This is a genomic window from Kitasatospora sp. UYEF31 (genome assembly GCF_057291755.1).
The window spans coordinates 1-94,806 of the sequence record NZ_JBXAWK010000022.1 but is presented as its reverse complement, the minus strand read 5'-3'; the positions used below and the strand labels follow the sequence as shown (position 1 = coordinate 94,806).

Sequence of the window (94,806 nt, the reverse complement as noted above, 5' to 3'; positions counted from 1 at the left end):
GAGCCAGTCAGGAGCCGCCCGGTGGGGAGCCAGTCAGGAGCCGCCCGGTGGGGAGCCAGTCAGGAGCCGCCCGGTGGGGAGCCAGTCAGGAGCCGCCCGGTGGGGAGCCAGTCAGGAGCCGGTTCCGCCGTCCAGCGCTTCGGTCGCGTCCAGGTTGAACTCCCAGAACCCCGGCAGCCCGGCGGGCTCATCCCGGCCGTCGACCCGCAGGAGGGTCCACACGGTCACTTCATCGCCGTGCCCGCGCACACCCCATTCGACCGACAGGGTGTTGATGATGGACAGGCCACGACCGCCGTGGGCGGTCAGCGACGGACGGGACTGCCGGGGCCGGGTCGGGCCACCGCCGTCGGTCACCTCAATGGCGAACAGCCCGTCCGGGCGAATCCACCAGGCGGCCCTGACTTTCCCCGAAGCCAGGGGACGGGCGTGCCTGAGCGCGTTGCTGATCAGTTCCGACAGCACTAGTACGGCATCGTCCACGACCGCCGACGGCATGCCCCGGGCATCCAGATCCTTTGCCAGTCGACGCCGGGCATCCCCCACCCCGGTCGACGCGTACGGGATCATCACCGCTGCCGAATCGGGCGCCCCGCGGGCCACAACCATCGCCACCCCGCACCTCCCTCTCACCGTACGTCCGGGCAAGACATGCCCGTCCGCCGGCGGCGGGAAACGATGCGCGACCCGGACTGCGGAGGGCCCGTTGGGGCATTTCGGAGTCATTTGGGACACAACGACCAGTCGTCGTTGCCGAACCGAGGCCAACCATGCCCCGGCGTACGCCTGTTTTTGTCGCTACGCCCGACCCAGTTGGGCGAGGACCTCTTTCGGGCGGTTGGTGATGATGGTGTCCACGCCCAATTGGACACAGAGCTCCACATCCGCCGGGTCGTTGACGGTCCAGACGTGGACCCGGTGGCCGGAGCGGTGGAGGCGGGCGACGAAGCGGGGGTGCTTGCGGACGATGTCGATGCCGGGGCCGGCGATCCGTACGCCCTTGGGGAGGGTGCCGTCGCGGAACTGCAGGAGCACCGAATCCATCAGGAAGACCCGGGGCACGGCGGGGGCCAGGTGACGCATCCGGCGCATCGACATCTGGGAGAAGCTCATCACCCGTACCGGTGACGGCTTGTCCGCCGGGGGGTCGGTCAGACCGAACCTGGCCAGGAGGTCCACCAGCTTCTGTTCCACCAGCCCGGCGTACCGCGTGGGGTGCTTGGTCTCGATGGCCAGTTGCACGGGGCGGCCCGCGTCGGCCTGGAGTTCGAGCAGCCGTTCAAGGGTCAGCACGGAGGTGGCGTCCCAGTCGGGGGCCTCAGGTTCACCGGGCTGCACCTGGTCGGCCTTCCAGGAGCCGAAGTCCAGTGACGACAGCTGGGCGAGCTCCAGTGTGGACACGACTCCGTTGCCGTTGGAGGTGCGGTTGACCCGGCGGTCGTGGACGCACACCAGATGGCCGTCGGCGGTCAGCCGGACATCGCACTCCAGCGCGTCCGCACCGTCGTCGATCGCTTTGACGTACGCAGCGAGGGTGTGTTCCGGCAGGAAGTCCGAGGCCCCGCGGTGCGCGACCACTTGGATCGCGGAACGGGGGGACCGCAGCAGGGAGGAGGAGTCGCTCGACACCCTCGACATGCTGCCAGCCGCAGTCGACCCGCGCCCGGCGGGTTCGGCGATTCGGGGTAGTCCTTCTTTACTGTTCCGGACCCGTTCACCGGCCGTACGCACTTAGGTGCGGCGGCGGGCGGTGCTTGTAATCGCCGGATAAGCGCAAGGGGCCGGAGAACGACCGGATGCTTACCGTGCTCCGACGGGCTGTCGAGGAAGCTGTATCCATCAAGCTTTTCCGAGCCCTCTGGAGGACCGTCGTGGACGACGACGCACGTAAGGCAGCTGACGGTCGGCCCGAGCCGGAGCGTTCGGCAGCCCCCGACGAGCGTCCGGAGGACACCGCGGTCTTCGGGGCGGCTCCCGCCCCGGAGCCGGTGCCGCCGACGCCGACCACGCCCGACCCCGCGCACGAGGGCCCGCAGACCGGCGTCTTCGCGAACCCCTCGATGCCGACGTACGCGCCGCAGTACTCCATGGCCGGCGCTCCGGGTGACCCCGGCACCCAGCAGAGCCCGCAGCCCGGGTACGGCTTCCCCGGCCACCCGGTCTACCCCGCGTACAACGTGCCCTCCCGGCCGCGGCGCAAGCCGTCGAAGCTGGTGGTCACCGCGGTGGCCGCGGCGCTGCTCGCCGGTGGAGTCGGCGGCGGCCTCGGCGCCTGGCTGGTGGACCGCAACGACAACACGGTGACCATCGGCGCGCCGAGTTCCGCCAAGGCCGACCCGGCGGCGCTCAACCGCGCGCCGGAGAGCGTGGCGGCGATCGCCGCCAAGGCACTCCCCAGCACGGTCACCATCAAGACCAAGGGCGGTGGGGGCGAAGGCACAGGTGCCGGGTTCATCCTGAACACCGACGGCTACATCATGACCAACAACCACGTGGTGTCGCAGGCGGCCCAGGGCGGCAAGCTCCAGGTGATCCTGCATGACGGCACCACCGTGGACGCGAAGGTCGTCGGTCGGGCAGAGGGTTACGACCTCGCCGTCATCAAGATCGACGGAGTGCCGAACCTCAAGCCGCTGCCGATGGGCGACTCCGACAAGATGGCGGTCGGCGACCCGGTCATCGCCATCGGTGCGCCGTACGGCCTCGACGGCACCGTCACCACCGGCATCGTCAGCGCCAAGGACCGCCCGGTGGCCTCGGGCGACGGCCAGCAGCAGGCGTCCTTCATGAACGCGCTGCAGACCGACGCTTCGATCAACCCGGGCAACTCCGGCGGCCCGCTGCTCAACGCCGCCGGTGAGGTCATCGGCATCAACTCGGCGATCCGGTCGACCGGCAGTGGTGGCGGCAGTGGTGGCCAGCCGCAGCAGTCCGGCAGCATCGGCCTCGGCTTCGCCATCCCGATCAACCAGGCCAAGTGGGTCGCCGACCAGCTGATCAAGACCGGCAAGCCGGTGTACGCGCAGCTCGGCGTCCTGCCGGACTCCCAGTACAACGGTGTCGGCGCGAAGATCCTCGACAGTGCCCCGCAGGGCAACAACGTGATCACCCCCGGCGGCGGTGCCGACAAGGCCGGCCTGAAGCCCGGCGACGTCATCACCAAGCTCGGCGACCGGCGGATCACGTCGTACGAGGAACTGTTCAGCGAGATCTGGAGCCACCACCCGGGCGACAAGGTCCAGATCACCTATACGCGGGGCGGCCAGGAGCACACGACCACAGCGGTCCTGGGCGAGCGTGACGGCGACAATAAGTGATCCGGGCGAACGCCGGTCGGTGACCGGGGTGTCGATCCGGAACCGGACCTGTACAGAGCAGTCCGCAGGATGACCGGTGGTGGGGCCGACAAGGTCCCCACCACCGGTTTTCCGTGTCGAGGGGAATCCTCGGTGACCGCGAGCGGCCCACATGAGAGACTGACCCCGGCTCCGGGATCCGTATGGGTTCCTGGTCTGGAGGGCTCGCCTAGTGGCCGATGGCGGCGGTCTTGAAAACCGCTAACTGGGGTGACTCAGTTCGTGGGTTCGAATCCCACGCCCTCCGCTGACCTGCGATTTTACCGTAGTTCGGTTCTTTTGATGACCCGCCGGATCCCTTGGGTGAGCCCGAGGTGAGCCCGGCGGGTCCGCGTGTGGCCCGGGGGACAAACTTCACGGCCGCCTCGGCGAAGTCGCGCGCCAGCTCCGGAAGCACGCTGGTGTACGTGTCCGCTGTGATCGTGATCGTCGAGTGTCCGAGCATGTCCTTGATCGTGACGAGGTCCGCGCCTGCGGCCAGGGCCAACGTGGCTGCCCCGTGTCGTAGGTCGTGGACCCGGATGGGCGGCAGGTCGGCGGACTTCACCAGCGCCCGCAGAGCATCGGTTATATCCGCAGGGTGGTACGCCTCGCCGTTCTCCTGGGTGAAGGCCAAACCGGTGTCCGTCCACGCCTCGCCCCACTGCAAGCGTTCGCGTAGTTGCCGCGCCCGATGCGTACGCAACTCGGTGATGTTCTCGCCGTCGAGGGCGATCGTCCGTGCTCCGGCGTCGCTCTTCGGCTTCGTCGTCTCGACTATGGCGCCGTACTGCACGATCTGCTGCGACACGGTCACTTCACCCCTGATGAGGTCGATGTCCGTCCAGCGCTGGCCGCATGCTTCGCCGCGACGTAGGCCCCGGAAGGCGATCAGGTGGAACAGCGCGTACATGCGGTGCTCGGCCGCGTGGTCGAGGAATGCACCCGTCAGGGCCGGAGTCCACACCATGACGCTGGCAGGAACCTCCCCGGTCTCCCGCCAGCGTTGCACCCGTTCCTCGGTCCACAGGATCGGCTTCGGGCGGGTGACCGGAGGCAACTCGACGAACTGAGCTGGGTTGAAGGTGATGAGTCGCTGCCGGATCGCGTCGTTGAGCGCGTTCCGCAGGGTGGCACGGATGCGCTCCCGGGTTGCGGGCCCGGCCGGCCGGTGCCGCTTGCCAGTCAGTTCGGCCAGTGGCCTGCGGTCGCCGGTTTCCCGGGCCTCCCGGATGATCTCGTTCCGCTCCTCGATCCAGTCGAACAGGTCGGCGATGTGCGGGATCTGCGTGCGGTCCAGACGCCGGTGTCCGAGGTAAGGCTTCAGGTACAGCTCAATGTGCGACCGATAGCCGCGGGTGGTGTTCCCCGCGGCCTTCTTCTTGCCCTCCAGCCACTCGTCCAGGTAGTCGCCCAGGGTCAACGTGCGGGCGAGGGACTGGCCGGTACGCAGGCACCGCAGGGTTTCGTCCCGGTCCGGGATCGGGGCGCCGCTCTTGGCCGCTGCGATGAGGAGTTCGGCGACCGCCTGGCGTCCTTCGTCGTCGTCCGAGTCGGGGAGGCCGACCAGCGCGCGCACGGCGTCAAGGTCGGCTTGGGCCTTGGTGGCGGTGTCGTACCCGGACCGGCTGGGCCGAGTTGTCGCCAAGGCGGCGACGGTCGGCCGCATGGTGAGGACAAAAGCAGCGGCCGACTACTGGGAGGACGCGTACGCGCGACTCGTCGGCGGCTATGTGGGTGATGGTCCAGCTGCTCAGGTCGTCGCCCGTGCCGCGCCGCAGGTAGTGAGGTTGTCCGTGACGATTGCCCTCCTCGACGGGAAGAGCAGCATCGAAGTGCCGCACATTCAGGCTGCGGAAGCCTTCTGGGAATACGTCGCGGACTCCGCCTGGTACGTCTTCGGTGAGGACAGCGGCAATCCTGACCTCGACCGGCTGAAGGCGTTCATCGGCAACGCGGAGGAGCAAGGTGTTAGCCGGACGGACATCACCGTCGGCTGCTTCGGCAAGAACCGGACGAAGGGCCAGATTGACGACTTCGTAGGCGAGCTTCTGACCGCCGGAGAGTACGAAGAGTTCACGATCGCGACCAAGGGGCGTCCGGCTACGCGGTACCGACGAAAGAAGTGAAGTAACGAACTATGCCCATGAACTGGGCAAGTGCCGGGCCCTTCGTTCGTGGACACGAACGAAGGGCCTTCGGGCGTAGTGGCCTTGACCTGCGGTTATGGGATTAGTTCGTTACTTCGTTTCTTTCGTACGCTGGAGCGTGCCCGGCAGTGGGAGCGGTTCGGACAACTGGCGCTCCTCCGGTCGGAGCCCGAGGAAGTAGCGCTAACGGTGGGCCTTTTGGGCCTGTCCTCGCGCGCGCGCGAGGCTTGCCGGGAACATCGCAGGGCTTCGATGTCCGGCCGGCTCTTGGCTTGTCGAAGGTGACTGTTGCTTATGATGGGTGTGCAGGCGAGAAATTCGGCCCGCGTACACCCCCTCGCCCGGTTCCTGTCAACGCTCAGCCAGGGCGGTTTCCCAGCCGAACCTGGAGCGCACGCGGCCGGCGTTGATGTGGGCCAGGGCCGCTGCGTGGTAGGGCACCGTGTTCGTCGGGATTTCGTCGAAGGTGTACCACCCGAGTCCGCCGCACTTGTCGGGTTCCGCGTTGTACGGCTCCCCGTGCCACGAGAGCGCCCGGTAGAAGACGCCGAGGCGGGGTTCCTCCCCGGGGGCCTGGTGGTCGATGAAGTGCGCGAACTCCAGGTCGCCGGAGTCGACGCGGACGCCGATCTCCTCCAGCCCTTCGCGGGCGGTGCCGTCGTCCGTGGGCTCCAGGGGTTCCAGGTGCCCGCTGGGGACCTGCCACAGACCTGACGCGTACCCGCCCTGACGCAGGCTCAGCAGCACCCTGCCGTCACGGACGAGGAGGAGGTGGACATCGCAGATGCGCTGATGGCGCTGAACAGGGGTGGTTGTGCTCACGGTGGTGGAAGGTCTCTCGTGGGGCCGGTGAAGCCACCGATTATTGCCCTGCGCGATGCCTCGGTGAGACGTTTTCCCCGTACGGGTGACCGCCCTCAGGACGGTTCGGTGCGCAGGAACGCCTCAGCCTGATCCAGCCGTTCCCGGACAAGGAGGCCGACTCCGCGCGGGAGCTCGGTGAAGACTTCGAAGCGCACGGTGCGGGTCTTCTTGTCCCACGCCCAGGTGCCCGCGATCCGTCCCGCGACGGTGATGGCGGCCCGGACTTCGCCGATGGTGTTGAACGCCCGCCGGGTGTGCGCGGGGTCGTGGTACCGCCGGCGGGTGGTGAAGTAGCCCTTGAACGTCGGGTCTTCGAAGGCGAGCAGCCGCACATGGTCGTCCGGCAGCGGGGACGTGTCCCGGATCCGGTCCAGGTCCTCGGCCAGCACCAGGAGGATGCCCGGAACCCCTTCGACCCGCACCCGGACGATCTCGTGCCGCAGTGCGGCCAGGGCGGGACTGATCTGGCCGCGGGTGAGCCCGGACCACCACAGGAGATCGCCCTCGGCGGCGGGCCCGTACGCGCGCAGGTAGCGGCGGACCAGCGCGATCGTCGCAGCACAGGTGTCGGTCCCGTTCAGGGGCAGGGTCGGGTGGGCGTGGTGGAGCAGGGCGAACTGCCGTGCCTCCCGGTGCAGGGACACGGCCGCGTTGCCGCAGGCGATGTCCCCGGACTCCCAGGCCCACTTGATGCCGTGCCGCACCATCGGGACAGTCGCTCCGGCGAACTGCTTGGTCAGACGGTCCTGGAGGTCGCGGTAGCCGAGTGGGCCGCCGACCAGGACGTCGACCGTACGTTCGGCCCATGTCTTCAGATCTGCCGCGTTCAGGCCGTGGCGACGGCCGCTCGCCTCCGTGGCGCCCAAGCGCAGCCGCAGGGTGGCGGTGTGCGCGGCGGCGGCCTGGTCCAGTGGCCACAGGTGCAGGGTGCGGCGCATGCACCGCACCTTGACCAGAGATCCGCCCGGGGCGAGCGCGTTCCTCAACTGCCCGGCGGTGAAAGCCGGAAGGCGGGTGTGGGCGGTGACGAACGGGGTCAGCAGCCGGGCCGCGTGCATGCCTGCCTGGGCGTCGGCGATGCGGGTCACGCTGCTTGGGCCGGGAGCCTGACCCCAGCCGTGGCGGGTGGCGACCGCCGCCCGTTCGACGGCGGCCGGTACTGCCACGGTGGAGGACAACTCCGGTGCTCCTCTGCGCTGGTGGAGACAGGCGCGGTCTGGTTGGCCGCCAGGAGCATCCGAGCGTAGTGGGGGCTTTCAGTCCACCGGGGCCGATGCCGGAAGCTGGTGCCGGTCCGGCCACAGTTCGCCGACCATGCCCGCGATCTGTACGTATCCGGCCTGGACCTCGGCGAACTGCGCCTCGGTTCCCCACCAGTGCCGGTCGTTGTGGTGGCTGTGGTACTGGCCCCAGTCGCCCGTCCAGCCCGGCTGGCTGCTGGTCCCGTGCAGGTCGAACTCCTGGGGGTGGTCGTACACGTACGTGCCGGGCAGCGGCACGAACCGGAACAGGGAGGCGCGTTCGACGTCCGGGGCGATCTCCGCGAGCAGGTCCATCGTCTCTTCGGTGGTCTGCCGGTCCTCGCCGGGATAGCCGTGGATGAGGAACAGCTTGACCTTGATGCCGGAGTTCCTGCTCCACCGCACGGCCCGCCGGATGTGGTCCGCGGTGATGTTCTTGCGCATGGCCTTGAGGATCCTCGGGCTTCCGGACTCCATGCCGTACTTGACCTCCACGCAGCCGGAGGCCGCCATATCGGCCAGCAGGGCCTCGTCCACGGTGTCCACGCGGGACAGCGCGGACCACTTCAGTCCCAGGTCCGTGATGCTGGTGCAGATGTCGCGGACTTTGGTCTTGTTCACGATGAAGTTGTCGTCCACGATGGCGAATCCTTCGATCCCGTACCGCTCGATCATGTCCACGAGTTCGCGGCGGGCGCTGGCTCCCGACCGGTACTGGATGCGGGTCTGGGCAGCCGCGCAGAACCGGCAGGGGAACGGGCACCCCCGGCTGAACATGACGTGGGCCATGAGCAGGTCGGTGGTGCTGAGCCGGTCGGACATCACCACGTCCTCGACGGGCAGCAGGTGACGGGCCGGCAGGGGCAGCGTGTCGATGCTCTTGAGCAGGGTCCGGGGCGGGGTACGGACGACAACACCGTGGCGCCGGTAGCAGATGCCGTTGACCTCCTCGAAGCGCCGGGCACGGCCGTGGGCCAGGAGTTGGAGGAAGGTCTCCTCGCCTTCCCCGATGCCGACCGCGTCCGGTTCGATGTCCAGCAGCGTCTGTTCGGGGTAGAAGTTCGGGTGGACGCCACCGACCAGGACCACCGGATCGCCGTCGTACTCGCTGTCCCGGCGGCAGTCGCGGATGATCCCGTAGGTGGCCGAGGACGGGATGGTGAAGGCCACCGCGTCGAAACCGATGAAATCCCTGACGTGGTCGCTGGTGCTGACCTTGACGACCTGGACGTCGTGTCCGTGGGCTTCGGCGACCGCCGCCAGGTACAGCACCCCGAAGGGCGGGAACTCCTTGCGGTTCTCCTTGAACCGCGCGAGATCGAGAACTTCCGGATAGACCAGGGCAACACGCATTGTTCCCTCCGGCTCTTCTGGGCGATCTTCTGTTGTCGGTGCCCGTCCGTCTCCCCCGCCATGGGCCTTGGGGATCGGTTCGGCGGACTCTGGTGGTCAGCGTTGTCATCGGTCTACCCCCGGGGTGGTGGATGCCGCCCGGCTTCGGTCGGGGGGCGCGGAGCCGGGCGGCGGATCGGGGGGCCGTGTCCGGCCGAGTCAGCGCCGGACTGCCCGAGCGGCCAGTCGTCTCGCGGTCAGCGCGGGCGTCGGTATCGGTGTCTTCCGGGCGATGCGGGCCCGACCGCCTTCGCCGGCACGGTCCTTTCCAGTTGACGGTTCCGGGGTTCTACAGGGGCAGGGTGACGACGATCGTCTTTCCGCTGCCGTCGGCGTCGGCCGGTACGGCGGTGGTGCCTCCGACGTCGTCCACCAGCGCCCGGACGATCGCCAGCCCCCGTCCGCCCAGGCCGTCCACGTGGGCGACGAGCAGCGCGCTCGGCCGGTACGGGTGGCGGTCGTGGACCGCGATGGTCAGGAACCCGTCCTCGACCACCAGGCGCACGTCGAAGTACTCGGAGAGCAGCGCCGCGTGCTGCACACAATTGGTCGTCAGCTCGTTCAAGACCACCAACGCGACGTCCAGCAGCGGATGGTCGCGGGACAGACCGCACTCGGCCAGCGCTTCGCGCACCTCGCGGCGGATGCGCGGCACGGAGACCGCCACCGTGGGCAAAGTGCAGTGGTAGTCCAGCGGGGTGTGCACGGCCGTCACGCCCGTCCTGGTCACGCGATCCCGCCCAGGTTGAGCAACGTGTCCCAGTCCACTTCAGACCACCGCGCACAGTCGCGGTGGCTGGGCCGGAAGTCCCGCAGGGTGAACGGAGGCTTCTCCTCGTACGGCGCGGAGTTGCTGTCGGTCCGCTGAGCAGATGCCACCACCGGGTGATCACCGGGCTTCGTGAACCAGCCGGCCCAGCCACGGGCTGGGCCCGACTGGGCAAGGCGCCGCAGTGCTTCCCCCGGGGTTCGCTGTGGGAGCGGCCGGAGTTCCCCGCCGTGCTCCGGCACTGCCGCACTTCCGGCCGGCCGGGGTGTCTCTTCAGAAGGAAAATCACGGATCGAGGTGCGCACGGCTGCCATGCCAGTCCTTGTCGTGGCTGGAATCTCTGGGTGCTGTGCCACTCAGCGTGACCGCTCCGGTACGGCAAGTCCATCTGCGAAAAACGTCATCTTCGGCGCGTCAAGACGAAAGCGGCGCCATCTTTCGCCATCTTTCCGAGAGCGGGTCAGATAGGGCCTGGGAGCGGGCAATAGCCTTACGGTGGTGGGGAATCGGCGTACGGACGTACGGGACGGGAAGCCATGCGGACACTGTTGGCACTGCTCACCGAACAGCGCGGCTGGGCCTCCTTCCGGGTCTTCGCCATGCAGTTCGACAAGGCCGCCCAGCAGCTCGCCCGGGACAACAAAGACCCTCGGATCGGAGATGTCTGCCTGTCTCAGCGCACCTTCGAGCGCTGGATACACGGCTCTTCCAAGCCCACCGTGGATTCACGGCGGATCCTGGTCGCGATGTTCGACCACTCGATCGAGGACTTGATGTCACCCCCGCCGACAGGCACCCAACCGGGGCCGTCGAGCACCGTGTCACCGTTCACAGACCGCCCGGCGCCAGCCGATGTATATGACATGGGAAGGCAGGCGGCGATGGCTGCTGATCGAGCGCTGAGATTCGCGGTGCTGGCGGAGACCGGCCGTATCGGGCCGGAAACGCTGGACCACATCCGCAGCGAAGTGACCCGGATCGCAGCCGTGTACCCGCGGGTTCCCCTGCACACGATCCTGGGGGACCTGATCGAAATTCAGGACCTGACGTTCCGCCTGCTGGAGACCGGGCGTACCAAGCCTGGGCAAGCCCGGGACCTGTACTTCCTGGCAGCTATGACGTCCGGGATGCTGGCCAAGGCGAGCCACGACCTGGGCGATATCAGATCCGCGATGGCGCAGGCCCGCAGCGCGTACGTATGCGCAGACCACGCGGACCACCAGCCGATGCGCGCCTGGGTCCGCGGCCTGCAATCGCTCATCTCCTACTGGGCGGGCAACCCGGGGGAGGCCCTGCGGTTCTCCCAGCGTGGGTCAGCCGAGGCCGCCCGCGTCTGCGGAACCGCCGGCGCATGGCTCGCCGCCCTGGAAGGCAGAGCCCACGCACTCCTGGGAGACCGCGAAAGCGTCGACGCGGCCATCGCGCGAGCCGACGCCAAGCGAGAGGGCCTGGTCCCCGACGAACTCGACGCCATCGGGGGGATCCTGACCTTCTCCGCGCCCCGTCAGCTCTACTACACAGCAGAGGCCGCCGTGCTCCTGGGCCTGCCGTCCAGGCGCGCCGAGCGCGCCGCTGAGGCGGCAGTCGGTGCTTACCTCAATGCGGCCGAGGGGGAGTGGGCCTTCGGCGACGAGGCTGGAGCGCGTACCAACCTGGCGCTGACCAGGATCGCCAATGGGGATCTGGACGGGGCCCTGCCGGAACTCCGTGCCGTGCTGGACCTGCCCGCCGCACAGCGCAACCACGGCATCGTCATCAGCGTCCGCCGCGTACTCGACGCTCTGGCCGCCGGCCCCGTACGCTCCGCCCCGCTGGCCAGGAACATGCGGGCGGAAATCGAACTTTTCACCACCAACCCCGTTCCCGCCCTCCCCCGTTAGGGTCCGACCATGTATCCAGTGATTCAGCAGGCCGAACGCCTGGAACTGCGGGAGTTCACCTCTGAAGACGTAGCCGCCGTCCACGCGGTCTACGGCGATCCGGAGGTCACCCGGCATCTGAGCTTCGAGCCGCGCACCATGGAGCAGACCGCCGCCTTGGTGTCCGGCTGGATGGCATCGGCGCAGGCCGAGCCGCGCATCGAATACACCCTGGCCGTGATGCTGCGCGGCGAGGCCCGGACCATCGGGGTCGTGCGCCTGGCGATGGACCCGCACCAGCAACGCGCCGCCACCGTGGGATTCGCCCTGGCAACCGATACGTGGGGCAAGGGCCTGGGTCTGGAGACCGTCGGAGCCGCATTGACGCTGGCGTTCGACGACCTGGGGCTCCACCGGGTCTGGGCGGCTCGCGCTCCGTTGAACACTGTCTCGGACAAGACTCTTCTCGCCGCCGGGTTCACCCGCGAAGGCACGATCCGCGAGCACGTGTTCACGCGGGGAGCCTGGCGGGACTCCATCGTCTACGGAGTCCTGGAGTCCGAACGACTCTGACCCCCAAGCCCGGCCAAGGGGCGCCCGGCTTGGCGGTACCGACGAAAGAAACGAAGTAACGAACTATGCCCATGAGCCGGGCAGGTGCCAGGCCCTTCGTTCGTAGCTACAAACGAAGGGCCTTCGGGCAGAGTGGCCGTGACCTGCACCGATGGCGCCGCGGGCAGGCCAGAGGTACGGCCGAGACCTGCTCGCCGTGTTCGCCGTACAGTCACAGCCGTGAATTGACCGATCGTCACCTGGAGAGATGCTGATGACTGCCCTGGTTCCGCTCGACGACGAGGAGATCCGCGCCCTCCTGGCGGACCTGCCGGGCTGGACCCGGGCCGGCGACGCCATCGAGCGCGTGTACGGGGACACACCTGGACCGTGCGGTGGTACTCGTCAGCTGACGCCCAGCCGCTCCCGGGCGGCGTAGAGCCCGACCACGGATGCGGCACCGACGGCCCGGCCTTCGGCGACCAGTTTCACCGCGTCGGCCAGCGGCACCCAGCGCAGCATCGCGCCCTCGTTGATGTCCATCTCGCCCACACGGGTGGCACCGCGCCCCAGATAGATGTGGTTGGCCGCGGCAGCCGTACCAGTCATCGGTTCGAAAGTGACCAGATGCTCCATGGTCGCCGGACGCCACCCGGTCTCCTCTTCGGCTTCACGGCGTGCGCAGTCGGCGGGGGTCTCACCATCTTCGACGTAGCCGCCGGGCAGTTCCAGGACAGTGCGGCCGAGGATAAAGCGATGCCGTTCCAGCATCAGCACGTGGTTCTCTTCGTTGACGACAAGGGCCATGGCCGCATCCGGGAGGCGGAGGACGTACTGCTCGAACGGCACGCCGTCGGGGAGTTCCACGGAAGCGATCGACAACTTGGCCTTGCGGGTGTCATCGACGATCCTCTCGCCGTGGATCTTCCACTGGGGGATGTCCTGGGCAGCGGAGTCCCGTACGGGGTCGCTCGGCGGTGCTGTCATGCCGTCCACCGTAGAAGACGGAGGAGGCCGACGTGGTCAGTACGTGGCCTGTGGTCGTGGTGGTTACGTACGCAACAGGTAACGCTCGTACGGGACTCTGGGGCGGAGTTGTTGGACTTTCTGGACTGGTCCTTCGCGCGCGGGCGTACGCGTACCTGCAAGGGATGTGAGCCCTAAGTCAAGCGAAGCATGATGTATGAACTGTAAGAGGGCGGAGCGTGAAGCGGCCTGGACGAAAGCACATCTTCCTCGGCTCAGCCCGCGTCGGACTCAGTCGGTCCTGGGGGGCTCTGGTGTCCGCAGTCCAGGCTGGTGCCATCAGCGTCGACAACTGTGTAGTCGAGTACGACCTTGGTGGGGTCGCCGTCTTCGTAGAGCCACACAGTGATGCAGTCCGGCGAGACGCAGGTGGAGAACCAGACTTCGATCCCGTCGACAGTCTGCCGGACAGTGAGCCCTTCTCCAGGGTTCATCCAGTAGTCCTCGCCGTAGGGCTCGATGAACAGACAGACCACGCTGTTGCCTACGTTCTGCACGGGAAATTCGTTACGCCCCACCAGATCCCCCAAGATCTTCGCCTTGCAAACTTCCACACTAGTCACGATGTTCTGTGCCGAGTTGGGTCTGTGTCTGGGAGCCTCGGGGCACCTCACGCAGTGGAGCCATCACGTTGCTGAGAAGATCTCAGTAATCAAACCTGATCCTGCGATACTTCGAATCCGTAAGGTTGCCTCCCACCTACGAGACTCCATATGGAGTCTCTCTCTACCAAGCCAGCCCATTCCTCAAAATGCATTGGGCCGTCGCGGAACCACCAGTTTTCATGTCCGCCCGCGATCCCAAGCTCCTCGTCCATCGCGTAATGATATTCGAGCAGGACTTGAGAATAGTATTCATGCTCTCCATTTGCATCAGCAACCTCAAACTGGCGGACAAAACCAACAATGAATGTCGGCTCCGGAAGCCAATTTGCCCCGCCGTATTGAAATAGGAACCCATCGGAATCCGGGATATCAGGTACGTCGAACTCGACTTGCGCAAACCGCCGGACCGCCTCATGTAGATCAACCACAGTCGGCACTGAAATCCCCTCCATGGACGGGCCGAACAAAGCCCTTGCTACTTGAGCGGCAGATTCAATCGGATTCCTGGCGGACATAGTTAACCCTCAACCTCCTTGATCTCTAAGCCAAAGCAACTGCAGTCCTTGATCTCAACTGGCCGAAGCAATTGATCTTGGTCTCGTAGGCTCGGTGGCCTCATCCACCGCTCGGAGACCGCAGCCTGTGAACGTCCCGCCCCGCCGTGCTCCCTGTCGCCCGCAGACCGCGAGGAGATCTCCCGGGGCATCGTCGAGAACCTGGAAGGCGGACAGACAGCCGCCCGGATCGGACGCTGCCCCTCGGTGGTCAGTCGGGAGATCAGCCGCCACGGCGGCCGAGCCAACTACCGCGCCCACCACGCGAACGACTAGGCCGGACAATCCCGTTCCCGGCCCAAGACGCGGAAACTCGACCGGCTACCCGACCTGCGCCGTGAAGTCCAGGCCCGCCTGGGCCGCGGACTGTCCCCCGACCAGGTCGCCGGCCGGTTGCGCCGGGAACGCGGCCGCACCGACCCTGACAGGGTGATCTCCCACGAAGCCGTCTCTCCCCCAGACTCCGTCCGGGAGGTGCCCCCCTCCTGGATCCACGCCCTGCCCAAGGGTGAGCCCGCCCGCCACGGCGTCGCCCCGCGCTCGGGCCGGGCCGAACGCCGCCCCCGCGGCCGAACGAAGCAGACCGGCGCCCGGATCGTCGGCATGCGCTCCATCGACGACCGCCCCGCCGAAGTCGAGGACCGCAAGGTCCCCGGAGGCCGGGGGACCGGCTGACAACACTCGGCAGGGACGGGAAGTCCGCCCCGGGCACCCTGGTCGAGCGCACCAGCCGCTACACGATTCCTGGTCCCCCTGCCGTCGGGGAAGAACGCCACCGACGTCTGCGACGCCCTCATCGAGTCGGTCCGCGACGCACCCAGGCAGATGCCCACCAGTCCGACCTGGGACCAGGGCGGTGAAACGGCCCAGCACCAACGCCTGTCCCCGGCCACGGAGTCGGACGCGTACGTCGCCCACCCGCACTCCCCGTGGGAACGCGGGACCAACGAGAACACGAACCGGCTGCTGCGCGAGTACTTCCCCAAGGGCACCGACATCACCGCCCACGAGCCCTACCCGCGGGCCGTCGCCGAGGAACTCAACGCCCGGCCCCGCCGTATCCTCGACTACCAGACACCCGCCGAGGTATTCGCCGAGCTGCTGGCCGCCTCAATTGCTTCGACCAGTTGAGATCAAGCAACACCGCCGACCACGCCTTCAACAACGAGGTCAGCCGCCTCCGCGGCGTGCTCTCCACCGCGGTCAAGCACATGGTCAACCCGCTGACCGTCCCGCGCGGCGTGTTCACCGGCTTCACCTGGCTCCCACCCGCGGCCCGCGCCCCCATCTGAGCACCACCGCCCCGCCCAGCCGGTGACCGCCGGTCCCAGGCCGTCACACCATGCCCGGAACCGTCACACGGCGTGAACCAGTTGAATGGTTACGCTTAAATGTCGGATTTTGTAAGATCTTTTAGTATATCTGATATTTCTGCAATCCATTTCCTGTATCCATCGCAACGATCCCGAGGATCATAAGAACACCCCATGCCGACTAGGAGGTTCTCAATTTCATCACTGGACAAGCATTCACTCGTAATTGTCTCTATATCGGACATGACTCCACTCATGCGGAGCCTGTCGCGCCGAAAGAAAACTCGAACCACCTCCTCCACCTCTCCTTCCAGATCTCAATCTTCATGGAAATATCCGGAAATAATGTAGTGCAGTGATTCGAATTTCATTGACAAGAGTCTATTCTCAGATTACGAACGATGTGAGGTGCCTGGCTGGCGATTGCGTATGTCCGCCGAGGAATCAACCCGCGCATCTGAAGCTACGATCACCGCTTCAACAAGATGACTATCTGCGATCCGGTCGGCAAGATCTTCAGAGCATGCAATATAAGTGGAACACAAATCATAGTCACTGCCGACAACCCAGCTACGGTCGGCAGGCCACCAGTGTTCGGGGCCGATAGTCCCATCTTCGTCTGCGTAAGCTCTGACAGTTTCGAGCTCCGTCAAGGACGATACCCAGACAGTCGGCTCCTCCATTCCGCGCACAATTCTGGCAAGTTCATAGCTGAAGTAGATATCCTGACCCGAATTCGTAACCGAGGCTAGGATCTCAACAAGGCCATGCCGGGTCTCCGGGTCCGGCTCTCCGTCTTCAACAAACCAACTCGGGACACCAGGCCTCTCCAACGCCGGATTTAGGGCCTTGAACATCAATTCACCATGATATTCTGCACCTGCTTCTTCTGCCAATTCTTTCCAGGTAATGACCTGGTTGACATCTTCCTCAATTGACCACTTATGAAAGACTCGGACGTAGGCGGGAAACCCTTCAGGTACCACTTCCGTGACAACGTGTCGATGGACATCGGTTGAACGCGTTAGACGCTCACGCAGCCAAGACAGTGCAAGTCGAGGCTCAGCTACGACCTGTGCTGGTTTATGAATTTCACTAGCCATGAAAATCTTCACCCCTGCATTGGTGTCCATTCACGGGGGCTACGTTGTCGCGGGTAGCCAGGGGTTCCCGTTCAGGGCACGGTGGATGGCAGCCAGCGGTGTGACGCCGTGACCGCGCGCGCTGACGAGGTAGGAGCGGACCCGCAAATAGTCGCCCAGCGTTTCGGGCGTATGCCAGTACCCCGAGACGGCCTGATGCCGTTTCGGCCCTCGAAGTGCCTGTTCACTGGGATTGCTGGTCCAGGGGACCGCGAAGTTCCGGGTGAACAGCCAGACCTGCTCGGCCTTGTCCTTCAACCGAGCCGCCAACCGGTAGCCGGGATGGTTTCCCGCCTTGTCCCAATCCCGCAGTCGATTGGTCGTCTTCCCCCAGTCCACCGCCTTGTCGTAGCGGGCCCGCAGGTCCGTCAGCAGTTTCGCGTCAAGGCTGTCGCGTCCGTCCGCACCCGCGGCGGCCACCGCCTTCCCGGCCTCCCGCAACACCTCCATCACCTTCCGCGCCCAGCCCTGCTCACCACCCTCGGCCAGGGCGAGCACCGCCTTGCAGTGCCTGATCAGGTGCGCCGCACACTGCTGGACCCCGCCCAAGGTGGCGTCGAACTGATGCCAGCCGCTGTAGTCGTCACGCACCAACACTCCCGCCCAACCTTCCAGCACCCCAAGTCCCTTAATGGCCTCACTGGAACGGGCGTTGACGGGGATGTACCAGATCAGCCGCTCGCCGGGAGTTCGCAAGGTGATCGCGTGGGGGGCTCCGGGCAAGGGCCGTCCCAAGGAGTCGGTGTCCTTGCGCAGGACATGGACCGGACTCTCGTCCCCGCACAGCACCGCCTCGCCGCGCAAGGCCACCCGCATCGCCTCATCGAAACCGGCCACGTCCAGACGCTGGGCCAGGCGGGCATGGGCGCGGGCGACGAATCCGGAGGAAACCTCAACCCCGAGCAGGAAGTTCATCAGCGTCGCGGTGCGTTCAACCGGGACGTTGCCCTCTCTGCCCAGCAGTACGGCCGCCGCGTTCAGGTTCGGGCCGTAGGAAACGGTGCCGGCCCGCGCGTGCGGAACCTGAGCGGTGGTCGTGTGACCGCAGCCGCACCGTCGCCGGGGCAGCACATAGGCGACCTTCTCCAAGACCACCGGCAGGATGTCCCAAACCTGGGCCCAGGTGCCCCCCAGCTCGCGGGCGTCCGCGAGATCGCCGCCGCAGCTCCCGCAGTCGGCGGGGGTGGCGAGAACCTCCGTACGGTCCGGCTTGTCGGCGGGCTCCAGCCGGACATCCCTATGGCCTTTTTGCCCGCCGGGCTTGCGGTCCTTGGAACGCTCCCGCGAGGACAAGTCCGCCCGTTTCTTGGCTTTTGCCGCGATCGAGTCCTTCGAGAAGGGCTGGCCGGAGTTCGTGGAGTCCCGGTCCAGCCGCCGCTTCAACTCCGCGACCTCCAGCCGCAAGGTCACGATCTCGGCGCGCAGCTCATCGATCACGCCGGCCTGGACAGCGACCAGCGCGGCCAGATCCGCGTACGACGGCTGCTGTGACATGCGGACCAACCTACTGACCCGTCAGGCATGCCTCAGAATCCTCCCACCCGTGAATGGACACGCGCAGACGCCAAATCACCGCGCAGGGCGGCAAGTTCGACAGAGAGCCCTTCATCGGGCCGAACGGGATCAGACACGTAGCCAACTTAGCGATCAACTAGCAGAGCTGGACAGCGGAGCCCACCCTGCTGAATAGCTACCTGCGACTGGGATCAAGCGCATTTCACATGGTCGCTCGATGGCCGATCGCGCGCAGCACATCGGACAGCCAGACCAGTCCGTACCCCAGGGTCTTTTCGCGATCCTCGGTAATCTCCAGGGAGAACTGCCAAGACTCGCTCAGCTGCCCCATCGTCAGTCCGCTTGGATATTCGGTGGGATCATAGAGCTGATCTGGCGGGATATTCCAGAAATAGTCATCCGAAATAGACAACTCCACTCCCTCCGTTTCCTCGACGTGAGAGAGGAGGGCATCCATCACCTTGCGCAGTTCGGAAATCTGAATATTCATCTACTATTTCACTCCCCTATATCTCGAAGTTTCTGTTCCGCCTGCTTGCGGAATCCGGCAATTTCTTTCTCCAAGTGTTCGATTCGAGTTCTGATGATTCGTTCCTGAACTCCAGGCCGCGACGCATTTTTGGCCAGGATCCCCATATTGTCATAGGCGTAAGGATCTGCTCGGTACGCGTCCAATTTTGCCTGATGCTCATTTGCCCGATCCGTGAGGGACTGTGCCCCCTTCCGCGTCGATTTAATCGAAGCGGAATCCTTCGCCTCGGAAAGTGCCGTACTGATGTCGTCGCCGAGCTTCTGAGCCCCATCATAACCGCCAGCGGCACCGGCAGCCATGGCAGTCACGCCAACCACTCCCTGGCCTACCGCAACGACGCACATCCCACCGCCAGTAGGAACTCCTGCTAGTGCGCACTCGCCGACCGCGGCCGCGGTCATACCGCCACCCCCAACGATCATCTGTACCGACATTCCCGCTTCCACGGCATGCCCGATCAAAGATGGAGCCTGGCCAGCAAATGCTTTTACATATTCCTTGACCGTATCGTGAACAGAAATAGCCTTGACAAACGCCGAGGCGAATTTAGACGTCTTGGGCTTCTTGGTGTATTCCTTAACCCAGTTTCCGGCATCGACGTCGATCCAGTTATGGCCGCCACCCGTTCCGCCGCCAGCTCCCCTTCCGCTGCCCTGAGTGCATCGGTGGGTGTCGCAGTACGACTGTGGCACCACGCCACCGGCACTGAGCGTGATGGCCTCGTAGTTCTCACCAAAACCGACAACCGAGAAGCCGCCGCCTCCACCACCCCTTCCAGGGGGGCCCGGTTTGCAGATGTACTGACCGCTCATGCACTCTTCAATCGACAACCCGCTGGGGTCCGAGTACGTGAGCGGGCTGTTGTTGCTGTACGAATACCCGTGCATCTGCTGCGTGTCGGACAGGTCCATCAGCGGGTCCACCGAAATGAACCGGCCTAGTGTCGGGTCGTACTCACGCGCGCCGATGTGCGTCAGGCCCGTCGCGTCCATCGGCATGCCGAGGAAGCCCTTGTCGTCCGGCCAACCACCGGTCATTGCCGACGGTTGCGGACCGCGGGCCTCACCGAACGGCTTGGATGCCCGCCGGGTCGCCACCAGCGTCGACGCGTCCAGCGTGGTCGAACCCGTGCCGTGGTGGTCGCTGGCGAGATAGGTGAGTTTGCCGCCCGACCGCACCACCGACGGGCCCTCGGCCGCCGCGTAGTAGCGGGTGGCCTTCAGCTGGCCGCCCGCTGTCAGCGTCAGTTCGTCCCCGTCCAGGTACAAGGTGGTCTGGCCCGGCTCCCGCCGGATCAGGCGCTCGCCCTCCGCGTCGTAGACGCTGGAGGACTCGCCGACCGTCGAGGCGGTCTTGGCGAGCCGGCCCTCGACGTCCCACGTCAGTGTCTGCGGTTTGCCGTCCGTGCCCGGACGGGTGGTCGTGTTGCCGTTGTTGTCATAGCCGTAGCCGGTCTTGACCGGGGCCGCGGAACCGGTCTGTACGGTCGCGGACTTCACCGCGTGGCGCGGGAAGCCGTCCCCGGCCGACGGGGCCTCAAAGGAGGTCGCCGTGTCCGATGCGCCGCCGACGCCGTGGTCGATCTGCTGGGTGCGGTTGCCGACCACGTCGTACTCGAACGACTGCCAGTACGGCGCCGGGCCGCCCACCGATGCACTGCTGGGGGTGGTGTTCGCGCACCCGCCGACGCCCGGGATTGACGGCCCCGGCTTCTCCTGCACTGCGCCCTTGTCCGACCATGCCTGGGTCACCCGACGCAGCGGGTCGTAGGCGAAGCACTGGGTGTCGCGGCCGCCGGTGTCCTGCTGGGTGCTGATCGAGGTGACGTCGCCGACCGGTGAATACGTGTAGCCGGTGATGTCCACCGACGTGGTGGCCTGGGCCTGCTTGTCCAGAGTTGTCTTCAGCACCCGGCCGGTCGCCTCGTCGTAGACGGACGAGAACGCGACCTGCTTGGGGAAATCGCCGTAAGTGATCCGCTGCTGCTTGCCGTACGGGTCGTAGGTGGTGAAGTTGACGTAGTCGTCCTTGCCGCCCATCGCGCTGAGCTGGCCGCCGGCGGTGTAGGAGTAGCCGACCGTCTCCGCGTCGATGTCCCCGACCTGGGGGCGGTCGGTCGAATACGGCAGACCCGTCACCGGCTCATAGATCATCGATGTCTCGTACGTGCCGGCGAGCTTGCCCTCGACCTGCGGGATCGTCACCCGCGAGCCGGCCGGCCGGTAGGACCCGGTGTCGAATCCGGTGATCTCCTGTGTGTACGCGGCGCCCTTGGCGCCACCCACGTACCGGGTCGCCCCGTCCGCCTGGCCCTTCGCGAACCGGTCGTAGGACCAGTGCGCGAGCTTGGTCGCGTCGGTCGGCGTCCCGCTGTACAGGTCCGTCTTACGGCCCAGGACGTCGTAGCCGTAGCTCAGCTTCTGCCCGGCCGCATCCGTGGACTGGGTGACCTTGCCGAGGACGTCGTAGTCGGTGGTGGACGTGCCCTGGTCCGGGTCGTTGGTCTTGGTCTTCCGGCCGAGCAGGTCGTAGAAGTACTCCCACGTGTTGCCCGCCGGGTCCCTGACCGACTTCAGCTGGCCACGCGGGTCGTACGCGTACGCCGTACTGTCGAACGCGCCCTCGGGCTTGTCGCCCTTGTACTGCCGCAGTTCGGCGGGCTTTCCGCGGGCGTCACTGATCGCGGTGGTCGCCACGCCGCCGACCGGCGGGGTCGCGTCGGTGCGCTCCGCGCCGGGGTAGGCCGTCGTGGACCGCCACTGCTCGACGGCCTTCGAGGAGAAGGTCTCGGCGGTCTTGCGGCCCATGCCGTCGTAGAAGACACCGGACTGGCCGGGGACTTCGTTGTCGTTCACCGCGAACGGGGTGGTCGACGGCTCGGAGGAGGCATTGAAGTAGGTGTTGTTGGACTTCACCGCCCGGCCGAGGCTGTCGTAGAAGACATCGCTGACCAGACGGCCGGTCGCGCCGGTGGCCGTCGAGTCCTGGGTCTGGCGGGGCTGCAGGAAGCTGTTCAGGATCTGGTGGCTGACCGCGTACGACTCGTCGTTGCGGATCTTCTTCGTCGTCACCGTGCTCGGTGCGGTTTTGTTCAGGCTGTAGGCGAACTGCAGGTCCGCCGACTGGACGTCCTTGCTCCGGCCCGGCAACCAGGCGGAGGTCAGGCGGCCGAGCACGTCATAGGTCAGTTCGGTGGTCAGCCCGTTGACGTCGACCGTCTTCACCGGAAGGTTGCGGGACGTGCCGTATGTGGTGCTGGTCGCCCAGCCCAGGGGGTTCGTCACCGTCACCGAGACCGGCAGCGAACCGGTCGCCGGGGTGTACTGGGTCGTCGTCTCCGAGCCCAGCGCGTCCTTGACCGAGACGGGCCGACCGTACGTGTCGGACACGGTGGTCGCCGCCGTGGTGAACACCGGCACCGCCCCGGTGTACGCGGTGGCGGCCTGCGTCGAGGTGACATCGCCGATCTGCCCGACCTGGCCGAACGGCAGGTTGTCGTACAGGGTCCGGGAATGGGACACCGTGCTCGTCGCGCCCGGTGCGGTCGCGCAGTTCCCGACCACCGACACCACCTCGGTGGGCAGCCCGATCAGGTTGCGCGCGGTGTTGTGCGTGTACGAGGACTTCGTGCACATCTCCTGGACGCCGTCGCCGGTGTCGGCGACCTGGGTGGTCAGCCCGTAGGTCGGCTCGAAGGTGTTCGACGTCTGGGTCTGGCGCCAGGTCTTGCCGTCCGACAGCAGCGACCGTGTGCGGGTCGACGAAGTGCGCTGCATCTGTGCGGTCAGATCCGGCAGGCCCGTTCCGCGGACGTGCTTGGCGGCAACCGCGCCAGCCCAAGGCGTATTCAAGGTGACACCGGCCAGGGTGCCGCCGTCGCCGGTGAAGGCCTGCGACTCGTACGAGAATCCGGCGAACCGGTCCGTGTCCGTCAGTTGCTCGCCGACGGAGTTGGTGAGGGACACCGCGCGTTTGGATTTATCCGCCTTGACGTCGCCGTCCATGCCTCGCAGGTAGAACGCGGAGGCCTGGGTGACCGGGGTCGGGGCGACACCAGCCCGGGTGATCACCTGGCCGTAGCCGCGGAAGGAGTTCCAGGTCCGCTTCTTGTCCGCAGTCAGTTCACTGTCGTCCCGGTGCCAGGCGGCGGGGCCGACGTACTCGTAGCGGGTGGAGCGGGTTGGGGCGCCGCCGGTGGCGTCGTACTCGGTGACTGCGGAGACGACGTATTTGTGGAACCAGTGGACGACCGGCTCGGCCTGGTCATCGTAGTTCCACCACATCGGGTAGCAGCGTTTGCCGTTGGTATCCGGGGCGGGCAGGGCATTGGCGTCGCAGTCCGGTGCGGCGAACTGCACGTTGGTCTGTGCGCCGCTCTCTGACGTAATGGTGGAGAGCCGGCGGCGGTTCATCGGCGGGGCCAGGTCGCCGCCCTTGTCGACCCGGTTGTTCAGGAACTGCCCGGCGAAGTCCACAGCCGGCATAACGGTCTTGTTCGCGCCGTCGAATCCGGTCCGGATGACCGATTTGAGCCACAGCGTCGGCGAGGTGCCGTCCTGTGGGTCGGGGAACTCCTGGTCGAGGGCGTACTCGTCGACCGTCTGGTAGGCGGGGCCTGCCAGCGTCTGCGTAGTGATCTTCGTCAGGCGTCGGGTGGTCCAGAAGGTCGGCGAGTAGTTCTCACACGTGCCCGTGGCGGCGCACTGCTGGTCGACGGGGACATCCGGCCACTTCGCCGCATTCGCCTTGGTCAGTTTGGCCGGGGCGCAGTCGAAGTCCTTGGTCGGCAGGCAGCGTTCGGCCGTGTCGAACAGCACCTGCGCAGTGGGCTTCCCGCTGTCGGTGGCCCGCGAACCGTAGGTGACCTTGGTGAGGTAGCCGCCGCGGGTGTACGGGGTCAGCGTGCCGGTGCCGACGGTGGTGGCGCCGCGCTTGTAGGAGTTCTTCTCGGTGGCGTAGCTGTAGGTGACCAGGCCGCCGCGTGGGTCCACGACGTAGTCGAGGTTCCAGCGCCAGGCCTGGTTGCAGAAGGAGTCGGCGAAGCCCGAGGCTTTGTTGCAGGGCTCTCCGGCGTTGTTGCCGTACACCGGGGCCGTCCAGGCGGAGTTGGTCGTCGCGCCGGTGTTGCCGCCGCCCGGCTTGTAGTTTGCGCCGAAGAAGTACTGCACGCCGTCGGCTGTGGTCACCTTCCAGTGCTCGCCGTCGTTGTCGCCATTGTTCGTGCCGGTGAGCAGCTCGACCTTCGAGCCGTCATCGCCTTCAGTCCGCCACAGCCCGGTCTTGTCGTCCTTGACCAGGGTCGTGTTGCTGCCGGACAGGGACATGGTCACGGAGTTCTGCGGGGACCAGCACTGTTCGCCAGTGTGCTCCTGGCCATCCTTCGTGCAGGCCTTGTACGAGCGCTCGACGAAGCCCGGGGAGTAGTCCCAGCCGTCGCCGACCCAGGAGGACTGGTTGTTGGTCGAGGTCGTGCGGCCGTCCACGCCCGCGGAGTTGTAGGCCAGCGAGACTTTGGGCGCGGCCCCGCCCAGGGCGGTCGGCACCGCGATCGGGTACGACCAGGAGAACGAGCCGGAGTTGCCGCCCACCTGCCAGGAGCCGGTCGAAGAAAGGGAGGTGGCCTTGTAGTCGCCCGAGGCTCCGGTCGGTCCGGCGGTCGCCGCGAGCACCATCCGGCCGCCGGCCGGGGTACTCAGCATGCGGCTGTCGCCGGCCGGGGCCGCCAGGTCGACGTCCGCGACGACCTGCGAAGCCTTCGGGTCGTTGTGCGAGGCGATCGGGGTCTGGGTGCGGCACTCGGCCCGGTCCGGCGTGGTCAGCGCGCACTCGGGCAGCGTCACCAGGCGGACCCGGCCGGCCCAGTCGCCGCCGAACGCGCCGCGGATGTCGGCGTAGTCCACCCCGACGGTCAGGCGGCCCGGCTCCGTACGGCCGTCGCTGCGGCCCACGGCCAGCAGCAGGCCGTCCACGCCGGCCTTGTCGGCGACCTTCTTGTCGGCGACCTCCACCCGGACCTTGTCCGGGGCGGCGGGGGCCTGCGGTTCGGTGGTCAGGCGCAGGGTTCCGGGTGCGGTTGATCCTGCGGAGCCGGCGATCCACACGGGGGTGCCGGGCACCTTGCCGGGGGCGGCGGCCAGTGGCGCGGGGGCTGCGAACGGCGATGCCGCCGGGCGCGCGGAGCGGGATCCCGCCGCGGGCAGCGTTCCGGGGACCGCTTCGACAGCGGTTGCCTTGGGCCAGGTGACCTTCGCCGGATTCCAGGCGGGGTGCCCGTCACCCCGGGGTACGGCGGGCTTCGGCTTGGCGGCGTTGTTGCCATTGATCGACGGGGTGTCGTCCAGGGCGCGCGGCGACCAGCGGCGGTCGTCCTTCGGCTTCCAGGCTGCCGCCTCGGCCGGCGCGACGCCGGCGATCAGCGAGAGGAAGACGGCGGCCACCACCGTCCGGCGGGCAGCCGCCCTCGAACCACGGATCGGCGAACCGGTCCCCCACGACAATCTGCGCACGAAAGCTCCCCTGCCACGAGACCCGAGCCCCCACGGGTCCCGTATCGATCAAAGTGCGCCGAAGCTTACGTCCAGTTAGTTGTCCGTTTTGTGTGATTGAAGTCGCCCCTGTGAGCCCCGCCATGGACGGGCGTCACATACCAGGGGTCGTGTTTGATCCGCGTTAGCGAATCATGTTCGGTTAGGTCCGAATAGACATAGATCGCTTGCTTACGCGCAGCAATGTGACGCGATATCAGAAGTCAAACGTGACCCTGAGCACAGCGATGCGCCGATTGCTAGGAAATCTCACCTTCAGGTACGTTCCGCGCACATTTGCGACTCTTCTTTTTCGTTCCAGCAAGGAGCCCTCATGGGCCGTACCCGACCACCCTCACCGCGCCGGACAGCCGCCCTGTGCGGGGCTGTCAGCCTCGCCCTGGCCGCCGGGCTCGTCAGCGCGACACCGGGCCCCGCCTCAGCGGCGGGTGCCGCCGCACCTGCGGCGGACAAGCCCCCCGTGGACGGGCGCGCGCGTGCTGAACACGACGCCCTGGCACTGGCCAAGCGCACCGGACGGGACGTCCCCCTGCCGGAACTGACCACCGAGACCGACAGCGTCGTCGCCAGACCCGACGGCGTCCTGGTCCTCAAACGCTCCGTCGAGCCATCCCGGGCGAAGAAGAACGGGGCCTGGGCCGACCTGGACCCCACGCTGGCCAAAGCCCCCAACGGTCTGCTCAAGCCCAAGGCGACCACCAGTGACATCGCCTTCTCCGGCGGCGGCTCCGCCCCGCTGGCCGCGCTGGACAACAACGGCCGCAAACTATCGCTCACCTGGCCCGAGCCGCTTCCCGCACCCCGCATGGACGGCGCCAGCGCCCTCTACCCCGGTGTCCTGCCCGGCGTTGACCTGAAGGTCACCGCCACCGAGCAGGGCGGTTTCACCCACGTCCTGATCGTCAAAACCCCCGACGCCGCGAAGAACCCGAAGCTGTCCCAGCTGAAGCTGGGGGTCGCCACCGACGGCGTCACGGTCACCGAGGACAGTGCCGCCGGCACCCTGACCGCCAAGGACAAGGGCGGGGCGACGGCGTTCACCGCCCCTGCCCCGCAGATGTGGGATTCGGGCACCGGCACGGTGCCCCCGGCCGGGAAGTCCGCCCTCAAGACGGCGCCGGCCGCAACCCCGCAGGCCGCCGCCCTGGAGGCGATCCCCCCGTCCGAACTCGCCTCCACCACCGACCGCCCCGGCGCCCGCGCCAAGACCGCCGCCCTGGACACCTCCGTCTCCGGCGCCACCCTGGCGCTCACCCCAGACCAGACGATGCTCACCGCCGCGGACACCGTCTTCCCCGTCTACATCGACCCCTCCTGGGTCCCCTGGGCCAAGAACCCCACCGCCTGGGGCTGGGTCCAGTCCGCCTACCCGTCCACCCCCGGCTACGGCCGCACCGACTACCAGCCCGGCGCCGGCTACCAGCGGTGGCGCACGACCACCGGTCTGGAACGCTCCTTCTTCCAGATGCCGATGGACCTCAGCGGCAAGAGCATCAAAAAAGCCGTCTTCAACGCCACCCAGGTGGACTCGGCCGTGTGGTCCTGCGCCAACACCGACACCCAGCCGGTGTCCCTGCACCTGGTCGGCGACAACCTGACCAACGGCACCACCTGGAACAACCAGCCCTCGGACGGCGGAACGTGGCGCACGATCAACGTGCCCAGCTCCAACGTCGACGCCAAGTGCGGCAACCGCCTCGCCGACTTCGACATCACAGACAAGCTCAAGGACCACGCCAACTGGGGCAACGTCACCTTCGGCCTGTACGGCAACGAGACCAAGAGCACGGACAACAACGGCTTCAAACGGTTCTCCCGTGAAGCCAAGGACACCTACCTCTACGTCGAGTACAACAGCGCCCCGTACAACCCGTGGGACCTGAACATGAACCCGGCCCCCATCAACGGGAACGGCAACTGTGGCTGGATCGGCGCCACCAACGCCGCCACCGGCATAGGTCTGGGCGCCTGGGTCGGCGACCCCGACGGGCAGTTCAACGACGCCCGCTTCCAGGTCCAGGACGCCGCGGGCGCCCAGCCGGTGGTCTTCGACAGCGGCTGGCTCAGCGGCGGCACCGGCACCCACTGGGCCTCCGCCCAGGCCGGCAACCTCACCGACGGCCACACGTACTTCTGGAAGGTCCAGTCCGGCGACGGCGACCGCACCTCCGACTGGGTTCAGGGCTGCACCTTCACCGTCGACGCCACCCCACCCGCCGTGCCGACGGTGACCTCCACCGACTACCCCGAATCCGGCTCCGCCACCCCGGCCGCCAAGTACGCCGGGCAGGAAGCTGCTTTCACCCTCAACGCCACCGACGACCGCTCCGGCGTCTGGTTCTACGAGTACAGCTTCAACACCACCCTGCCCGTCGGCGGCGGGGGCACCCAGGTCCCCGCCAACGGCACCCCGCTGAAGCTCACCCCCACCATGTGGGGCACCAACACCCTCTACGTCCAGACCGTCGACTGGGCCGGGAACCGCTCCCAGCAAAAGGCGTACTCCTTCTACGTCCCCGGGAACCCGGACACCAAGACGACCCTCGGGGACATCACCGGCGACGGGAAGGTCGACCTCGTCAGCACCAACGGCGACGGCACCCTGAAGATGTTCCCCCTGGGATCCGACCCCGCCGCTGGCGCCAAGGCCGCCTCGAACAAGGACAACGCCCCCGACGGCCAGGGCTGGAACACCAGCCTGGTCACCCACCGCGGCGGCAACGGCATCCCCACCGACGACCTGTGGACCTGGAAGAACTCCCAACTGGCCCTCTACCGCAACAGCGCCACCGCCGGCGGCACCGACGCCTTCGGCGGCCAGCAGTTCGCCCTCGCCAACAAGCGCACCGTCGCCCGCCCGCCCGCGTTCTTGTGCACCGACCCGGCGGCTGAGACTAAAAAGTGCACCACCTACGCCACCGACTGGTCCCGCGTCCGGCAGATCCTCGCCGTCGGCGACGTCACCGGTGACAAGCTCGGCGACCTGATCACCATCGAGGGCGACGGCAAGGGCGGCGACAACGCCCAGCTGTGGCTGTTCCAGGGCACGACCACCACCGGCAAGCTCGACAAGCCCGTCCTGCTCGGCGCCACCGGCTGGCAGAACACCACCCTGGCGGCACCCGGCACCACCACCGGCGACGCAACACCCGAGCTGTGGAACCGCACCGCCGCCGGCGAGGTCTTCCAGTACGGCTTCACCAAGAACCCCGCCGGCCAGCTGGTCCTCACCGGCCTCGGCACGAAGATCGGCTCGGGGTACAACCCCACCACCTACCCCACCCTGTCCTCCGACGGTGACCTCGAAGGCGACGGCTACGCCGACCTGTGGGCCCAGACCGGCGACGGACGCCTCATCGAATTCCCCGGCCAGGCACTGAACAACGGCTCCGCGTTCGGCCCGGCCCGCACCATCGCCGACGGCGGAACCCCCTGGAGCACCTGCCAGACGTTCACCGCCTCCACCGGCAACCACCAGCTGTGCGGACCCGTCCTGGCGAAGTACCTCGCCCTGGGCGGACCGGCCAAGTTCGGCCTCCCGCAGGAGGGCATCGGCGTCTCCGCCGACACGGTCGGCCGCTTCTCCTGGTTCCGGTCCGCCCCCGGCCTGACCGGCCCCGACCGCGCCATCTACTGGCACCCGGGCACCGGCGCCTGGTCCGTCGACGGGCCCGTCCTGAACAAGTGGGCGTCCCTGGGCTACGAGAACGGCTTCCTGGGCTACCCGACCTCCGACCAGCTGACCGGACCGGACGGCACCGGCCGGTACGCCACCTTCGCCGGCGGCCCCGGCAACTACCCCGGCGCGATCTACTCGACCCCCAACTTCGGGGCCTGGTCGGTCCACAACGGCATCTACGAGCGGTACCTGGCCGCAGGCGGCCCCGCTGCCCTGGGCTACCCGACCACCGACGAGACCGCCACCCCGAACAAGCCCGGGCGCTTCAACCACTTCCGCAAAACCACCGACACCGGTGACACCGCCTCCATCTACTGGAGCCCGGCCACCGGCGCCTGGACCGTCCGCGGCGCCATCCGCTCCACCTGGGCCGGACAGAACTGGGAAAACGGCTGGCTGGGCTTCCCGACCTCCGACGAGTACGCCGTAGCCGCCGGAGCCCGCTCCGACTTCCAGGGCGGCTACCTGCGCTGGAACGACTACGGCGGCGGCGTCACCGGCTACACCACCGGCACCGGAGCAGCACCCACACCCCGCACCACGCTGACCGGCGACTTCAACGGCGACAAACGCGCCGACATGGCCACGGTCATGGACTACGGCCAGTGCTCCGCAGGGCTGTGGACCCACCTGGGCCAGTCCGACGGAGGCTTCAGCGCCCCCACGGAATCGTGGAAGTCCGGTCAGGGCGGCTGGTGCGTCACCGCCGCCAAGTACACCACCGCAGACTTCAACGGCGACGGACGCGACGACATCGCAGCCCTGTACAAGTACACCGACGGCAAGGTCGAACTGTCGACCTGGCTGTCCCGCGCCGACGGCGGCTTCACCAACCCCGTCAAATCCTGGACCCAGGCCACCGGCTGGGACTTCGACCGCACCACCCTGCTGGCCGGCGACACCACCGGCGACAAACGCGCCGAACTCATCGCCGTCGTGGGCAACGCCAACGACAGCATCGCCCTGCACACCTTCGCCTCCCGCACCGACGGCGGCTTCAACGCCCCCGTCAAGAACTACGACATCGGTGCGGGCAACTGGCGCTACAGTGACGCCCGCTACACCGCCGGGGACTTCAACGGCGACGGCCGCACCGACGTCGCCGGCATGTACCTGTACGACGGCGGCTCCGCCACCGCGTTCACCTGGCTCGCCCAGACCGGCGGCGGCTTCAGCGCCCCCACCAGCAGCTGGCACGTCCCCAACGGGTCCTGGGACCGCCCCCGCGTCCAGCTCATGGCCGCCGACGTCAACGGCGACGGACGCGCCGACCTGGCCGCCGCCTACGACTACGGCAATGACCGCACCGGCCTGTTCGCCATGTTCACCCTCACCGCCACCCCCGACGGCGGCTTCGGCGCCGACACCCGCGTCTGGGACTCCGGCGACGGCAACTGGCGCGCAGACCAGGGCCGCTTCCTCACCGGGGACGTCAACGGCGACGGTCGCGCAGACTTCTTCTCCCTCTACAACTACGGCAACGGCGCCTACACCGCCTTCACCGCCACCGCCAAGCCCGACGGCAGCCTCAACGCACCCGCCGCCAGCTGGCGCACCGACCCCGGGAAGTGGTGACCTGACAGTCCACCCGACGCAATAGGCACAGCTGTGGCCCGGCACCCCGGATGGTTCGGGGTGCCGGGCCACAGTGCTTCACGCACGGGTTGTGTGCCGTACAGCAACTCGGGGTCGTCACACTGGCGGTCTTCGCCCACAGGGCACCCCCCCCCAGGATTGATTAACTCCGGTGCTCCAGGCGGCGGCTGATCAGGTTCCGATCCAGGATCGGACAGACCCACGTCCCGCCGGACCGGTGCTTCCGGGTACGGCAGGTACGTCCGGTTCGGCGTGCTCCTGGTCGGCCTGATCCGCGGTCGCCACAGCGGGGACGGGAAGCCCGGCCTGCTCCAGTAGTTCAGCCGTCGGCGGGACGGGCACCTCCGTAAAGGTTCGTGCTGCCGGTACGCGACGGGTGCGCAGTTCGATGACGTCGGCGAACAGCGGTTCGTGGTCCTGGTCCTGGGTGTGCGGGTGCGTCATGCTGCTCGTCTCCTCGAAGGGGGAAGGCAGGCCCCGGCCGGATGGCTGCCAGGCATGCGGGCCGGGGCCTGCGTACAGATGCGTATAGAGAGGTGCGGTCAGGAGTGCGCGAAGCCGTCGACGGACTCGACGGCCGTCCGTACTCGCTCGGCGTCCAGTTCGCGACGTAGGGCGGTGGCACGGTCCTGGCCGATGCCGAACTCGGTCCGCAGCCGCCGGATGGAGACGGGGCGGCCGGTCTCGGCGTGCACAGCCCGGGTGAGGCGGCGGGCTGCGGCGAAGTGCTCATCGCGGGGCGCGGGTACGGGCGGTACGCCTGCACTCGGGGCGTGGAGTAGTACAGACTCGTCGACCGGAGGAACGTCCTCGAGGACGGGCTGTCCGATCTCCTGGACGTCACCGTGTTCGTGGGTTCGAATCCAACGCCCTCCGCGGCAGCGATCCACCGAAGGCCCCCGGTCCGGCACCAGCCGTCGGGGGCCTTCGGCGTTCCCGAGTCCGGTCATGTGCTCCGTGTGCCTTTCGGCCCCGCCCGCCCGGGGCGGAAGTCCGGCAACACAACGTGAGTTGCACCCCGCAACCGCCTCAGGGTGCCGCAGAGTTTCCGGAACCGCACGTTCAGTGGTGTCGGGCACCCCGATTGGCAGTGAAAGTGGCAACGGTCACACGCATTGCCTGCGGAGTCACTTATTCCCTTGGTAATTCAAAAATATGGCCGAATTGATTCGAGGACCCTATCCCCGCAGCTCGGAGGCGGTGTCCTGGAGGGCCGTGGCGGTCCGGTTTACCCGAGGGGTGGGTGGACAACCGATGGCGACGTGTGACGCTGCTCACTCATAACAGCAAAAACGGACAATACTGGACAAAAGTCCCGACCGAGAAGGTCGTTGTCCGGTGGACTGTAAAGCGATCGAAAAGTCGCCCAGCGTGAGATCGTGACGTGGAGTCGCCTAGCGAATGCGAGGCGTCAGCGATCTTCCGGCAATTCCGGCATTTCGGAACAGTGCGGTCGATGAACCATCGCCGTGAACCCGGTGAAGCGCTTCCGGGGAAAGTCGATAACCCCCTGCTGACCAGCGGAAATACCCAAGCGGGTTGATTACGGCCCGATAACCTGCTTATGGTCTGGGCCATGTGCAAATCGCACCTCCTGGGTTCCATCCCGTCTTCACGAGGGCCGGACCACACGACTGGAGAAGGTCGTGAGGATGTGGGTGCGGGACTGTTCCGGAGCCGACAGGCTTCGACCGGCCCCGGACAAGCGACACGGCAAAGCCCCCAACGGCCGGCCGTGTCGCACCGCCTCAGGAGAGTTCCGAGAGGAATCCATGTCTCTCCGTCACGCTTTCCGTAACGACAACAACCACCGCGGCATGGGACGCACTCAGCGTCGTCTGCGCGCTGCGACTGTCGTCGGAATCGTGGTTGCCGCCCCGCTCGTGGGTCTGGCGACTGCAACCTCCGCATCTGCGGCCGACGGTTCCCAGTGGGACAAGGTCGCCCAGTGCGAGAGTGGTGGCAACTGGAACATCAACACTGGTAACGGCTACTACGGCGGCCTGCAGTTCACGCAGAGCACCTGGCGCGCCAACGGCGGCTCCGGTTCCGCGCAGAGCGCCTCGAAGTCCGAGCAGATCCGCGTCGCCGAGAACGTCCTCAAGTCTCAGGGCAAGGGCGCCTGGCCCGCCTGTGGCAAGGGCCTGACCAGCGGTGGCAAGTCGGGCGCGGCTGCGAAGCCGAGCTCGGACAACTCTTCTTCCACGAAGACGAACACCACGCCGAAGACGACCAAGGTGGCCCCGAAGTCTTCGACGCCGAAGACCGAGGCCCCGAAGGCCGCCCCGAAGGTCGCTCCGAAGTCCTCGACCGTCAAGACGCCGGCCCCCGCCGCGCCGTCGACGGCCAAGTCGACCACCGGCTCCTACACGGTCCAGTCCGGTGACACGCTCAGCACCATCGCCGCCAAGCACGGCACGGCCGGCGGCTGGCAGGCGCTGTACGGCAAGAACAAGTCCGTGGTCGGTTCCAACCCGAACCTCATCCTGCCCGGCCAGCAGCTCGTCCTGAGCTGAGCTGAGCAGCAGCGACACGGCACAAGCGGTCGATCGATGCCGCCGCCGGACTACGGCGCGGTGACGACCGCTGACAACTGAAGACTCATTTCCGGTGTAAGGCGTCGCCCCGTTGTGCGGGACGGGACGTCCGGCGGCCGGGAGCGACGAAGGCCCGGTGGCACTGCCGGACGGAGGACCGCGTGAGTGGTCATGACGTCTGGGGGAGTCCCGGGCCTTCGTCGTACAGGCCGTCGCGCTGGTACTGCTGGGCGCGGAGTTCTTCGAGGCAGACGTCTTCGAACCGCCGCGCGATGCGGGCGGCCCGCTCCAGGAGCAGGCGGGCGCGTTCAAGGTCGAAATCGTCCCAGTTGTTGGAGTCGCTGGCTCTGTCGCCCGACCCCGCGTCGTTCGCAGTCACACTGGCGGGATTCCACAACTGCGGGCCGATCATTCATCCAGGCAGTCGAGATCGCCCGTGATGCCGATCACGTCACATATAGTCAGAATCCGTCGCCCGCTGTGCTTTTTGGTGTCTTTGGCCGACTTCGTCGGGGATCCGGGTCAACTCGTAGCCGGTTCTTCGCGTCTCTACCAGCGGGAACACCCCGCCACGGGCGACACTGTGAACCATGCAGATGCTCACCGCCGGCGCCAACGCCGCTGCCCCGGACGGCGATTTGACCCTGTTGGTGCGCCGCGCCTCGGGTGCGACCGTCGATGTCTCCGCCCTGCTGGTCGGGGCGGACGGCCGGGTCAGGTCCGACGCCGATTTCGTCTTCTACAACCAGCCCGACGCGGCTGACGGCGCCGTGCAGCACCTGGTCGGGCCGCGCGGGCAGGAGCGGATCGTCGTCCACGCTGCCGCTGTGCCCGCCGCCGTCGACCGGGTGGTGATCGCGGGGTCCGTGGACACTGGCACCTTCGCTGACGTCACCGGGCTGCGCCTGGAGCTCCTGGACGCCTACGGCAAGCCCTGTGCGGCCTACGACGTGGAAGCCCGCGGGGGTGAGACGGTGCTGGTCCTCGGCGAGCTCTACCGGCGGCAGGGCTCGTGGAAGCTGCGTGCGGTCGGCCAGGGCTACGACACCGGCCTGGCCGGGCTGGCCGCGGACTTCGGCGTGACCATCGAGGAGGAGACCCCGCAGCGGAGCGCGGCTCCGACTGCCGGGTGGTCTGAAGACCCGACCATGCGCCTGCCGCCCCCGGCGGACGATCCGCAGACCGCCGGGCTGCCCAGGGACATGGGCGTACGGGTCTCCCTCCGCAAGGAGGCAGTGCGCGTCTGTCTGGAGAAGAAGGGCATCGGCGGTGTCCGGGCCAGGGTCGCGCTGGTCGTCGACCGGTCGGGTTCGATGCGCAAGCTGTACGCGAGTGGGACGGTCGGCGACCTGGTCGAGCGGATCGCCCCGGTCGCCGCGCGGCTCGACGACGACGGCGAACTGGACGCGTGGCTGTTCGGGGACGACTTCGAGGCGTTGCCGGCGCTGCGAATCCCTGAGCTGCCGGGCTGGATCGACCGGAACATCTTCATCAACGCGCCCAAGGGTGAGCAGCTGCCCCGCCGGGCCGACGGCTCGTTGCGGACCCCGGAGCCGTTCACCAAGGCCCGGGGCGGCAACAACGAGCCTGCGGTGATCAAGGACGTCGTACGGAAGTACTCCACTGAACCCGGCGCTCCCGTCCTTGTGCTGTTCTTCTCCGACGGTGGCGTCAACCGGTCCCGGCAGATCACCGAACTGCTCACCGAGGCGGCGGAGCTGCCGATCTTCTGGCAGTTCATCGGCCTGGGCCGGTCCGAGTACGGCATCCTCGAAAAGTTCGACACGATGCCCGGCCGGAAAGTCGACAATGCCGGCTTCTTCTGTGTCGAGGACATTGAGAAGATCAGCGACTCGCAGTTGTACGACCTGATCCTCAACGAGTTCCCGGACTGGCTGGCCGAAGCGCGGGCCAAGGGCGTCCTGGGCTGACTACTTGCCCGATGTGTACTCCCGGCGGAACATCCCGGTGTTCAAGCCCGCGTCGAAGGGCACGGGGATGTGGATCGTCTTTCCGTACGGTGCCGTCGTTGAGGTTCGGTACGCGCCGTCCTCGGGGTCGGAGAACACTGTGGTCTCCCGGGTGAGCGGGTCGATCCTGATGTAGACCGGGATGCGACCGGAGGCATAGCCGGGGGCCTTCTTGTTGCCTTCGGAGAGCTCCGCGCGGTTGGAAATCACCTCGACCACACAGTGGACTGACTCGGGTGACAGCTTCCACTCCTTGTTGTCCCAGGCGGCCTCTTCGTCGATGACTGCCAGGTCGGGGACGTAGCCGTCGCGGTGCGGCGTGTGGGGGAGCATCACTGTGATCGGGGATGTCGTGACATCCGTGCCCGGCGGCATATTGGGCACGAGGAAGAGCCGCTCCAGCCGCTTGAGCAGCCCGTTGTGTCCGAGCACAGGCGTTGGTGACATCACGATACGTCCCCCGATCAGTTCTACCTTGAAGCCTTTCGGCGCGTCGATCGTGTCGAAGACGTGCTCTATACCGGTGGTTTCGCGATGCGGTGTGATGGTCATCCGGCTCGCCTCCTCCGCCTCAAGGTCGTGACTTCTCGGGCGGGGTCTGGCCCGCTTCATTCCACGATAGGCGGACCGCGTCGGGTCTGCGGCCGGTGGCCACGATCGGGTGACGTCCGGAGTGAGCCCCGATCGCTCAATATGCTTGATATTGACAAGCAGTCCCCGGTGGGCGAGATTCGATCCTGCATGATGCTTGCTTGAGTCACGGGCCCGGATGGTCCTTGGAAACGCCGGGCGGCACGTGCGGACCCAATGGTCTAGCAGGTGAAGGAGCCGGTCACGTGCATCTTGCCCCGACGCCCGCGCAGGAGGCTCTGCGGGCTGAACTGCGGGCGTACTTCGCCCGCCTGATCACCCCGGAAGTGCGTAAGGAGCTCGCCGCCGAAGGTGAGGCCGGCGGGCCCACCACCCAGCGGGTGCGCAAGCAGCTGGGCAGCGACCGCTGGCTCGGGCTCGGCTGGCCGACCGAGTTCGGCGGCCAGGGCAAGGGCCCGGAGATGCAGTTCATCTTCTTCGACGAGGCCTACCGCGCCGGTGCGCCCGTCTCGATGGTCACCCTCAACACCGTCGGCCCGACGCTGATCAAGTACGGCAGCGCGGAGCAGAAGGCGTTCTTCCTGCCGAAGATCCTGGCCGGGGAGCTCATCTTCGCGATCGGATACAGCGAGCCGTCCGCCGGAACCGACCTCGCGGCGCTCAAGACCCGGGCGATCCGTGACGGCGACGAATGGGTGATCAACGGTCAGAAGATCTTCACGTCGACCGCGCAGGGGGCTGACTGGATCTGGCTGGCCTGCCGGACGGACATCGACGCCCCGAAGCACAAGGGCATCACGATGATCCTGGTGCCGACGACGGACCCCGGGTTCTCCTGGACGCCGATCACCAGCGTCGGTGGGATGACCACCACCGCGACGTACTACGACGACATCAGAGTCCCGTACGGGAATCTGGTGTTCGAAGAGAATTCCGGCTGGAAGCTGCTCACCAACCAGCTCAACCACGAGCGGGTGTCGTTGGCGGCCCTCGGCATGCAGGCCGAGGACTTCTTCGACGAGGTGCTCAGGTGGGCCCGGGAGACCGAGATCGAGGACGGCAAGCGTGTCGTCGACCAGCCCTGGGTGCAGCTGAAGCTGGCCGAGATCTACGCCCGGCTGTCGGCTGTACGGATGTTCAGCTGGCGGCTGGTGCACGACGTCGGCAATAACACTCTCAACCCGGGCGACGCCTCCGGCGTGAAGTTTTTCGGCACCGAAAGCGCGATCGAGGTGTACCGGAACCTGCTTGAGATCGTCGGTCCCGAGGCAGTCATCCGCCCGGGCGGACCCGGCGCGTTCCTCGCGGGGCAGATCGAGCAGATGAACCGCCGGGCACAGATCAACACCTTCGGCGGCGGGGTCAGCGAAGTGCAGCGGGAGATCGCCGCGATCATGCGGCTCGGCATGGGCAAGGTGCAGCGTTGAGTACGGAATTCCTGGTGCAGGTAAAGAAGTTCGAGGGTGTCCACGACCAGTCGGGCGTCTTCGCGCTCGACCCGGTCAACGGGCCGATGATCCGGCACTGGGCCGAGGCGATGGGGGATGAGAACCCCGTCTACACCGATCCGGAAGCAGCTGCCAGGACGCACTTCGGCGGGATCGTGGCCCCGGCCACCATGCTCCAGGTGTGGATCATGCGTGGGCTGCACGCCGGCACAACGGTCAACTCGAAGGTCGGCGAACTCTACAAAATGTTCACCGACGCCGGAATGAAATCCGTCGTCGCGACGAACTGCGAACAGGAATACATCAGGCCGCTCAGGCTCGGTGAAGTCGTCGAATACGACCAGCTCATCGAGACGGTGTCGGAGGAGAAGACCACCGGTCTGGGGACCGGGCACTTCATCACGACGCTGACCAACATCTACATCCACGGGACCCGCGAACTGGTCGGCACCCACCGGTTCCGCATCCTGCGATTCACTCCGCACAAGAAGAAGGCCGTGCAGAAGGAGCGTCCCCTTCGTCCGCGCCGCGTGGTGAACCGCGACAACCAGGGATTCTGGGACGGGGTCGACGCCGGAAAGCTGCTTATCCAAAAGTGCACCGGTTGCGGCGAACTCCGTTTCCCCTGGGGCCCCGGCTGCAATATCTGCGCCTCCCTGGAATGGGACACGGTCGAATCCTCCGGGCGCGGCACTGTCTACTCGCATGTGACGATGCATCACCCGAAGTTCCCAGCATTCGACCAGCCTTACGCGGTAGGACTGATCGAGTTGGAAGAGGGTGTACGGATCGTCTCGAACGTGGTCGGCATCCCCCACGAGGACGTGAAGATCGGCCTGCCTGTCCGGCTTGAATTCCGGACCATCGACCCGGAGCTGACGCTCCCCGTATTCGTGCCCGTGGGGGAGTGAACGAGCCGTGGATTTCCATCTGACAGAGGACCAGCAGTCCCTTTCCGGGCTGGCTGAAAAGATTTTCAAAGACCTGTCGACACACGATCGATTGAAGAAACTCCGGTCGGCCGGCGAGGAGTTCGACGCCGAACTGTGGGGCAAGGTCGGCGAGGCCGGACTGCTCGGCGCGGTCATCGACGAGAAGCACGGCGGCGGTGGACTCGGCATCGTCGGGCTCGCGCTGCTGCTCGAGCAGCAGGGGCGCTTCACGGCGCAGATCCCGCTGCTCGACACGGCGGTGTACGGGCTGCTGCCGCTGCTCGAATTCGGCACGCCGGAACTGATCGGGACCGACCTGGAACCGATCCTCACGGGCGCGCGGATTGTCTCCGGCGCTATCGCGGAGTCGGGCAGTGCGTTGCCGGGGGTCCCCCGTACGACGGCCCGTTTCGTGGACGGCGAATGGCGGCTCAGCGGCACGAAGGTGGCGGTGCCCTGGCTCCAGGTCGCCCACCGGGCCCTCGTCACCGCGCAGGTTGAAGGCCGTACGGCCGTCTTTGTCGTTGACCTCGCGCTGGACGGCGCGACCGTCGAGGCCGCGCCGACCACCGCCCCCTGGGCCAGCGGAAACCTGCTGCTCAATGAGGCCCGGGGCGAGCTGCTCGGGTCCGTCGAGGACGGGCGCCGTATCACCGACCGGATCACCGACCTGGCCCGGGTGGCACTGTCGGCCCAGCAGGTCGGAGTGTGTGAGCAGGCCGTGGTCCGCACGGTCGAACATGTCACCCACCGCGAGCAGTTCGGCAAACCGCTGTCCGCCAAGCAGGCCGTGATGATGCGTGCGGCCGAGGCATACATGGACACCGAGGCGATCAGGGTCACCGTGCTCGAAGCCGCCTGGCGGATGGACCAGGGCGAGCCCGCGCGCGAGCAGGCCCTGGTCGCCCGCTGGTGGGCGTCGGAGGGCGGCAAGCGGGTCGTGCACGCCTGCCAGCACCTGCACGGTGGCACCGGTTCGGACATCGACCATCCCATCCACCGGCACTTCCTGTGGGGGCGTCAGATCGACGTGACCCTGGGTGCGGGGATCCAGCAGCTGGAAGCGCTCGGCGCGCTGTTCGCCCAGGGAGGCGCCAAGTGACTGCGCAGAATTCACCGGCTTCGCAGAGTTCACCCGTGCGCCCTGGGAATCCCAAGAATCTCACGAGCCCTATGAATCTCACGAGCCCTATGAATCTCACGAGCCTCACGTACGACGACGTCAACATCGGCGACGAACTGCCGCTTTTCGAGGTTCCGCTGACCCGGACACTGATCGTTTCGACCGCGATCGCCACCCGGGACTACCAGGACGTCCACCACGATCCCGGTCTTGCCGCAGACAAGGGCTCGCCGGACATCTTCATGAACATCCTCACCTCGAACGGTCTGGTGGGGCGCTACATCACCGACTGGGCCGGTCCGGAGACCGAACTGAAGAAGGTGGCGATCCGGCTCGGCGCACCGAACTACCCGGGGGACACCATGACCTTCACCGGGTCGGTGACGGGCAAGGCTGACGGCGTGGTCGAGGTCTCCGTCGTCGGGGCGAACAAGCTGGGCAAGCACGTGACCGGGACCGTCACGGTCGCGCTGGGAGGTGACACCAAGTGAGTCTGAAACGAGCGGACAACCTCCGTGGCAAAGCGGCCATCGCCGGCATCGGGGCGACGGAGTTCTCCAAGGAGTCGGGGCGGTCCGAGCTGACGCTCGCCGCGGAGGCGATCAAGGCGGCGCTGGCCGACGCGGGCATCGATCCTTCGGAGGTCGACGGTCTTGTCACCTTCACGATGGACAACAACCCTGAGATCACCGTCGCCCAGGCGGCTGGAATCGGGGAGCTGACGTTCTTCTCCCGGATCCACTACGGCGGCGGCGCGGCCTGCGCCACCGTGCAGCAGGCGGCCCTCGCGGTCGCCTCGGGTGTGGCCGAAGTCGTCGTCTGCTACCGGGCGTTCAATGAGCGCTCGGGTCGGCGGTTCGGATCGGGCGTGCTCCAGCGCGACCCCACGCCCGAAGGCGTGGGCCTTGGCTGGAACATGCCGTACGGCCTGCTCACGCCGGCTTCGTGGGTGGCGATGTACGCCCAGCGCTACCTGCACACGTACGGCGCGACCACCGAGGCCTTCGGGCACGTGGCCGTCGCCGACCGCAAGCACGCGGCGGGCAATCCCAACGCGTACTTCTACGGGAAGCCGATCACGCTGGCCGACCACCAGGCGTCCCGGTGGATCGTCGAGCCCATGCGGCTGCTCGACTGCTGCCAGGAGACCGACGGCGGCCAGGCGATCGTGGTGACCACGCCGGAGCGGGCCCGCTCGCTGAAGAACCGTCCGGCGATCATCACCGCGGCGGCCCAGGGCGCCGGGCGTATGCAGGAGCAGATGACCAGCTTCTACCGCGACGAGCTGACCGGCCTGGCTGAGATGCAGGTCGTCGCCAAGCAGCTGTGGCAGACCTCGGGCCTGACGCCCGACCACATTCAGACAGCGGTGCTGTACGACCACTTCACTCCGTTCGTGCTGATGCAACTGGAGGAGTTCGGCTTCTGCGGACGCGGTGAGGCGCCGGGCTTCGTCGGGGACGACAACCTGTTGCTGGGGGGCAAGCTGCCGACCAACACCCACGGCGGGCAACTGGGCGAGGCCTACCTGCACGGCATGAACGGCATCGCCGAGGGTGTCCGGCAGATCCGCAGGACGTCGGTGAACCAGGTGGAAAACGTGGAGAACGTGCTGGTGACGGCGGGTACGGGGGTTCCGACCTCGGGTCTGATCCTCAGCGTGGAGTAGATGTCCGCACTACCCCGCCATCCGGGTGGTCCTGTGCGACATCCAGTCCAGTTAGTTGTGTCCAGTGGATCCGTGACACACGGTGAGCCGGTCCGAATTGCGGCATTTGTCAGAATTTGGACCGGTTTTTCATGCGTCCTGAGAGGATCAAAAGTGCACCGGACACACCCGAAAAGATGGGCTCGCGCAGCCCTCGCCCTGCTGCTCGCAGCCGGAGTCACAACAACCGCAACCGGTTCGGCGGCGGCAGCGGACCACGACCGCGGGCGCGGGATGAAAACCCGCCCAGGACAGGTGCTGACGAAGCAGCGGGGCTTCCCCGACAAGTCCAAGATCTTCCACGGGCTGGCCTTCGACACCTGCGCGGCACCGAGCATCGCGACACTGAAGGCCTGGCGGGATTCGCCGTACGGAGCACTCGGCATCTACAGCAGCGGCAGCCAGCGGGCCTGCAAAAGCAACCGGCTGACCGCCGACTGGGTCCGGCAAGCACACGCCCAGGGGTGGGAGTTCCTGCCGATCCACGTCGGCGCGCAGGCACCGTGCAGCAGTTCGAAGAAACCAGGCCGGATCGACCCGACCCAGGCTGCCGCACAGGCCGGCGCCGAGGCCGACGAAGCGGTGGACAGCGCCGCCGCACTCGGCTTCAAACCGGGCAGCGCGGTCTACCTCGACATGGAGAACTACAACACCAACGACACCGGATGCCGCACGGCCGTGCTCGACTTCGTTGAAGCGTGGTCGCTGGAAGTCCGGGCGCGCGGCTGGGTGGCGGGCTTCTACAGCAGCCTCGGTTCCGGTGTCGCCGACCAGGTCAGAGCGGTGGCCGGGCCGCGGGCCCTGCCGGACGTGATCTGGTACGCCCGCTGGGACGGGCAGGCGGTGACCGCGGGCGACGGGGCGCTCCCCGACAACCTGTGGACGGGCTCGCAGCGCATCCACCAGTACAACGGCAACGTGAAGGAGACGTACGGCGACGTCACGGTCAACATCGACCGCAACGCGATGGACGCGCCGGTCGGCGTGCTCTGAAACAACGTCCTTCGAATCTGGACAAGGACCTTCGTACGGGGGGCAGACCGCCCGCAGGAACACAAGGGTGCGAAGCGACACCTATCTCGGGTGGTCAGGCTACTGACAGGTAGCGCCCCAACGGGAAGAATCAGGCCGTTCGCACCCGCAGACCCGTACAGCAGCTGGAGGCCACCCGTGCAGAGCACGATGCAGGACGTGCCACTGACGATCGCCCGGATCATGGAACACGGCACCACCGTGCACGGCGCCGCCCAGGTGATCACCTGGACCGGGGGTGAACCCCGCCGGGCCACCTACGCCCAGGTCGGGAAGCGCTCCGCGCAGCTCGCCCACGCGCTGCGCGGACTCGGCGTCACCGGTGACCAGCGGGTGGCCACTTTCATGTGGAACAACCAGGAACACCTGGAGTGCTACCTGGCGGTGCCCTCCATGGGGGCCGTGCTCCACACGCTGAACCTGCGGCTCGACCCCGCCCAGCTGATCTACATCGCGAACCACGCCGAAGACAAGGTCCTGATCGTCGACGGTTCGCTGGCCGCGATGCTCGCGCCCGCGCTGCCGCTGCTCAAGACCGTCGAACACGTGGTCGTCACCGGTGACGCCGATCTGGCACCGCTCCAGGCGTCCGGCAAGGGTGTACACCGGTACGAGGAACTCATCGTCGGCCAACCGACCACGTACCCGTGGCCGGAGGACATCGACGAGCACTCGGGATCCTCGCTCTGCTACACCTCCGGCACCACGGGGAACCCCAAAGGCGTCGTCTACAGCCACCGCTCGACCTACCTGCACAGCCTGCAGATCTGCACCGTCGAAGGCTTCGGGATCGGCTCCACCGACCGGATCCTGCCGGTCGTCCCGATGTTCCACGTCAACGCGTGGGGCATTCCGTACGCTGCGATGTTCGCCGGCGCGGACCTGCTGATGCCTGACCGCTTCCTCCAGCCCGAGCCGCTGGCCGCGATGATCGCGGCGGAGAAGCCGACCTTCGGCGCGGCCGTCCCCACCATCTGGGCCGGGCTCCTGGCCCACCTCGACGCACACGGCGGCGACGTGTCCTCGCTGCGCGAGGTGGTCGTCGGCGGTGCGGCCTGCCCGCCTTCGCTCATGAAGGCGTTCGACGAGCGTTACGGCATGCGCATCACCCATGCCTGGGGGATGACCGAGACCTCGCCGCTGGGCACTGTCGCGCGCCCGCCGCGCGGCGTCGAAGGCGAGGAGGCCTTCGCCTACCGCAGCACCCAGGGCCGCTTCCCGGCCTCCGTCCGGGCCCGGCTGATCGGCCCCGACGGCGAAACCATGCCGCATGACGGCGCGTCAGTCGGCGAGCTCGAAGTGCAGGGCCCCTGGATCGCGGCCTCGTACATCGGCGAGGCCGAGGGGGACGACCGCTTCGACAACGGCTGGCTGCGCACCGGCGACATCGGCAGCATCAGCGCGGACGGCTTCCTGCGGCTCACCGACCGGGCCAAGGACGTCATCAAGTCCGGCGGCGAGTGGATCTCTTCGGTTGAACTGGAGAACCACCTCATGGGCCACCCGGAGGTGGCCGAGGCCGCCGTCGTCGGCGTGCCCGACGAGAAATGGAGCGAACGCCCGCTGGCCACTGTGGTGTTGCGTGAAGGCGCCACGGTGACCTTGGCCGAACTGCGTGAGTACCTCGGCACGAAGGTCCCGCGCTGGCAGTTGCCCGAGCGCTGGTCGATCATTCCGACGGTACCGAAGACGAGTGTCGGCAAGTTTGACAAAAAGGCGATCAGGAAGTCTTACGCCGAGCACGAGCTGGCCATCACCGAACTGGCTTAGCCGCACGCGTCGACCATGTGCAAGAGTCCCCTTGGTGATCTCCAAAGGGGACTCGTGCACATGGTCGACGCAGTTTTTCAGTCTGCGTACTTGCGGACGAGGTCCACGATGCTCTGCTGGGCGTCCGGGGTCGTGGAGCGCTCCGACAGGCACAGCACCAGCTCGCCGGAGCGCAGCCGGTCCAACTCGCCCGTGTTCAACTGCGGTGCGGTGTAGACGACCACCGGGGCTGAAGCCAGGTAGTGGTTCGCCCGCAGCCAGTCCACAACACCGTGGCGGCGCTGACGCACCAGCATCAGGTCGAGCACCACGAGGTTCGGCATCACCTCGGGGGCCCGCGCGATCGCTTCCTCCTCCGAACCGACGTGTACGACCGTCAGCCCACGGCGCTCCAGCGAACCGGCCAGCGCGACGGCGACCTCGGGGCGCGCCTCCACCAGCAGAACCCGCCCGGTCGTGCCCAACTGCTCGGCCGGAGCCAGGGCCCGGAGCAGCACTGCCGGATCAGCGCCCTGTGACTGACCCCGGGTGACGGCCGAGAGCCCCGCGGTGACCAGCACCGGCACCCCGGCGCCAGTGGCCGCCGTACGCAGCGACTGAAGTGCTGTGCGGGTGATCGGGCCGGTCAGCGGGTCGACGAACAGGGCCGCCGGCTGCGTCTCAACGCTTGCCGCGACGTCTTCCCGGGACCGGACCAGGACCGGGCTCCAACCGTGCGCGGTCAGCGCGCCGGCGGTCGCCCGGTCGGGCTCGGGCCACACCAGGAGTCGCCGGGGCTGCCCGTCGGACGTCGGCGGGATCTGCTGCACACCCATGTCGTACGCGGCACCGGCCGGATAGCCGGGTCCGGAGTCCGGGTCACCGAAGCCGACAAAGGCCCCGGACGAGGGGCCGGGCCCGGAATCCTGCCGGGACTGGCTCCGGCTCTGGTCTTGGTGGGCCTGGCTGTGCTGTGGCTGCGCCTGGTCGTACTGGGCCTGGTCGTGTTGCGCCTGGCTGTGTTGCGCCTGACCGTGCCGGCCGGGCAGGTCGTACTGCCCCGATTGCGGGTCGGCCTGGTCCGGGCGGTCCTGCACGCTGGTCGTGCTTCCGTACCCGCTCTCCACGGACCTGGCCTGCTGCGGGATCGCCGCAGGGGGCGTCCCCAGCGGACGCCGGGAGCGCGCGACGTGCCTCGTGTGGTGACCGTTGGTCCTGGCCGCCGCAGGTTCGGCTGCCTGGGGGGAGCCGAGGGACTGCTCAAGCGGTTCCGGAGCGCCGAACGGCCGCTCGTGGCCGACCGGCGCCAGGGGAGTCGCCGTGGGCGGTGCCTGGACAGGCGCGGGCGGCATTGCCGGCGGTGCGGGGACGGGCGGAGCCGCGGGGACCAGCGGCACCTGCGGACCGGCCGAAGCGGGCTGCAGACCAGGCGACCGCTGATTGAGCTGCGGAGCATGGGCGCCCGCCGGCTCGGAGGTCCCGGCTGGCAGTGCGAACGGACCTGCGGCGGCCGGTGGCAGCTGGGCCGGGCCACCCGGGGCCTCGGCGCCCTGCTCCAGGCGGGACGCGGACACAGCCTGCTCCGGCACCGGCGGCGCCGGTATGTGCGGCGGCGGCACCTGCGGCATCGGCATGACCTGGGGGAGCCGCGGCGTCGGCATGGCGGCCTGCACCAGTCGGCCGGGACCGGAGTTCCCCTCAGTTGTCGCGGGCGTCCCTGCGGGGGGCCGCAGGGCAAGCCCCGAACCGGTTTCGGAGCCGGACTGCGGAGCCGGGGGGAGCGGTGTAGCCGGAGCGGCGGGCAGCGCCGGAGGGCCGCCCCGGGGACGGCGGCGGCGGGCGCCGCTGCCACCGGCTGCGGCCTCGTCGGTGCGGGCCGCCCCGGCCTGGGCGCCCGCCTCGGCGTCCACCGGGATCCCGACGACGTACGAGGAGGTCTTACCGGCCTTGTCGACCGCTTCGAGGGTGCCTGCGTGGGCCTCGATCACGGCACGGGCCAACGGCACGCGTACGGCGCTCGCGCGCACTGCGCCGCCGCGGACTTCGATCCGGGCGGTGTTGCCCTGCTGGACGGCCGACACGGTGATGGAGGTCGACGGGTCGCCCGCGGTGATCACGTCGGCGAGCAGGTGGCCGATGGCCCGGGTCATGGCGTCGACGTCGACCCGGACGCCTGTCCGGGACGCGGCGGCGGTGTCGGTGCTGATCTGCACCCCGGTGCTGCGGGCGAGCGACGTGACCGTCTCCACGGCCCGGTCGACCAGGTCGTCCACGGTGGTCGCCGTGCGCTCCGCCGTGCGCTCGGCCGTCCTCCGGGCGACGGCGTCGGGCCCGTCGGCCTGCTGGTGGTCGAGCAGTTCGCCGGAGAGGACGGTCAGGCCCTCCAGCTCACCGGCGACCTGGCGGACCACCCGGCGGGCGGCCGGGCCCAGTTCGCCGATGCCGCCGTCGGCGAGCGACCGCAGTCGCCCGAACGCCTCGCGCAGCCGCCCGGACAGTTCCCCGTCCACGAGCTCGGCCAACTGGTCGCGTTCGGTCGCGAGCCGGTCTCGTTCAGCGGCCAGCCCACGTTCGTTCGCGGTGTCGGTGAAGGTCATCACCGCGCCGACCACGGTCTTGCCGATCAGGATCGGAGCGGTCGTCAGATCGACGGTCACCGCCTCGCCGTCGCCGCGCCACAGGGTCTGGTCGGTCAGCCGCTGGCGGCGCCCGGACTCCAAGGTCTGCAGGGCGGGGCACTCGGCCGCGGGCAGCGGGGTGCCGTCGGCCCGGCGGGGTTGCAGGAGTTCGTGCAGGGACTTGCCGCCCAGTTCGGCGGCCTTGCGCCCGAGGATCTTCGTCGCGGCCGGGTTGACCAGCACGATCGAACCGTCGGCGTCGATGCCGATGACACCTTCGGAGGCGGCCCGCAGGATCATCTCGGTCTGCCGCTGCTGACGCTGGAGTTCGGCTTCGACGTCCAACGAGCCGGTCAGATTCCGTACGACGATCATCAGGAGTTCGTCTTCGGTGCCCGGGTGCAGGTTGGTGCTGGTCGCCTCGACCGGGATCGTGCTGCCGTCGGTGCGGTGCGCGGTCATCCGGATGGGCTTGGACCGGGGGTCGGAGTTCGGGCCCTGGCGCACGGAGCCGGGGATCCGGCTGCGGTCGAAGGTCGGCAGGACGTCGAGAAGTCCACGTCCGACCAGTGGGGTGCCCGGGGTTTCGAACGCCTGGAGCGCCATCGCGTTCGCGTTGACGACCGTGCCGTTCCGGTTGACCAGAAGCAATGCGTCAGGCAGTGCGTCGAGTATGGCTGCGAGGCGGGCGGCGCCTCGGGTTGGCCTGCCGCTCACGGAACGCTTACCTCCCAAGCTCACACACTGTGCCCGTTTTCAGCCGGGTTCCCAAGGACCCTCCCGGCCGCTCCCCCGTGGCATGTCTCCACGACTATCCCATTGTTTTTGCACGTTCGTTGACTGGGACGGTAATCTGTCGGCCGTCGGGTTACACCGATGGAGGCTTCGCCTAGTCTGGTCTATGGCGCCGCACTGCTAATGCGGTTTGGGTATCCAACCCCATCCCGGGTTCAAATCCCGGAGCCTCCGCAGTCAAAGAAGCGCCCTGATCCACCGTCAGCGACGGAGGATCAGGGCGCTTCTGCGTTTCCGGGCACCGGGTCGGGTGTGGCCCGACCTGTCCGATTTTTGGTATCGGCGCAGGTCAGGCCACATCTTGCGGACCGGCTGAGTGCGTCCTGGTGTCGCTTGGGAGGGCGCGTGTTCGTCGCTCTCAGCTCACCTGCGGACGCCCCGGCAGAGTCTTGAGCGACTTCAGTTCACCGGCCTGGTTGTACGTGTAGACCTCGATGTCCACCGCGTCCGGCTCGCCGCTCGCGGTCATGTCCAGGGGGCCGCTGACCCCGTCGTAGTCGATGTCCTCACCCTTGCGGATCAACTTGCGGCACTCGACGAAGGTCGTGCACTTCACGCCGGCGCGGGTGACTTCTACCATTTTGTCCCGAATCTTCTTCGGGTTCGTGGAGTGGGCCGCCTCCGCCGCCAATGCGACGGTGGTCACACAGTCGAAGGTCTGCGCCGCGTACTGCGTGGTCTCCACCGTCGGGTCGAAGGCCTTCAGCCCCGCTGCGTACGCTGCGTTCTCCACCGAAGCCGGCGCGGTCCCCTTCATCCCGGCCAGAACGCCCGGAGACTGCGGGGACACGGTCTGCGCCAGCTTCTCGTTGCGGAGCCCGTCGCCCCCGTACACACCGAGTTTCGGCCCCGGGGCAAGACCCTGCTTCAGCATCTCCTTGAGGATGTCCGCGCCCTCGTCATAGGACAGCAGGACGATCGCGTCGGCTTTGGACGCCTTGGCCTTGTCCACCTGCTTCTTGAAGTCAGTCGTCGCCGGATCGTACGGATCGATCGACGACGTCAGGTTGTTCTGCTTCAGGGCGGCAGCCGTCGCGTCGGCCAGGCCGCGCCCGTAGTCGTCGGACCGGGCGATGATCGCCACCCGCTTGTGCCCGTCGGCTGCTATCTGGTCGGCCAGGATCGGCCCCTGCAACGTGTCGCTGGCGGTCGTCCGGAAGTAGAAGTCGTAGTCCATGTAGTCGGTCAGCTTCACCGCGGTGTTGGACGGGGAGCACTCCAGTACGTCCGCCCGGGTGAACTTGTCGATCACCGCGAAGGTGCGCCCACTGGCTGCCGCACCCACCACCGCATGGACCTTCGCGTTCAGCAGTTTGTCCGCACCGGCCACCGCCTTCGCGTCGTCGCCGCCCTCGTCCGCGCCCACCGCCGCCGGGAGCTTCTTCCCGAGTACCCCGCCCGCCTGGTTGATCTGGTCGATCGCGTACTTCACCGACGAGATCTGAGGTGGGCCCAGCGCGGCCAGCTGGCCGGTCTCGGGCAACAGGTACCCGAACTTCAATGCTTCCTTTTCCCCCGCCCCGCCGTCGTTCCCACTGACGAGACCGCAGGCAGTGGTGCCCGCCAGTAGTGCCAGTGCCATGCCTGCCGCTCTTGCGGTCGTGATCGTGCGCACGAAATCCACTCCGTTTCCCCCTCCGGGGTTCCCGGAGCCGGCCCTTGTGAGGCAGGACTCCGGCACCCCGTTCAACGTCTGCTGAACGTGCCGTCCCCAAGGAGTGCGTCCGGAGCCGGGTCTGTGGCCGTTGCCGCAGCGCCGGGCTCCGCCTGGGGGCGTTGGTGCAGGAGAGTACGGGCGCACAACCGTTCAGCGGTAGGGGTGGTTGGGTGTTTTCGCAGGTCAAGGCCATTAAGTGAACTTTCGGAGCGCCCTTGGAACCCGTCCGGGCTTAACCGATTTCATCTCCGGGACGGGAGCCTGTATGGTTATTTACGTCGCAAGGGAAACCGAACGACAGGCGCTCGTAGCTCAACGGATAGAGCATCTGACTACGGATCAGAAGGTTGCAGGTTCGAATCCTGCCGAGCGCACCAGCTCAGGAAGGCCCCGCACTGAAAAGTGCGGGGTCTTCTGCGTTTCGGGCGCCCCTCACCGGACAGCTCCGCCGCACCGTCCCGGTGGTCCCGGCGGAACCGTCCGCGGCCGGTATTCGTTTTGCCGGAACTCCGAGTGAAGTCGCCCTGGGCGGTTAGGCTTCCGGTGATGGGGAGGGCGCGGTGATCGGCATGGGGCAAGGGACGGTGCAGGAGCAGGCTTTTCTCCACGAAGCCATGCTCTACGCCGGATACGACGGTTTCGTCGACGTCGTCGGTACGTACATCAGCGACTCCCTGACCGCGGGGGAACCGGTCATGGTCGCGGTCACCCAGGACAAGACCGATCTGCTGAAGGACGTCCTGAAGCAGGAACTGCGTGAAGCCCCCGGTCTGCTGTCCTTCGTCGACATGGAGAACGTCGGCCGCAACCCGGGCAGGATCATTCCGGTGTGGCGCGACTGGGTCCGTGAGCAGGCCGTCGAAGGGCGCAGGATCCGCGGGGTGGGGGAGCCCGTCTGGCTGGGCCGCAGCCCGGCCGAGATCATTGAGTGCCAGCAGCACGAGACACTGCTGAACCTCGCCTTCGGCGGATCACCCGCCTGGTGGCTCGTCTGTCCGTACGACACCACCGCACTGCCGGCCGACGTCATCGAAGAAGCGTGGGCCAGCCACCCCACCGTCCTGGAGCCCGGGAGCGGCCGCACTGACAGCGGGTTGTACGGCCGCCAGGGTCTGGACGCCATATTCGCCATGGAACTGCCCGAACCGGTAGGTCCCAGCGAGACCGTGCCGTTCCGCTCCGGTGGCTTGCCGGCCGTCCGCATCGCGGTGACCCGCCGGGCCGCCGCCGCGGGACTGCCTGAACTGCGCGCCCGCGAATTCGTCGTCGCGGTCAGCGAGGCCGCGGCCAACAGCCTCCGGCACGGCGGCGGCACGGGTGCCCTGCGGATCTGGCAGGACGAACGGTCGCTGGTGTGCGAGGTCCGCGACGCCGGATACATCGACCAGCCGCTGGTGGGCCGGGAGCGCCCCACCCCGTCGCAGGACGGCGGGCGCGGCCTGTGGCTGATCCACCAGATCTGCGACCTCGTCAGGATGCGCTCGTCACGCGACGGGGGGACGACCCTCCGGCTGTACCTCCACCTCACCGAGGGTTAGACCCGGCTACGCGGCGGGCAGCACCGAGGCCCGGCCGACCGTCGGCTCCTCCGCCAACGACCCAGCTGGCAGAGACGTGCCTGCCTGCGACTCAACCACCAACGACTCAACCACCAACGACCCGTCCGTCAACGACCCGTCCGTCAGCGGCACCGCCGACTGTGGCTGCGACTCCACGACCCCTGACTGCACCGCACGCCACCACAGGTCGGGCTCGGCGACGACAGCCGGTTCGAACCACTCGCCGGGGCGCGGCACCACCACCCGGCTGCCCGTCTTCACCGCCGCCTCCAGCGCCCGCTCCACCGGCTCCGCCCAGGCATGCGGCGCCAGGTCGAAAGTGCCCCAGTGGATCGGCAGCAGCACGTCGCCGCGCAGATCGCAGTGCGCCCGTACGGCGTCCTCCGGGTTCAGGTGGACCTCAGGCCAGGCCTCAGCGTAAGCACCGGCCTGCATCATCGTCAGGTCGAACGGACCGAACCGTTCACCGATCTCCGTGAAGCCCGGGAAGTAGCCGGTGTCGCCGCTGTGGAACACCCGGTGCTCCGCCCCGGAGACCACCCACGACGCCCACAGCACGGTGGCCGAAGCCCGTGGACCGCGGCTGCAGTAGTGCCGGGCAGGGGTGGCGGTGAACTCCAGGCCGGCGACGGTCGCGGTCTCCTGCCAGTCCAACTCGATGATCCGGTCGGCGGGCACACCCCACGCTTCCAGGTGCGCGCCCAGGCCCAGCGGCACCACGAACGGCACATCCCGCTGCGCCAACGCCTTCACCGTCGCCATGTCCAGGTGGTCGTAGTGGTCGTGCGAGACCACCACCGCAGTCAGCTCCGGCAGATCCGCGAACCGGATCGGCATCGGATGCAGCCGCTTCGGTCCGACCAGGGACGACGGCGAGCAGCGGGTGCTCCACACGGGGTCGAACAGCACCCGGGCACCGTCGATCTCCACGAGCACCGTCGCGTGGCCCAGCCAGGTCGCCCGCAGCCCGGAGTCCGGTGCGACCGTGTAGTCGTCGCTGGAGCGCTGGACCACCGGGATGGTGCCCTTCGGGTGGCGCAGCCCGGACGCAGCCCGCTGTGCCTGCAGCATGCTCCGCCACCCGCCCGGCACCATCCGCTTGGTGGGCACCGGATTGCGGAAGGCACCGTCCACGAAGTGCGGCGAGTTGCGGACCCGGTCCAGGCGGGCACCCGCTGGACGGGCGCCGATCGCCGCGATTGGGTTCCGTACGAAGTCGTCCCCGGTCACGTAGAGCTCCTTGGAGGTTCCGGGCGCTGCCAGCTGCGCCGGGTCTGTGCTGTCGAACCTTGTTGTCGCGCCTCAGGTGGTGCTTTTGTTGTGGTGCCCTGGGAGATTAACCGGCCCTCGGTGTCGGAAACGTCCTCCGCCGGGATGGGCCGGCAGGCACCCCCTCATACAGGGGGAGTAGCCGTGCGTCAGGGTTGGTTCAGGCCTTCAGGCAACGGTTTGCCGCTCTGCTTCGGCCCGAGGACCTTGGCCGCACCGAGCAGCAGCACTGCGCCGATGACCGCGTACAGGGCGAGTCCGACGGCACCGGAAACGGCGCCGTTCCCGCCGAAGTACACGGTCGAACTGGTCAGTTCGGTGCCAAGACCCGGCAGGACCCACGTGTGCATGTCCCGGAAGAACCCGGGCAACAGCTCCGGCGCGAACGGGCCGCCCGAACCGGGGTTGCCGAGCACTACGAACAACAGCAACACCACACCGGTCCCCAGCGTTCCCAGCCAGCCTTGGATTCCGGCGGCGGCCACCGCCGCCGCGAAGGTCACCAGCATCGCGCTGCCGGCCACACCCCAGAAGTGGCCGGGCCAGATGTCGTACGCGCCTACGGTCAGCGCCGCGCCCACCAGCCCGCTGCACACTGAAAGGCTGGCCAGTGCGCCGATCCGCAATGCGGCCCGCGCCAGTGTCGGGGGCACCGTTCCAACAAACAGGGTCAGTACGGTCGCCCCGAGGTAGCCGGTCACCATCAGGCCGACAACCAGGTAGAACGCTGACAGGCCGTGCGGGTCCTCGGCGGTCAGCGGGATCACGTCGTGCACCTGGAGTGGGAGGTTCGCCTGCTTGGCGGCTCCCTCGACGGCTGTCTGCACGGTCCGCGCGCCGCCGTTCGGGGCTGCTCCCGCAATGTCGAGCCCCAACCCTTGCGGGCCGGTGAACAGCACTCCGTACACCTTGTGGTCCTGGAGGGCGTCGTCCGCGTCGGCCCGGGTCTTGTAGGTCTTGGCCTCGACCGACTTGCTCTGCTGCCGCAGTCCCTGGGTCAGCTGCGCCGCGCCCTGGTCCCCGGCGACCACTGCGAGCGGCACGTCGCGCGGGTCCGGTTTGTGCAGCGCGCCGACGTAGGCCGCGATGAACGCGCTGCCCAGCGCGAGCACGCCGACCAGCAGGATCGCGACCCGGGCATACCACCGGACGGCCGGTTTGAGTTTGCCCGGCTCGTCGAAGAACCCGAAGTCCGTGCGCTTAGGGGAGGCGCTGTCCGAGGAAGCTCCGTCAGTGGGGGAATCGCTTGCGGCCGCGCGGCGCTGGCCTGCCTGCCGCGGTGCCGCCTGGCTCGGCGGGTCTTCGAGCGCTGTGCCGTGGACCGGGGACGCGTGCCGCGGGCCTCTGCGGACCGGGGCCGGCCCGTCCTCGGATTCCTCGGCGGCCTGGTCGGCCTTGGCGTCCTGGCCAGGCTTGGCGGCCTGGTCGGCCCTGCCGTCCGTACCGTCTCCGGCGGGGGAGGCCGGAACGGCCGAGGCCGCATCCCTGTCCGGGGATGCGGCCTCGGGTTCACCGTGCGGGTGCGTCATGTAGGGGGTCCTAGGGACTCGGGGGCCTGGCCCCGTCACCACTAGGTTCGGCGGGTTCGGCCATCTTCACCGGCTTGGCCGGGGCAGCCTTTGCTGCCTGCCAGGTGACGTGCCCACTTTGGTCCTTGTCATGCCCTGATTTGGTCGTTTTAGGTGACTTGCCGGAAGAATTTGACCCGACTGCCGCCTGCGCGTTGGCAGCCTTGGCCCCGTTGCCGTTCCGGACCCACGTACGGTCGAGCGGCTCGGTGTGCCGGCGCTTGAACAGCGACGGCAGGCTCGGCGCGGTGACGAAGCCCTCGGCCCGGCCTGAGGCCAGGCTGATCCGGGCAAGCTCGCTGGCCTTGCGGAACAGGACGTACCGCGGTTCCCAGATCGGGCGGTACTTGGCGTTCGAGCGGTACAGCGACTCCAGCTGGAACCAGCGGGAGAAGAACATCAGCGCACCGCGCCACATCCGCAGGACCGGGCCCGCGCCCAGCTTGGCGCCTTCCTCGAACACCGACCGGAACATCGCGAAGTTCAGCGAGAGGCGGTCGACCTTGTGCGCCTTCGCGTTGCCCAGCATCTCCAGGATCATGAACTCGATGAGGCCGTTCTCCGAGTCGCGGTCGCGGCGCATCAGGTCCAGCGAAAGACCGTTGCAGCCCCACGGCACGAAACTTAGGATGGCCCGCAGCTGCCCGTCCTTGTCGAGGCACTCGACCATGAAGCAGCGGCCGTCCTCCGGGTCGCCGAGGCGGCCCAGGGCCATCGAGAAGCCGCGCTCGGTCTCGCCGTCCCGCCAGTGGTCGGCCAACTCGACCAACTCGGCCATCTCGTCGTCCGGGATGTCCTCGTGGCGGCGCATCCGGGTGCTGTAGCCGGCCCGCTTGACGCGGTTGTACGCCTGCCGGACCACGCGCATCGCGCGGCCCTCAAGAGTGAACTCGTCGACCTCGACCAGAGCCTCGTCGCCCAGGACGAGCGCGTCCAGGCCGTGCCGGGCGTAGATGTTCCCGGCTTCCTCGCTCGCGCCCATGACGCCCGGGACCCAGGCCTTCTCCTGGGCCTCCTCCAGCCAGCGGTCGATCGCGCCGGGCCACGCCTCGGGGTCGCCGATGGGGTCGCCGGAGGCCAGTGAGACACCGCCGACCACGCGGTAGGCGATCGCGGCTTTGCCGGACGGAGACCAGATGACGGACTTGTCGCGGCGCAGTGCGAAGTAGCCGAGCGAGTCGCGCTCGCCCCACTTCTCCAACTGCTCGCGCAGCCGGACCTCATCGTCTGCGGTGAGCAGTTCCTGGTTCTTGGGGGCCCGGAACAGTGCGTACAACACGGCGAGGAGCACGAGCACGCCGACGATGTTGATGATGACGTCGGTCGTCCGGGGCACGCTGACCTCGGGGATGTCGCTGTCCGGGGACAGCGTGATCACCCGGAAGACGGTGTAGACGATGCGGTCGCTGACGGAGGCTTCGTTCTCGTTACCGGTGAAGGTGACCAGCGTCGAACCCAGGATCACCGCGATGACCACGCCGATGCTCAGCACACCGAGGGCGAGCTTGATGTTCTTCCGGTCGCCCTTGGCGTAGAACTCGCGGCGGCTGACCAGCAGACCGGTGAACATCACCAAGGTCAGCGCGAGGGAGAACCAGTTGAAGCCGTGGAACCTGAACCGCTCGTCCGGGAGCGCCATCGCCGCCACCATGAGTCCGAGCGTCAGACCGCTCATGGCCGTGACGAAGATCCACGCGGCTCGCTTACGGCGGTACAACATGATGCCGAGGAGTATGGCGAAGGCGGCTGTCGTGTAACCGGAGGTCGCCAGGAACGGAGTGAAGAACTCGTCCGAGTTGTGCCTACGGACCCCGTTGCGCAGCGGCACGAGGATCGCGGCCAGCAGATTCAGCCCGGCCACCAGCCGGAGGTACCAGATCGCTGTCCGGCGGCCGATCCGGCTGAGCCGTGCGGTCCTGGTGGGGCCACCGGCGTCTGTCTCGACTCTGCCGTCTCCAGCCTTGGCCGGGATGCTCACCGTGTGCCCCACTTCTTAGTCATGCCCGTCATGTCCGTCAGGACGGGAAGTCGGCCACCGATGGTTCTGCGAACGTTCGGTTGGGCAGCGCGACACTGCATGATGCTCCTTGACTGCGTGGACGGTGTACGCATGGTCGCCGGATCCGAGGTAGGCGCACAGCCGGTAAGCATGCCCGATTTGTCCGAAACTAGGCGCGTATACGGAAAGCGTAGACAGCTGGCGGCGCTGCGTCATGCCCGTAAAGTCGGCATGTGCGTCATTCCAGAGGATGACCTCTGCTCGGCGATCCGCCCCCGGGAGGATCATCCTGGGCCCGGACGGGGAATGCAATCAGGGGCGTGCCGCGGCTGATATCGGCCACATGTGCAAACTTTTTCGAACTCACAGCCGCCGTCGCTGACACACGGCGACCGGTGGAGGGAGTGAAACGCCGACGGGCCGGCACGGCATGCCGGGTGCATGCCGTGCCGGCCCGTGGTCCGGCCGCCCGGTTGAGCCGGGAGTGGGGTGGAGCTCCGAACAGGGTGTTGTCAGCCGATCGGCAGGCCGCCGAGCGGGAGCGCCGGGAGGGTGGGGGAAATCGGAGCGGCGGGGGCCACCGGTTTGGCCGCCTGGCTGGCGTTGCTCGCGGTTGTCGCTGCCTCGGTGGCCGGGACGGTGGCCTGTGCGGCCGTCGGTCCGGTCTTGTCAGCGGCCTCGCCGACCGTGGTGGTCGCGGCCGGGACGCCCTTCTCCGCAGTCTTGCTCAGGGCGCCGCTCGCGGACTGGCCGACGCCGCCCGGCAGCGCGCCGGTCAGGTCGTCGGGCTGGCTCAGACCGTTGAGCCCGCCGGGCAGTCCGGCGGAGGCGTGTGCTCCGGTCGAGATGAGCAGCGGGGCGACGCCGGCGGCTGCGATCAACAGGGCGGTCCGGGCGACACGGCGCTTGATGTCCGTCATGGTGCTCCTCACGGTGTTTGTGAACGCTGTCGGCCACGCCGGGCCGAACTCACACCGTGACTACCGCGTGACCGCCCGGGTGGTTGCGGGCTGTTCGATTAAAGAATTGGCAATACTGCGGCGTGTCATCGCATTTGCGGGCCGATAGGAGATTCAGGGCTTTTGTGTGAATTGCCCGCCATCGACGGTCTATTGAATAGCGATTTCATGAGCTTTGTCTGATTTGTCGCCCGTGTCGCCCGTGTCGCCCGTGTCGCCTGTAGCGCCGACATCGCTCGTGGCGTCCGTGGTGCTGCCCAGCCCACCGCTCCGCGCCGCCGGGATCGCCGCGGCAGTCGCCCTGGCCGCGCCGCGCTGCCCGAACCTGAACACGGGCCGCCCGGTCAGCAGGTACTGGACGATGAATCCGCAGGTCACCGCAAAGGCGCCCCCCAAAGCGTCGAGGAGGTAGTGATTGGCGGTGCCCATGACCACGATCGTGGTGAACAGTGGATAGAGCAGGGCCATGATCCGCAGCCAAATCCACGGGGCTATCGCGACGATCACCAGAGCGGACCACAGCGACCAGCCCACGTGCAGTGACGGCATCGCCGCGTACTGGTTGGCCAGCTTGCCGCCCAGTTCGAAGGTCGGGTGCGCCAGGTCCTGCGGGCCGTTCGCGGTGTCGATGAAGTCGTAGCCGGGCAGCAGTCGCGGCGGGGCCAGCGGATACAGCCAGAAGCCGAGCACGCCGAGCCCGGTAGTCACGCACAGGGCTGTCCTGGCCGAGCGGTACAGCTCGGGGCGGCGGGTGTAAAGCAGGACGAGCAACGTCAGCGGCACCAGGAAGTGGAAGCTCGCGTAGTAGAAGTTCATCGACTTCCCGAGCCACGCCACCGACGCCGTGAAGTGGTTGATCGTGTGTTCCATGTCGATGTGCAGCCATGACTGCACGTCCATGACCTGGTTGCCGTGCCGCTCGGCGACGGCGCGCTGGTCGGGGACCGAGCCGCGGACGTACGAGTACAGGGAGTACCCGGCGCGGATCATCAGCAGTTCGAGCAGCAGGTTGGGCCGCGACAGCGGGCGCATCCGCATCGGCAGCACGGGCACCGGCAGGCCGAGGACCTTGCGCTGACCGCGCGGCACGCCGGTGTCGGCCGGTGTTTTCTCCGCCGTCCAGTGCGGCGCGTCCCGCTTCAGGAACGGCAATGCGAGTGCGGCGGCGGCGGCGAGCAGCAGCGGTGCGTTGTCGGCGACGACGGTGAGGAAGGTCAGCTTGCCGGGGATGAGCGTCTGGCCGCCGAAGAGGAGCACCAGGCCCACCGCGACGGGCCATATCGTCCTGTCCGGCTGCCGGCGGCCGAGACGGCCGGCCAGGGTGAGCAGGAGCGCCAGTTGGAGGGGCCGCCAGGCCACCGGGACTAGGAGGAACACCGTGGAGCAGGCGATCGCGACGCCCAGGAGAGTCTGACCGTCGCGGAGGTAGTCGGCGGCCCGGCGGTAGCCGAAGACCGCCACGGGTATCGCAAGCACCAGGAGCACGACGTGCTCCAGCGGTCCGTTCAGCCCTGACCGCAGGAGGAGGCCGTGCAGTGACTGATCGGAAAGTGCATCGGTCGACTGCATGTACGACTTCTCCCGTGTGGGTTTGGTCCAGGTCGGTCCGTTGGGACGGAATGACCGTTCCCGCCCGGCAAAGGGCGGATCGTGCCAGCATAGACAGGGTTAATGAGGGGGGATGGGCCCGTGTCGCACCACGAACCGCCGCATCCGCAACAACCGCCACAACCGCCGCCGCACCGGCCGGGCGGGCAGCCGGGCGGGCAGCCGGGCCGGACGCACAGGTCCCGCCGAAGTCCACTGGTCACCCTGGTCGTCGCACTGGTCCTCATCGCGGCGGTGGTGACAGGTGTGGTCCTGGCCACCCGCGGCGACGACGGTGGTGGCGGCTCGAAGCCGAAGACGACGCCGACCCAGGGGGTTCCGGGTATCCCCGGTGGCCTGCCGACCAACATCCTTCCGACCGGGGTGCTGCCGTCGGACTTCAACCCGGGTGATCTGTTCGGCAGCGGCGGGCCGTGAGGCGTGGCGGGCCGTGAACCGTAGGTGCATTTAGGTGATTAACGGCTAAATGTGCTGCAAAATACGCCGTTCAGACCGTACGGTCGTCCGCTGTGACCCGACCACGTACGAAGATCCCACTTGTCGTCCTGACCGCCTTCGCCGCAGTGCTGCTCACCGGCACACCTTCATACGCAGTCTCCGACACGGTCTGGGAGCGCCTCGCCGGGTGTGAGAGCGACCACCAGTGGGACATCAACACCGGCAACGGCTACTTCGGGGGGGTGCAGATCTCCCAGCAGACCTGGAACGAGGCCGGCGGCGGGGTCTACGCGCCCCGGCCGGATCTGGCCACAAGGCGCGAACAGATCAAGGTCGCCGAGAAGATCCTGAGCTGGCAGGGCTGGGAGGCCTGGCCGCAGTGCTCGCGCCGACTCGGCCTCCTGGACGCCCAGCCGGCGTGGGTGACGCAGCCGGACCGGGTGAGCGGGCCGGAGTGGGTGGCAAACCCAGCGCAGAGACGCATGACGGCGCGACACAAGATGCTGATGAAGGCGCGGTAAAAAATGCTGCAGACAGCGCGGTGAAAACGCAAGAGGGGCCGCACCCGAAGATGCGGCCCCTCTTTGTCGTGGTGCTCACGGCTGGGTTCGAACCAGCGACCTTCCCGGTGTGAACGGGACGCGCTCCCACTGCGCCACGCGAGCGTGCAAAAGGAATCGTACACAACAATCGCCTGAATCCGCACCGAGCCCTCCCGTACGCTGGTGGACCGCCTGATCACCACCCGCGGAAGGCTGTACCGGATGCGACTCCTGCACGCTGCCGATCTGCACATCGACAGTCCGCTGCGCGGACTTTCGGCGTACGAGGGCGCTCCGGTCGACGATATCCGCAGCGCGGCGCGCCGGGCTGTGGTCAACCTGGTCGACCTCGCGATCGATGAAGCAGTCAGCCTCGTCCTGCTCGCCGGGGACATCTACGACGGCGACTGGAAGGACTACCACACGGGTCTGTTCTTCACGAGCCAGATGAAACGGCTGCGCGACGCCGGGATCCAGGTCGGCCTGGTGGCCGGAAACCACGACGCCGACAGTCAGATCACCAAAGAGCTGCGGCTCCCCGACAATGTGCACCGGTTCTCGACCGGTGCTGCGGAGTCCAAGGCGTACGAAGACCTGGGTGTCGTGGTCCACGGACAGGGTTACGCCGTCCGTGACACCACCGCCAATCTGGCCCGGGGCTACCCGGCGGCCTTCGGCGGGCTGGTCAACATCGGGCTCCTGCACACCGCGCTCACCGGTTCACCCGACCACGACACCTACGCGCCGGCGAGCATCAACGACCTCAGCGCCCACGGCTACGACTACTGGGCGCTGGGCCACGTCCACCAGCGTCAGATCCACTCCGAGGCCCCGTGGATCGTCTTCCCCGGCAACATCCAGGGCCGGCACGTCAAGGAGACCGGCCCCAAGGGCGCGACGCTCCTCACCCTCGACGGCAACCGGATCACCCCGGAACACCGTGACCTCGACGTGGTCAGATGGGCCCATCTGCGCATCGACGCCACTGACGCACGGGACACCGACGATGTCCTGGAGCTCGTCCGGACCGCCGTCGCGGCGGAACGGGCCGACACCGGCGGACGCCTCCTCGCGACCCGGGTCAGTATCGAAAATCCCACCCAGGCCCACGAAGACCTGTGGCGCGAGGCCGAACGCCTGACGTACGAGATCCGCGACCTGGCCGGGGACCACGACGACGTGTGGGTCGAAAGGGTCCGCATCGCCACCAGCCACCAGGCGCGGCAAGCCGAGACTTTCCCGGAGCTCGTGGAGGACCTGCACCGCACGGCGGCCGGGCTCAAAGCCGACGGCGCCGCGCTCGACCGGTTGATCGCCGGTCTGCCCGGGCTCAAAGCTCTGGAAAAGGACGTCGTACGGGAGGGTGCCGCCGTGGAGGATCTTGTCTGGCAGGCGAAGATCTTCGACGAGGCAGTGGACCTGCTGACCGCGATGGTGACAGGAAAAACCACGATGGAGACAGGCAAAGAGGAGCGCGGCTGATGCGTGTCGACCGTCTCGACCTCGCGGCCTTCGGCTGCTTCACCGGCCGCGTCCTCGACCTCGCGGCTCCGGGCGTGCACGTCGTCCACGGCCCCAACGAGGCAGGGAAGTCCACTGCGCGGGAGGCCCTCGACCAGCTCTTCTACGGCATGGGCCACACCAGCGAGTACGGCTTCGTGCACGATCTGAAGAACCTGCGCATCGGCGCCACCCTGCGTGACGCGAACGGGAACACCCACGAACTCGTCCGACGTAAGGGACGTGGCGGCACCCTCGCCACACCTGACGGTGCGTCCGTCGAGGAGAGTGTGCTCACCGGCATCCTCGCGGGAGTCGGCCGGGTGGACTTCCTCAACGGCTTCTCCCTCGACCACGCTGCTCTGCGGGAGGGCGGCAGCAAGATTATCGACAGTGGGAACGACGTCGGCCGGGCGCTCCTGGAGGCCGGGTCCAACCGCAGTCTGGGCGCCGTGGAGGACGAACTCAACCGGCGCATCCGGGAGTTGTTCCTCAGCGGCGGCAGCAAGCCGCGGATCAACAAGTCCCGCAGCCAGCTCAAGGAGCTGCGCCGGCAGGTTAAGGAGGCCGCGCTCGCGCCACGGGCCTTTGCCGACGCGGAGAAGGCCGTCGAACGCGCGCAGCAAGATCGGAGCCTCCTCAACAGCTACCTGCGGGAGGCCAGGACCGCCCAGACCCGTCTCGAACGGCTGCGTCAGGCCCTGCCCACCTTGCTCCAACGGGCGTCCCTCGTACGGGAGCGCGGCGGTCTCACCGCAGAAGGGGCCCTGCTCCGGGACGGCGTCGCGGAGGAACTGCGCGTACTCGACGAGTCGCTGGGCGCGGTCCGCGCCGCCCACGACCGCACCGTCCGGCAACTGGCCGCGACCGGTGCCGAAGCCGCCGAAGTGCGGTTTGACGAAGGCGTGCTGGCCCAGGCTGACTTGATCGAGTCGCTGTACGCGGACAGCAGTGCCGTCCGCAAAGCCGTGGACGAGGCCGCCGAGGCGGACGCCGAAGCCTGGCAGGCGGCCAGGCGCGCCGCCGAACTCCTTTCCGCCGTACGCCCGGAACAGGTGCGGGACGATGGCAGTCTCGCAGTGGAATCGCTCGTGGAACCGCCGCCCGGCACCGCAGACCGGATCGCCGAACTGCGTACAGCCCTCGCCGAAGCGCAGGTCGCAGTCCGCCGCTCGGATGGGCACAAGGCCAAACGCAAGACTGCCTTGGACACCGCGCGCGGCGTCCTCGCCGACCTGCCGGAGAGCGAAGACGCGGCAGCGCTTCACGCGCTGGCGGCGGCGGTCCCCGTCACTCTGGCCGAGGACACCGCCCGCACCGTCCGTGCGCTGCGCACCCTCGAAGAGCGGACCGCGGCGTTGCGGGCCCGGAACCGACTGCCCGTCGGCACTCCCGCCGCCCATCTGCCCGTCCCGGTCCGGTCGCAGGTCGACCACCACCGCGAACAGTCCGAGACGGACGCGGCCCGGACCACCCGGACCCGGGACCAGCGGGCGGAGACCGCCACCCGGCTCGACCGGGCGGAGGGCGAGCTGGAGAAGCTCCTGCGACTCGATCCGCCGCCCACCGACCGGGAGTTGGAGGAGGCCAGGGGCACGCGTGACCGACTGTGGCAGCGGATCAAGACGTCAGGCTCCCTCCGCGGCGACATAACCGGACACCAGGACGCCTACGAAGAGTCCGTGGCCGGCGCCGACGATCTCGCCGACCGCATCCGCTCCATGGCCAAGGCCGCAGCCCGGCGGACCGGTCTTGAAGTCGACGTCGAGCGCGACCGGGCCAGGATCACCCTCCTGGACGTCGAGCTCGCCGAAGCACACGTCCGCGGCCAGGCGCGGGCCGAGGCCTGGACACGGCTGTGGGAGCCGGCCGGGCTCCCCGCGGTCCCCGACCCGCACGCCGCCGTCGATCTGCTCGAAGCGGTCACCGAGCTCGCAGGACTGGAAGAACAGGTCAGGGGAGTGCGCGGGGAACTGGCCGGACAGCAGGCGCTGAACGAACGTCTGGCCACCCGGCTCCGGGACGCTCTGACACTGCCCGGCTCCGCTGATTCGACAGACCTGGCCGTCCTGGCGGACCTGACAGACCTGACAGACCTGACAACCCTGGCCGGACAGCGGATCGACGCCGCCGCGGAAGCGGGTCGCGCCCGCGAAGACGCGGCCAAAGACGTCCGTACGGCCGAAGGCGCACTGGCCGAGGCGGAAGCCGAACTGCTCCACGACCACACCGGGCTGACTGCCGCCGAGACCCGCTGGGCCCAACTCGTCGAGGAGCTCGACCTGCCCGACGGCACCCCGCCGGCCGTCGCCCAGGCTGTGGACACCCTCGCAGAGGCAGGCAGGGTTCTGCGGACCCGCGACGACGCACGTCGCCGACACGGCAGGGCCACAACCCAGACCGAGTCCTTCGACCAGCGCTTCGACCGGCTCCGGCAGGAGCTCGGCGACCCGGTCACGGACCCGGTGGACGCCTTCGCCGATGTCACCCGTCTGCACAGTGGGCTCACCGCCGCGCGCAGTGCCCGGGAGACCAGGGACCGCCTCGAAGCGCAGGCCGGACGACTGCGACAGGAAGCGGCGGGTCAGCTGGCCGCGGTCAGGTCCGCGGAGACGGGCCTGCGCGAGCTGGTGGCGGAGACCGGTGTCGAAGATCTGCCCGCGCTGCGCAGGGCCGTGGCCGCAGCCGTCCAGGCGGCAGAGTTGGCGGGCCGGGTCGCCGCGCTCGAAGGGTTGTTGACCGAGTACGGCGAACAGATCACCGATCTGGAGCGGCAGGCCGCCGACACGACCCCGGACGAACTCGACACCGCGATCGTCGAAGCCCGGGAAAAGGCCGAGGAGTTCCAGCAGGCCTACGACAGGCAGGGCGTCGAACTGGGCCGCCTGATCGAGCAGGTCGAGGCGATGGACGACTCGGCGAAAGCGGCCCAGGCCCAAGAGCAGGTCGCGGGTGTCCTCACCGAGTTGGTCGAGGACACCGAGCAGTACACCCGGCTGCAACTGGCCAGGTCCGTACTCCAGATGACCATGGAGGCCAACCGGAAGACCCATCAAGGACCTGTCCTGACCCGGGCCGAGGAACTGTTCCGTGCCTTGACCGCCAGCCGTTTCGACCGGCTGGTCGCGGAGGCCGACTCCAAGAAGAAGCTGGTCCTGCGGGTCCGCCGGACGCCGGTCGTACCGCCGGTGCCGGGCGAGGGCGGGACGGCCGGGCTGCCGCCGGTCCACCTGGACACGGGCGAGCTCAGTGAAGGCACCGCTGACCAGCTCTACCTGGCGCTGCGGCTCGCGTCCCTGGAGCGCTTTGCCGAAGCCGGCCGGGCGATGCCCATTGTCCTGGACGACATCGCGATGACCTTCGACGACGACCGTACGAAGGAACTGCTCCGGGTGCTCGACTCGATGGCCGAACGCTTCCAGATCCTGCTGTTCACCCACCACCGGCACTTGGGCGACCTGGCCCTGGACACTCTCGGGAGGGACCGGGCGCACGTCCACGAGCTGCCGGTTTTCGTGCCCTGACCGAGCCCTGACCGAGCCCTGACCGAGCCCTGACCGAGCCCCGACCAAGTTGTGATCAAGCACTGATCAAGCACTGATCAGGCGATGAGCAGGGTCCGGACGACCTTCCCTCCGGGCGTGACCACGACTTCCCAGCGCTCGGCGAGCATCTCGACGAGCAGCAGGCCGCGGCCGTGGAGATCGTCCGCGCCCGGGTTGCTGAGTTTCGGCAGCCGCTCCGGTTCGTTGTCGTGCACCTCGATCCACAGTCCGCGCCTGCCGTCCGCCAGGGTCGTCCGGCGCAGCGCGACCGTGAACGGCTGGTCGGTGGTGTGCCGGATGGCATTGGTGGACAGCTCGGAGGCGAGCAGTAGCGCGGTGTCCGTCAGCGGGAGGAGGTGCCAGCGGGCGAGGACGGTCTTGACGTAGGCACGGGCGGCGGACACGGACTCCGGCCGGGACGGCAGCGTCAGTCCGGCTTTGTCCCGCTCACCGTCCGGGTTCCGACGGGGGGCCTGGTCGGCCAGGGTGGTCATGGTTCGGTACACCTCCTGGGTGCGGCGCCAGCGCCACACCACGCGGCTGCGAAGGCCCGTCACCCCACCCGGCGAGGGACTTCCTTTCCCCGCTCTGCGTGATCATGTGGACACGTACGGTGAGGATGTCGGTTAGGATGCTCCCCGAACCGTCACGGTGCAACTCGCACCGCCGCTTCGGCGGCACAACGCATCCATGTCACCCGAAAGAGTGGCTGCGGGGGTCGGTCATGCCGGTGGACCTCAATCCCGCAGTGCGCCGACGAAGTCTGGGCGCTGAGTTGCGGCATCTGCGCGAAGGGGCGGGTCTGACCGCCGAGTCCGTCTCGGCGCACCCGCATTGCTCCGGTTCCCGGCCACCGGTGACCTGGATGTGGTGTACCTCGACAACCTGGCCAGTACGCTCTACGTCGAGGGAGCCGACGACGTCGCCCTCTACGAGCGCACCTTCGACTATCTGCGGGCCGCCGCACTGTCACTGGAAGCCTCGTACGAGCTGATCGCCGGGCTCGCCGCCGACACGGACAAAGACCTCTGATGACGGTCTCTACCGAGGGCAGGCAACTATGACGACTGCGTTTCTGCAGCATGCGTATCAACTGGTCTGGCGCAAGAGCAGTCACAGCAGTGTGCAAGGGAACTGTGTCGAAGTGGCCCTCGCCGCAACCCTGGTGGCGGTGCGGGATTCGCATCGGCCCTACGGTCCCGTGCTCTCATTTGCCCAGCCGGGGTGGTCGGCGCTACTGCGGGGCCTGGTCCACGCTTAGTCCGGCCACCGTTCAGCGGTGTGCGACCAACTCGTCGTGCCGGTAGAGCGGGCGCAGCCCGTCGGGGAAAAGTACGCCGTACCAGTGATAGGCGCTCATCGACGGGTGTTGGGCCAACGTGTGCACTTCGGCGATCTCGCCGATCTGACCCGCGTTCAGGCCGACGAGCACTTCCACCGGGGTGCCGACCGGATGGCCGTCGGCGGAGGTGGGAGTGGTGGTAGTGGGAAGCTGTGTGGCGATGTCGGTCACGGGTGTACCGCCCTCCTTGAATTTGGACACTGGTCAGTCAATATCGGCCTAATGCCGGTCAGACTTGAGGATGTTCGGTCCGCAGCGTCGCAGATTCGTCCGTACGGCGGTGGTTCCACAATCTATGGGCCCAAGCTGACAGGCTGCCTGTTGTGGATTTCCTCCGGTGGATCACTGTGCTGTCCGGTGTTGCCTGGGTGTATCTGACGCTTGGCCATGCGTGGTTCTGGCGTACGGATGTGCGACTCGAACGGGTGGAACCGGACGGCGTCTGGCCGTCGGTCGCCGTGGTCGTCCCGGCCCGCGACGAGGTGGAGGTCCTCGGCCTGACCCTGCCGACCCTCCTGGCCCAGCGTTACGCCGGGCCGGTCAAGGTGATCCTCGTGGACGACGGCAGTACGGACGGCACCGGCGCGTTGGCCAGCTCCCTGCCGGGGGCTCTGGTGACCGCGCCGCCTGCGCTGCCACCGGGCTGGACGGGGAAACTGTGGGCACTGCGGCACGGCACTGCCCTAGCCGGTGACGTCGACTTCCTGTTGTTCACCGACGCCGACATCGCTCACGGCCCCGATTCGTTGGCCCGGCTTGTCGGCGAGGCGCAGCGGGACGGACTCGACCTGGTCTCGGTGATGGCCCGGCTCAACGTCGGATCCCGCTGGGAACGCCTGATCGTCCCGGCCTTCGTCTACTTCTTCGGAAAGCTGTTCCCGTTCCGGCGGGTCAACCGGCACAACGGACGTACGGCCGCCGCAGCCGGCGGCTGCGTCCTCGTCCGGCGTGCCGCCCTCGAACGGGCGGGCGGGGTGGAGGCGATCAGGGGTGCGGTGATCGACGACGTGTCCCTCGGTACGGCGGTCAAGCGGTGCGGTGGCCGCATCCGCCTGGTCCTCGCGGATCCGGACGGGCATGTGGACAGCGTGCGGCCTTATCCACAGCTTGTGGATCTGTGGCGGATGGTCGCGCGGAGCGCCTTCGCGCAGCTCCGGCATTCCTGGCTGCTCCTGGCCGGCACGGTGTCCGGCCTTGCGTTGATCTACCTCGTACCGCCGCTCTGTGCGGTGTTCGGGCTGCTCACCGGCACCTTCGACGTCGCAGGCATCGCCCTGCTCACCTGGGTGATGATGACCGCGACGTACGTCCCAATGGTCAGGTACTACGGCCTGCCCGCGGTGTACGCGCTCACCCTGCCGTTCGCCGCCGTCCTCTACCTGGGGATGACGGTGGACTCCGCGGTCCAGCACGCCCGCGGTCGTGGCGCGGCTTGGAAGGGCCGCACCTATGGGGCCCCGGACGGTCACCCTGCGGAAACCTCGGGCGGATAGCCTCGCGCAATGGCTGCAGAAGCGCACGATCCGACAGCACCCCGGCAGGAGACTCCGGACAGCACCGCACGGCCGTTCAAGGGTGGTGTGCCCGAACACGGCCGGGTGCCCAAGTCGTACGCGGTGAAGATGCGACTCCGCACCCTGGCCGACGAGTTGGGCGAAGGCGCGCTGCTGCCGCCCGAACGCGAACTTGCGACCGACTACGGCGTCGCCCGCAGCACCCTGCGGTCGGCCATCTCTGAACTGGTGATGGAGGGCCGACTGCGGTCGGCGCGCGGCAGTGGCACGTACGTCGCCCCGCCCAAACTGGTCCACCCGCTGACCCTGGCCAGCTACACCGAGGCGGTCCGCTCGATGGGCCTTACTCCTAGCCGGCGGGTGCTCACCCTCGAACACCACGTAGCGCAGCCTGGTTTGGCCACCCGACTCGGCATCAGGCCCGGCGACCTGACGATCCATCTGGAGCGGGTGCTGCTGGCCGACGATGAACCGATCGGCCTGGAGAGCACGTACCTCCCACTGGAGCGGTTCCCGACGCTCCTTGAGGTGCTCAAGCCGGAGGGGTCGCTGTATGCCACGTTGCAGCAGGATCTGGGGATCGTGTTCGCCGAGGCCGACGAGACGGTTGAAACTGTGCTGGCCGCACCGCGCGAGGCGCTGCTGCTCGGTACGAACCCGGCACTGCCGATGCTGCTGACCCTGCGGACTTCGTACGACCCGGACGGCCGCCCCATCGAGCGGGTCCGTTCGCTCTTCCGCGGGGACCGCATCGGTTTTGCCACCCGTCTCCGCCCCGCCTGACATCCGGCCTGATGACGGGGAAGTAACAGGTCCGGACCTGCTTTTGTCGTTCGGACCGGCTTCCGTCCTTTGCTAGCCGCCGATCGCGGACATCGGCCGGTCCGGCTGGACGAACTCGGCGGTGCCGATGCCGTGGCCGGCTGCCTTGCCCAGCAAGGCGGTTCGCCACGCGGCGGCGATCCGCGCGTCGTCGGCGCCGTCCCGCAGCAACGTGCGTAGGTCGGACTCGTCCCGGGCGAACAGGCAGGTCCGCAACTGGCCGTCGGCGGTCAACCGGACACGGTCGCACGCGCCGCAGAACGGTCGGGTGACACTCGCGATCACACCGACTGTCGCGGCGGTGCCGTCGATGTACCACTCCTCGGCGGGGGCTGACGAGCCGTCACGCGGTACGGGTGTGAGCTGGAAACGCGCGGTGAGACGGTCGAGGACCTCATCTGCGGTGACCATCAGGTCGCGGTCCCAGGCACCCTGCGCGTCGAGCGGCATCTGCTCGATGAAGCGCATCCGGTAGCCGTGCTCGACGGCCCACTCGGTCATCGGGACGATCTCGTCGTCGTTGACGCCCCGTACGGGAACTGCGTTGATTTTGACCGGTTCCAGCCCGGCGGCCAGCGCGCCGCGGAGTCCCGCGAACACGTCCTCGATCCGGTCCCGGCGGGTTATCGCCGCGAACCGCTCGGGGCGCAGGGTGTCGAGGCTGACGTTGACCCGGCGCAACCCCGCGGCGCGCAGGGCGGGGGCGAGCTTGTCGAGCCTGATCCCGTTTGTGGTGAGCGACAGCTCAGGGGCCTGGTCGAGTCCGGCCAGGTCGGCGATCAGCGCCGGCAGGTCCGGGCGGAGCAGGGGTTCGCCGCCGGTGAGGCGTACGGTCCTGATCCCGAGGTGGTGCACGGCGATGCCGACCAGGCGGGTGGTCTCGGCGCGGGTGAGCAGATCGTCGGCGGGCAGCCAGGGCAGCCCCTCGGCGGGCATGCAGTACGTGCAGCGGAGATTGCACCGGTCGGTCAGGGACACCCGCAGGTCGGTGTGCACCCGACCGAACCGGTCGGTGAGTGGGGTGGGCATGCCCGCCAGTAGAGCCGGACGCGCGTCGAACGGTCCAGGGGTGGAACGTACGAGAGGTGTGCAGGTGGGGCGGATGGTGGTGGTGGCTTCGTCCGAGCGGTCACACGTCAGGCGTACGGTCAGCCCGCGGCGGCGTTGCCTTCGTCCTGGCTGTGGTCCGCGTCGGTGCCGCCGAGCCTGCGGCCGAGGCGGACCGCGATCTCCTGCATCTTCCCGGTCATCCAGCTCTCTTCCATCGCGCGGATGCGGTTCTCCGGGCCCGAGACCGACAGCGCGGTCGCAGTCGGCGCGCCCGGGACGACCACGGCGATGCAGCGCACTCCCAGTTCCTGCTCCTGGTCGTCAATCGCGTAGCCCTGGGCCTTGATCTGCGGGAACTGCGCAAGCAAGGCGGCCGGGTCGGTCACGGTGTGCGCGGTGTGCGACGTGAGCTGCCGGCTGCCGAGGACACGCGCGGCATCGGCCTCGGGCAACTGGGCGAGCAGCACCTTGCCGACTGCCGTGCAGTGCGGCTGGACCCGTCGGCCGACTTCGGTGAACATGCGCATCGAGTGCCGGGAGGGCACCTGGCCGACGTACACGACCTCGCCCGCCTCCAGGACGGCGAGGTTCGCGGTCTCGCCGGTGACCTCCATGAGTTCGGCCAGGTACGGGCGGGCCCAACTGCCGAGCAGTCGCCCGGCAGTCTCGCCGAGCCGGATCAGGCGCGGGCCGAGGGTGTACCGCCGGGACGCGTCCTGGCGCAGGTAACCGAGCGAGACGAGGGTGCGGACCAGCCGGTGGATCGTGGGCATGGGCAGCCCGGAGCGCGCGGCGAGTTCGCTGAGCGTCAGGACCCCGCCGGCGTCGGCGAGCAGTTCGAGGAGGTCGAAGGCGCGCTCAAGGGACTGGACACCGCCGCCTGTGCCGGTCGCTCTGGGGGTGTCTGCGTTGAGTGCGACCACCGCACGGTCCTCTCGTCTGCCGGGCCCCGGGTGCGGGCCCGTCGTAGATTTCTTCAACAAGTTGTTGAATTTCCGTTCCCCGGAAACTAATGTCCACTCTACAAAAGAACGCAGGAAGCCACCGAAGGTCCAGACGGCGAAGGAGGGGCGCATGACTGCACCGGCCATCATCGTGAACCACAACACTGCAACCGGCGGCGGCATGCCGCGGGCGGCGGAAGTGCTCACGCCCGAAGCGCTGCGCTTTGTGGCCAGCCTCCAGCGGAGGTTCGGCGGTCGACGCAACGAACTGCTGGTCCGCCGCCAGGAGCGCCGGGCGGAGATCGCCCGTACGGGCAAGCTCGACTTCCTCGCGGAGACCGCTGAAATCCGGGCCGCCGACTGGCGGGTCGCACAAGCGCCACCGGCGCTGCGCGACCGCCGGGTCGAGATCACCGGCCCCGCGGACCGCAAGATGACGATCAACGCGCTCAACTCCGGCGCGAAGGTCTGGCTCGCGGACTTCGAGGACGCGTCAGCACCGACGTGGCACAACGTGGTCGGGCACCAGCTCAACCTGATCGACGCCTACGAGCGGCGGATCGACTTCGCCACCGCCGAGGGCAAGAAGTACGCACTGCGCCCGGACGACGAGCTCGCCACGGTGGTGATGCGCCCGCGCGGCTGGCACCTGGACGAGCGGCACATCCTGGTCGACGGCGCCCCGGCGGCCGGTGCGCTGGTCGACTTCGGGCTGTACTTCTTCCACAACGCGGCCCGGCTGCTCGACCGCGGCCTCGGCCCGTACTTCTACCTCCCGAAGACCGAGAGCCACCTCGAAGCCCGCCTGTGGAACGACGTGTTCGCCCACGCACAGGACCAGCTCGGCATCCCCCGCGGCACGATCCGCGCGACGGTCCTGATCGAGACCGTCACCGCCGCGTTCGAGATGGACGAGATCCTGTACGAGCTGCGCGAACACGCGTCAGGCCTGAACGCGGGCCGCTGGGACTACCTGTTCAGCATCGTCAAGAACTTCCGCGACGCGGGCAGCGCGTTTGTGCTGCCCGACCGCAACGCGGTCACGATGACGGCGCCGTTCATGCGGGCCTACACCGAACTCCTCGTCCGTACGTGCCACCGTCGCGGGGCCTACGCGATCGGCGGCATGGCGGCGATCATCCCCTCCCGCCGGGATGCGGCGGCCAACGCGGCGGCGCTCAAGAAGGTGCGCGACGACAAGGACCGCGAGGCCGGCGACGGCTTCGACGGCTCGTGGGTGGCGCACCCGGACCTGGTGCCGGTGTGCCGCGAAGCCTTTGACGCCGTGCTCGGTGACAAGGCGCACCAGCTCGACCGTACGCGGGACGAAGTCGAAGTGACGGCGGCGCAGTTGCTCGACGTCGCGTCGGTTGGCGGCTCCCCGACCAGTGCGGGCCTGCACAGTGCCGTCGCGGTCGGCCTGCGCTACCTGGAGGCCTGGCTGCGCGGACACGGCGCGGTCGCCGTCTTCGGACTCATGGAGGACGTCGCGACGGCCGAGATCTCCCGGTCGCAGGTGTGGCAGTGGGTCAACAACGGCGTTGTACTCGCGGACACCGGCGACAAGGTGACAGCCGATCTGGTCCGTCGCCTGGTCGTCGAGGAACTCGGCGCGCTGCGCGAGGACTTGGGCGACGGCGGCTTCGAAGCCGGCCGCTGGACGGCCGCGCGGGACCTGTTCCTTGAGGTCGCGCTGGCCGACCAGTTCGTCGAATTTCTCACCCTGCCGGGATACGAACTACTGGACTGAGCCAGGCCGTTCGAGTATCCCCCATATACCGGAACGGTCGGGCCCGCCCCGGCGGTCGCGGGGGCGCGTCCTGACGGGCGGGCCCGACCGTTCCGTTCTTCTTCTTGGCAGAACAGACCGAGCTGGCACAGAAAGTGGAGACCCGACATGGCACGCATGTTCCTCAACGGCCAGGCGATGGAGGGTGGACCGTTCCACCACCACCTGGAGGGTGCACCGCTGGTCGTGAAGACCCGCACCGCCCCGGGACACCGGTTCTTCTCGATCGGCGACCGCTGCCCCGGCCTGCTTCCGGACCCGTCGAGCGACGTGCAGATCGAGGGCGAGGTGTACGAGGTCCCCGACGAGGTCCTGCGCGACAACCTGCTGCCGACGGAACCCGCGGAGCTGGAGTTCGGCATCATCAAGCTCGCGGACGGCTCGGCGTGCTTCTCGATGGTCCTGCGCAAGGGCGAGCTGGAGTCGGGCAAGCACCAGGAGATCACTGAATTCGGCGGCTGGCGGGCGTACTTGAAGACGCTCGGTCGCGAGGCGTAGGCGCCAGCCCTGGGTGACACCCGCTGTCGGCTGACCACGACTTCTGCCCCAGTGCCGAATCTGGCACTGGGGCAGGGGTTTTTCTGGACGCGCGGGCTGGGTGATGGTGTGCCGGCCGACGTCCAGCCGTAGCCGTCGCTGTCAGATCTGACGCGGGATCACGGGCGAACCCGTCCCGCTGGCTGAATCGGGTGGTCGATATGGACCTTGTAGCCGTCGGCACCGAGCCACCGGGCGTGGATGCCTGGTCCGCCGCTCACATCGAGGATGCCGGCCGGCGCGGCGGGCAGATGGCGACGGAGGATCTCCCGGGTGCGGACGAGTTCGAGGGTGCCGGTTAGCCGGATCGATTCGTCAACGGTGTTGGTGTAGTAGTCGAGGATTTCGGGCGCGAGACGAGGGGCTGTCGACAAAAGAGGGATGCTCCACCTTCTTGACCGCCGCGACCATGCGCGGAGGCAGGTGAACAACCGCTTTGTCATCGGGGATTGAGCCGGCGACTGGGGCATACCGTTCTGCCGCATACGCAGGGCGGCCAAGCGCGGAGTGTGTCCAGGCCGGATACGGACGCTTTGTCGACGGTCGGCAGGTCGGTCATCTCGCCGTTCGTGCTCACCCGGTAGACCCGGAGGGACATCCCGAATTTTTTGAGGGGGCTGTTTGCTTCCGTCATGCCCAAATGCTGGCGGAATCCAGACAGCGTGGGGAGTGGCCAAACTAGGGGCCAGTGGGATGGCCTGCCTCGATTTCCTTCAGAAGCATCCGCAACGTGAGGCTGTGTTTCTCCGCTGGGAGTTGATCGAGTGCGGCGCGCGCGTAGGCAACCCCGCCGGAGGGGTCGCCCGCTCGGGCGAGCATCAGACCCCGGTGCAGCTCCAGGTGGGTGTGGAAACGGGGTAGGGAGTCGGGCAGCAGGTCGTGGGCTGTGTCCTGTGCGGCGAGTGCCTGCTGTTCGTCGCCGAGCCGGGCCAGCAGTAGCGAGGCGAAGACATTCATGCGCCATTCGGGCACCGCGTAGTCGGTGCTGTCGCCGCCGCCTGATCCGGCGCGTTCGAATACGTCCCAGGCGTTGTGCAGCAGAGCGACAGCAGTTGCCTTGTCACCACGCAGAGCGGCGACGTGCGCTCGGCCCATCAAGGCGTTGAGGCGTCCGAGGGACGGTTTGTCGGACAGGTCGAGCGCCTGGTTCGCGAGGGTTTCGGCGACAGTCAGCGAAGCGCCTTCGTAGCCAAGGGCGATGGCAGCTCTGCCCCGCACCCATACCCGGGCGTCGGTGTCGCCGGACCGGTCGGCTGTCTCCGCCGCCACGTGGTACCAGCCGGCCGCGCGAGCCCCGTCGGATCCGGGGAACGTCTTCGCGAAGAGCGTGGACAGTCTTGCGGCGACACCCCACAGTGCGGGTTCCTCCAGTTGCTGCTGGAGTACCAGGAGATCGGCGGCCAATCGCTGCTGGATTTCCGCTGCGCCTGACGTCATGTAGTCGCGCCCGTAGACGTCGATCTGCTCCAGCCAGTAGTCGACGCCGGGCTGGTTGGAGCGCAGCGCGGCGGCGAACCCGTAGCGCAGGAGGTCGGAGGCGACGACTGGAGCTATCGCCGTCGCGGCGATCCCGGTCAGCAGGGCACGTCGGTCCACGCGGGCGGCCTCCAGTACGGACAGCGGCGTTTGCAGTGCTGTTGCAAGGTGCTTCAACCAGTACGGGCCGGGAGCGCGTCCTTCGTTCTCCCAGCGGGAGATCTCCCTTCGGGTGACGGTCGCGCCGCCGTGCTTGCACAGCTCGTTCGCGAGTCTCCCTTGGGACCAGCCTTGCGCCAACCGTAATTCCACAATTACTGAGCCAAGAGGCATCTGCCCATGATGGCCCCTACTTGGCCACTTCTGGGACGGGTTCCCGGTCCGGAACGATGGGTTCGGACCGGCCGCCGTTCCTTGGGATACAGCGCTGCCGGGTGCTACATCCAGCGCAGTCCCCGATCCGCGAAGGAGAAACGCAGATGGGCGCACATTCCGGTAAAGACCATCCGATCGAGGGCGACGGCCAGCAGAAGGGGCGGCCCGTCCCGCCGGAGGAACCACAGAAGAAGCCCGCAAAATGAGCGACCCGTACACCGAAGGCCAGGGCACTCCTTCAATGAGCGCCCTGGCCGGGCAGCTCGCCGCCGAGGACTATCTGTCTCCGGACTGGCGCGCGGCGTTCGAGGCGGTGGACCGGGCGCGCTTCCTGACCTCAGTGCTGTGGACTTCGGTCGACGAGACCGGCGGTTACCACCGGGTCGACCGTGCCGAGGAACCGGAGCGGTGGTGGCAACTCGCGTACCGCGATGTCCCGTTGATTACTCAGGTCGGCGACAAGGACGGCCCGGACACGCAAGTGGCGCTGTACCCGACGAGTTCGGCGTCCATGCCGCGGATGAATGGACTCATGGCCGGCCATCTCGATGTCGCCGATGGGCAGGACGTGCTGGAGCTCGGCACCGGTCCCGGAATCACCGCGGCGCTGTTGTCCCATCGCCTCGGGGAACAGCATGTGACGTCGGTGGAGACCGACCCCGCTGTGGCGGCACAAGCACGCGACAACCTGCACGCCGCCGGCTTCAGCCCGACTCTGGTTGTCGGCGACGGCTCCCTCGGCTGTGCCGACAGAGCACCGTACGACCGGATCATCGCCACCTATGCGGTGCGGACGATTCCGTACGCCTGGATCGAACAGGCCCGCCCCGGCGCGGTCATCGTCACGCCGTGGGGCACGGGCCTCTACAACGGCACTTTGTTGCGGCTGGTGGTCGGTGACGACGGAACAGCCGTGGGAAAGGTCGTGGGCGGTGCTGCGTTCATGTGGGACCGTGCCCAGGACCCGAACCGGAATCGGGCTGACCTTGCGGAAGGTCCGCTGGTCTCGGAGACGGGGACGGATCCACAGCCGGTGTGGGAGGACCCGGACACCGCCTGGGCGCTGGGTCTTGGCCTTCCGGTGGGTGTGCGCCGGCAGGTCGGCTACGGTGACGGCCCGGCTGCGGGTGAGGCCACCTTGTGGCTCACCAGCCGGGACGGCAGGTCGCAGGCGTCGGTCGACTACACGCCCGCGGGCCCGCCGTACGTCGTCGAGCAGTCCGGGCCGGTGCGCCTGTGGGACCGGGCCGAGGCTGTGTTGGGGCGCTGGCGTGAGCTCGGTAGCCCGAACCGGTACCGGTTCGGGCTGACGGTCACCGCATCCGGCCAGCGGGTGTGGGTGGATACGCCGGACATGTCATTTCCCGGGTAACCCGCACAGACTCGGGGCACGGCCTCTTGGTCCAGTGCCGGATGATCGCGGGTGGGGCGATTTGCCGGCACTGGACCAAGAGTGATTCTTCGTACGACTATTTGCTTCGCAGCCGGGTCGCGGCCCGCGCCACGTTGCGGGCGATCTGGTCCTCGTCCACCCGCGACAGGTGCCCGTTCTCCACCACTTCGCGGCCGTTCACCAGGAGCAGCGTCAGCGGTGCCGCCGCGCCCAGGACCAGTGCCGCCACCGGGTCGGCCATCCCCGCGTGCAGGAGGTCGTCTATGCGCCACATGGCCAGGTCGGCGAGCTTGCCGGGCTCCAGGGAGCCGATCTCCGCCGCACGGCCGAGCACCTTCGCGCCGCCCATCGTGCCGAGCCGCAGGGACTGACGGGCAGTCATAGCGGCCGGTCCGCCGCGCAGGCGGGCGACCAGGAGCGCGTTGCGCAGCTCCGTGCCCAGCTCGCCCGACTCGTTCGAGGCGGTGCCGTCGACGCCGAGGCCCACGGGGACACCCGCGGCCAGCATGTCCGGAACCCGCGCGATGCCGGCGCCCAGGCGGGCGTTGGACGACGGGCAGTGGGCGACGCCTGTGCCCGTCGCCGCGAACTTGGCGATGTCGGAGTCGTCCATGTGCACGCAGTGCGCCATCCACACGTCGTCGCCCAGCCACCCCACGCTCTCCAGGTAGTCGGTGGGGCCCATGCCGAACTTCTCGCGGCAGAAGGTGTCCTCCTCGACCGTCTCGGAGCCGTGGGTGTGCAGTCTGACGCCTTTTGCGCGGGCCAATTCGGCGGCACCACGCAGCAGTTCGGGGGTGACGGAGAACGGCGAGCACGGTGCCGCGGTGATCCGGAGCATCGAGTCGAACGACGCGTCGTGCCACTTGTCGATGGCCTCGGAGGTCGCGGCGAGCGCCGCGTCGGTGTCCTCGACGATGTTGTCCGGCGGCAGCCCGCCCTGTGACTGGCCGAGGTCCATCGACCCACGGGTCGGCTGGAAGCGCATGCCCAGCTCGTCGAGCGCGCGGATCTCCGCGCCGAGGATGTCGCCGCCGTCCTTGGGGAAGACGTACGCATGGTCCGAGGCCGTCGTACAGCCTGAACGCAGCAGCGCGGCGGCTGAGCCCTGCGCCGCCGCGTAACACATCTCATCGTCGATCTTGCCCCACGTGGGGTACAGCGTGACGAGCCAGTCGAACAGGTTGCATTCCTGCGCGAGGCCGCGGGTGATCCACTGGTAGAAGTGGTGGTGGGTGTTGACCAGGCCCGGGGTCACCAGGTGGCCCGTACCGTCGATCCGGCGGACGACACCGTGGAGCCCGGCCGGGGCGGCGCCCGCGCCGACCGATTCGATGCGGTTGCCCGCGATGACGATGTAGCCCGACTCGTACTCGGTGTCCTGCGCGTCGACGGTCGCGATCGAGCAGTTCTCGATGACGATGCGTCCGACAGCTGCGGTTGCAGACATGAAAGTCCCCCTGCGGCGGCGGTTCGGCAAACGTAACCGCCGTCTGGTCCTGCGCGGGGGCCCCGGAGGCGGGACGGCGGATCGAGAATCCTCCGGGGGTCCGGCTACAGCGGTTCAGTCCACCGGGATCAGTGGAACAACGCCCTCGCGGTGCACGGTGCCCTCGATCAGACCGTACGGGCGATCGGAGGCGTAGTAAACCTCCTTGTCGTTTTTGATTTCCATCGCCGTCATGTCGACGAGGAAGTTGTGCTTGTTCGGCAGGGAGAGCCGGACCTCGTCGACCTCGTGACGGTGGTTCAGAATCCGGGTGGCCATCGCGTACAGCGACTGCTGGAGGGAGTACGAGTACGTCTCGGAGAACGCCTCAAGCAAGTGCCGGCGTACCTGTGCGTACGAACGCTCCCAGTTCGGCTCGGGGGCGCCGTCCGCCGCGTCGAACGAGAACCGCCAACGGGCCGTCACCTCCGTTGCCAGGATCCGGTCGTAGGCCTCCTGGAGCGTCGTGTAGCGGTCTTTGGGATAGCCCCAGAACTCGGACGACGTCGTGTTCATCACGGTGAGGTCCTTCAGCCCGGAGATCACTCGCACCCGGCCGTCCTCCCACACGACCTCCGCGGTGCGGACCTCGCCGCCGTCGCGGATGAACGAGTGCTGGATCTCGTCCGAACCGATGAACCGGTTGCGTGAATCGGCGGCGGTTATCCGATTCCAGGGGTATTCCTCGATCCGGATCCGCGCCCGGTTGATGGCCGGCTGGGATTCCACGAAGTGCCTTGCGAGGCGCACCCCGTAGGATTCGATCGAGTCGATGCCGAACTGCTGAGCGAACGCGTAGACGGTGTTCTTCATGGTGTCGGTCGGCAGCACGTTGCCGTTGCCGCCGGTGAAGTGGGTGTCGGACAGGTCGCCCGACAGCGCGACGCTGACGTTGAGGTCCTTGACCTCGTGCCGGTCACTGTCACGGCGGACCCGGACTACGCGGACCTCCGCTTTTCCGTACTGGTTCTGGCCGAGCACCATAGCCATGGGTTGTCAGCTCCCTCGATAAACGGAGTATCCGTACGGGTTGAGCAGCAGTGGTACGTGGTAGTGCGCCTGAGGGTCGGCGGTGAAGACCACCTGGATCTCTGGGAAGAACGGTGTCTCGCCGCGGGCCCTGCGGTATACGGCGACGTCGAAGACCAGCCGTACGTCGACCGGGCCTGAATCGGGCCCGACGCCCAGTGGCGGCAGGTCCGGGCAGCGGCCGTCGGTGTTTGTCTTCGACATCCCGAGTACGGTCCACGTCCCGTCGGCTTCACGCCGGGAGAGCTCGACCGGGACGTCCGTCGCCGGTTTGCCCTCGCTGGTGTCGAGGATGTGGGTGGAGATCACGCTGCGTTGTGACGTCATGCGCTGACCAGCCCTTCGAGGCGCAGGCGGTTGATCTTCCGCAGTTCCTCGCGGGTGACCTCCCACTCGGTCGCCGGGTCGTTGTCGAGTCGGCGGCGCAGTTCGGCGAGCATTTCCGCCGCGCTGCGACCGCTCGCGCAGATGAGGAAGACCCGGCCGAACTGCTTCTCGTACGCGGTGTTCCCGGCCTTCAGATCAGCCAGGACCACATCGGCCGCGTTGTTGATGCCCGACTGTTCGCGTGCCGACTTCGGATCGTCGGCGTCGGGGCGGCCGATCACTGCGTGGCCGTCGATCGCCTCTTGGAGATCGGCGGTGGTGAGTGCCGCGATCGCCGCGTCGGAGGCGGTGTAGAGCTTTTCCGGTTCGCCGTACGGCCGGCCTGCGACCAGCGCGCCGGTCCAGGAGCGGCTTGCGCAGACCTGGCCGAGCGCCTTGTCCGCCGCGTCGGCGGATGTCCGGTCGAGACTGTCGAGTCCTGGTGTTGATGGCATGTCAGGAACCTCCCCGGTCGGGCGGTCGCCCTAAGCGCCGGATCCGGACAGGTGCCCCGATGCGGCGATGGCCGGAACGCTAGGCGTTCCGGCCATCATCGTCAACAGTTTGTTGAAGTTGATCAAAAATCGGTTCAGGCCCGGTTCTCCCGGTTCAAGTAGTTGTAGACCGTGAAGCGGCTGACCCCCAGAGCCGCGGCGACCGTCTCGACGCCGTGCCGGATCGTGAACGCGCCGCGTTGCTCCAGGGTGCGGACGACGCGCTGCTTGTCCTCGCGTTCGAGGTCGGCCAGCGGGCCGTACTGCCGTTCGGCGTCGCCGAGCAGGCGGTCGAGTGCCGTACCCAGCCCGGGGAGGCGCACGGCGACGACGGGTTCGCCCTCCCATTCGAGGACCACGTCGTCGGGCCCGGCTGATGCGGCGGCGACAAGCTGGGCGCCCATCGCGGCCACGAGGGGTTTGATGGCAGCGGCCAGCGGGTGCTCGGTGGGGCTCATGCGGCGGCCGCCGGCACGGTCGTGACCTGCACTGAGATCCTTGACGCCCCGACGCCGAGGGCGCCGCGGAAGATCTTGTCCAGGGTCGCCAGGACCGTTTCGGCTTCGCCTTCGGCAGTTGTGCCGAAGGGGCCCACCTCAACGTCGAGACCTGCTTCGTCGATGACCCGTCGGGCCTCCAGGGCATGGGGCGGTACGCCGTCGAGATCGAACGGCTCGGTCGAGAATTCCATCCGCAATCGCACGCCCCGACCCTAGCCACCGGGGCGAAGGCAGGCCAGACTGCCGCCACCATCACCCTTGACAAACTGTTGAAGTGGCATGCCATGATTCCACTAAGCAGAATCGTACTTCCGCATTGTGGAATTCAAGGGGAAGAGGTGGTCACGTGAGCGCTGACGCTCTGCGCTTCGACATCAATCTCTCGATCGTCTTCACCGAACTCCCGCTCCTTGAGCGGCCCGCGGCGGCTGCCGCGGCCGGGTTCGCCGAGATCGAACTCTGGTGGCCCTTCACCGGACCGACCCCCGCCGACGCCGAACTGGAAACGCTCGCCAAAGCGATCCGGGACGCCGGTGTCCAGCTGGTCGGACTGAACTTCGACGCGGGCAACATGCCCGCCGGTGACCGCGGACTCGTCTCCCGCCCCGCCGACACCCGCCGCTTCCGCGAGAACATCGACGTCGCGACGGGCTTCGCCGCCAGCCTCGACTGCCGGGCGCTGAACGCCCTGTACGGCAACCGGGTGGAGGGCGTAGATCCGCAGCTCCAGGACGAACTCGCCGTACAGAACCTGGCCTTGGCCGCCAAATCGGCCGAACGGCATGGTGCGGTCGTGCTGGTCGAAGCCGTGAACTCGGTGGAGAACCCGCTCTACCCGATCACCTCCGCAGCCGCCGCCGTGGCCGTCGTGGACAAGGTCAACGCCGAGACGGGTCTGGGCAACACGGCCTTCCTGTGCGACCTGTACCACCTCGCCCGGATGGGCGAGGACCTGAACGCAGTCATCGACACGTACGCCGACCGCTTCGGCCACGTGCAGATCGCCGACACCCCCGGACGCGGTCAGCCCGGCACCGGGGGGCTCGACTTCGACGACCTTTTCCGCCGCCTTGTCGCCGCCGGTTACACCGGGCGCGTCGGCCTCGAATACAAGCCCGTCGGCCCGAGCGCGGACAGCTTCGGCTGGCTCCCGCGTGAGCTGCGCGGCACCCAGGGAGGGACCCGATGAGCAGCGCCAAAACCACGACCGACAGCAAGAAGATCGGCTTCGTCGGACTCGGCATCATGGGCGGGCCGATGGCCGCGCACCTGGTGCGGGCCGGGCACGAGGTGACGGGCTACAACCTGGAGCGCGACGCCGTCGACCGGCTGATCGCGGCCGGTGGCAAGGGCGCCGACAACATCACCGAGGCCGTGCGCGACGCGGACGTCGTGATCACGATGGTTCCGGCCGACCCGCACGTCAAGCAGGTCATGTTCAGCGACGGCGGTGTCCTGGAGAGCGTCAGGACCGGCACGCTCGTGATCGACATGAGCTCGATCAAGCCGAGCACGTCGATATCCGTCGCCGAGGCCGGCGCCGAGCGCGGCCTGCGCGTCCTGGACGCCCCCGTCAGCGGTGGTGAGGCCGGTGCGATCGAGGCCGTCCTGTCCATCATGGTCGGCGGCGACGCGGCCGACTTCGCCGCGGCGCTGCCGTTGTTCGAGGCACTCGGCAAGACGATCGTGCACGTCGGCCCCAGCGGCGCCGGCCAGACGGTCAAGGCCGCGAACCAGCTCATCGTCGCGGGCAACATCCAGCTTGTCGCCGAGGCACTGCTGTTCCTGGAACGCTCAGGCGTGGACACCGATGCGAGCCTCAAGGTCCTCGCGGGCGGCCTCGCCGGGAGCACCGTCCTGGACCGCAAGGGCCAGGTCATGCGGGACCGCAACTTCAAGCCCGGGTTCCGGATCGACCTGCACCACAAGGACATGGGCATCGTCACCGAGGCGGCCCGCGAGCTCGACCTGGTACTGCCGTTCGCGAACCTCGCGGCCCAGCTTGTCGCGTCGCTGCGGGCCCAGGGCGGCGGCAGCCTCGACCACTCCGGGCTGCTGCTCGGCCTGGAACGGCTCAACGGCGGCGGCGAAGAAAGCTCCAAGGCCGGTTCCAAAGCTGGAACCAAGGCTGGCACCAAGGCTGGAACCAAGGCCACGGACAAGCAGGGGGAAAAGTAATGGCACCGCGTCGTGTTCCAGTGATGAACGCCGTTGTGGAGGTGCTGCTTTCGGAGGGCGTCGACACCGCGTTCGGTTGCCCCGGCGCAGCCATCCTTCCCCTCTACCAGGCGATGGAAGTGGTCGGCGGGATCGAGCACCTGATTGTCCGTCACGAAGAGGGCGCGACCCACATGGCCGACGGCTGGGCGCGGACGAACGGCGGTGTGGGCGTTGCGATCGGCACGTCAGGACCGGCCGGCACCAACATGATCACCGGTCTGTACACCGCGCTCGCGGACTCCATCCCGATCGTGTGCATCACCGGCCAGGCCGTCTCCAGCAAGCTGCACCAGGAGGCCTTCCAGGCGGTCGACATCGTCGAGATCTCCAAGCCGGTCACCAAGTGGTCCGTGCAGGTCAAGGAGGCCGCACAGGCTCCGTGGATCTTCCGTGAGGCCTTCCGCCTGGCCCGCTCCGGCCGCCCGGGACCGGTCCTGATCGACCTGCCCCTGGACGTCCAGAAGCAGGAGATCTGGTGGGACTCCGAGGTGGACGTGCCGCTGCCGGTCCCCGAGGTCCACCCGCACCTCCCGCGCGTCGAGGCGGCCCTCGACCTGCTGCTCGCCGCCGAGCGTCCGCTGCTGCTCTCGGGCGGCGGCGTCATCATCGGTGAGGCGCACGAAGAACTGCTCGAACTCGCCGAGCTGCTCCAGGTGCCGGTGCAGGTCACGTTGATGGGCAAGGGCTCAATCGACGAAAACCATGCGCTGTACAGCGGTATGACGGGGGTACAGACGTCGCAGCGGTACGGCAACGCGTCGTTCCTGGAGTCCGACCTCGTGCTCGCGCTCGGGGCCCGCTTCGGCGACCGGCACACCGGCACGCTCGACGTCTACCGGGGCACCCGCAAGTTCATCCACGTGGACATCGAACCGACCCAGCTCGGCAAGGTCTTCGAGCCCGACCTCGGGATCGTGTCCGACACCCGACTGTTCCTCAAGGCGATCATCACCGCCGCGCGGGCCCGTGGGATCCGCCGCGAGGCCGGGCCGTGGGTGGCCAGGATCCAGGAGCTGCGCGCGACGCTGACCCGCCGCGAGGACTTCGACACTGTGCCGATCAAGGCGCCGCGGATCTACAAGGAAATCAACGAAGTCTTCGACGCGGAGACATACTTCGTCACCGCGATCGGCCTCTACCAGATCTGGGGCGGCCAGCACCAGAAGGCCTACAAGCCGCGCCATTACCAGGTGTGCGGCCAGGCAGGGCCGCTCGGCTGGGAGATCCCGGCGGCGATCGGCGTCAAGAAGGCGCTCAAGAACACCAACCCGGCCGCCGAAGTGGTCGGCATCGTCGGCGACTACGGCTTCCAGTACCTCGTTGAGGAACTCGCGGTCGCGGCGCAGTACGACGTGCCGTTTGTGATCATCATGATCAACAACGAGTACCTGGGCCTGATCCGCCAGGCTTCCATTCCGTACGACATGAACTTCCAGGTGGACATCCACTACGACGTCGCCGGTACGGACAACGTCAAGCTCATGGAGGCGTACGGCTGCTCGGGCAAGCGCATCGTCGAGCCCGACGACATCCGGCCGACACTCGAATGGGCCCGCAAGGAAGCGCAGCGCACGTCGCGGCCCGTCCTCGTGGAGATCATGATCGAGCGCGAGGCCAACACGCCGCACGGCCCGTCGATCGACGCGGTGAAGGAGTTCGAGCCGGTCCCGTAGGGACCGCGCCGGAGCTACCTAGCCGAACCCATTGACCGGAGCGGGGCACGGTGTGCCGTCCGGCCCGTCTTCCTGCGACGTTCCCCGCTCCCCCTCCACTCCGCCCGGCGACGTCGACTCCCGATGTGGTGTCGCGCCCAGCGTCGCCGGGCGGGTTACTCTTCCCAAGATCGTCAACTCGTAGTTGATTGTGTCCGTACGGAGTTCAAACAGTCGGCCTCCGCAGTCGCTGAACCGCCGGCACCCCTGAACCCCTGACCTTCTCGAAGTTCTCGAACGTCTTGAACTTCTTGAACTTCTTGAACTTCTTGAACTTCTTGAACTTCTTGAACCTCTTGAACCTCTTGAACCTCTTGAACCTCTTGAACCTTCTGAACTTTCTGAACTTCTGACTCGAAGGAGCACCCGCATGGGACCAGTCGTCGTCCTGGCCCCCGACAAGTTCAAGGGGAGCCTGACCGCGGTGGAGGCCGCGGCCAGGATCGGCGCCGGGATCCGGCGGGTGTTCCCGGACGCCGACGTGCGTACGCTCCCCATCGCCGACGGCGGTGAGGGCACCGTGGACGCCGCGGTGGCCGCCGGGTTCGAACGGGTCGTAGCTCGGGTTTCCGGCCCGACGGGTGAGCTCGTTGACGCGGCGTTCGCCGTACGCGATCTGACCGCTGTGGTCGAACTCGCTGAGGCTTCCGGCCTGGCGTTGCTCCTTGACGGGCCCGCTCCGCTGACGGCTGACACCGCAGGGGTCGGTGAACTGATCGGCGCGGCGCTGGCGCTGGGCTGCACGCGGATTGTGCTCGGGATCGGCGGCAGCGCGTCGACTGACGGCGGTTCAGGGATGGTGCGGGCACTCGGGGTTCGTCTGCTCGACGTGGACGGCAAGGACCTGCCGCGTGGGGGAGCTGCGCTGCTTCGGCTCGACCGGATCGAGCGCGGCGACCTCGCGGCCCGGCTTGCCGGTGTCGAACTGGTCATCGCCTCCGACGTGGACAATCCGCTGCTCGGCCCGAAGGGCGCAGCCGAAGTGTACGGACCGCAGAAGGGCGCCACGCCGGACGACGTGCGGTTGCTCGACGCGGCCCTGGAGCGGTGGGCCGAGGTGGTCTCCCGGGACACCGCGGACATCCCGGGTGCTGGAGCCGCCGGCGGAACAGGGTTCGGTGCGCTCGCCCTGCTGGGCGCGACGACCCGGCCCGGTATCGGGCTACTGCTGGAACTGCTCGGCTTCGACGTGCTGCTTGAGGGAGCGGCGCTCGTGGTCACGGGGGAGGGCAGTCTGGACCAGCAGACCTTGCACGGCAAGGCGCCGGCAGGGGTTGCGGCGGCGGCGCGCGAGCGGGGGGTCCCTGTGGCGGTGGTGTGCGGCCGGGTCGAGCTGAACAGGGAACAGCTCGAAGCGGCCGGGATCGTCGCGTCCTACGCGCTCGAAGACTTCGGCGCCGCCAGCATGGCCCGCGCGGGCGAACTCGCCGAGGACGCGGGCGAACAGCTTGCCCGGGACCTGCTGGGTAGCGCAGGCACCACTGATTCGGAGGCAGGATCGTGAATACCCCCACTCATGTGCTGCGTTCCCGCCGAGTGCTCACGCCGGAGGGCGAACGCCCTGCCGACGTCGTCCTGGCCGGTGACCGAATAGCTGAGGTCCTGCCGTACGGAAGTTCTCATTCCGCCCGCGTCGAGGACCTGGGCGAACTCGCTTTGCTGCCTGGTCTGGTGGACACTCACGTGCACATCAACGAGCCCGGCCGTACGGCGTGGGAAGGCTTCACAAGCGCGACCCGGGCGGCGGCGGCCGGTGGTGTGACAACGCTCATCGACATGCCGCTCAACTCGATCCCGGCGACCACGACGGTCGCGGCCCTGCGGACCAAGCAGGAGGTCGCGCGCGGCCGGGTGTACGTGGATGTGGGCTTCTGGGGCGGTGCGATCCCGGGGAACACCGCCGATCTGGAGCCGCTGCACCAGGCCGGGGTGTATGGGTTCAAGAGTTTCCTCGCGCCTTCGGGTGTCGATGAGTTCCCGCATGTGAATGCGGCTGAACTGGACGAAGCGCTCTCCGAGCAGGCCCGGATCGGCGCGCTCGCGATCATCCACGCGGAGTCTCCGCACGAACTGGATGCGGCCCCGCAGCGCGCGGGTCGCACGTACGCCGATTTTCTCGCTTCCCGGCCCGACGCGGCCGAAACAGTCGCGGTGGAACAGCTGCTGGACACCGCGAAGCGCACTGGTGCCCGGGTGCACGTGCTGCATGTTTCCTCGGCTGATGTCCTGCCGCTGCTCGACGCCGCGCGCGCCGACGGGGTCGCGGTCACAGCGGAGACCTGCCCGCACTATCTGACGCTGGTGGCCGAGGGCGTTCCGGCGGGCGACACGGCGTTCAAGTGCTGCCCGCCGATCCGCTCCGCGGACAACCGGAACCGGCTGTGGCGGGGGCTTGCCGCCGGTTCGTTCGTCGCGGTGGTCTCGGACCACTCGCCGTGCACCGCCGACCTGAAGATGCTCGACGTCGGCGACTTCGCCCTCGCCTGGGGCGGCATCGCATCGCTGCAACTCGGCCTGGCCACCGTGTGGACCGAGGCGCGGACCCGCGGGTTCGAACTCGCCGACGTGGTCGCGCTGATGTCGGCAGGACCGGCGCAACTCGTGGGCCTGGCCCGCAAGGGCGCGATCGCCCCGGGCTACGACGCCGACCTGGTCGCGTTCGACCCGGACGCGGAGTTCACCGTCGACCCGGCGCGGCTGCACCACCGCAACCCCGTGTCGCCGTATGCGGGCCAGGTGCTCACCGGACAGGTGCGGACGACGTGGCTCGCGGGAGCGCCGGTGGACGTCTGCGGTATCCCGCGCGGACGACTTCTGGACCGGGCGGAGACCGCGCTGTGATCACTGTGAGCGGCCGGGGACTACGCGGGCACGGACCTCCTTCAGGTTGAGTTGATGCGACGTCAACCGACCGATCCCAGAAGGAGATACCGCAGTGACTACTGACTACACCGAACTCGTCAACCTCGCGTCGCGTGTCCTCGGCGCCGGCGTGGTCGCGGCCAACGACGAGTGGTTCGCCGAGAAGGAGAACCTCCTCAAGGCCGAGACCCCGGTCTTCCAGCCGCACACGTTCGGGCCCAAGGGCCAGATCATGGACGGCTGGGAGACCCGCCGCCGCCGCGGCCCGTCGGCCGAGCACCCGCACCCCGAGGCTGGGGCGCACGACTGGGCGATCGTCCGGCTCGGTGTCTCCGGTGTGATCCGCGGTGTTGTTGTGGACACCGCGTTCTTCACCGGCAACTACCCGCCGTCCGGCTCGGTCGAAGCCGCGTCCGTACCCGGCATCCCGTCGGTGGAGGACCTCGCCGACCCGGCGGTCGTGTGGACCACGATCGTGCCGCAGAGCCCGCTCAAGGGCGACACGGCGCACTCGTTCGACGTGACATCCGGACAGCGCTTCACCCACGTACGGCTGAACATGTTCCCGGACGGCGGGATAGCCCGGCTCCGCGTCTACGGCGAGGCCGTGCCGGACCCCGTCTACCTCGACGGGCTCACCGTCGACCTCGCCGCACAGGAGTACGGCGCGGTCGCCGAGGCCGCGAGCGACCGCTACTTCTCGTCGCCGCACAATCTCAACGCGCCCGGCCGTTCGCGGGTCATGGGGGAAGGCTGGGAGACCCGGCGCCGCCGTGACAACGGCAACGACTGGGTGCGGGTCCGTCTCGTCGGACAGGCCGAACTGCTGGCCGCCGAGATCGACATCGACAACTACCTCGGGAACGCGCCCGGCTGGGTCTCGCTGCAAGGCAGCGACGCGACGAACGACGCCGGAGCGTGGTTCGAACTGCTCCCCCGGACCAGGGTCCAGCCGGACACCCGGCACCGCTTCCGGCTCGCTGACATCCCCGCCGTCACGCATGTGCGCATCGAGGTGTTCCCCGACGGCGGGATCGCCCGGCTGCGGCTGCCGGGACGGCTGACCGAGGTTGGCCTGGCAACCCTCCAGGACAGCTTCAACACTGTCTGAATCCGTATGTGATGCCTCATCAGGGGCGGTTGCCCACAGCGTGCCTGACACATTGTCGGCGCCGCCTCTGCGCAATCCCGCTGACCCGGCGTCTGATCAAACCGCCCGACAAGGAGTCGATCCCGTAATGACCAAGCCGATACTGACCACCGAGTCCGGCGCGCCCGTCGCCGACAACCAGAACAGCGCGGCAGCCGGCGTCGGCGGACCGCTGCTGATCCAGGACCAGTACCTCATCGAGAAGCTGGCCCGGTTCAACCGGGAGCGGATCCCGGAGCGCATCGTGCACGCCCGCGGTTCGGGCGCGTACGGCGTCTTCGAGGTCACCGAGGACATCAGCCGCTACACCCGCGCGCACTTCCTGGGCGAAGTCGGCCGGCGCACCGAGGTGTTCCAGCGCTTCTCCACCGTCGCGGGCAACGCCGGAGCGAGCGACGCAGTGCGCGACCCCCGCGGGTTCGCGCTGAAGTTCTACACCGAAGAGGGAAACTACGACCTCGTCGGCAACAACACTCCGGTGTTCTTCATCAAAGACCCGCTGAAGTTCCCGGACTTCATCCACTCGCAGAAGCGCGACCCGTACACCGGCAGCACCGAGCCGGAGAACGTGTGGGACTTCTGGTCGCACTCGCCGGAGGCCATCCACCAGGTGACCTGGCTGTTCGGTGACCGCGGCATCCCCGCGTCGTACCGGCACATGCACGGCTTCGGCTCGCACACCTACCAGTGGGTCAACGCCGCGGGCGAGGCGTTCTGGGTGAAGTACCACTTCAAGACGAACCAGGGCATCCGGAGCCTCACCAGCGCCGAGGCCGCCGAACTGGCAGGCCAGGACGCGGATTCGCACCAGCGCGACTTGCACCAGGCGATCGACCGCGGGGTGTTCCCGTCGTGGACGCTGCACATCCAGGTGATGCCGGTGAACGAGGCCCCGCGCTACCGGTTCAACCCGTTCGACCTCACGAAGGTGTGGCCGCACGCGGACTACCCGCTCATCAAGGTCGGCCGGCTGACGCTCAACCGCAACCCGGAGAACGTCTTCGCCGAGGTCGAGCAGGCCGCGTTCAACCCGAACAACTTCGTGCCCGGCATCGGCCCGAGCCCCGACAAGATGCTCCAGGGACGGCTGTTCGCGTACGCGGACGCGCACCGCTACCGCCTGGGCGTCAACCACACGCAGCTGGGCGTCAACGCGCCCAAGGCCACGGTGGCGGTCAACCACGGCCGGGACGGCCTGATGGCGGCCAACTCCGGCGGGCGGGCCAAGAACTACGAGCCGAACAGCTTCGGCGGCCCGTACGAGACCGGCCAGCCGCTGTACGCGCCGCTCGCGGTGAACGGCCACACCGGCACCCACGAGGCGCCGGCCCACCAGAAGGACGACGACTTCTTCCAGGCGGGCGAGCTCTACCGGTTGATGTCCGGCGAGGAGCGGGCAAGGCTGGTCGAGAACATCGCGGGCAGCCTGGGCCAGGTCACGCGGGACGACATCGTGGACCGCATGGTGCAGCACTTCGGCGCAGCTGACCAGGAGTTCGGCGAGCGGGTGGCGAAGGCGGTCGCGGCGGTGCGCGACGTCTGACAGTTGATCAAGTGCGCGCCCCGGCGTCTTCGGACGTCGGGGCGCGTTTTTTTGGCGTACGGAAGGGTGCTGCGTGAGTGCGGACTGCTCGGCCTGGAACCGCGTGGTTAGATTCGATTTCCTGAACATGGCACGGAACCACTACCCAGAGTTGCACGATCTGGTTGAGCGGTTGAAGCCCGAGCAAGTTGAGGACGTACGTTCGCACTTGCTTCGACTCGTCGGGTCCGGCGACGGACCCCGGAATGGTTTGCGGGTCCTCGGCGTCTTCGACGGGCCGGATGAAGATCTCGGAGCCCGTTCGGAAGACATCATTCACTGAACGTGTCGCTTGCCTCCTTGCTCGTGCTCGACGAGCTCATGCTGATGAGCCCGGTTTTACCAAGAGAGTCCAAACCATGACTGATCTCAAGACCCTGCTCACCGCGAATCCGTATCCGGGCCGAGGCGTGCTCTGCGCCCGGACTCATTCCGGTGCGGTACTCGCCGGATACTTCCTCACCGGTCGGAGCTCCGCCTCCAAGGACCGCGCGCTGCGCGTGGACGGCGACGAGTTGCTGGTGGGGCCCATCGCGCCCACCGCACACGACCCGTTGAGGCACTATGCGGCAGCCCTGGCGACCCCCGACCGGCTGATCCTCGGCAATGGTGAGCAGGTCTCCCAGGTGACCGAGCGGCTGCGCAAGGGCATGTCGGAGCCGATTCCCTGGGGGCACTGGAGTACGAGCCCGACCCGCCGATCCGTACCTCCCGGATCACCGCGTTGCTCAGCCGGGACGGCGGTCGCACGGTGGTGTTCGGCGCTGCCCGTCCGAGCACCGGCTCACGACTGTCCACCAACGTCATGACGCTGACCGTGCAGGACCTGGAACCGGGCGAAGCCGTGCTGCTGACCACCTACCGTTCGGACGGCCAGGTCGTCTCCGTGGCTGGACCTTTCGAGGAGACCAGCGTCCTGGCGGTCGACGGCCCCGAGTTGTTGGACGAGATCTGGTCCGCGCTGGACCCCCGATTCCGGGTCGCCGCAGTGTTGGTGGATCCGTGCCAGGGTCCCGCTTCGACGATCCAGCGCTCGGCCTGACAGTAGGAGGCCAGGGAACTGATCGACGGAATCCCGCACCTACCTTGTAGGCCGCTCATGCTGTGGCCTCCCTTCCGAGGGGTCGGCGTCCTGCGGGGTGCGTACGGATGACAGGCCGGTTGATGATTTCGCGGATCTGAGTCTGAGCCTCCGGCGGAAGAGCGGCGAAGGCTCCCAAGACGAGGGACAGCAACTGCGTCAGGCTGTACGATTCGGCCCGCCAGTTGCACAGGTCCAGGCTTCCGTTGTCGGTCCTCTCGGGACCGGACAGTACGACGTACGGGCGCCCTCGCGCGGTGTGCGCGGGGTCGTAGGCGACCGCGACCGTGGGGATGTGGGTGGACTTCGGTGCACTGCCGTACGGCAGCGGAATCGTCATGCTGATCCTCCTATAGGCCGCTGGTCGTGACTGTTTAAGATGCTGGGTGCCGGGCTCTGTCCGGTGGTGAAGGAAACCGCCCCGGCTCAAACGGGGCGGTCTCCTCCGTGGTGTCCTGCACTTCCGCCCGCGTGCGGGTGGTGGCTCTGGGACGTCAGGTCTGCAGGGTGATGCACACGCGTTTGCCGCCCTGCCAGAGATCCCACGCGAAGATGTCCGCGAGATTCCTGACGAGGACCAGGCCACGCGACCCCTCGTAGAGGTCGGCGTCATCCGCGGGGCACTCCACGAGTACGGATGGCTCGGGTCTACCGTCGTAAACAGCGACGTGAAGTCGGCGTTGCGCTCCGTCGTAGAGGATGCGCACGGTCGCTGCGGTTCCCGCGTGTGTGGTGGCGTTGGTCAGCAGTTCGGAGACCAGGAGTTCCGCCGTGTCGGCGATGTCCTCAGTGGTTCCACCTGCTTGCACGTAGCCCTTGTGAGGAGACGTACGGCAGGCACGAATGCCGGGTTCGGCATGACTGTGATGGTGGCAATGCGGTCGCCTGTTGCCGCCCACGGGCCGATGGGTGGGAGCACGTGATCCTGGGTGATCGGTGGGGCTCCGGACATGCGTGCTCTCCCTGACGTGGGGTGCATGTCGCTCTGCGCAGAGATCATCTAACGTTGCGTGAGCGGCGGTGACTGAAAGTAGATTGCCACACATGCACCGGTGCACGCTACCTTCTCGGCGGAACTGTCTGCGTGAGTACCCTCAAGGCATCCCGATGGCGGGAGACTTGGGGCACACTGGTCGAGACAGCGCAGGGAGCAGACAGGATGCCGTCTATGCCCACCTATAAGCAGCGCAGGCTAGGCGCTGAATTACGCCGGCTACGTGATGCGGCTGAATACACCATCGATGCTTCTGCGGAAATCTTCGGATGGCATCGAACGAAGGTTATTCGTATCGAAGCGGCGCGAGTCGCTCTCAAGTATCATGACTTTCTGAAAATGGTGGAACTTTACGAGGTCAGTGAAGCTGATCTAAAAAATCTCGAAAATCTCTTCACTAGCGGAAATGACTACCGTTGGTGGCTTGAGTATCGGGATCAGATCACTGCCTCTCTTGAGGAATATATCTCCATCGAAGCGCAAGCTTCCAATGTGTCGCTTGCGAATATGAGCGCCATCCCTGGCCTTTTGCAGACAGAATCCTACGCGAAAGCAATCTTCGCGAATAGTGACTTTGTTCCAGACCCGGATGAGGCTGACATTTTGGTCCACGTCCGCATGCGTCGGAAGGAGATTCTGTCCGGGGCGGAGCCTGTAACGCTTCACGCGTTCCTCGGCGAGGCCCTGCTGTGCATGCGTATTGGCGGTCCGGCTGTGCTGCGTGACCAGCTGAATCACTTGTTGGAGGTCGGAGTGCAGTCAAACGCCGAAATAAGGGTAATTCCATTCGAATCGGAAACTGCTTTTCTTTCGGGTGGGATTACTTTCTTTGAATTTGCGGAATCGACCGATCCGGACGTGGCATTCACTGAACAGCATGGCGGCATGACACTCAAAGATGACAAGTTGGATCTGAAGAAGCTTAAGCGCATGCTCGGCAGGCTGGAGCGCGCTTCCTTGTCGGAGAAGGATTCTCGACAGAGAATCCAGGAGAGGATGAAAGAACTGTGAGCATCAATGAGTGCGGATGGCGCAAGTCCACGTACTCCAGCAGCAGTGGAAACGATAACTGTGTTGAGTCAGTCGAGTTTTCAACGACGGTAGGTGTCCGGGACACGAAGGACCGCGAACGCGGTCACCTGGAGTTTACCTTCCAAGCGTTCGGCGCCATGCTGAAGGCGCTCGGCAGGAACTGAGAAGAACACCCTGAAGTTCCCCGCCGGATATCCGGCGGGGAACTTTGCGGCAGACCAGGAGTTCGGTGAGCGGAATATCGAACATCCCGGTGCGTCGATCATGTAGAAAATGCCCCTTACCGATCTCCAAAGGGGGATTTTCTACATGACCGACACAGTGGTCCTTGATCTCAACTGGTCGAAGCAATTGATCTTGGTCCCGTAGGCTCGGCTCCTCATCCACCGACCGGAGACCACGACCCGTGAACGCCCCGACCACCCGCACCGCACTGTCACCCGCCGACCGCGGGGAGATCTCCCGGGGCATCGTCGAGAACCTGGAAGGCGGACAGACAACCGCCCGGATCGGACGCCGCCCCTCGGTGGTCAGCCGGGAGATCCGCCGCCACGGCGGCCGGGCCAACCACCGCGCCCACCACGCGAACGACCAGGCCGGACGATCCCGTTGCCGACCCAAGGCGCGGAAACCCGACCGTCTTCCCGACCCGCGCCGCGAGGTCCCGGCCCGCCCGGGCCGCGGACTGTCCCCCGACCAGGTCGCCGGCCGGTTGCGCCGGGAACGCGGCCGCACCGACCCTGACAGGGTGATCTCCCACGAAGCGGTCTCTCCCCCAGACTCCTCCGTCCGGGAGGTGCCCCCTCCTGGATCTACGCCCTGCCCAAGGGTGAACTCGCCCGCCACGGCGTAGCCCCGCGCTGGGGCCGGGCCGAACGCCGCCCCCGCGGCCGGACGAAGCAGAGCGGCGCCCGGATCGTCGGCACGCACTCCATCGACGACCGCCCCGCCGAGGTCGAGGACCGCAAGGTCCCCGGCGCCTGGGAGGGGGACCTCATCATCGGCAGGGACGGGAAGACCGCACTGGGCACTCTGGTCGAGCGCACCAGCCGCTACACGATCCTGGTCCCCCTGCCGTCGGGGAACAACGCCACCGACGTCTGCGACGCACTCATCGAGTCGGTCCGCGACGTACCCAGGCAGATGCCCACCAGCCTGACCTGGGGCCAGGGCAGTGAAATGGCCCAGCATCAACGCCTGTCCCTGGCAACGGAGTCGGACGTGTACTTCGCCCACCCGCACTCCCCGTGGGAACGCGGGACCAACGCGAACACGAACCGGCTGTCGCGCGAGTACTTCCCCAAGGGCACCGACATCACCGCCCACGAGCCCTACCCGCGGGCCGTCGCCGAGGAACTCAACTCCCGGCCCCGCCGTATCCTCGACCATCAGACACCCGCCGAGGTATTCGCCGAGCTGCTGACCGCCTCAATTGCTTCGACCAGTTGAGATCAAGCAGTAGAGCCTTCAATTTTAGGCGTGAGATACAGAAATTTCCTCAGGTCCGTCAAGGTAGACGATGTAACCTGCTTCCTCGTCGTCCTCGAAGTCTCCGGCTTGGACCACCGAAATTCCAAATCTCGGACGCGGAAGCCGACCCAGATCTTTTGCTGGATTATAGGTGCGAAAATTGCGTACGATCACATTGGTTCGTGGAATCCCGACCATGCAAGAATCCCCAATCTTGAGACATTCGACTTCAGGCTCAATGCGCCAAGGCGTATTGAGCCATTCGGAGTTTTCGGATTCTGGCGGGAATGCAGTCAAACCATCCCAGCGAGTCGTTGATTCCGGATCAATATTGCGCCATGGCCACTTCAAGAATACATATCCTCCGGCGATCTTCTTGATTTGTGCATCTCTGGGAGGGGATTCCAGAATCAAATGATCGCCAGCTTGAAATTGTTCAGTCAGCAAGTCGAATATTTCCAATCTCGAAAATCAAAATGACCAAATTTCCGTGAGTGAGTGGTGGATTTTTTACATTCTGTCAGGGTTTCCAGAGTCCGTCCAGAATATCCCGGTATGGAGGGCGCCTTCATCTGCTCAAGCGGAGATCGGAAATGCTCATTGCTTGGAGAGTTCCTGCGCTGTCTGGATGAATTCTACCGAATCTGCAGGCAGAGGCTGTCGGCAGGTGACGGAATAAATTACCATTCTCTTGGGCTCATAATATTCCATGAACTCATATTCAAGCTCACCTGATCGGATCGGTTCGTCATACAGGTCCGTTACATTTGAAAATTCAGTCAAATCGGAGAACGAAAAATCAGCGACCTGTGATCCCGGGTCGCCTTGCAAGAGAGCCTTCTCCTCATCTGCACTGTTCCTGAATGAACCCTCTTGTCTTACGGAGTCCACTTCGGATGCAGAAAGGAAGAACATCGGTCCATCGTGCTCCAAGATGAGTATACCTCCAGAATCTGGTCTTTCGAAAATACTCGAAACAGGGCCATGGAATACTTTGGCCTGGGCAGGGTGGACGTCACGCTGAATCGTATACAGATCGTCTATGCCGTCGACCTCGATAGAAAACTCGTGCGGCCCCGAGGTCAGGATCTTGCGAGCTTCGGCATGGAATAGAGAGCGCGACTTGAAACTCCGAAGACAGGAGTAGTGGTAGTAACCACTGAAGGCGGTGGCTTTGTCCTTCCAAAGAGCCAGCATACTCCAGTACGAAGGGATGAGGCCGGTCCATCCTGGCACGTAGATGACTTGGCGACCGCAGAATTCACAAACATTGGGCTCGACCGAGAAGGTCATATCCATATCCTCTCCCTGATTATTTTTCATCAGCATTGCCTCGCACGCTGTCGGGTTCACTTTATCTTTGGCACGCCGACCACATGGCGATGCCTGTTGAACGGCCCCCCGGCAGGGAACGGCGAGTCGGCGGGCAGGTCGATTATCCCATTTTTATCGAAGAAGGTGTAGAGCCCGGTCCGGCTCACTACCGCTTCGATATGGTCGTCTCTTTTGTTCTGGGTATCAAGCTCCATACTACTGCGAACCCCTGTGCGCTTTTGAACATCGGACAGTGCGCCCGGGACTCCGTCTTCGGGGTGGGTGTGCACTATGAATCTATACCCTTGCGCACGAAGGTCCATAGGGATGGCGGTACGAGTACTAACCCAATTCAAAGTATCTAGACAGTCTCTGCGATATAAGCCAAATGCGGATCGCCAAAGAATCCGCGTATCACGTCAGGTAGATCCTTGAGGCGCTGAAGTGAGGTTT

86 protein-coding genes, 4 tRNA genes and 1 pseudogene are annotated in these 94,806 nt (G+C 67.4%); 47 read left to right on the top strand and 44 right to left on the bottom strand.

Annotated elements, in window-relative coordinates:
* Positions 1-111: 111 nt before the first annotated feature.
* Together AC0Z36_RS13860 and AC0Z36_RS13855 are read right to left on the bottom strand one after the other, a co-directional pair.
* Entirely contained in the window at positions 112-609 is a 498-nt protein-coding gene (locus tag AC0Z36_RS13860; RefSeq protein WP_485463142.1) for an ATP-binding protein, read from the bottom strand.
* Positions 610-798: 189 nt separating this feature from the next.
* Positions 799-1,629 (bottom strand): glycerophosphodiester phosphodiesterase, encoded by an 831-nt coding sequence (locus tag AC0Z36_RS13855; RefSeq protein ID WP_485463136.1) that lies wholly within the window; start codon positions 1,627-1,629, stop codon positions 799-801.
* Positions 1,630-1,871: 242 nt separating this feature from the next.
* Here AC0Z36_RS13855 and AC0Z36_RS13850 point away from each other — a divergent pair, with 242 nt between their 5' ends.
* Positions 1,872-3,317 carry a S1C family serine protease gene (locus tag AC0Z36_RS13850; RefSeq protein ID WP_485463135.1) on the top strand — a complete coding sequence of 482 codons (1,446 nt, stop codon included), beginning with the start codon at positions 1,872-1,874 and terminating at the stop codon, positions 3,315-3,317.
* Between the two features lie 197 nt (positions 3,318-3,514).
* Positions 3,515-3,603 (top strand) — tRNA-Ser (locus AC0Z36_RS13845).
* Between the two features lie 159 nt (positions 3,604-3,762).
* Here AC0Z36_RS13845 and AC0Z36_RS13840 read toward each other — a convergent pair.
* A pseudogene (locus tag AC0Z36_RS13840) lies at positions 3,763-4,305 on the bottom strand (site-specific integrase); the annotation flags it as partial.
* Between the two features lie 697 nt (positions 4,306-5,002).
* On the opposite strand from AC0Z36_RS13840, the gene AC0Z36_RS13835 reads away from it, so the two are divergent.
* On the top strand, positions 5,003-5,464 hold the full coding sequence (locus AC0Z36_RS13835) for a hypothetical protein (RefSeq protein ID WP_485463134.1): 462 nt from the start codon (positions 5,003-5,005) through the stop codon (positions 5,462-5,464).
* Between the two features lie 372 nt (positions 5,465-5,836).
* Here the strand turns inward: AC0Z36_RS13835 and AC0Z36_RS13830 are convergent, their stop codons facing one another.
* From AC0Z36_RS13830 to AC0Z36_RS13810, 5 genes are all read right to left on the bottom strand, one after another.
* Positions 5,837-6,307: an NUDIX hydrolase gene (locus AC0Z36_RS13830; RefSeq protein ID WP_485463133.1), complete on the bottom strand. Its 471-nt coding sequence runs from the start codon at positions 6,305-6,307 to the stop codon at positions 5,837-5,839.
* Positions 6,308-6,402: 95 nt separating this feature from the next.
* Positions 6,403-7,527 carry a DNA glycosylase AlkZ-like family protein gene (locus tag AC0Z36_RS13825; protein WP_485463132.1) on the bottom strand — a complete coding sequence of 375 codons (1,125 nt, stop codon included), beginning with the start codon at positions 7,525-7,527 and terminating at the stop codon, positions 6,403-6,405.
* A gap of 78 nt (positions 7,528-7,605) precedes the next feature.
* On the bottom strand, positions 7,606-8,943 hold the full coding sequence (locus AC0Z36_RS13820; protein WP_485463131.1) for a B12-binding domain-containing radical SAM protein: 1,338 nt from the start codon (positions 8,941-8,943) through the stop codon (positions 7,606-7,608).
* A gap of 328 nt (positions 8,944-9,271) precedes the next feature.
* Entirely contained in the window at positions 9,272-9,697 is a 426-nt protein-coding gene (locus AC0Z36_RS13815) for an ATP-binding protein (protein ID WP_485463130.1), read from the bottom strand.
* A gap of 11 nt (positions 9,698-9,708) precedes the next feature.
* Positions 9,709-9,861: a hypothetical protein gene (locus tag AC0Z36_RS13810; protein WP_485463129.1), complete on the bottom strand. Its 153-nt coding sequence runs from the start codon at positions 9,859-9,861 to the stop codon at positions 9,709-9,711.
* 426 nt (positions 9,862-10,287) lie between these two features.
* On the opposite strand from AC0Z36_RS13810, the gene AC0Z36_RS13805 reads away from it, so the two are divergent.
* The 3 genes from AC0Z36_RS13805 to AC0Z36_RS13795 all read left to right on the top strand — a co-directional run bounded on the left by AC0Z36_RS13805 (position 10,288) and on the right by AC0Z36_RS13795 (position 12,601).
* Positions 10,288-11,631, top strand: a complete 1,344-nt coding sequence (locus tag AC0Z36_RS13805) for an NsdA family TPR-like regulatory protein (RefSeq protein ID WP_485463128.1) — start codon at positions 10,288-10,290, stop codon at positions 11,629-11,631.
* Positions 11,632-11,640: 9 nt separating this feature from the next.
* Positions 11,641-12,183, top strand: coding sequence for a GNAT family N-acetyltransferase (locus AC0Z36_RS13800; RefSeq protein ID WP_485463127.1), 543 nt, complete (start codon positions 11,641-11,643; stop codon positions 12,181-12,183).
* A 253-nt stretch (positions 12,184-12,436) separates the two neighbouring features.
* Complete coding sequence (locus AC0Z36_RS13795) at positions 12,437-12,601, top strand: hypothetical protein (RefSeq protein WP_485463126.1); 165 nt, start codon at positions 12,437-12,439, stop codon at positions 12,599-12,601.
* On the opposite strand, the gene AC0Z36_RS13790 is transcribed toward AC0Z36_RS13795, so the two are convergent.
* The 3 genes from AC0Z36_RS13790 to AC0Z36_RS13780 all read right to left on the bottom strand — a co-directional run bounded on the left by AC0Z36_RS13790 (position 12,568) and on the right by AC0Z36_RS13780 (position 14,308).
* Positions 12,568-13,149, bottom strand: coding sequence for an NUDIX hydrolase (locus tag AC0Z36_RS13790; protein ID WP_485463125.1), 582 nt, complete (start codon positions 13,147-13,149; stop codon positions 12,568-12,570). The two genes, AC0Z36_RS13795 and AC0Z36_RS13790, sit on opposite strands and share 34 nt — an antisense overlap.
* A 254-nt stretch (positions 13,150-13,403) precedes the next feature.
* Positions 13,404-13,685: a hypothetical protein gene (locus AC0Z36_RS13785; protein WP_485463124.1), complete on the bottom strand. Its 282-nt coding sequence runs from the start codon at positions 13,683-13,685 to the stop codon at positions 13,404-13,406.
* Between the two features lie 155 nt (positions 13,686-13,840).
* Positions 13,841-14,308: a hypothetical protein gene (locus AC0Z36_RS13780; RefSeq protein ID WP_485463123.1), complete on the bottom strand. Its 468-nt coding sequence runs from the start codon at positions 14,306-14,308 to the stop codon at positions 13,841-13,843.
* 102 nt (positions 14,309-14,410) lie between these two features.
* Here AC0Z36_RS13780 and AC0Z36_RS13775 point away from each other — a divergent pair, with 102 nt between their 5' ends.
* From AC0Z36_RS13775 to AC0Z36_RS13760, 4 genes are all read left to right on the top strand, one after another.
* Complete coding sequence (locus tag AC0Z36_RS13775; protein ID WP_485463141.1) at positions 14,411-14,623, top strand: helix-turn-helix domain-containing protein; 213 nt, start codon at positions 14,411-14,413, stop codon at positions 14,621-14,623.
* Between the two features lie 198 nt (positions 14,624-14,821).
* Positions 14,822-15,022, top strand: a complete 201-nt coding sequence (locus AC0Z36_RS13770; RefSeq protein ID WP_485463122.1) for a hypothetical protein — start codon at positions 14,822-14,824, stop codon at positions 15,020-15,022.
* Positions 15,023-15,091: 69 nt separating this feature from the next.
* On the top strand, positions 15,092-15,478 hold the full coding sequence (locus AC0Z36_RS13765) for an IS30 family transposase (protein WP_485463140.1): 387 nt from the start codon (positions 15,092-15,094) through the stop codon (positions 15,476-15,478).
* Entirely contained in the window at positions 15,475-15,639 is a 165-nt protein-coding gene (locus AC0Z36_RS13760) for a hypothetical protein (protein ID WP_485463121.1), read from the top strand. Before AC0Z36_RS13765 ends, AC0Z36_RS13760 begins: the two co-directional genes overlap by 4 nt.
* Before the next feature lie 413 nt (positions 15,640-16,052).
* Here AC0Z36_RS13760 and AC0Z36_RS13755 read toward each other — a convergent pair whose 3' ends face one another.
* The 4 genes from AC0Z36_RS13755 to AC0Z36_RS13740 form a co-directional block, all read right to left on the bottom strand.
* On the bottom strand, positions 16,053-16,793 hold the full coding sequence (locus AC0Z36_RS13755) for a hypothetical protein (protein WP_485463120.1): 741 nt from the start codon (positions 16,791-16,793) through the stop codon (positions 16,053-16,055).
* 9 nt (positions 16,794-16,802) lie between these two features.
* The gene (gene tnpC / locus AC0Z36_RS13750; RefSeq protein ID WP_485463119.1) at positions 16,803-18,296 is read right to left on the bottom strand and encodes an IS66 family transposase; all 1,494 of its coding nucleotides are present in this window, start codon (positions 18,294-18,296) and stop codon (positions 16,803-16,805) included.
* A gap of 223 nt (positions 18,297-18,519) precedes the next feature.
* Positions 18,520-18,807 carry a hypothetical protein gene (locus AC0Z36_RS13745; RefSeq protein ID WP_485463118.1) on the bottom strand — a complete coding sequence of 96 codons (288 nt, stop codon included), beginning with the start codon at positions 18,805-18,807 and terminating at the stop codon, positions 18,520-18,522.
* Between the two features lie 8 nt (positions 18,808-18,815).
* Positions 18,816-25,355 (bottom strand): RHS repeat domain-containing protein, encoded by a 6,540-nt coding sequence (locus tag AC0Z36_RS13740; protein ID WP_485463117.1) that lies wholly within the window; start codon positions 25,353-25,355, stop codon positions 18,816-18,818.
* Between the two features lie 352 nt (positions 25,356-25,707).
* On the opposite strand from AC0Z36_RS13740, the gene AC0Z36_RS13735 reads away from it, so the two are divergent.
* On the top strand, positions 25,708-30,648 hold the full coding sequence (locus AC0Z36_RS13735; protein WP_485463116.1) for an FG-GAP-like repeat-containing protein: 4,941 nt from the start codon (positions 25,708-25,710) through the stop codon (positions 30,646-30,648).
* Between the two features lie 192 nt (positions 30,649-30,840).
* On the opposite strand, the gene AC0Z36_RS13730 is transcribed toward AC0Z36_RS13735, so the two are convergent.
* Positions 30,841-31,113: a hypothetical protein gene (locus AC0Z36_RS13730; RefSeq protein ID WP_485463115.1), complete on the bottom strand. Its 273-nt coding sequence runs from the start codon at positions 31,111-31,113 to the stop codon at positions 30,841-30,843.
* 98 nt (positions 31,114-31,211) lie between these two features.
* Positions 31,212-31,619 carry a hypothetical protein gene (locus AC0Z36_RS13725; RefSeq protein ID WP_485463114.1) on the bottom strand — a complete coding sequence of 136 codons (408 nt, stop codon included), beginning with the start codon at positions 31,617-31,619 and terminating at the stop codon, positions 31,212-31,214.
* Positions 31,620-32,486: 867 nt separating this feature from the next.
* Between AC0Z36_RS13725 and AC0Z36_RS13720 the strand changes: the two genes are divergently transcribed.
* Positions 32,487-33,185 (top strand): transglycosylase family protein, encoded by a 699-nt coding sequence (locus tag AC0Z36_RS13720; RefSeq protein ID WP_485463113.1) that lies wholly within the window; start codon positions 32,487-32,489, stop codon positions 33,183-33,185.
* Positions 33,186-33,375: 190 nt separating this feature from the next.
* Here the strand turns inward: AC0Z36_RS13720 and AC0Z36_RS13715 are convergent, their stop codons facing one another.
* Positions 33,376-33,585 (bottom strand): hypothetical protein, encoded by a 210-nt coding sequence (locus AC0Z36_RS13715; protein WP_485463112.1) that lies wholly within the window; start codon positions 33,583-33,585, stop codon positions 33,376-33,378.
* Positions 33,586-33,796: 211 nt separating this feature from the next.
* Between AC0Z36_RS13715 and AC0Z36_RS13710 the strand changes: the two genes are divergently transcribed.
* Positions 33,797-35,137: a vWA domain-containing protein gene (locus tag AC0Z36_RS13710; protein ID WP_485463111.1), complete on the top strand. Its 1,341-nt coding sequence runs from the start codon at positions 33,797-33,799 to the stop codon at positions 35,135-35,137.
* On the opposite strand, the gene AC0Z36_RS13705 is transcribed toward AC0Z36_RS13710, so the two are convergent.
* Positions 35,138-35,728, bottom strand: a complete 591-nt coding sequence (locus AC0Z36_RS13705; protein ID WP_485463110.1) for a Uma2 family endonuclease — start codon at positions 35,726-35,728, stop codon at positions 35,138-35,140.
* A 284-nt stretch (positions 35,729-36,012) separates the two neighbouring features.
* On the opposite strand from AC0Z36_RS13705, the gene AC0Z36_RS13700 reads away from it, so the two are divergent.
* The 7 genes from AC0Z36_RS13700 to AC0Z36_RS13670 all read left to right on the top strand — a co-directional run bounded on the left by AC0Z36_RS13700 (position 36,013) and on the right by AC0Z36_RS13670 (position 43,780).
* Complete coding sequence (locus AC0Z36_RS13700; protein WP_485463109.1) at positions 36,013-37,194, top strand: acyl-CoA dehydrogenase family protein; 1,182 nt, start codon at positions 36,013-36,015, stop codon at positions 37,192-37,194.
* Positions 37,191-38,126, top strand: a complete 936-nt coding sequence (locus AC0Z36_RS13695) for a bifunctional MaoC family dehydratase N-terminal/OB-fold nucleic acid binding domain-containing protein (RefSeq protein WP_485463108.1) — start codon at positions 37,191-37,193, stop codon at positions 38,124-38,126. Before AC0Z36_RS13700 ends, AC0Z36_RS13695 begins: the two co-directional genes overlap by 4 nt.
* Before the next feature lie 7 nt (positions 38,127-38,133).
* Positions 38,134-39,249, top strand: coding sequence for an acyl-CoA dehydrogenase family protein (locus AC0Z36_RS13690; RefSeq protein ID WP_485463107.1), 1,116 nt, complete (start codon positions 38,134-38,136; stop codon positions 39,247-39,249).
* Positions 39,250-39,338: 89 nt separating this feature from the next.
* Positions 39,339-39,761, top strand: coding sequence for a MaoC family dehydratase (locus AC0Z36_RS13685; RefSeq protein WP_485463106.1), 423 nt, complete (start codon positions 39,339-39,341; stop codon positions 39,759-39,761).
* Entirely contained in the window at positions 39,758-40,939 is a 1,182-nt protein-coding gene (locus AC0Z36_RS13680; protein ID WP_485463105.1) for a lipid-transfer protein, read from the top strand. The genes AC0Z36_RS13685 and AC0Z36_RS13680 overlap by 4 nt, the downstream gene beginning before the upstream one ends.
* Positions 40,940-41,233: 294 nt before the next feature.
* The gene (locus AC0Z36_RS13675) at positions 41,234-41,971 is read left to right on the top strand and encodes a DUF1906 domain-containing protein (protein WP_485463104.1); all 738 of its coding nucleotides are present in this window, start codon (positions 41,234-41,236) and stop codon (positions 41,969-41,971) included.
* 177 nt (positions 41,972-42,148) lie between these two features.
* Positions 42,149-43,780: a long-chain fatty acid--CoA ligase gene (locus tag AC0Z36_RS13670; protein ID WP_485463103.1), complete on the top strand. Its 1,632-nt coding sequence runs from the start codon at positions 42,149-42,151 to the stop codon at positions 43,778-43,780.
* 77 nt (positions 43,781-43,857) lie between these two features.
* Here AC0Z36_RS13670 and AC0Z36_RS13665 read toward each other — a convergent pair whose 3' ends face one another.
* Positions 43,858-47,094: a PAS domain-containing protein gene (locus AC0Z36_RS13665; protein ID WP_485463102.1), complete on the bottom strand. Its 3,237-nt coding sequence runs from the start codon at positions 47,092-47,094 to the stop codon at positions 43,858-43,860.
* 161 nt (positions 47,095-47,255) lie between these two features.
* Here AC0Z36_RS13665 and AC0Z36_RS13660 point away from each other — a divergent pair.
* Positions 47,256-47,346 (top strand) — tRNA-Ser (locus tag AC0Z36_RS13660).
* Between the two features lie 184 nt (positions 47,347-47,530).
* Here the strand turns inward: AC0Z36_RS13660 and AC0Z36_RS13655 are convergent.
* Positions 47,531-48,754 (bottom strand): ABC transporter substrate-binding protein, encoded by a 1,224-nt coding sequence (locus AC0Z36_RS13655; RefSeq protein ID WP_485463101.1) that lies wholly within the window; start codon positions 48,752-48,754, stop codon positions 47,531-47,533.
* Between the two features lie 376 nt (positions 48,755-49,130).
* Here AC0Z36_RS13655 and AC0Z36_RS13650 point away from each other — a divergent pair.
* A tRNA-Arg gene (locus AC0Z36_RS13650) sits at positions 49,131-49,206 on the top strand.
* 192 nt (positions 49,207-49,398) lie between these two features.
* Complete coding sequence (locus tag AC0Z36_RS13645) at positions 49,399-50,367, top strand: anti-sigma factor RsbA family regulatory protein (protein WP_485463139.1); 969 nt, start codon at positions 49,399-49,401, stop codon at positions 50,365-50,367.
* A gap of 6 nt (positions 50,368-50,373) precedes the next feature.
* Here the strand turns inward: AC0Z36_RS13645 and AC0Z36_RS13640 are convergent, their stop codons facing one another.
* From AC0Z36_RS13640 to AC0Z36_RS13620, 5 genes are all read right to left on the bottom strand, one after another.
* Positions 50,374-51,618: an MBL fold metallo-hydrolase gene (locus tag AC0Z36_RS13640; RefSeq protein ID WP_485463100.1), complete on the bottom strand. Its 1,245-nt coding sequence runs from the start codon at positions 51,616-51,618 to the stop codon at positions 50,374-50,376.
* A gap of 188 nt (positions 51,619-51,806) precedes the next feature.
* Positions 51,807-53,186: a hypothetical protein gene (locus tag AC0Z36_RS13635; RefSeq protein ID WP_485463099.1), complete on the bottom strand. Its 1,380-nt coding sequence runs from the start codon at positions 53,184-53,186 to the stop codon at positions 51,807-51,809.
* A 10-nt stretch (positions 53,187-53,196) separates the two neighbouring features.
* Positions 53,197-55,203, bottom strand: coding sequence for a phosphatidylglycerol lysyltransferase domain-containing protein (locus AC0Z36_RS13630; RefSeq protein ID WP_485463098.1), 2,007 nt, complete (start codon positions 55,201-55,203; stop codon positions 53,197-53,199).
* A 533-nt stretch (positions 55,204-55,736) separates the two neighbouring features.
* A complete protein-coding gene (locus AC0Z36_RS13625) occupies positions 55,737-56,144 on the bottom strand; it encodes a hypothetical protein (RefSeq protein ID WP_485463097.1) in 408 nt (135 codons plus the stop codon).
* A gap of 189 nt (positions 56,145-56,333) precedes the next feature.
* The gene (locus AC0Z36_RS13620; protein WP_485463096.1) at positions 56,334-57,752 is read right to left on the bottom strand and encodes a phosphatase PAP2 family protein; all 1,419 of its coding nucleotides are present in this window, start codon (positions 57,750-57,752) and stop codon (positions 56,334-56,336) included.
* 120 nt (positions 57,753-57,872) lie between these two features.
* On the opposite strand from AC0Z36_RS13620, the gene AC0Z36_RS13615 reads away from it, so the two are divergent.
* The gene (locus AC0Z36_RS13615) at positions 57,873-58,208 is read left to right on the top strand and encodes a hypothetical protein (protein ID WP_485463095.1); all 336 of its coding nucleotides are present in this window, start codon (positions 57,873-57,875) and stop codon (positions 58,206-58,208) included.
* Between the two features lie 92 nt (positions 58,209-58,300).
* Positions 58,301-58,750: a transglycosylase family protein gene (locus AC0Z36_RS13610; protein ID WP_485463094.1), complete on the top strand. Its 450-nt coding sequence runs from the start codon at positions 58,301-58,303 to the stop codon at positions 58,748-58,750.
* A 69-nt stretch (positions 58,751-58,819) separates the two neighbouring features.
* Here AC0Z36_RS13610 and AC0Z36_RS13605 read toward each other — a convergent pair.
* Positions 58,820-58,894, bottom strand: a tRNA-Val gene (locus AC0Z36_RS13605).
* Positions 58,895-58,954: 60 nt separating this feature from the next.
* Between AC0Z36_RS13605 and AC0Z36_RS13600 the strand changes: the two genes are divergently transcribed.
* Together AC0Z36_RS13600 and AC0Z36_RS13595 are read left to right on the top strand one after the other, a co-directional pair.
* The gene (locus AC0Z36_RS13600; RefSeq protein WP_485463093.1) at positions 58,955-60,253 is read left to right on the top strand and encodes a metallophosphoesterase family protein; all 1,299 of its coding nucleotides are present in this window, start codon (positions 58,955-58,957) and stop codon (positions 60,251-60,253) included.
* Entirely contained in the window at positions 60,253-63,795 is a 3,543-nt protein-coding gene (locus AC0Z36_RS13595) for an ATP-binding protein (RefSeq protein WP_485463092.1), read from the top strand. Before AC0Z36_RS13600 ends, AC0Z36_RS13595 begins: the two co-directional genes overlap by 1 nt.
* Before the next feature lie 77 nt (positions 63,796-63,872).
* Here the strand turns inward: AC0Z36_RS13595 and AC0Z36_RS13590 are convergent, their stop codons facing one another.
* On the bottom strand, positions 63,873-64,310 hold the full coding sequence (locus tag AC0Z36_RS13590; protein ID WP_485463091.1) for an ATP-binding protein: 438 nt from the start codon (positions 64,308-64,310) through the stop codon (positions 63,873-63,875).
* 340 nt (positions 64,311-64,650) lie between these two features.
* Between AC0Z36_RS13590 and AC0Z36_RS13585 the strand changes: the two genes are divergently transcribed.
* Together AC0Z36_RS13585 and AC0Z36_RS13580 are read left to right on the top strand one after the other, a co-directional pair.
* Positions 64,651-64,848 carry a Scr1 family TA system antitoxin-like transcriptional regulator gene (locus tag AC0Z36_RS13585; RefSeq protein ID WP_485463090.1) on the top strand — a complete coding sequence of 66 codons (198 nt, stop codon included), beginning with the start codon at positions 64,651-64,653 and terminating at the stop codon, positions 64,846-64,848.
* Positions 64,849-64,876: 28 nt separating this feature from the next.
* On the top strand, positions 64,877-65,077 hold the full coding sequence (locus AC0Z36_RS13580; protein WP_485463089.1) for a DUF397 domain-containing protein: 201 nt from the start codon (positions 64,877-64,879) through the stop codon (positions 65,075-65,077).
* Positions 65,078-65,089: 12 nt separating this feature from the next.
* Here the strand turns inward: AC0Z36_RS13580 and AC0Z36_RS13575 are convergent, their stop codons facing one another.
* A complete protein-coding gene (locus AC0Z36_RS13575) occupies positions 65,090-65,329 on the bottom strand; it encodes a hypothetical protein (RefSeq protein WP_485463088.1) in 240 nt (79 codons plus the stop codon).
* Positions 65,330-65,481: 152 nt separating this feature from the next.
* Here AC0Z36_RS13575 and AC0Z36_RS13570 point away from each other — a divergent pair, with 152 nt between their 5' ends.
* Together AC0Z36_RS13570 and AC0Z36_RS13565 are read left to right on the top strand one after the other, a co-directional pair.
* A complete protein-coding gene (locus tag AC0Z36_RS13570; protein WP_485463087.1) occupies positions 65,482-66,651 on the top strand; it encodes a glycosyltransferase in 1,170 nt (389 codons plus the stop codon).
* A 9-nt stretch (positions 66,652-66,660) separates the two neighbouring features.
* Positions 66,661-67,455 carry a GntR family transcriptional regulator gene (locus tag AC0Z36_RS13565; RefSeq protein ID WP_485463086.1) on the top strand — a complete coding sequence of 265 codons (795 nt, stop codon included), beginning with the start codon at positions 66,661-66,663 and terminating at the stop codon, positions 67,453-67,455.
* A 72-nt stretch (positions 67,456-67,527) separates the two neighbouring features.
* Here AC0Z36_RS13565 and moaA read toward each other — a convergent pair whose 3' ends face one another.
* Both moaA and AC0Z36_RS13555 read right to left on the bottom strand, forming a co-directional pair.
* Positions 67,528-68,523 (bottom strand): GTP 3',8-cyclase MoaA, encoded by a 996-nt coding sequence (moaA, locus tag AC0Z36_RS13560; protein WP_485463085.1) that lies wholly within the window; start codon positions 68,521-68,523, stop codon positions 67,528-67,530.
* Between the two features lie 119 nt (positions 68,524-68,642).
* The gene (locus AC0Z36_RS13555) at positions 68,643-69,467 is read right to left on the bottom strand and encodes an IclR family transcriptional regulator (RefSeq protein WP_485463084.1); all 825 of its coding nucleotides are present in this window, start codon (positions 69,465-69,467) and stop codon (positions 68,643-68,645) included.
* A 151-nt stretch (positions 69,468-69,618) separates the two neighbouring features.
* Between AC0Z36_RS13555 and aceB the strand changes: the two genes are divergently transcribed.
* Entirely contained in the window at positions 69,619-71,238 is a 1,620-nt protein-coding gene (gene aceB / locus AC0Z36_RS13550; protein WP_485463083.1) for a malate synthase A, read from the top strand.
* Between the two features lie 147 nt (positions 71,239-71,385).
* Positions 71,386-71,775, top strand: a complete 390-nt coding sequence (locus tag AC0Z36_RS13545) for an allophanate hydrolase-related protein (RefSeq protein ID WP_485463082.1) — start codon at positions 71,386-71,388, stop codon at positions 71,773-71,775.
* A gap of 158 nt (positions 71,776-71,933) precedes the next feature.
* Here the strand turns inward: AC0Z36_RS13545 and AC0Z36_RS13540 are convergent, their stop codons facing one another.
* Positions 71,934-72,188: a hypothetical protein gene (locus AC0Z36_RS13540; RefSeq protein WP_485463081.1), complete on the bottom strand. Its 255-nt coding sequence runs from the start codon at positions 72,186-72,188 to the stop codon at positions 71,934-71,936.
* Between the two features lie 304 nt (positions 72,189-72,492).
* A complete protein-coding gene (locus AC0Z36_RS13535) occupies positions 72,493-73,590 on the bottom strand; it encodes a helix-turn-helix domain-containing protein (RefSeq protein WP_485463080.1) in 1,098 nt (365 codons plus the stop codon).
* 277 nt (positions 73,591-73,867) lie between these two features.
* Here AC0Z36_RS13535 and AC0Z36_RS13530 point away from each other — a divergent pair, with 277 nt between their 5' ends.
* Positions 73,868-75,037 (top strand): methyltransferase domain-containing protein, encoded by a 1,170-nt coding sequence (locus tag AC0Z36_RS13530; protein WP_485463079.1) that lies wholly within the window; start codon positions 73,868-73,870, stop codon positions 75,035-75,037.
* A gap of 97 nt (positions 75,038-75,134) precedes the next feature.
* On the opposite strand, the gene AC0Z36_RS13525 is transcribed toward AC0Z36_RS13530, so the two are convergent.
* The 6 genes from AC0Z36_RS13525 to AC0Z36_RS13500 all read right to left on the bottom strand — a co-directional run bounded on the left by AC0Z36_RS13525 (position 75,135) and on the right by AC0Z36_RS13500 (position 79,139).
* Entirely contained in the window at positions 75,135-76,508 is a 1,374-nt protein-coding gene (locus AC0Z36_RS13525) for an 8-oxoguanine deaminase (protein ID WP_485463078.1), read from the bottom strand.
* Between the two features lie 114 nt (positions 76,509-76,622).
* Positions 76,623-77,537 (bottom strand): factor-independent urate hydroxylase, encoded by a 915-nt coding sequence (gene pucL, locus AC0Z36_RS13520; RefSeq protein WP_485463077.1) that lies wholly within the window; start codon positions 77,535-77,537, stop codon positions 76,623-76,625.
* Positions 77,538-77,543: 6 nt separating this feature from the next.
* Positions 77,544-77,903 carry a hydroxyisourate hydrolase gene (uraH, locus tag AC0Z36_RS13515; protein WP_485463076.1) on the bottom strand — a complete coding sequence of 120 codons (360 nt, stop codon included), beginning with the start codon at positions 77,901-77,903 and terminating at the stop codon, positions 77,544-77,546.
* On the bottom strand, positions 77,900-78,397 hold the full coding sequence (gene uraD, locus AC0Z36_RS13510) for a 2-oxo-4-hydroxy-4-carboxy-5-ureidoimidazoline decarboxylase (protein WP_485463075.1): 498 nt from the start codon (positions 78,395-78,397) through the stop codon (positions 77,900-77,902). The genes uraH and uraD overlap by 4 nt, the downstream gene beginning before the upstream one ends.
* Positions 78,398-78,531: 134 nt before the next feature.
* The gene (locus AC0Z36_RS13505; RefSeq protein ID WP_485463074.1) at positions 78,532-78,894 is read right to left on the bottom strand and encodes a helix-turn-helix domain-containing protein; all 363 of its coding nucleotides are present in this window, start codon (positions 78,892-78,894) and stop codon (positions 78,532-78,534) included.
* Complete coding sequence (locus AC0Z36_RS13500; RefSeq protein WP_485463073.1) at positions 78,891-79,139, bottom strand: thiamine-binding protein; 249 nt, start codon at positions 79,137-79,139, stop codon at positions 78,891-78,893. The genes AC0Z36_RS13505 and AC0Z36_RS13500 overlap by 4 nt, the downstream gene beginning before the upstream one ends.
* A 143-nt stretch (positions 79,140-79,282) precedes the next feature.
* On the opposite strand from AC0Z36_RS13500, the gene AC0Z36_RS13495 reads away from it, so the two are divergent.
* The 9 genes from AC0Z36_RS13495 (at position 79,283) to AC0Z36_RS13455 (ending at position 89,504) form a co-directional block, all read left to right on the top strand.
* Positions 79,283-80,125: a hydroxypyruvate isomerase family protein gene (locus AC0Z36_RS13495; protein ID WP_485463072.1), complete on the top strand. Its 843-nt coding sequence runs from the start codon at positions 79,283-79,285 to the stop codon at positions 80,123-80,125.
* Positions 80,122-81,114, top strand: coding sequence for a 2-hydroxy-3-oxopropionate reductase (locus tag AC0Z36_RS13490; protein ID WP_485463071.1), 993 nt, complete (start codon positions 80,122-80,124; stop codon positions 81,112-81,114). Before AC0Z36_RS13495 ends, AC0Z36_RS13490 begins: the two co-directional genes overlap by 4 nt.
* Before the next feature lie 23 nt (positions 81,115-81,137).
* Positions 81,138-82,829, top strand: a complete 1,692-nt coding sequence (gene gcl / locus AC0Z36_RS13485) for a glyoxylate carboligase (protein ID WP_485463070.1) — start codon at positions 81,138-81,140, stop codon at positions 82,827-82,829.
* Positions 82,830-83,238: 409 nt separating this feature from the next.
* Positions 83,239-84,372, top strand: a complete 1,134-nt coding sequence (locus AC0Z36_RS13480) for a glycerate kinase (protein ID WP_485463069.1) — start codon at positions 83,239-83,241, stop codon at positions 84,370-84,372.
* Positions 84,366-85,709: an allantoinase AllB gene (allB, locus tag AC0Z36_RS13475; RefSeq protein WP_485463138.1), complete on the top strand. Its 1,344-nt coding sequence runs from the start codon at positions 84,366-84,368 to the stop codon at positions 85,707-85,709. Before AC0Z36_RS13480 ends, allB begins: the two co-directional genes overlap by 7 nt.
* 94 nt (positions 85,710-85,803) lie before the next feature.
* Positions 85,804-86,841, top strand: coding sequence for an allantoicase (gene alc, locus AC0Z36_RS13470; protein ID WP_485463068.1), 1,038 nt, complete (start codon positions 85,804-85,806; stop codon positions 86,839-86,841).
* A gap of 127 nt (positions 86,842-86,968) precedes the next feature.
* Complete coding sequence (locus AC0Z36_RS13465; protein WP_485463067.1) at positions 86,969-88,423, top strand: catalase; 1,455 nt, start codon at positions 86,969-86,971, stop codon at positions 88,421-88,423.
* 398 nt (positions 88,424-88,821) lie between these two features.
* The gene (locus tag AC0Z36_RS13460) at positions 88,822-89,271 is read left to right on the top strand and encodes an IMP cyclohydrolase (RefSeq protein ID WP_485463066.1); all 450 of its coding nucleotides are present in this window, start codon (positions 88,822-88,824) and stop codon (positions 89,269-89,271) included.
* Positions 89,268-89,504 carry a hypothetical protein gene (locus tag AC0Z36_RS13455; protein WP_485463065.1) on the top strand — a complete coding sequence of 79 codons (237 nt, stop codon included), beginning with the start codon at positions 89,268-89,270 and terminating at the stop codon, positions 89,502-89,504. The genes AC0Z36_RS13460 and AC0Z36_RS13455 overlap by 4 nt, the downstream gene beginning before the upstream one ends.
* Before the next feature lie 55 nt (positions 89,505-89,559).
* Here the strand turns inward: AC0Z36_RS13455 and AC0Z36_RS13450 are convergent, their stop codons facing one another.
* Together AC0Z36_RS13450 and AC0Z36_RS13445 are read right to left on the bottom strand one after the other, a co-directional pair.
* Positions 89,560-89,883 (bottom strand): hypothetical protein, encoded by a 324-nt coding sequence (locus tag AC0Z36_RS13450; RefSeq protein ID WP_485463064.1) that lies wholly within the window; start codon positions 89,881-89,883, stop codon positions 89,560-89,562.
* A gap of 154 nt (positions 89,884-90,037) precedes the next feature.
* Positions 90,038-90,352, bottom strand: a complete 315-nt coding sequence (locus AC0Z36_RS13445) for an ATP-binding protein (RefSeq protein ID WP_485463063.1) — start codon at positions 90,350-90,352, stop codon at positions 90,038-90,040.
* Between the two features lie 359 nt (positions 90,353-90,711).
* Here AC0Z36_RS13445 and AC0Z36_RS13440 point away from each other — a divergent pair, with 359 nt between their 5' ends.
* The 4 genes from AC0Z36_RS13440 to AC0Z36_RS13425 all read left to right on the top strand — a co-directional run bounded on the left by AC0Z36_RS13440 (position 90,712) and on the right by AC0Z36_RS13425 (position 93,018).
* Positions 90,712-91,548, top strand: coding sequence for a helix-turn-helix domain-containing protein (locus AC0Z36_RS13440; RefSeq protein WP_485463062.1), 837 nt, complete (start codon positions 90,712-90,714; stop codon positions 91,546-91,548).
* Positions 91,545-91,733, top strand: a complete 189-nt coding sequence (locus AC0Z36_RS13435; protein WP_485463061.1) for a DUF397 domain-containing protein — start codon at positions 91,545-91,547, stop codon at positions 91,731-91,733. Before AC0Z36_RS13440 ends, AC0Z36_RS13435 begins: the two co-directional genes overlap by 4 nt.
* Before the next feature lie 242 nt (positions 91,734-91,975).
* Positions 91,976-92,422, top strand: a complete 447-nt coding sequence (locus AC0Z36_RS13430) for a hypothetical protein (RefSeq protein ID WP_485463060.1) — start codon at positions 91,976-91,978, stop codon at positions 92,420-92,422.
* Positions 92,380-93,018 (top strand): IS30 family transposase, encoded by a 639-nt coding sequence (locus AC0Z36_RS13425; RefSeq protein WP_485463137.1) that lies wholly within the window; start codon positions 92,380-92,382, stop codon positions 93,016-93,018. Before AC0Z36_RS13430 ends, AC0Z36_RS13425 begins: the two co-directional genes overlap by 43 nt.
* A 24-nt stretch (positions 93,019-93,042) precedes the next feature.
* Here the strand turns inward: AC0Z36_RS13425 and AC0Z36_RS13420 are convergent, their stop codons facing one another.
* From AC0Z36_RS13420 to AC0Z36_RS13410, 3 genes are all read right to left on the bottom strand, one after another.
* Positions 93,043-93,501, bottom strand: coding sequence for a hypothetical protein (locus AC0Z36_RS13420; protein WP_485463059.1), 459 nt, complete (start codon positions 93,499-93,501; stop codon positions 93,043-93,045).
* A gap of 135 nt (positions 93,502-93,636) precedes the next feature.
* Complete coding sequence (locus AC0Z36_RS13415) at positions 93,637-94,368, bottom strand: hypothetical protein (RefSeq protein ID WP_485463058.1); 732 nt, start codon at positions 94,366-94,368, stop codon at positions 93,637-93,639.
* A 20-nt stretch (positions 94,369-94,388) separates the two neighbouring features.
* Positions 94,389-94,568 carry a hypothetical protein gene (locus AC0Z36_RS13410; RefSeq protein WP_485463057.1) on the bottom strand — a complete coding sequence of 60 codons (180 nt, stop codon included), beginning with the start codon at positions 94,566-94,568 and terminating at the stop codon, positions 94,389-94,391.
* Between the last annotated feature and the right edge of the window lie 238 nt (positions 94,569-94,806).

Bases quoted from the DNA above. Each gene is read 5' to 3' on its own strand.
- AC0Z36_RS13860 (WP_485463142.1), bottom strand. From the start codon at position 609: ATGGTTGTGGCCCGCGGGGCGCCCGATTCGGCAGCGGTGATGATCCCG.
- AC0Z36_RS13835 (WP_485463134.1), top strand. From the start codon at position 5,003: ATGGTGAGGACAAAAGCAGCGGCCGACTACTGGGAGGACGCGTACGCG.
- AC0Z36_RS13820 (WP_485463131.1), bottom strand. From the start codon at position 8,943: ATGCGTGTTGCCCTGGTCTATCCGGAAGTTCTCGATCTCGCGCGGTTC.
- AC0Z36_RS13805 (WP_485463128.1), top strand. From the start codon at position 10,288: ATGCGGACACTGTTGGCACTGCTCACCGAACAGCGCGGCTGGGCCTCC.
- AC0Z36_RS13800 (WP_485463127.1), top strand. From the start codon at position 11,641: ATGTATCCAGTGATTCAGCAGGCCGAACGCCTGGAACTGCGGGAGTTC.
- AC0Z36_RS13795 (WP_485463126.1), top strand. From the start codon at position 12,437: ATGACTGCCCTGGTTCCGCTCGACGACGAGGAGATCCGCGCCCTCCTG.
- AC0Z36_RS13790 (WP_485463125.1), bottom strand. From the start codon at position 13,149: ATGACAGCACCGCCGAGCGACCCCGTACGGGACTCCGCTGCCCAGGAC.
- AC0Z36_RS13780 (WP_485463123.1), bottom strand. From the start codon at position 14,308: ATGTCCGCCAGGAATCCGATTGAATCTGCCGCTCAAGTAGCAAGGGCT.
- AC0Z36_RS13755 (WP_485463120.1), bottom strand. From the start codon at position 16,793: ATGGACACCAATGCAGGGGTGAAGATTTTCATGGCTAGTGAAATTCAT.
- tnpC (WP_485463119.1), bottom strand. From the start codon at position 18,296: ATGTCACAGCAGCCGTCGTACGCGGATCTGGCCGCGCTGGTCGCTGTC.
- AC0Z36_RS13745 (WP_485463118.1), bottom strand. From the start codon at position 18,807: ATGAATATTCAGATTTCCGAACTGCGCAAGGTGATGGATGCCCTCCTC.
- AC0Z36_RS13735 (WP_485463116.1), top strand. From the start codon at position 25,708: ATGGGCCGTACCCGACCACCCTCACCGCGCCGGACAGCCGCCCTGTGC.
- AC0Z36_RS13730 (WP_485463115.1), bottom strand. From the start codon at position 31,113: ATGACGCACCCGCACACCCAGGACCAGGACCACGAACCGCTGTTCGCC.
- AC0Z36_RS13725 (WP_485463114.1), bottom strand. From the start codon at position 31,619: ATGACCGGACTCGGGAACGCCGAAGGCCCCCGACGGCTGGTGCCGGAC.
- AC0Z36_RS13720 (WP_485463113.1), top strand. From the start codon at position 32,487: ATGGGACGCACTCAGCGTCGTCTGCGCGCTGCGACTGTCGTCGGAATC.
- AC0Z36_RS13710 (WP_485463111.1), top strand. From the start codon at position 33,797: ATGCAGATGCTCACCGCCGGCGCCAACGCCGCTGCCCCGGACGGCGAT.
- AC0Z36_RS13705 (WP_485463110.1), bottom strand. From the start codon at position 35,728: ATGACCATCACACCGCATCGCGAAACCACCGGTATAGAGCACGTCTTC.
- AC0Z36_RS13685 (WP_485463106.1), top strand. From the start codon at position 39,339: ATGAATCTCACGAGCCTCACGTACGACGACGTCAACATCGGCGACGAA.
- AC0Z36_RS13655 (WP_485463101.1), bottom strand. From the start codon at position 48,754: ATGGCACTGGCACTACTGGCGGGCACCACTGCCTGCGGTCTCGTCAGT.
- AC0Z36_RS13645 (WP_485463139.1), top strand. From the start codon at position 49,399: ATGGGGCAAGGGACGGTGCAGGAGCAGGCTTTTCTCCACGAAGCCATG.
- AC0Z36_RS13635 (WP_485463099.1), bottom strand. From the start codon at position 53,186: ATGACGCACCCGCACGGTGAACCCGAGGCCGCATCCCCGGACAGGGAT.
- AC0Z36_RS13625 (WP_485463097.1), bottom strand. From the start codon at position 56,144: ATGACGGACATCAAGCGCCGTGTCGCCCGGACCGCCCTGTTGATCGCA.
- AC0Z36_RS13620 (WP_485463096.1), bottom strand. From the start codon at position 57,752: ATGCAGTCGACCGATGCACTTTCCGATCAGTCACTGCACGGCCTCCTC.
- AC0Z36_RS13595 (WP_485463092.1), top strand. From the start codon at position 60,253: ATGCGTGTCGACCGTCTCGACCTCGCGGCCTTCGGCTGCTTCACCGGC.
- AC0Z36_RS13590 (WP_485463091.1), bottom strand. From the start codon at position 64,310: ATGACCACCCTGGCCGACCAGGCCCCCCGTCGGAACCCGGACGGTGAG.
- AC0Z36_RS13580 (WP_485463089.1), top strand. From the start codon at position 64,877: ATGACGACTGCGTTTCTGCAGCATGCGTATCAACTGGTCTGGCGCAAG.
- AC0Z36_RS13565 (WP_485463086.1), top strand. From the start codon at position 66,661: ATGGCTGCAGAAGCGCACGATCCGACAGCACCCCGGCAGGAGACTCCG.
- moaA (WP_485463085.1), bottom strand. From the start codon at position 68,523: ATGCCCACCCCACTCACCGACCGGTTCGGTCGGGTGCACACCGACCTG.
- aceB (WP_485463083.1), top strand. From the start codon at position 69,619: ATGACTGCACCGGCCATCATCGTGAACCACAACACTGCAACCGGCGGC.
- AC0Z36_RS13545 (WP_485463082.1), top strand. From the start codon at position 71,386: ATGGCACGCATGTTCCTCAACGGCCAGGCGATGGAGGGTGGACCGTTC.
- AC0Z36_RS13530 (WP_485463079.1), top strand. From the start codon at position 73,868: ATGAGCGACCCGTACACCGAAGGCCAGGGCACTCCTTCAATGAGCGCC.
- AC0Z36_RS13525 (WP_485463078.1), bottom strand. From the start codon at position 76,508: ATGTCTGCAACCGCAGCTGTCGGACGCATCGTCATCGAGAACTGCTCG.
- pucL (WP_485463077.1), bottom strand. From the start codon at position 77,537: ATGGCTATGGTGCTCGGCCAGAACCAGTACGGAAAAGCGGAGGTCCGC.
- uraH (WP_485463076.1), bottom strand. From the start codon at position 77,903: ATGACGTCACAACGCAGCGTGATCTCCACCCACATCCTCGACACCAGC.
- uraD (WP_485463075.1), bottom strand. From the start codon at position 78,397: ATGCCATCAACACCAGGACTCGACAGTCTCGACCGGACATCCGCCGAC.
- AC0Z36_RS13505 (WP_485463074.1), bottom strand. From the start codon at position 78,894: ATGAGCCCCACCGAGCACCCGCTGGCCGCTGCCATCAAACCCCTCGTG.
- AC0Z36_RS13490 (WP_485463071.1), top strand. From the start codon at position 80,122: ATGAGCAGCGCCAAAACCACGACCGACAGCAAGAAGATCGGCTTCGTC.
- gcl (WP_485463070.1), top strand. From the start codon at position 81,138: ATGAACGCCGTTGTGGAGGTGCTGCTTTCGGAGGGCGTCGACACCGCG.
- AC0Z36_RS13480 (WP_485463069.1), top strand. From the start codon at position 83,239: ATGGGACCAGTCGTCGTCCTGGCCCCCGACAAGTTCAAGGGGAGCCTG.
- AC0Z36_RS13465 (WP_485463067.1), top strand. From the start codon at position 86,969: ATGACCAAGCCGATACTGACCACCGAGTCCGGCGCGCCCGTCGCCGAC.
- AC0Z36_RS13460 (WP_485463066.1), top strand. From the start codon at position 88,822: ATGACTGATCTCAAGACCCTGCTCACCGCGAATCCGTATCCGGGCCGA.
- AC0Z36_RS13455 (WP_485463065.1), top strand. From the start codon at position 89,268: ATGACGCTGACCGTGCAGGACCTGGAACCGGGCGAAGCCGTGCTGCTG.
- AC0Z36_RS13450 (WP_485463064.1), bottom strand. From the start codon at position 89,883: ATGACGATTCCGCTGCCGTACGGCAGTGCACCGAAGTCCACCCACATC.
- AC0Z36_RS13440 (WP_485463062.1), top strand. From the start codon at position 90,712: ATGCCCACCTATAAGCAGCGCAGGCTAGGCGCTGAATTACGCCGGCTA.
- AC0Z36_RS13415 (WP_485463058.1), bottom strand. From the start codon at position 94,368: ATGCTGATGAAAAATAATCAGGGAGAGGATATGGATATGACCTTCTCG.
- AC0Z36_RS13410 (WP_485463057.1), bottom strand. From the start codon at position 94,568: ATGGAGCTTGATACCCAGAACAAAAGAGACGACCATATCGAAGCGGTA.